This window comes from Microbulbifer yueqingensis (assembly GCF_900100355.1).
Lineage (GTDB): Bacteria > Pseudomonadota > Gammaproteobacteria > Pseudomonadales > Cellvibrionaceae > Microbulbifer > Microbulbifer yueqingensis.
The window spans coordinates 1-115343 of sequence record NZ_FNFH01000002.1; the positions used below are offsets into that span (position 1 = coordinate 1).

Genomic DNA, 115343 nt, shown 5'->3' on the forward strand with positions numbered 1-115343 from the left:
CTTGACTGCCTCTCTGCGAAACTCTTCCGTATACGCCTGTGCTCTCTTCTTACCCATGGTACACCTCCGTGTTAGGCCGAAACCTAACTATACAGGGTGTCTACTAAACGCGGGTAAGTCTTGTTTTTAACGCCGATAGCTCAGGCCGAGGTAACTGGCGTGTGCTTTGCGAAAGCAAAGCGTATGACAGTTTCCGGAGGTCATGTGCCTAGCCTTGTTATATGTGGTTTTTGCCATAATTTCTAGACTAACTCGTATAGTACGCCGACTATAAGGAACGCGAAGAATGCAGCCAACATTGAAGCAAAGCCAATAAATGCCGCACGATGTATTTGAAGTAGAGTAATCAAGCAATCATCCTCAATCTCTTCCCACATGCTTGAGCGTAATGAGAACTTCTGAAACTTAAGAGACATTGCTAAATTGTGCTCTGCTAGCGACTTTGCAAATATTCGCTCTGCTATCTCAGGATAGTCACGTTGAAGTCTACCTTTGATAAGAAAGAAGGTGATTCCGCATATTGACCAAATTAGCAGGTAGACTCCGATTAATATGTTCCAAACCATCATCATTCCTTATCTATTTCGAGCACATAACGCCTCAAACAGACGCGCGCCCAAGCGCGTCGGCCTGCTTTGACTTGTTAGTGTTCACTGGAAAATAATGCTGATACTTTATCGCTTACGAGTATTCCATAGACCAACGTTAAAAGAACAGCAGAAATCGCAGAATAAAAATATGCCGAAGGGCTTACTGGCTCAGAATGGAAATAAAGCAAGGCAATTCCTACTCCATTAACGAAAAGCATAACTAACGACGCGACTATAGAAGCTAAACGCCACCCCCTACTCAGCTGGGTAAGGCCGTAAGCACAAGGTAACAGTAGCACACCTAGTTCAAGCACCAACCTGCCATTAAATATAGCGAGAATCATTTCGTACGCTGACACAACGCCGATCAGCATAAAAATCGCAACTACGACATACAGAATCATCGGAAGGTTTAATCTTTTATCTAGGTCTTGGTTCATAATTTTCACCACTAACGCCCGCAGCAGGGGCGACCAATGCTGTGCACATGTTGTGCTAAAAAGGGAGCGCAGCGACCAGTACAATATGTGCACAGCGTTGGGCGTCCCACGGAGGCCCGAAGGGCCGGAGTATTCTGCCTGCGATTGTTATACGTTGGCCGCTGCCTCGATCTCCGATCGGAGCTTAAGAAGCTCTTGCATGCCTAATGTACACTCAAATACGTATCGGTCAGAATCATTTGTGAAAACAGTTACTTCGTACGAATTGTCAAAAGCTGAACGTGGATTCAAATTTTTAGGTAATGCAATGCGCGAGATACGACTTTTTTCAACATGCCAGGCTACTGCATTTCCTTTGAAGTAACTAAGAACTTTCTCGCCAACAATGAGACGATGCAAAATCTTCTCTTTGTATCCTTTCGGTTTGAAAAATCTCCAATAAACTTGGTAGAAAATTAGAAGTTGGCCGTAACTCAACTCACTTGGTTCAACGTACCATTCGAATTTCAACATACGCATGACTTAAGACGTATAACGCCGCCAGCAGGGGCAGCTTACCTTGCGCGCGTTTTGCGCAAAAATGGGAGCGAAGCGACCTGCGCAAAACGTGCATAAGGTAAGCTGTCCCGTGGAGGGCCGAAGGACCGGAGCTTCACTGCCTGGCATTGTTATAAGCGATCTCCATGATGCACTCATTGGTTTCACTGACTTGGAAACCGCACGAAGCGCTCTTCACACTACATTTGTACTTTACAATGAAAACTTCATAGCCATTTTTATCACACTTTTCCGTAGCAATTTCGACTACGTACTCTGCTTCTTTGCGTGAGATTCTCCAAATTTTATCTCCCAACCCTTTGGGCAGAGAGCGAAGCGGAGCCCCCGAAACCGAGACAGTAGCGCCTTTATTAAAGTACGCAATGAGCTCATCAGACTGTTCTTGGGTTACCTCTCCACTGCGCATTGGAGATGCCTGCCCGAAAACTGGGAGAAAGGTAATTGCTACAAAGAGGGCTAGTGATTTCATGGCTTATAACGCTTAGCTTAGCGGCGCCCTTGTAATGGAGGCGAAGCCGCAATGGAAAGGGCGTCCGGCGGCCAACGGCCGCGAACTACAGCGACTTGTTAACCATTTGGGCTGACTCCAAGCTCGTATAAAACCGGAAAAACCTCTCCCAAAACCACAAGTGCAACGACGATGACACCGCCAATCAAAATAGCCTTTGCAGGATGTAGCCCCTCACCATCTGGGTTATCAGCCTCCCCAGGCATGTTTTCTGGAAGATGGATGATCTCGCCAAAGATTCCGAGAATAGCGACGATAATCAGCGCAAGAAAGTAACTTGCTGAGAATACGTGAACGAGCACCAAAACTAGTGCCGTGATTAAGACTGCCTTCAAAAGTAATGACTTTGCCATCCATGCCTTCAATATGGTTAACGTTCTAATAACTGGCTGCTGGAGCGCAGCGTAAGCAGTCCGGCGCGCGTCTTTCGCGCGCGAAGTTCATTAGCTTGTTATGTGTAGTGGCTTGCTGGTAAGTCATTTTTCATCTTCGCTGGTGCGACCTGGATTATAAAATCCGCCAGGTAGCTCGTCTTCCCATGTCGCGAGCCATCCATTTATCAATACTGCCACAACAATAACGCCTAGCACTGGCCAAAACCCAAAATCTGTGAAGTACCATATGCCCATCGCGATCAAGCTACATATGGCGATCATCCCCAGAAAGAGCTTGAAGTCGATGATCTTCTTCATTTACACATAACGCCCAGCGCAGGCGCAGACAGCGCGGAGCACCTTTTGTGTTAATGTTTGAGCGCCAGCGAGTAACACAAAAGCTGCGTAGCGTTGGCTGTCGCTCTGCCGCTGTTTGTTAGGCACTGATTTTACTCGCACCCTTTCTTGCTTGAGCAATTCTATATACTGCCAGGGAGACGGAGATATAAGCCAAGCCTCCTAAGATAGGAGCAAGATCAGATTTTAGCCAGCCAAAATAAATAATTAATATCGCAATTACGCCCATCAATGATGCAAAGACCTGCAATCCCCAAGGAGGAAGTAGACCACCATCTTGGTGCCGCCCAATACCTGTAAAGGCACGAAACGCAAGCAAGAGCAAAAAATACAGCAAAGGCAAGCAAACTCCCAAGGCTACAAGTGCCTCGACGGTTATTTCTCTGGGTGAAACTACTAATGCGTATATTACATGCGCAGCAATCCAGCCCGGTGCAAATGCAAAGAAACAGAGCAAGCAGCCACAAAATATCCTGTAAATTTTTTCAAAAATTCTTTGCATATCTCATGGTGCCTAACGCCGTGCGCAGCTGCGGCTTACTTTGTGTGTTTTTTGCGCGAAAATAGGAGCGTAGCGACTGCGCAAAAAGCGCACAGAGTAAGACGTCGGTCTGCTGCACCTTGTTAAGCGCGCTGCATGCCTCTCAGTTTCCACAGCACGTTTCCTAGACCAGAGGCTCCAAAGCAGAGAAAACCACCGATCACTATTTCTACCACCGTAGTAATCTGAACAATAACTGTTTCGGCGTAATTACTATCACTTGCGTATGCTCTTTCTGAGAAATGAATGAGCCACATTCCATTATTAACTAAGTCAGGGATTGCCCATGAAAGGATGTAAACCCCCATTAGACAAAAGGCAATCGAGAGCAACTCTTTACCATTCTTTGAGAACTCAACTTTATCATCTGACTCACGGGGTAATAGCTTCTTTGCGACCAAATTTGGGAACTTGAGGAGTGCTAGCGCAAGTAAAAAAATCAAAGCAATCTCTATTACAGTCACCACTGCATACACCTGGATGCGCTCATCACCATTATATGAAAGCATCCCCAACGACATATATTGGTTAGAAATTGTTCGCAAGCCTAAAAATATCAGCAGCACGCCGCAAACTCTAAGACCAACTGATAATAATTCACGGGATTTCATGCGATTCCTCTTCTTCGCTTAACGCCCCAATCACCGGGCCGGCGAAGTGGAGCAATATTTGTGGTAAAAGAGCGAAGCGACACCACAAATATTGCGTAGCGTAGATGGCTCCGCGTGCATTGGCTTGTTAAGCGCTACTGCCCCCTCAGGACAATCCATGTGGTCTCTCCGCTCCCGCTTTTTGCGGGCCGCTTTTCTGTTTCCCACGCTCTATTTTGGGGGCCAAATGCAGAATTCATTACCCTTGGAACAAGGCTATACGCTAGGTTATCTCTATTTCTCAGTTCTCGAGGGAGAGCATCTTTAAGGCATTCTTGCATGCCTCTCCAGGGCACGCCGCTTATCTCGAGCCGTTTCATTAAGCTCTGATCTTCTAGCAAAGCGCTCACTGCGCTTGCTTCAATTGAATCAAATTTCTCCAGAACTTGCTTTTTCTTAGCTGGGTTGAAGTATGCGCTTACCGGGCCAAGCTTTACTTTCCCAAACGTATTACCGCCACTCTCAGAAAGAGGAATGGAAACGCCTGTGCCTCCCTTCCACACACTAAACCTGACTCCACTTTTGCCAAAGGTAAATGGACCTATGCGGAATCTTAGTTTCATCAGGCTTCCTTACGCTTAACGCTGAGTTCAGTTGCAAAATACATGGCGCTACATTTTGGGAACCAAAATTCGTGACATGTATTTTGTCAATTGCAACGATTTGTTATATGTTTTACCCCACCTTACCCCACCAACCTTTAAACTCTCGTTCTGGTGCGATAAACAAAAGTATACTTCCACATTTTTTACATCGAGCATATTGCTCTGACCCCATTACACCTGAATACGGAAAACTAATATTAACAAAATCTGGTTTGTTAATTAGTTCAAAATTCGGTTTATCGCGTAATGAATAAAGCTGCTCTATCGTAAATTCCTCGTTACAAAAATCACAAGGTGCAAGCTCATCTAAAATTTCACGAGCTACTACGCGATTAAAATATTTAAGCTGTAAAAACTTGCCTCGTGTGAATCTACTTTCACATTCACTACGATGGTCAATAAGATACTGATAATATTCTGAATCACTTAATTTATTAGAAAGCCATTCCGTCAATATTTGTTCTAATTGTGGCATTCACTCTCCGACATATAACGCCGCGCTCAGCCGCGGCTAACCTTGTGTGCTTTATGCGCGATAATGGGAGCGACAGCGACCAGCGCAGAAAGTGCACAAGGTTAGCCGTCGGCCTGCAGAGCCTTGTTAGCCGCGACCAGCTCGACATCTGGCAAATTATCGGCAACCTCTTGGTAAGTTTTACTCTGCCGAAGCACTTGAACCACCACAGGCAATGGTTCAGACCATATTTCCGGTAAATCAGCTTCTCCTTCTGCGACTATTCGAAAAGCCAACTTTTCTTTAGGTGGGAAAAATTCTGCAGCCACCCCTTGCTTATTGCCCCTCGCATCAATTCTATACCAGCCGAAATTCTCTAAATAGACCGCATTTAGGCCATGAAGGCAAAAGGGAGGAGAATCTGTAATTGTTAAGCGCTGATAGCACAATCCGGCTGGAATTCCATTCGCGCGTAAAAGTGCCGCTAACAAATGGCTTTTTGCGAAGCAATATCCTGTTGCATGCTTCAAGACATCAGAGGCTCTTAATGTTACAGGATTCAGCTTGTAATCCCAGCTGTGCTTAATTTCATCACGAACGAATTCAAAGCAGTTCCGTGAGATTTCCAAAAGGCTACCATTGCCATTAGCGAGGACCTTCGCTTGAGATAAAATCTCAGGATTTTTCCAGTCTATGTATTCTGTGGATTCTAAATATTTATTCATATACTCGATCACTAAGGACGGCTCACGCCCACAGCAGGGGCGGCTTACCTTATGCGCTTTTTGCGCGAAAATGGGAGCGTAGCGACCGCGCAAAACGTGCATAAGGTAAGACGTCCCGCGGAGGGCCGAAGGCCCGGAGCCTTGCTGCCTGTGATTGTTAAGTGTTGCTTGCATCAGGGTTCCAATTTGACACATATGGCTTCACTCCGGAATCAAGCAGCCGGCGTTGGAGGTTCATTAAAACCCTTTCTACGCAAGATTGATCTTTGACAATTTCCATTGCTTCAACATACGAAATCACATCTTCACGCCAAACAACTTGATGTGCGCCAGCGTCATAGCGAATAAAATATGCACTGTCTCGCACAATCACTTGAACAGAACCCTTGCTGATCTCACCGCAGAGGATTTTTTCCATATTCACTTAACAGTTTATTCAAAGGACGCGTCTATATATCCAGGCGTGGCATATCTACGGAGCAGGCAGACCAAGCATTTTTAAAATCTTCTGCAACTTCAACGGCTTAGAGGCTCTAGCGCTGTAAACGGCTGTGAAAAAACAAGACGCATCTTCTGTGGCCCCATGTACACCGGTCAATTGATCTTACGGCCTACCCCTTCCAAGTCAAATACTTAGGAGACTTTCGCCGTGGATAGAGGATGCGGCTCGTGATCCTGGTGTAATTAGGCACAGACGGCACTATTGGCACTTAAGGCAGGTTCTTACTCAGTGGTTTTGGAGCGGCAAAAGGAGGTTCATTCGGAATGAATGGGTGCAGCGGTCCCAGGTGCGATTATCGTTGCTGGAATACCATGGCTGCTCATCAAGCAAGCCGGAACTTGCGAGCTGGCGTTATGGCATAGGCAGATATGGGGACCGGCTCCCTAGGCACAATTTTCCATCGGGGCGGTTTCGCAAAGGAGTATGTCAATTGTGGGGGGAGGCAGGGTTCGGAACGATACGCACAAAAAAGCCCCGCAAATGCGGGGCTTTTCGTAGGGTTGGCTGGAAAGGCCGGCTTACATCATGCCGCCCATGCCGCCCATGCCACCCATGCCGCCCATGTCCGGGGCAGCCGGCTTCTCTTCCGGCAGCTCGGCAACCATGGCTTCGGTGGTGATCATCAGGCCGGCGATGGAGGCAGCCGCCTGCAGTGCAGAGCGGGTGACTTTGGCCGGGTCCAGGATACCCATGTCCAGCATGTCGCCGTACTCGCCGGTAGCGGCGTTGTAACCGTAGTTACCTTCGCCCTGCTTGATCTTGTCGACCACAACGGAGGACTCGTCTCCGGCGTTTTCGACGATCTGGCGCAGCGGCATTTCCATGGCGCGCAGTGCGGCGGCGATGCCGTGGTTCTGGTCTTCGTTGTCACCGGTTACGGAGATGGCCTGTACGGCGCGCACCAGGGCGGTACCACCGCCGGGTACCACGCCCTCTTCCACCGCGGCACGGGTAGCGTGCAGGGCGTCTTCTACGCGGGCCTTCTTCTCTTTCATTTCCACTTCGGTGGCAGCACCTACGCGGATTACCGCAACACCGCCGGCCAGCTTGGCCACGCGCTCCTGCAGCTTCTCCTTGTCGTAGTCAGAGGAAGACTCTTCGATCTGGGCGCGGATCTGCTTGACGCGCGCTTCGATGTCTTCATTGGAACCGGCGCCGTCAACGATCACGGTGTTTTCCTTGGACAGGGTAACGCGCTTGGCGCTGCCCAGGTGCTCCAGGGTGGTAGCTTCCAGCTCCAGGCCGACCTCTTCGGAGATCACGGTACCACCGGTCAGGATGGCGATGTCCTGCAGCATGGCCTTGCGACGATCGCCGAAGCCCGGTGCCTTGACCGCGGCAACCTTGACGATACCGCGCATGCTGTTCACTACCAGGGTGGCCAGAGCCTCGCCTTCCACGTCTTCGGCGATGATCAGCAGCGGCTTGGAGGACTTGGCTACCTGCTCCAGCAGCGGCAGCAGGTCGCGGATGTTGGAGATCTTCTTGTCCACCAGCAGGATGAAGGGATCGTCCAGCTCGGCGGTCATGTTCTCCTGGTTGGTGATGAAGTACGGGGACAGGTAGCCACGGTCGAACTGCATACCTTCAACCACGTCCAGCTCGTTCTCCAGGCCGGAACCTTCCTCAACGGTGATCACACCTTCCTTGCCCACTTTCTCCATGGCTTCGGCGATGATGGTGCCGACGCTGGAGTCGCTGTTGGCGGAGATGGTGCCAACCTGGGCAATGGACTTGCTGTCTTCACAAGGGGTGGACAGGGTAGCCAGGTGGTCTACGGCAGCGGAAACCGCCTTGTCGATACCGCGCTTCAGGTCCATCGGGTTGAAACCCGCGGCCACAGACTTGAGGCCCTCGGTTACGATGGCCTGGGCCAGTACGGTTGCGGTGGTGGTGCCGTCACCGGCGGTGTCGGAGGCCTTGGAGGCAACTTCCTTCACCATCTGTGCACCCATGTTCTCGAACTTGTCTTTCAGTTCGATTTCCTTGGCCACGGATACGCCGTCCTTGGTCACGGTTGGTGCACCGAAGGACTTGTCCAGTACCACGTTGCGGCCTTTCGGGCCCAGGGTGGTCTTTACGGCGTCAGCCAGGATGTTTACACCGGCCAGCATTCTCTGGCGGGCGTCGTCACCGAATTTAACGTCTTTTGCTGCCATGATTGTTCTTCCTCAGATTCTGTGTGTGCGTATCGAGTGCGCTGGGCTCAGCCTTCCAGCACGCCGTAGATGTCACCTTCGCTCATGATGATCAGCTCTTCGCCGTCCACCTTGAGGGTATTGCTGTCGGCGTAGCGGCCGAACACCACGACGTCGCCTACTTTCACAGACAGCGCGCGCACGTCGCCGTTGTCGAGCAGCTTGCCCTCGCCCACGGCGACTACTTCGCCCTGGTTCGGCTTCTCTTTGGCGGCGCCCGGCAGGACGATACCGCCAGCGGTCTTCTCTTCTTCTTCCTTACGGCGTACTACGACGCGGTCGTGTAAAGGACGAATTTTCATGGATAGGCTCTCCAATGAGTCGTTTTTCAGGTTTCCAGACCGGGGACCCTCGGTCCGCTCGACCTCCGGCCCCGGGGTGTCCGCTCCTGCTGGCAGGAGCGGGACAAATTCTCAGGGTGCTCCCTATCTATGGGCGGCACCGGGGATTTCAACAGTCTCCGTTAAAAAAATTGCAGGGAGACAGGAATCCGCCCCTGACGGGCAAGAATTGGATACTTTTCACTCATCCCGATCCTGCCGGTCCCCCCGCCCCAGCTCGCGTCGGTCCCCCCCACGGGAGCCGTTATCGCGGGAGTAGTCCCCCTCGATGATGTCGTCCTCGCCGGGGCGGCGGTAGGGCCCGGCCGACGGTCCGGGACCCATGGAGCCGAATGAGCGCACCACAATCACCCGGCGCAGCAGGCGGCCCAGCACCAGCTGGCGCAGGCCGGGAATAAGGCAGGCAAATCCCAGCGCATCGGTGAAGAAGCCGGGGGTCAGCAACAGCGCGCCGCCCACGGCCAGGAAGATGCCCTCTACCATCTCCCGCGCCGGCAGCTCGCCGGTCTGCATCTTCTGCTGGGCCCGCATCACGGTGGAGAGGCCCTGGCGGCGCAGCAGCGCCAGGCCCACCACGGCGGTGAGCAGCACCAGGCCGATGGTCGGCAGCGCGCCGATCTCGCGCCCCACGGTGATCAGCAGCCACATCTCGATGATTGGCACGACAATAAACAGCAAAAGCAGTGGGCGCATGGTTTCCTCCGGGCAGTCGGCTTGAGGGATTCGGCGAAACTGCTATTTTCGATAGGGTCAGGGTATCGCAATCCCAGACACAGTGAATGAGGCCTGTCGCGTGATTTCTCAAGGCCTGCCGGCTGGAGCCGGGACAATAAAGAAGAAAAAGCACACCACTGCAATGGAGGCAGACATGGGAAGTGAGCAACAGGAGGTAATGGGATCACCGGTGTTGGCACGCAGACGTCACTTACTGGACGAGGCCCTCGCGCAGGCCGATATCCGTATCAACGGCGACCGCCCCTGGGACCTGCAATTGCACCGGGAGGCGGCGCTGGACGAGATCCTCGCCCGCGGCAGCCTGGGACTGGGCGAGACCTACATGCTGGGGGACTGGGATGCGCGCGCCCTTGACCAGTTCTTCGCCCGTATCCTGCGGGCCGACCTTACCCGGCTGGTACGCCCGTGGCGCAACGCGCTGCGCCTGTTGCGCAGCTACCTGGTGAACCTGCAGAGCCGCCGCCGCGCCTTCGAGGTGGGCGAGCGCCACTACGACCTGGGCAATGACTTCTACAAGGCGATGCTGGACCGGCGCATGGTGTACAGCTGCGGCTACTGGCGCGCCGGCGCAGAGGACCTGGACCAGGCCCAGGAGGCCAAGCTGGACCTGATCTGCCGCAAGCTGGGCTTACAGCCCGGCATGCGCCTGCTGGACATCGGCTGCGGCTGGGGCAGCCTGGTCAGCTATGCGGCCGAGCACTACGGCGTGGAGTGCGTGGGGGTTACCGTCTCCCGGGAGCAGCAGGCCTATATCCGCGAGCGGTACGCCGACCTGCCGGTGACCGTGCACCTGCAGGACTACCGTAACCTGGACCAGAAATTCGACCGCATTGCCAGCGTGGGCATGTTCGAGCATGTGGGGCATCGCAACCACCGCACCTTCATGAAGGTTGCGAAGCGATGCCTGGCGCCGGACGGGCTGATGCTGCTGCACACCATCGGCAAGAACCAGCGCCACTCCGCCACCGACCCCTGGATCGAGCGCTATATCTTCCCCAACGGCGAGCTGCCCTCCACCGGCCAGATCGGTGATGCCGCCGATCGGCTGCTGGTGTGCGAGGACCTGCACAACTTCGGCAGCGACTACGACCATACGCTGATGGCGTGGCATGCGAATTTCGAGCGCAACTGGTCGCAGTTCGCCGACCGCTATGGCGAGCGTTTCTACCGGATGTGGCGTTACTACCTGCTGTCCTGTGCCGGCGCCTTCCGCGCGCGCCATATCCAGCTGTGGCAGTGGCTGTTCTCCGACCGGCTGGAGGGCGGGGTTGCCAGGGTATCCTGAGTGGCCGGGACGCTGTCCGGTAAGGGATAGGGTATCGCGGCCAGCGGCCGCTCCTACGGAGAAGTCAGGACAGGGCGATCGCAGCGATCGCCCTGTCGGAAATCGGCAAGCGAAAAGGCTTGCCCCTTACAGCCGCGCGCCGCCGTCAATTTCCAGCACACGGCCGTTTAGGTAGTCGTTCTCCAGGATAAACGCCACGGTGGAGGCAATTTCCTCCTGCTCGCCCAGCCGGCGCAGCGGTACCTGCTTGACCAGGCTGTCGAGGATCTCCGGGCGCATCTGTGCAACCATATCGGTATTGATGAAGCCCGGCGCGATACCGGCCACCCGGATGCCGTAGCGGGCCAGCTCCCGTCCCCAGGAAACCGTCATGGTGGCCACGCCGGCCTTGCTGGCCGAGTAGTTGGTCTGGCCCATATTGCCGGCACGGGACAGGCTGGAGATATTGACGATCACCCCGCCCTGGCCGCTCTCGGCCATGATACCGGCCGCGGCGCGCCCACACAGGAACACCCCGGTGAGGTTCACGTCGATCACCGACTGCCACTGGGACAGGGACATACGGTCGGTAACCTTGCCATCCTTTACCTTCAGCAGCATGCCGTCGCGCATGATGCCGGCGTTGTTGACCAGTACGTGGAAGCCACCAAAGTCGGCATTGATGCGGGCAAAGCCCTCGTCCACCTGGACTTCATCCGCTACGTTGAGGACGTAGGTACGCACGTCGGCGCCGTGCTCGCGGCAGGCCTCGGCGCTGGCCTGCAGCGCCTCTTCGTTCACGTCGACCAGTGCCAGCCGCGCACCCTGCTTTGCCAGGTGCTCTGCCATGGCACGGCCCAGGCCCTGGCCGCCGCCGGTAATTGCCACAACACTGTTTGCGATCTGCATGGGAATTCCTCGTCTACTTTCTCGTTATTTTCTAATGGGCGGTGCTCCGGGGGAGACACGGGCCCCAATTTCGGGGGCCTATCCTACCACTGGTAGCCGACCCCGACGGTGAGCTTGGTATCTTCCTTTTCACTCCCCAGCGAGGGCGTGTTGTCGTAGAGCCAGTGCTGGGCGATTTCCATCATCAGCCCCTCGGCCAGTGGCGTGCGCACGCCGAGCTTCACATTGGTCTGGTAGTCCTCGCTGCTGTTGACCGACTGCAGGATTTCCTGGTCGTAATAGACTTCCGGCCCCAGGGCGAACTTGTAGCGATAATTGATCGCTGCGCGCCCCGCCGCGTAAAGGTCATCCTGCGACTCACTGAGTTCGGTATCGATAAACTCTTCCTGCAGCCGGCTCACACCACCCTGGATGGACAGGGCCGTCTTTTCAGTCTCGAAAAACATGTAACCCAGGCCGAGACCGACCGTGGTGCCGAGATCCAGGTTGCGGGCTTCTTCCTTGTCGGCGGCGGTGTTGGCGGCGGCGAACCATTTTTCCGAGAATATCCAGCGCAGGTCGTAACCCAGGTGGTATTTTTCCAGTGAATCCACTTCCTGGTTGGACTGGCTCTGGTAGAGGGCATTCAGCAGGTGGTGGAAGTCACCGTGACGCAGGTCGATGCTGATATTTACATCCAGGTCCTCGCGCTCGCGATTGCCGTGCTCGAACACCCCGCCCGCACTGACGTTACCGTGCAGGGTGTAGGGCTGGCCGATGTAGTTGATGTACGGTTCGGCGCGGTTGATTGCCGGAAAATCCATCACCCAGCCGCTGCCACTGTCACAGTAGAGTTCCCACTGCTCGCGGCGGTGACCCGCAAGTGCACAGGGTTCATCCCGACCGGCGATCTTCAGGTCCTGGTCGGTATCCAGCGAGAGGACCTTCCCCTTCTCGATGCGGATCTCGCCGAAGGTTTCCGACTGCCAGACCACATGGTCCTGCTCCACCACCACCAGCTGGCCGTGGATGCGATCGCCGTTATCCAGCGTAAGGACGCCGGCAAACGCCGGCAGGGCGACAAGCGATAGCAAAATAGGAAAGAATACAGTCAGGCGACGAACAGCTAACAACACAGAAAACCCTGTTTTTTTATGGGGATTTAAGTCGAGATTATCCAGTGGGGAAAAAACCGCAGAATCGTGACAATGATGCCATATCCAGAATCTGCCGTGTACTGGCGGAAGTCCCCCCTGGTCGCGTGATCACCTATGGGGACCTGGCGGAGATGGCGGGCTTTCCGCGCGCGGCGCGCCTCGCAGGCCAGCTGCTGCGTCGCCTGCCGGAGGAGAGCAGCCTTCCCTGGCATCGGGTTGTGAACGCCAGCGGGCGGATTTCACTGCCGGAACCCGGCGCAGGGCAACAGCGCGAGCGGCTGGAGCGGGAGGGGGTGGTGTTTATCGGCGGCCGCCTGGACCTGGGGCAGTACCGCTGGCAGCCGTGAAGCCGGGGCCGCCAGCGCATGACCGTCCCGCCGTTACTGGCCAGTGGTGGGCTCGGCCGCCTGCTGCCGGGCGTCACGCCACCAGACGTAGGTTGCCAGCAGAATAGCCGGGATACCCAGGATTGCGGCGTATACAAAGAACTCCGCGTACCCCTGGGTATCCACAACGATGCCCGAGAAAGCGCTGATGAACTTGCCCGGCAGTGTCATCAGTGAACTGAACAGGGCGTACTGGGTGGCTGTGTACTCCTGGTTCACCAGGCTCGAGAGATAGGCGATAAACACGGTGTTCGAGATACCCGCACTGATGTTGTCGGCACTGATCACCAGCGCCAGCCACATCTTCTCCGGGCCGATCAGGGCCAGGTTGGCGAATAGCAGGTTGGTGGCCGCCACCAGCACCGCACCGAGGATCAGCGGCCGCGGGATGCCGTAATGCGCCACCAGCAGGCCTCCCAGGTAGGCTCCGGCGATTGAGAAAAAGAACCCGTAGACCTTCACGATCTGGGCGATGTCAGTCTTGCTGAAACCCAGGTCCAGGTAGAACGGGTTTGCCATCACCCCCATGGCCAGGTCGCTCACGCGATAGATGCCGATAAAGAGGAGCAGCACCAGCGCGAAGCGGCCGTTGCGCTGGAAAAACTCCAGGAATGGGCAGACCACGGCCCGCACAAACCACTCTTTGATCGGGCTGTGCCGGCCGCTGCCCATGATCCGGTCGACCCAGGTATGTTCGAACGGCTCGGCCAGGTCCTGGGCCCGGGTGTGGTCCGGCTCGGCAACCAGCAGCGTCGTGATGACACCGACGCCCATCAACGCCGCCATGGTCATATAGGAGGAGGACCAGGTGCCGATATCGGCGAGGAAAAGCGCTCCTCCCCCGGCGACCAGCAGGGCAACCCGGTAACCGAACACATAATTGGCCGCCATGGCCCCCTGCAACTCCTCCCGCACGGACTCGATCCGGTACGCATCGATCACCACATCCTGGGATGCGGCGCAGAAGGCTATAACGACGGATACCACCGCAACCTGTGTCAGCGCGAGCTGGGGATTGACCTGTGACAGGGTCAGCAATCCCAGGGCAACACCCAGCTGGGATACCACCAGCCAGCTTCGGCGCTTGCCCATCCAGCGGGTGAGGAACGGCAGTTTCAGGTGATCGATCACCGGCGCCCAGGCGAACTTGATGGAATAGGTTAGCCCCACCAGGGCAAAGAAACCGATGGTGGTCTTGCTGACACCGTAATCCGTCAGCCAGGCAGAAAGGGTGGAAAATACCAGCAGGAAAGGCAGGCCGGCAGAAAAGCCGAGGAAAAACATCGCCAGAACGCGGGGCTTGAGGTAGACCCGCAGGGCCTGTCCCCAGGAAAGTTTCTCTTCTGCCATGCCGCTGAGCTGTCCTTGTTATTCCGTGTGAGCGCAAAATCGCCGGTACAACGCCCGGCCCGGGGTAATGGCCGTCAGCGGCTCCAGGTGACCTCGAGTTCCGCCTCTGCCAGCTTGTTGGCATTGATCTGGAAACCGACCTGGGCGGGCGTTGCGTTCTCGTCGAGGGGCAACTGCTCCACACCCAGCGCATAGAGGCGGAACTGGTAGCGGTGCTTGCCATGCCCCTTGGGCGGGCAGGCACCGCCGTAGCCGGGCGCACCGTAGTCGTTACGCACCTGGATCGCTTCCGGCACCAGGCCGTTCTTCAGCTCGCCGGCACCTGCCTCCAGGCTGGTGACGTCAGCCGGGATATTGAATATCACCCAGTGCCACCAGCCACTGCCGGTGGGGGCGTCCGGGTCGTGGACCATCAGCGCGTAGCTCCTGGTGCCCTCGGGCGCGCCGCTCCAGCTCAGGGGCGGGGAAATATTATCGCCGCCACAGCCGTGGTAAACATGCGCCATGGGCATGCGCTCGCCCTGCTGCAGACTCTCCGACGAAAGGGTCAGGTCCCCCGCGGATGCCTGTCCGGCAAATACCGCCAGCAAACTGGCAGCCATCAGTTTAGCAGTAGCCAACCACCGCACCCCGGCCATCCGCAGGCTGAATCCTGGAAATCTCATGATGACTTATCTTCCTCTGCAAACAGGGACACCGCCCTTACCAGGTCCATGTTCCCGCCACTCAATACGACCACTACCTTCTTGCCGCGAAAGCGCGCGCTGTTCTCCATAATCGCGGCCAGCGGCACGGCGGCGGAGGGTTCCACCAGTTGCTTCGTCCGCGTCCACAGCAGCTGCATGGCCGCGACGATAGCGGATTCACTGGCAGTGACGATATCGCTCACGGTCCGGCGTATTACCGCAAAGTTACGCTGGCCCAGCGTGGTTCGCAAACCGTCGGCAATGGTATCTGGCGTCTGCGCGGTGATATGCACACCCGTGCGCAGGGATCGTTGCGCGTCATCCGCACCGGCGGGCTCGGCGCCCATTACCAGTATGTCCGGCGCCAGGGCAGACAGCGCAAGACCGACACCCGCCAGCAGGCCGCCCCCGCCCACCGGGGCCAGCACGATATCCGGCATGAACCCCTCTTCGCGACACTGCTGGGCAATTTCCAGCGCCACTGTGCCCTGCCCCGCTATGACGCGGCTGTCATCGAAAGGCGGCACCACATGGGCACCCGAGTCCTCGACAACTCTCTGTAATGCCGCCTCCCGGTCCGCCAGGGACGGGCCGCACAGGACTATTTCCGCCCCATAGCCGGCCACCGCCGCCCGCTTGGCGAGCGGTGCGGTGTCCGGCATGACCACGGTACAGGCCAGCCCCCGCGCCCCGGCCGCCCACGCCAGCGCGGCGCCGTGATTCCCGGAGGAATGGGTTGCCACCATGCTTGTCCCGGCCGGCAGCCGGCACAGGGCATTACTGGCGCCCCGGGCCTTGAAGGCACCGGTCTTCTGCAGGTGTTCGCATTTAAAGAAGATATTCGCATCGCAGTGACGGTCTATCTGACTACTGCCAATCAGGGGCGTGCGGTGAATCTGTTCCGCAATATCCTGGGCGGCACTGAAGACTTCCGCGCTACCGGGTAGGTCAAGATTGTGGTCGGGCATGGGAAAGACAGCTCATCCAGCGCTATGTGAACAGTGTACTGCAACCGGCACAGGCCGGAAGGTCAGCGCAGCCAACGCAACAGCCTGAGCTTTGCCGCACTGAAAGGCGCATAGCGCAGGGCCAGGTCCAGGGCATAGGCACGCTTCATCACCGCCTTGAAGTGGCTGAAGGTCCGGAAACCATGTTCCCCGTGATAGTTGCCCATGCCGCTCTGCCCTACCCCGCCAAACGGCAGTTCATGCGCAGCCATAAACATCATGCAGTCGTTCACGCAGGCATTGCCCGAACTGCAGCGGGAGAGAAACCTGTCTGCCATGGCACTGTTCGAGGTAAAGACATAGAGTGCCAGCGGCTTCTCGCGCCGGTTGACGAAGTCCTCGGCTTCACGCAAGTCATCCAGCTCGATGACGGGCAGGATGGGGCCGAAAATTTCTTCCTGCATGACCCGGGCATCAACACCGGTATCGCGCAGCAGCGTCGGCGCCACATAGCAGTTATCCAGGTCCACCTGTCCACCCCAGGCCACCTGGCCCTCGCCCAGGTAGGCAGCGAGGCGCTCTGCATGGCGCCGGTTGATAATGCGGCCGTAGTCCGGTGATTCTTGCGGTTCCGGACCGAACATCCTGGTGACCTCTGCCTCGATCGCCGGCACCAGCCGCTCGGCCGTGCCCCGCGTGCAGAGGAGATAATCAGGCGCGATACAGGTCTGTCCCGCATTGGTGAACTTGCCCCAGGCGATACGCCTCGCGGTCACCGCGATATCGGCGTCGTCGGCAACGATACAGGGGCTCTTGCCACCCAGCTCGAGGGTAACAGGGGTAAGGTGCTTGGCGGCAGCCTGCATGACAATCTTGCCCACATGGCCACCACCGGTATATAGAATGTGGTCCCAGCGCTGCTCGAGCAGTGCCGTGGTCTCGGGTACCGCTCCCTCCACGCAGGCAAAGGCATCGCTGTCCAGGTAACGCGGCAGCAATTGTGCCACCAGGGCGGACGTTGCGGGCGCGAGCTCCGACGGTTTCACCACCGCGCAGTTGCCCGCTGCGATGGCCGGCACCAGCGGCGACAGCAGCAACTGCAGGGGGTAATTCCAGGCCCCGATGATCAGTACTACCCCGAGCGGCTCGGGCTGCACGTAGCTCCGCGCCGGCTGCGCTACCAGCGGGGTCGATACACGCCGGGGCTTCACCCAGCTTTTCAGCCGCCTGAGAGCGTGGTCAATGTCCCCGCAGACAGCCGAGACTTCAGTCATGTAACTTTCCTGCGGGGCCTTGTGCAGGTCTTCACCCAGGGCCTGCAGGAAACGCGCCTCATTCTCCGTAATCATCTTGCGCAACTGGCGCAGCTGCTGGCGGCGCCAGGAAAGCTCGGCCGTGGTACCGCTGCGGAAATAGGCGCGCAATCCACCCACCAGGGCGGCGGTGCTGCGCCCGTGGTCATGACCGGCAGCACTTTCAGATGACAGTTGAGGCTCCAAGGTATTCTCTTCCATCGAAATCGATTCGCCCCTCGCTGGTATTTTTCGTTGTTGTTATCTTCCTCGCCCCGGACCGGCTGGTATCCCGGAGCTCCCGGGCAGCAATATCGAAGCCGGAGCCACCAGAGTCAAGGTCAAAACAGGAACAGAATTCCAATACGGGGACTGGTTCACCGAATCATGTTCCAGCCACATCGATCGTAAAGGTGCCGGCGCGGCCTCCTCTCAATACCCGAACAGCACCACGAGCGCCATCACGGTGACCCACAGCAGCAGCGCGCGCGACAACAGCGACTGCAGCCCTTCCAGCTGTGCACCGCAGAATCGCTGCGCCTCGCCTACCTCACCGCCGACACTGCACTGGCTGGCATCGATGCCACCAAGCGCACCCTCGAGGTAGGCTTCCAGCACTTCATCGGTATCCCGCTCGCGGCAGGTCAGGCACTGGCGCCAGGCCTGGTAGCAGCCGGCGAAATTCCCCACAATCGCAAAACTGAATCCCATAATCCGCACCGGCAGCCACTCCAGTAGCCACAGCCAGCGCGAGGCGGTGGCCTCATCGGTAGTTCCACGGGACAATTCTGCATACAGGGCGCTGAGGCGAAACAGCAACGCACCGGGAATACCCAGCACCAGGAACCAGAAAAGCACCGCAAAAAGGCGCTCGAAGGCGCAGTATGCGGCGCCGCGGAAGACCTGTTCATGCAGCTGGCGGGGGCCGCCGGGTTCCTCGTGCAGCTCGCTCAGCAACGGCGCCGCCGCAGCCTGGGCCTGCTCCAGGTCGCCCTGGTACCAGCTGCGCAGGTAATCGGAAACTATGGCGTTGAAATTGCCGCGCCCCAGGCAATAGAGCAACAGCGGCACGCCGGCCAGCAGGATCCCCAGCCACCCGAGTGCTGCCTCGGCCAGCACCATGACCAGTGCTGCCAACAGGACCGCGGGGTACACCGTGGCGGCGAGTTTCAGGCCGGCATTGCCTTGCAGGGCTGCGTGCCCCGCCATGGTCTCGCGCCAGCGCTCGAACCAGCCATCGTGGTGGACCGGCCTTCCCGAACCCCAGACCTGGACCAGTGCCAGCGTGATTAACACTATGATCAGTGCCATACGATATTCTCAGCAGAAGCTCTCCAGGCTCACAGAATAACGCCTGGCGCCGCCGGAAAAAACCTCCCGGGCGTCGTTCTTCTGGGGACGGTCAGGACGAGGAACGCTGGGCCGCGACCTCACGTAGGTAGCGCTGCCAGTCAAACCCGGGGCCGGGGTCGAGCTTGCGCACGGGGGCAATATCGGAGTGCCCGGTGATCCGGTCAGTGGTGATCAGGGGGTAAGCAGCCATGATTGCCGCAGTGACCCCGGCGAGCGCGTGATACTGGGCATCGGTGTAGGTGTCGGTATCCAGGCCCTCGAGCTCGATACCGATGGAGAAATCGTTGCAGCCCTCACGGCCACAGAACTCAGACTGGCCCGCGTGCCACGCGCGGCGATCGAATGGGACATACTGGGTCACCACCCCCGCACGATCGACCAGCAGGTGGGCGGACACCCGCAACTCGCCGATTTCCTCGAAATAAGGGTGGGCAGAGGTATCCAGCTTTCCCTGGAAGAAGTCATCGATCCAGGGGCCGCCATACTGGCCTGGTGGCAAGCTGATACAGTGGATTACCAGCAGGTCCACCTCCGTACCGGCCGGGCGGTCGTTGCAGTGGGGGCTCGGCACCTTGCGCGCACCGGTGAGCCAACCGGATTCAACCTGGTATTCCACAGTCAGACCTCCTTTCTCCCGCGGCAATCGTCTGCCAGCATTCTATGGAGCCGCTGGTGATATTGCCACGCCGGTCTGCACCTTTCGCCGAAAACAGGTCAGCTGTGTGCCTCGGCCATGGAATCGCTCACCTCGACTTCCAGCTTGGTCTCGCCGATGTTGCCCACCACGTAGCGCAGCGCGCGCTCGAACAGGGGGCCCTGCTCCAGGGGCTTGAGAAGCCCCGCGCGCAGCGCGTGAGCCAGTTCCAGGCGGGAGTAGACCGCCACCCGCGCCCCACTGCGATTGACGAACATGAACTGGTCGAGATCGCGGATAATTGCCGCCAGCCGGCAGCGAGAGGCCGCAGAGTCCTTTTTCTCCAGCATGAACCAGCTGTCCTTGAGGTGATAGGTCTGGCGCCAGTATTCATCGGTGTCAGCCAGCGCCGGTAAAGAGGGACGCGCCGTCGAGACGGCTTCCCGGGACAACCGCTCCAGCTCCTCCGGGGCCGGCAGGTCGGTCTCGCTGTCCACCAGCTCGACATCTGCAGAGCCCTCAGCGAGTGCAGAGCCCTCAGCGAGTGCAGAGTCCCCAGCGAGAGGCTCGGCTTCCCCACCATCAGCAGCCTGGTCAATCACCGTGCTATCGCTATCTCCGGCATCTCCGGACAGGTGGGACTCGGGGATCTTCATCACGCTGTCGGCCTCGCGCAGCAATTCCTGCACCAGGCGCTCGCGCGTGCGGCGCTCGCGTTCGGATTCCACCCGGTCAGCCAGCTTCTGGCGCTCGGCGTGGAAGGCGTCCAGGGCCTGCAGCAGGCGGGCCAGCTCGGATTTGTTGATACTGAGGGACAGTGCGCCCTCTTCCAGTCGCCTGCGCAGGCCCGGCAGCAGCTGCTGCATCTTGAAAGCGCTCTCCGGCATCGGAGCCACCGCGCTCCACACCAGGTCCCGGGCAGTCAGTACACTCCTGCGCCAGCCTTCGCTCTCGGTGCCGTCTTTCAGGCAGGCGCGGAACAGGACATTGTTCCAGACGCGGTTCAGCCAGAGGTGGACAATGCGTGGCAACTGGCGCTCGGCCGTCAGGGCTTCGAATACCGCCGCCACCCTGGCCTTGGCCGCTTCGATGCGCGCCTTGCCCTGCACCTCATCCAGGGTGCGTTTCTCCATTATCTTGGCGCGCAGGCGCTCGCGGCTGACAAAGGTTTCAAAGTCCTGCAGCAGCTCATCGAACAGCCCCTCGTCGCTGTCGAAGTCACGCAACACCCGCTCGACCACACGGCAGATCTCCAGGTAGAAGCGGTCGTGCTTGTAGTTTTTGCCAGCCTGCCAGCCGATCGCCGCGTCGGCCAGCGCGTTGAACAGGCGACGGGCGGGATGCCCGCCCTTGCTGAAAAAGGCCTTGTCTGCCACAGCCAGTTTCAGTAACGGCAACTGCAACCGGACCAGCTGTACCTTGATTGGCTCCGCCAGGTTGCGGTCCTCCAGCATGAAGGAGAACAGCATATCCACCATGCGGATGACTTCGATATCGAGCTCTTCCAGAGATGCCGCGCGCTTCTCCTGTACCAGCCGCTGCTGCAACAGGGTGTTGACGTCCACTATCTGGCCGATACTGGAATCCTGCAGGGGCACACTCACCTGAAGTTCACCCAGGTGCTGCAACAGGTCCGGGGTGGCCATGGCGGCGACACCCGGTGCGGCCGGCACCAGGCCATAGCCGCCGCTATCGCCGCTATTCGCGGACCCTGCTGCGTGCCCTGGGGCTACACCAGCTCCGGCGGCCGGGGGGTAACCGGATCCCGCAGCACCTGGCCCGGCGGCCGGGGCATAACCGGTCCCGGCAGCGCCGGGGCCGGCAGCCGGGGGGTAACCGGGTGCCGAAGCGCCGGGGCCGGCGCCTGCTGCCGCGATCCCGGCACCCGTGCCGGGAGAAGGTATCCCCCCCGAGGTCGAGCGGGATTCCGCGGGCGCCCCGGGAGGGGGCGGGGGCACGGCACTCCCAGCGGGACGAGGGGGCCGGGACCTTGCGGCACGCGCCAGTAGCGGATCCTTCAGGTCAGGCAGCACGCCGTTCTCGACCAGCAGCTGGTTACAATTGCGGTACAGGGCGTCCAGCCTGCTGGCGAGCAGTTTTTCAAACTTCTTCAGGATGATGAGCCGCGCACGCAGGTGGATGTTCAGGGGCTTCAGTGCCCTGTGCAGCGCTCGGCAGATGGCCGCGGGCGACAGCGGCATATTGTCATCGTAAATCTTTACCGGCATCAGCGTGTCGAGGCGCAGGGCGAGTTCGGCGATCGGACTGGCGAAATCCCGCTTTCCCGCCGCGATGATGCTTTTCAGTGCGACCTGCTGCTCGAGTTCCTCGTCCTGGACCAGCGACAGCCCGGGCTCCGCTCGCTCGCCCTCGTCGGCGAACCCCCCGTCCCTCTCCGCGTGTGCAGGCACTTCCGCAAACCCTTTACCAACGAGGCTGACAAACTGGTCGGTCAGGCGGTGGCGCTCGAGACGCAGGCTACGCAGAGCCTGGAAGATGCCGTCCTGCTCATCCTGCCGGTGTACCTTCTCGGCGGTTTCAAACAGGCTGTCATCCACCTCGGCGAAAACTTCCTTCATCCGCGCAAATAGCCAGCTACTCGCGGTGTCGCGAACAGCGGTAACCTGTCGGGGAAGCTTGGGGGGCGGGGCGAAGTCGGTATCGCGATGCTGGCTCTTGTCAGTAAAACTTACTACGCGGGGAAATTCGTCTGTGCTCATTGGGGCCTCAAAATCGTCATCCTGACGCGGGCAGAGTCCGTTTATCCTAACGGCCCGGCCGTGCCGGGCCTGAACTGCCCACTTCTCTGCGCAGCAGAACAGGGGTGTTCAACCGCATCGAGAACGCAAACCCGGTCACCACAACAATGTGACGGAGGTAGCATTTTTAATGGTATTCGAAGAAGTTTGAAATATCCGCGACTCGCATGCCTTTGGCAAGAGCGCCAATGCAGTTTTACGCGGATTTAATCGATTTTTTTCCACAAGAAAGAGTTAAGACACGAAAGTCAGGACTACTTGGTACGCTCACGACTAGCTCGGTGAATTTATAGACAGCGTTCTGTTTACCAGTGAGGCGCGTCTTGAAGAAAGAACTGGAAAAATCGGGGGAGGATATCGGAACGACAATTTGAGCAGCAAGCAACCCTTTCGCCAGCCTGTGACGAGCGGGTACAGGCGCGACTACAGCTTCTCTTCCCGCCAGTACCGGCTTCTGCCGATCACTGATTGCAGGGCCCGCTCGAACAGCATGCCGTCATCCAGCGGCAGTAGCTGGCCGCTGCGCAGCGCATGCGCGAGTTCCAGGCGGGAGAATTGCGCCACCTTCGCGCCGTTGCGATTGACGAAGATAAACTGCTCGATGTCCCTGATTACTGCCGCAAGCCGACAGCGGAAGCCTTCGTGGTCACTCCGTCGCAGCTCGAACCAGCTGCCCTGCCCCAGCCGGAAAGTTTGCTGCCAGTGAGGATCGTCCTCGGCCAGGGGTGCCAGCCCGCCTTCCCCGGCGGGCTCCCCGGCTGGCCCCGCCTGTTCGGCAGCCTGCTCCAGCTCCTCGACCGCCGGGAACTCCTGTTCCGGATCGCCGCCATTGCCTGATGGTGTTTCGCGCTGTGCCGGCACCTGCCCGGTAGCGGCGCGGGCGCTGTCGAAGCGCTGCCGGTACACTTCCTTCAGCCCGCCGAACAAGTGCCGCGCATCAATATGCGCAAGCGACACGGCGCGCGCACTTTCCCGCAGGCGGGCCTGCAGGGAGGGCAGCAGGGCCTGCAGCTGGCGCGCGTACGCGGGCATGGGGGCCTCGACGCTCCACACCAGGTCGCGAACTGCCCGCACCTCACTGCTCCAGGCTTCACTGTCAGGGCCGGATTTTACGCAGGTAAGAAACAGCGACTGTCGCCAGACCTTTTCCAGCCACTCATTCACCACGGGCGGTAGGTCGCGGCCGGACGTCAGGGCCTCGAGTACCGCAGAGACCCGTACTCGGGCAGCCTCGGCCCGCGCCCGGCTGTCCGCCTCATCGACAATCCGTTTCTCAAGTAACTCTGCCCGCGTGCGCTGCCTGCTGACCTGTTCGCGAAAGTGCGAGAGGAGTTCCTCGAACAGGCCCACGTCCTGGTTAAACTCAGCCTGTACGCGCTCCACCACTGCCTGCATTTCCCGGTAGAGGGGATCCCGGTCGTACGCTTCCGGCGGTTGCCAGCCGGTCGCGGCATCGGCCAGTTCGTTCAGCAGTTTGCGTGCCGGGTGTCCCCCCTTGCTGAAGAAGGACTTGTCGGCAATGGCAACCCTCAATAGCGGCAGCTGCAGACGCCCCAGCAGGGCCTTTGCCGGTTGGGCCAGGTTGCGATCCTCAACAATAAAGGAGAACAGCATTTCCACCAGCTTGATGACTTCGCCATCGGCCCGGTCGAGGGAGGCTGCCTGGTTCCTCTGCACAAGGTAATGCTGAAGCAGGTTCCCCACGTCCAGTGGCTTCAGCCCGCTGGCGCTTTCGGCCGGCACCTGGTCCTGCAGCGCCCCCAGGTGCGCGAGCAAGTCCCCGGTGGCCAGTGGCACAGCTCCTGCCCCGAAAGGCACTAGGCCCACAACACCCTGCGCCCCTGCACCACCGGCGGGGGCAGGGCCCTCCACCACGGATTGCGGCTCCCGGGGGGGCGTGGCGTCGCCCCGCCGTGGCCCCTGCTTCACCTTTCCCTGCGGCCGCAAATCCGGCAGGATCCCGTGCTCGACCAGCAGCCGGTTGGCCACCTCGTAGACCTTGCCGAGTTGCTGTATCACCTCTTGCTCAAACTTCTTCAACAGCGTCAGCCGGGCACGGATATGGATGTCGAGCGGCCACGCAGCAGCGACGAACGCATCGCATAACACGCCCGGCCCCAGGGGCAGGTTCTTTTCGTACACCTTATTCCGGTAAAGGCTGCCCAGGCGCAGGCAGAGCTCGGAGAGGGGTTGGGAGTAATCACGCCGGGCATTGGCGACCATGGTATCCACGGCGACCATCTGCTCCAGCTCATCATTCTGCACCAGGGACAGGCTACCGCCGGATTCCCGGTCGGTTTTGGGCGGGGCTATCTCCTTCAGCTCAAATGCGTTCTGGAGGTAACCGGAAAAGCGCGCAGAGATATTGCGCCGCTCCACCCGTAACAGGCGCAACGCCTGGAAGAGGCCATCCTGTTCCGCCTGTCCATGTGCGCGCTCAGCCATGGCAAACAGGGAATCATCCGTTCGCGCGTACATCCGCTTCAGTTGCTCGTGCAACTGCCCACTCACCTGCTGCTGGAGAGCATCGAGGATCATCACCGAGGGACTGCCCGCCGGTGCCCGGCGGTCTTCACTCGAGTCCGATAACCTCTTCCCGATAGCAACAACCTTATCCGGGTTTTCCATTAACACTACCCTGCCGGCCTCGCAAAGTCCCCACTGCCCCCTGGACAGCCGGACCAGCACCATCCGGTGCAACCACTCCCTAGCAATACTATTGGCTGGTGCCCAACCCGCCGGAACGGACAGAAAACCTCTAAACCAATACGACCAGTGGCTAGTTTACCGGCCCCGTGATCGATGAAAACGACCTCAGGCCTGCAATTGCGAATTCAGTCACAGTTGCCACAAATTATTTTGCACCGCAACGCCGCCCGGGTAGGGCCGCCAAATCCCCGCCCATTTGTTAAACTTGCGCCATCGCAACAGAGGTCCCGCTTTATGCACCCGAAAGACTCGGACATACCCAACCTGATGGATGACTTGCGGCAACTGGTGGTTTTCGCGCTGCGGGAGGACATCGGTGAGGGTGATATCACTGCCCAGCTGATCCCGCCCGGCCGCTTGGCCCGTGCCCGGGTCATCACCCGCGAGGACTGCACACTGGCGGGACGCGCCTGGGTCGAGGAGGTATTCAGGCAGATCGATCCCACGCTCAAGCTCAAATGGCAATACCAGGACAGCGAGCGCGTGGCCGCTGACTCCGTCATTTTCGAGCTGGAGGGCAACGCCCGCAGTATCTTGACCGGAGAGCGCACGGCCCTGAACTTTTTGCAGACACTGTCCGGCACCGCCACCACGGCCGCGCACTTTGCCAGGCTGGCCGCGGGAACCACGGTAAAAATACTCGACACGCGCAAGACCATTCCCGGCCTGCGCAGCGCGCAGAAATACGCGGTCCTTTGCGGGGGCTGCCACAACCACCGCATCGGCCTGTACGATGCCTTCCTGATCAAGGAGAACCACATCGCCGCCGCCGGGGGAATCGACCGCGCTGTTGCACAGGCCCACCAGATCAAGCCCGGTGCGCTGGTGGAGGTGGAAGTGGAGAACCTGGAGGAACTGCAGCAGGCGCTGGAAAGCGGCGCCGATGTGATCATGCTGGACGAATTTTCGGAAGAGGACACCCGCGTCGCCATCGCCATGGCGAGGGGCAAGGCGAAGATCGAAATCTCCGGCAGCGTCGACAGCGAGAGGCTCGAGCAGCTGGCCGGCCTGGATGTCGACTATATCTCGTCTGGCAGCCTGACCAAGCACCTGCGCGCAGTGGACCTCTCCCTGCGAATTGATATCGACAGTTCCCCGACGGGCGGCTGAAGCCGCTCTCCCCGGCGGAAGTGTGCCGCCGGGAGAGCAAGGGTTGCCCGCGCCCTCCCGGCAATGCTTACTTCAGCCGGTCGCGGGCGTGCTTCACTGATCTCTCAAGCTCATCCCAGGCCCGCTCGACCCCACCCTTGACCTCGTCCCAGGCCGAGCCGCTCTTGCTTTTCATGTCCTCGAGCCGGTCGCGAAGGTCGTCGCGCCTGGAGCGGGCATCGTCCAGCTGCTCGCGATACTCCTTCTTGGCGTCGGCCTCCGCCCCTTCTGCCTTGGCCTCGAGCTCCTCGATCTTCGCATTCCATTCCTTCAATTTCGCTTCAACCTTCTGCTCGTAAGCTGATTTTTCGTCATCCTTGCTCATGGTGTTCCCCATTGGTTTCACTGGTATCCCTGAGTGTAAGCCGTGGTCGAGCGACCGTGGGCAAGATATGACACCCCGCAGCAGAGAATGCCGCCGCAAATTGGCGCGATCTAAACCGCGGGCAGAAGCACAGCCCGGCCTCAATTTGCCTAGTATTGGGGATGGCCGCAGCGCGATGCTGCTGGCTTCCTGATAACAGACCCTCGAGGAGAAAGACGCGTGAACCAGTGTGAAACCTGCGGCAATGAATACGACAAGACCATGAAAATCACTATTGGCAGCGAAGACCACACCTTCGACAGTTTCGAGTGCGCCATTCAGGCCCTGGCGCCCCGCTGCGCACAGTGCAGTTGCCGGATCCTGGGCCACGGTATGGAAGCGGGTGGGGATTTCTTCTGCTGCGCGCACTGCGCCACCAAGGCGGGGCATTCGGAGATCGTCGACCGGGCCTGACCAGCCAGGTCGCGCTCAGTGATGGTGGTGGTGACTGTCGGCCGCCTCTGCCGCCGGCTCCTGTCCCGGCGTGGAAGCATGGGAACCGTGGCCACTGTGGGACAGCCCGCCCCAGAGGGTCCAGAGGCCAAACAGCAATATCACGGCCGCGAACACAACCCGCACTGACGAGCGCTGTACCAGCCCGCGTACCTGCGCCGCGGCAGCGCCGCTGGCAATCACTGCAGGTACAGTACCCAGCCCGAAGGCCAGCATGGCGAGCGCCGCGCGCAGGGCGCTGCCCTGGGCGAGGGCGAAAGTGAGCGCACTGTAGACCAGCCCGCAGGGCAGCCAGCCCCACAGCGAACCCAGCGCGACCGCCTGCGGGGTGGAACGCACCGGCAGCAGGCGCGCCGACAGCGGCTGGACATGGCGCCACAGCCGCGCGCCGCCCCGTTCCAGCCACACCAGGCCCCGCCACCAGCCGGCGACATAGAGTGCCATGGCAATCAGCATCAGGCCGGCGAAGACACGCAGGGGTCCCAGTGCCGGCAAGGCAACCGCGCCCACCGCGCCCACCAGCGCCCCCATAAGGGAGTAGCTGGCCAGGCGGCCGGCAGAATATCCCACCAGCCGGCCCCAGGCTGGCTGGCCATCGGGCACAGCCACACCCAGCGCACCGGCAATGCCACCGCACATGCCTATGCAGTGACTGCTGCCGAGGAACCCGATCGCCAGCGCCGCGGCCAGGAAACCCCACTCACCGGTCAACGTGGTGCTCCTCCCCGTCGGGCTGATCGCGGGGCGGGGCCCGCAGCGGATCGAGCGGGTCATCCTCATCAAACAGAATGCGCCGCCCCTCGGTTTCCAGGTCGTCATACTGCCCGCTGTTGACGGCCCAGAAATACAGTTTCACCGCCGTCGCGACGAAGATGATGGCTATCGGAATCAGGAAATACAGGCTCTCCATGGTGTTACCTCGCGCTTTGTGCCACGGCCAGGGACTGCCCCTTGTCCAGCGTCGGCGCCGGACGCCAGCCGGAAAGGCGCAGGGCATTGAGCACCACGACCAGCGAGCTCGCCGACATGCCCAGCGCCGCCAGCCACGGCGGCACCAGCCCGCAGACGGCCAGCGGAAGTGCCAGCGCATTGTATCCCAGGGCCCAGCCCAGGTTCTGGCGCACTATGCGACGACACCGCAGGGCCAGCGCCAGTGCCTGCGGCAGCACCTGCAGGTCACCGTGCAAAAGGATGGCATCCGCCCGTGACCGCGCCAGGTCGGCGGCCGACATCAGGGCCACCGACGCATCGGCGCCGGAAAGCACCGGCACGTCGTTCAGCCCGTCCCCCACCATCAGCACCCGCTCGCCGCGATGCTGCAGTTCGTGAATGCGGTCCAGCTTCTCCTCCGGCGCGGTCCCGGCACGGAACTCGCCGATGCCCGCGGCGGCTGCCACACGTGCCACTTCCGCCGACTGGTCTCCGCTCAGCAATTCCACTTCCAGCCCGAGCTTAGAGAGTGACTCTATGGCCGGGACCGCCGAGGCCCGCAGCCGGTCGCCCACAGCGATCCAGGCAAGCGCCCCGCTGTCATCGCCGAGCAGGAGCCACTGGCCCTCGCCTTCCGGCAACGCCAGCCCCGGCCAGACAAAATCTGCCCGACCGAGTCGCAGGTGCTGTCCGTCGACCCTTCCCTCCAGGCCGCGCCCGGTGTGGATCCTGACGTCCGAGGCTACAGCGGTGCCCCGCCAGGCCCGGAACGCGCGGGCCAGCGGGTGATTGCTGTGGGACTCCAGGGCCGCGGCCGCCGCCCGGACCCGCTGCCCGTCCCACCCATCGCGCAGGCAGTCAATCTCCAGCACGCGGGGCTCCCCACGCGTCAGGGTACCGGTCTTGTCGAACACCACCCGGCTGATACGCGGCAGTGTTTCCAGCAGGTTACCGCCCGCCACCAGCAGCCCCAGCTGCTGCAGCCGCAGTGTCGCCGCTGCCAGTGCCGCCGGCGTGGCCAGGGAAAGAGCGCACGGACAGGTGACCACCAGTACTGATAGCGCGATCCAGAAGGCCCGCGCCGGGTCCACCTGCCACCAGAACAGGAAGGCGCCGCCCGCAGCCAGCAAAACCGTGGCCACAAACCAGCCGGCAACCCGGTCCGCCAATGCCACCTGGCGCGGCTTTTCCAGTTGTGCCCGCTCCACCAGTCGCTCGATGGCAGAGAGGCGGGTGGACTCACCGGCGGCGGTGACCTGCACTCTCAATGAAGAGTCGCCGTTGACACTACCGGCGAAGACCCGGCTGCCCGCAGTTTTCTGCTGCAGAGCCGACTCACCGCTGAGCAGGGATTCGTCCACGCCGCTGCTACCCTCGAGGACTTCCCCGTCTGCGGGAATGGTGTCCCCCGGGCGAAGCAGGATCACGTCGGCCGGCTGCAGCGCAGCCACCGGCACCTGCTGTTCCGCGCCGCCAGTGAGCCTGGTGGCGGTAATGGGCAATAGCTGGGCCAGGCCGCCGCTGGCGAGGCCGGCACGGTGGCGGGCCCGCATCTCGATAGTGCGGCCGAGCAGCAGGAAGAAGGTGAACATGGAAATGGATTCGAAATACACCTCGCCGGTGTCGAATACCGTGGCATAGAAGCTGGCCAGATAGGCGAGGCCGATCGCCAGCGACACCGGCACATCCATGCTCAGGTGCCGGTTGCGCAGGCTGCGCCAGGCACCATGGAAAAACGGCTGGGCGGCAAACAGGACTACCGGGGTTGCGACCAGCAGTGACACCCAGCGGAAATAACGCTCCATATCCGCCTCGATGCCAGTGCTGGCACCGAAGTAGAGCGCGATCGCAAACATCATCACCTGCATGGTGCCGAGGCCCGCGATCCCCAACCGGCGCAGGGCCGTGCGCTGTTCGCGCTGGAGCAGCTGCTCGCTGCCGGCTGCGGTGGCCGGCGCCGGCCGGTAACCGATCTCCGCGAGGGCGGCGAAGATCACCGCCGGCGTCACCTGTTGCGGGTCAAACACCACCTGCGCGCGGTGGCTGCTGGCATTGACGGAGACCTTCTCCACCCCGGGCAGCCCCCCCAGGTGCTGCTCGATCAGCCACACACACGCGGCACAGGTAATCCCGCCGACCAGCATGCTGGCGATGCGCCGGTCTCCGTCCCAGTCGCGCACAAACTCGCGCTGGACCTCCGGCAGGTCATAGGCCACCCAGCGATCCGACGGCGGCGCCGGCTCCGGGCGCTCACTGCTGGCATCCCGATAGCGGTAGAAGTTTTCCAGGCCACCGGCAGCGATGGCCCCGGCCACTGCCTCGCAGCCGGGGCAGCACATGGGCTGCGCGGTGCCATTGACCACCACCGAGTAGCGGCTGCCGGCGGGCACCGGAAGGCCGCAGTGAAAACAGGATTTTTCCGTCATCAGCGGGAGGGGTTGAGGGGCACGGCATCCCCCAGCTCAAAGTTGATTTCGCCCTTGAGGCGCCACTCGGCATCCAGGTGGCGCTCGGGGTCTGTCTCCGGCATCAGCCGCAGGTACCAGCGGTATTCAAGTTCCTCCGGAAGGCTACCCTGGTAGCGCCCCGGCCCGACGGCCTCAAGCAGCACATGCCGGTCCAGGTCGGCCTCCACCGGGTGGCTCAGGGTGAGCAGCAGCTGCTGTGGGTAATCTGCCAGGTCGCCGTTCAACTCGAGTGTCACCAGCTGCTCGGCACTGCGGAATTTCAGCAGCCCCGCAAGGCCAAGCTCTTCAGCACGGCGATCCTGCTCCTCGCTGAAGTGATACATGCGGCTGTCTTTATAGTAAGTGTCACTGACGGTGTCGTCCGCAAAGCGCACCGCGATGGAAACAAAGATCGCCGAGGCAATCACAACCAGGATCAGGGGCGCCAGCACCATCCAGGCCCAGGCTTCGCGGTACCAGGGCCGGGACGGGGATTTGGGGGAATGTTCAGTCACGTTTTCACTCACTTTGAATCAGGAAATACTGCCGGTCTTCCCGACCTCGGCGCCACAGCGCGTGCAGCCTACTGCTTTGGCCCGATAAAGACCGTGCGGTGCCTGTCCATCAGCTCGGGCTTGTCCACCGCCTGCACAATGATCGAGATACTGTGCTTGGTCTGCTTGACCTGCTCCTTGGGCACGCTTACGCGGATGGGCACGGAGTAGATTTCCCCTTCCTGCAGGTAGATCTCCCGCGGCCTCCGCAGGGCGTAATCGTACCCTTCCTCGCCTTCTACGCGAATGGTGAATTCGTGACCGGCGCGGTCCATGTTATTGATCTTGACGGTGTAGACGTTCTGGATATCGCCCCGGTACTCCCGGTACATGCGGGCGCCCCGGTCGCGCAGGACCTCTGCCTCGATGGGGCTGCGGGTCACCACCTGCTGGGTAAAGAGGCCGGTCATCGCCAGCAGGATGAAGGCGTAACCGAACAGCCGCGGCCGCAGGTAATTGGTCTTGCCGGTCTCCAGCTCATCCTCGGAGGTAAAGCGGATCAGGCCGCGCGGGTAGCCCATCTTGTCCATCACACTGTTGCAGGCGTCCACGCACAGGCCACAGTTGATGCACTCGTATTGCATGCCGTCGCGGATATCGATGTCCACCGGGCAAACCTGCACGCACCAGTAGCAGTCGATACAGTCACCCATGCCCTCGGCCTTGTAGTCGATCCCCTTCTTGCGCGGGCCGCGTACCTCGCCCCGTTCGGCATCGTAGTGGACCGCCAGGGTGTCCTTGTCATACATCACCGACTGGAAGCGGGCGTAGGGGCACATGTACTTGCACACCTGCTCGCGCATGAAGCCCGCATTGAAATAGGTGGCCAGGGTGAAGAAGGCGGTCCAGAACACCCCCTGCGGGTGTGCGTCGAAGGTGGCCAGGTCCAGTACCAGGTCACGGATGCCGTAGAAGTAACCCACGAAGGCCAGCGCCGTGGCAAGGGAAATAAGCAGCCAGATCGCATGGGTGCCGCCCTTGCGCAGTACCTTCTCGGCACTCCAGGGCGCAGCGTCCAGTTTCATGCGCTTGCTGCGGTCACCCTGGCAGACCCGCTCGCCCCACATGAACATCATGGTCCACACCGTCTGCGGACAGGTGAAACCGCACCAGACCCGGCCCAGCCAGGTTGTCACCGCAAACAGCGCAAACGCGGCGATGATCAGCAGCCACGCCAGCAGGAAGCCATCCTGGGGCCCGAAGGTGCTCCAGAGGATATGGAACTTGCGCTCGGGCAGGTCGAAGTGGATGGCCTGGCGCCCCTCGATATTCAGCCACGGGATGAAGAAGAAGGCGGCCAGCAACGGCAGGCCGGTGTACTTGCGCACGCGGGTGAAGAAACCGCGGATATGGCGGGTGTAAACCTTGTCGTCGGACTCGTAGAGCATGCGGTAACGGACTTCGCCCTCACCTTCCTGCTCTTCCCTGGTCGGTATCAGATCGCTCACGGAACCTCACTTATACCCGGTCGCCGGGGCGAACAGGCACTCTGGTTTGGTGACAAACAATGAGGCTTTTCTTTTTCGTCCCTGTGGCGCCCGAGTCCTGAAGGCCCCGCCAGGGCGGGGCCGGATAGAAATGGATGAATGTTACTGGGCCGTTTCCTGCTGGCGCGACAGGCTGTAGACGTAGGCCGCTACCAGGCGGATCTTGTCCTCGCGCAGCTTGTCCTTCTGCGCCGGCATCACGTTACTGCGACCGCCGCGGACGGTGTGCTGGATCTGCTCACGGCTGCTGCCGTAGAGCCAGATATTGTCGGTCAGGTTGGGCGCGCCGATGGCCTGGTTGCCCTTGCCATCCATACCGTGGCAGGCCATGCACACGGTGCCGAACACCTGCTTGCCCTGGGTGGCCATGTCCGCATTGTGCTCAAGGCCGTTCATGGCAAGCACGTATTCGGTCACGTTCTTGACCCCGTCCTCGCCGATAATCGGCCCCTGGGCGGGCATCATGCCCTGGCGCCCCTTGTGCAGGGTCTCCAGGATGGCCTCCGGGGTGCCGCCATAGAGCCAGGCATCGTCGGTCAGGTTGGGGAAACCGTAGTTGCCGCCACCGTCAGCACCGTGGCAGACAGAGCAGTTGTTGGCAAAGATCCGTGCACCCATCTTCAGGGCATCGCGGTTGTCAGCGATCTGCTCGATGGGCATTTCGACGTACTTGCCGAAGGACTCGTCGAATTTCTCGCGCGCCTTTTCCTGGCTCGCTTCCAGCTCACCGACGGAACTCCAGCCGACCACACCCTTGAAGTTACCCATGCCCGGGTAGACCACCAGGTACAGGGCGGAGAACACCAGCGTGCCCACAAACAGCAGGAACCACCAGCGCGGCAGCGGGTTGTCGTACTCCTCGATGCCGTCGTACACGTGGCCGGTGGTCTGGTTGCCCGGCTCCTGCTGGTCGTCAACCGCCACCTTGCGGTTGGCAAACAGTACCCAGATCACCAGTGCCAGGTTGGCGAGAGTGAGCACAATTACCCAAATACTCCAGAAGGTACTCATTTTTCGTCCTGCCCCTTGTTCTTGTCCGCGGGAGGCGTGGCCGGATCGTGCCGGTCCCCTGCCGCCGAATTCTCTTCAGTGTCTTGTTCATCTGCCGCCTCGGCCGAGCGCCGGGACAGCTCTTCGTCAGCGAACGGTAACTTGGCGTCCTCCTCGAAGCGCTTGCGGCGCTTCGGGGAGAAGGCCCACCAGCAGACAGCCAGGAAGGCCACTGCGCCGAGGACCACGGCAATCTGACGCAAAATATCCATAGCCAATACCGCCTCTGTTAACGCTTCTGCTGTACCAGCACCCCGAGTTGCTGCAGGTAAGCCACCAGCGCGTCGATTTCCTTCACGCGGCCGCCAACAAAGGGCTCGCTCGCCTTGGCAATAGCCTCGTCGGTGTAGGGCACGCCGACAGCGCGCATGGCCCGCATCTTGTCCGCGGTGTGCTCTCCGGTCACGACGTTGTCGAACAGCCAGGGGAAGGCCGGCATGTTGGATTCCGGAACTACGTTGCGCGGGTTATACAGGTGCGCGCGGTGCCACTCGTCGGAGTAGCGGCCGCCCACGCGGGCCAGGTCCGGCCCGGTGCGCTTGGAGCCCCACAGGAAGGGGTGCTCGTATACGGACTCCTGCGCCATGGAGTAGTGGCCGTAGCGCTCCACCTCGGCGCGCAGCGGGCGCACCATCTGGGTGTGGCACACATGGCAGCCTTCACGGATATAAATATCGCGCCCTTCCAGTACTACCGGATCCCAGGGCTCGAGGCCCTCGATCGGCTCATTGTTGGCCTTGATAAAGAACTGCGGGACGATCTCCACCAGGGCGCCAAAGCTGATGGCGACAACAATGAAGACAACCATCAGACCGATGTTTTTTTCTACGATGTCATGGTTTTTCACGATCTGACCTCCTTAAGCTGTCTGCGCATGCGGCACGATGTTGTCTTCGCTGGCGGCGTTCTCTTTCTCTGTCACCGTGCGGAAGACGTTGTAGGCCATCAACAGCATGCCGAACAGGAAGAAGGCACCGCCGATAAAGCGGACGATGTAGCCCGGGTAGCTGGCGATCACGCTTTCGACGAAGCTGTAGGTCAGGGTGCCGTCGGCATTGAAGGCGCGCCACATCAGGCCCTGGGTAATGCCGTTCACCCACATGGCGGCGATGTACAGCACGGTGCCCACAGTAGCCAGCCAGAAGTGTGCATTGATGAGCTTCACGCTGTACATCTGCTTGCGGCCGAACAGCACCGGCACCAGGTGGTACAGGGCACCGATGGAAATCATGGCCACCCAGCCCAGCGCGCCGGAGTGCACGTGGCCCACGGTCCAGTCAGTGTTGTGGGACAGGGCATTCACCGTCTTGATGGACATCATCGGCCCCTCGAAGGTGGACATGCCATAGAAGGACAGGGAAACCACCAGGAAGCGCAGGGTCGGGTCAGTGCGGAGTTTGTGCCAGGCGCCGGACAGGGTCATGATGCCGTTGATCATGCCGCCCCAGGAGGGGGCCAGCAGGATCACGGACATGATCATCGCGAGGCTCTGGGTCCAGTCGGGCAGCGCCGAGTAGTGCAGGTGATGGCCACCGGCCCAGACGTAGATCGAGATCAGCGCCCAGAAGTGCACGATGGACAGCTGGTAGGAATACACCGGGCGGCCCGCCTGCTTCGGCACGAAGTAGTACATGATGCCGAGGAAGGCCGCGGTCAGGAAGAAGCCCACCGCGTTGTGGCCATACCACCACTGGATCATGGCGTCAGTGGTACCGGCAAACAGTGAGTAGGACTTGAACGGGTAGACCGGGATCGCCAGGTTGTTGACGATATGCAGGAAGGCAATGGTGATGATGTAGGCGCCGAAGAACCAGTTGGCCACGTAGATGTGGCTGGTGCGGCGCTTGGCAATGGTACCGAAGAACACCAGGGCGTAGGCCACCCAGATCAGCGCGATCAGGATATCGATCGGCCACTCGAGTTCTGCATATTCCTTGGAGGAAGTCAGGCCCATCGGCAGGGTGATGGCGGCGGCGACAATGACGACCTGCCAGCCCCAGAAGGTGAACGGCACCAGCCAGCCGCCCCACAGTGGGGTCTGGCAGGTGCGCTGCACCACGTAATAGGAGGTAGCGAACAGCACGCTGCCGCCGAAGGCAAAGATCACCGCGTTGGTGTGCAGCGGACGCAGGCGCCCGAAGTGGGTGAACGGCTGGAACAGGTCGTTCAGTGCCGGCCACGCCAGCTGGGCGGCGATGAGCACGCCCACACCCATCCCAACGATACCCCAGACCACCGACATGATGGTGAACTGGCGTACGATCTTGTAGTCATAGGCTGGCACGGGGCCAGTCTTTACCACGCTTGTCGTCATTGTGTTACTTCCATTGCTTTATTGAATACAGTTCCAACAAGCGAGCGCAGGCCCGCCCTCGGTCTCGTGGCCCAGTCCCTTCACGATAGACAGAGCCCGCCAGCAAACGATGATTTAAACGCATCATTCGCCCGGTAAAAATGATTTAAATCAAGTCGCGCCCTTTGCCGGCCGCAATTCGCAACCGCAGGGCGTTGAGCTTGATGAAGCCCTCGGCGTCTTTCTGGTCGTAGGCACCGGCGTCTTCCTCGAAGGTGGCGATGCGCTCATCGAACAGGCTGTCGGCCGAACGGCGGCCCACCGCGCTCACGCTGCCCTTATATAGCTTCAGGCGGACCTCGCCGTTGACCACCTGCTGCGACTCATCGATGGCCGCCTGCAGCATCCGGCGCTCCGGGGACCACCAGTAGCCGTTGTAGATCAGCTTGGCGTAGCGCGGCATCAGCTCGTCTTTCAGGTGCGCCACCTCACGGTCGAGGGTGATGGACTCGATGGCCCGGTGCGCCTTCAGCAGGATCGTGCCGCCGGGAGTCTCGTAACAGCCGCGGGACTTCATGCCCACATAGCGGTTCTCGACGATATCCAGCCGGCCAATGCCATTGTCACCACCCAGCTTGTTCAGGCGCTCGAGCATGGTCGCCGGGCTCAGGCGTTCGCCGTCGATGGCCACCGGGTCGCCGTTCTCGAATTCCAGGGTGATATAGGTGGGAGTATCCGGCGCCGCTTCCGGGCTGACGCTCCAGCGCCACATATCCTCTTCCGCCTCGGCCCACGGATCCTCGAGAATGCCGCCCTCGTAGGAGATGTGCAGCAGGTTGGCGTCCATGGAGTAAGGCGACTTCTTCTTGCCCGAGGAGAAATCCACCGGGATCTTGTGCTGCTCGCAGTACTTCATCAGCTTTTCGCGAGAGGTCAGGTCCCACTCGCGCCAGGGGGCGATCACCTGGATACCGGGTTTCAGCGCGTAGGCACCGAGCTCGAAGCGCACCTGGTCATTGCCCTTGCCGGTAGCGCCGTGGGAAATGGCGTCGGCACCGGTCTCATTGGCGATCTCGATCAGGCGCTTGGCGATCAGGGGCCGGGCGATGGAGGTACCCAGCAGGTACTCCCCTTCATAGATGGTGTTCGCACGGAACATGGGGAAGACGAAGTCCCGCACATACTCCTCGCGCAGGTCGTCGATGTAGATTTCCTTGACGCCCAGCGCTTCGGCCTTGGCCCGCGCCGGTTCGACTTCCTCGCCCTGGCCGATATCCGCGGTAAAGGTCACCACCTCGCAACCATAGGTATCCTGCAGCCATCGCACGATAACCGAAGTATCGAGTCCACCCGAATATGCCAGTACCACCTTGTCGATCTTGCTCATAGCGTTCCTCAGCCGGGAGTATTGTCAGCAGCAGGGCCGCGGGGCAGGAAACTGCGCCGCGGTATATACCTGTGGTGTCTGTCTGGGGGGAATTATTGTTCGAAGTGCGCCCAGGTTCAGCGGTCGAGCCGCCTTTTTCGGGGCGCGATTGTAGCGCCTCAGATGGCAATCGACTAGCACCTATGCTTATTACGCGGCTTTATTGGTGCAATATTGCCGGCACCATGATCACTTTTTAATCAGGCCGTGCCGTCGCAATTTGCGGGCGGTTCGGTTAGCATCGGCGCCCCGACAGCCCTGAGACCAAATCCCGCGGTAGATTCCCCATGGAAAAACTCACGCTTCGCGCCCCCGACGACTGGCACATCCACCTCCGTGACGGCGACGCCCTGGAGCGCACCGTCGGCGATGCCGCCCGGCAGTTCCGCCGCGCCATCGTAATGCCGAACCTGGTGCCGCCAGTGGTCGATGCCGAGGATGCCCTCTTCTACCAGCTGCGCATCCGCGAACAGATCCCTGCCGGCAATCCCTTCGAGCCGCTGATGGTGATCTACCTGACAGACAACACCGACGCCGAGGTAATCGAACTGGCGCACAAGGCTGGGGTAATCGCCGCCAAGCTCTACCCCGCGGGCGCCACCACCAATTCTGACTCGGGCGTCACCGACATCAACAATATTTACCCGGCCCTCGAGGCCATGCAGGAATGCGGCATGAAGCTGCTGCTGCACGGCGAGGTGACCACCAGCGATATCGATATCTTCGACCGCGAGCAGGTCTTTATCGAGAAGATCCTGTCCCGTGTGGTAGAGGACTTCCCGGCCCTGCGCATCGTGCTTGAACATATCACCACCGCCAACGCGGCGGAGTTCGTGGGCAAGGCACGCGACGGGGTGGCCGCTACCATCACCGCCCACCACCTGCTCTACAACCGCAACCATATGCTGGTGGGCGGCATCCGCCCGCACTACTACTGCCTGCCGATCCTCAAGCGCGGCTATCACCAGTCCGCACTGATCGAGGCCGCTACCAGTGGCAATCCCAAGTTCTTCCTCGGTACCGATTCGGCCCCGCACGCCCAGGACCGGAAGGAGAATGCCTGCGGTTGTGCGGGCTGCTATACCGCCTTCAGCGCCATCGAACTCTACGCCGAGGCTTTCGAGCGCGCCGGCAAGCTGGACAGGCTCGAGGCCTTCGCCAGCGAGTATGGCCCCGACTTCTACGGCCTGCCGCGCAATGATGGCACAATCACGCTGGTACGCGAGCCCTGGCAGATCCCGGCCAGCCTGCCCATGGGCGACGCACAGCTGGTCCCCCTGGCCGCGGGCGAGACCCTGAACTGGCGCCTGGTGGATTCCGAACAACCGACAGCAGACAAGAAGGACAGCGAGTGACCCCCGCCGAAGAACCGACCGGACCGAAGAGCCTGCTCGCCCAGCGATTCCGCGGCTTCCTGCCCGTGGTTGTGGACCTCGAAACCGGCGGGTTCAACTCCCGCACAGACGCGCTGCTGGAAGTTTCCGCGGTGATCCTGGACATGGACGAGAACGGGGCCCTATTTGCGGAGGACACCCACAGTTTCCACCTCGACCCCTTCGAGGGCGCGAATATTGAACAGTCGGCACTGGACTTTATTGGCATCGACCTGGAGTCTCCCGACCGCGAGGCCTGGCCCGAGGAGATAGCCCTGCCCGAGCTGTTCCGCAAGATCCGCACGGCGATCAAGAAACACAGCTGCACCCGTGCGGTCATGGTGGCCCACAATGCGCACTTCGACCTGGGGTTCCTGAACGCGGCAGTGGAGCGGTGCGGCATCAAGCGCAATCCTTTCCACCCATTTTCCTGCTTTGATACCGCAACCCTGGCGGGCCTGGCTTATGGACAGACAGTACTGGCCAAGGCCTGCCAGGTGGCAGGGATCGAATTCGACAACAGCAGCGCCCACTCCGCCGAATACGACGCGGAGAAGACCGCAGAGCTATTCTGCGGCATCGTCAATAAATGGCGTGAGCTGGGCGGCTGGCCCCTCCCGGAAGCACCCACCGGGGAAGACGACGCCTGAGCCCCCTTCCGCCTGGCTGGCGGTGGGGCCGTGCAGGTGCCGCCCGCTCCCGGCCATACAACCAAGGTCGCATTCCCGCGATGCCGCCGCCCTTCTAGGCTGCCCTTCAGCCAATCCGGTAACAATAACGGTAATAAAAATGAAGATCGCGCTTCCCGGCCTCGCACTTGCGGCTGCAATCCTGACATCATTCACAGCGACCGCGGGCTCCTGGCAGCAGGGCGTCGCAGCTGGCGGCTTCGATAATGTGCACATCTATACCCCCGACAACCGCTCCCCCATCGGGGACGGCCAGGCCCTGCTGGTTCTGTTACACGGCTGCGTGCAGCCGATCGACGCCTACCTCACGGCGAATCTTGAAGAGGCGGCAGAGGAGTTCGGCATGGTACTGGCGGTGCCGGAAGCCATGCACAAGGCTGGCTACGGCTGCTGGTCCTACTGGGAGGGGGAAAGAACACGTACGGCGGGCGATTACGGCAAACTGGTCCAGCTGGCCACTGGGCTCGCCGCCGACCGGGAACGGGATATCGACCCCGCCCAGGTATACATTGCCGGCCTATCCTCAGGTGCCAGTTTTGCCCACACCACCGCCTGCCTGGCCCCGGACGTGTTCGCCGGGGTTGGCGCCAGTGCCGGCCCGAGCATAGGCACCAGCGCCGCCGGTGCGCTGGGGCCCTGTGAAAACGCGGACGTGGCCGCACGCTGCCTCAGTTATGCCGGCAGCCACGCGCCCCATTTCGCCAGCCAGGTCGCCTCCTTTGCCCACGGTGCACAGGACAGCACCGTAAACTCCTGCTATGCAGGACAAAATGCCCGCGGCATGGCACGGGTTTACGGGGTGGAAAAGCTGCGTGGCACCAGCACCATCAGCGAGGGCAGCGGCACTGCAGAAGAAAGCCGGTGGGATGACGGCCGCATCACCACCCTGACCCTGGACGGGGTGGACCACGCCTGGTCAGGAGGGAGCCGGGCCAGCGGCAAGTACATCAGCGATGCCGGGATCAATTACGCCCGCTACCTGGGTCGCTTTTTCGCAGCCAGCAACCACCGCGTGGCAGGGCACAGCCAGACGCAGCCGGACACCAATTGACGCCGGCTGCGGCCGTGGATCCGGGGCTCCCGCACCCTAAACTTGGCGTAGTGGTGCCGACGGCGGGGAGATGAGCTCATGAACAATCCGAAGTGCGGGCTGAGACTGGCCAGTATCGTTCTCGCCCTGTTGTCTCTCTCCCATTTGTGGCGCCTGATCGCCCAGCCGGAAGTGCTGGTCGCGGGTGCGTTGGTGCCGTTATGGATCAGCGCCCTCGCCTTTATCGTTCTCGGTGGCCTTGCATTCTGGTTATGGACACTTTCCGAAGTAGCGCAGCAGGCCGACGAGGTGGGCGAGACCGAGATAGAACCAGATTAATGAGCCTGCATAAAAGCAGGCATTTTTATGCCGCAACAGGTCATTCGCGAGACATTAAATTCTACGAATTGTCGTATCCGGAGGTATTCTTGGCGGAGAGGTGATTTTTTGTGCAGACTGCTGTAGAATAGTCCGCTCACGAAGAAACCGGACAAATTATTGTGGCCAAGAAATCGACTTCTGCTGCCAAGCGCAAGCAGCCCACCGCCTTGGAAACCAGCGAAAGTATTGAAGCTCAGGTACAGGCCTTCCTCGCTGGCGGCGGTGAAATCCAGCAGGTGCCCAAGGGTGTCAGTGGCCAGACCAACACCTCGGGCCCCAAGCACATCACCCTGGGCAAGAAGCCCCGCGCCTGATTCCAGCCCTCTCCTGAATTTCCGCGGGCGCGGCCCAGGGCGGCCCCGCGCGAGGCCGCCCACGGTAGGCCGCCCCACGGTAGGCCGCCCCACGGCCCCATCAGGTCAGGGCATCTCTTCCAGTTCGGCCCCTTCCTTGACCGGCGGCATCATGTCTTCCTTGGTGATGCCCAGTGCCATCAGGATATTCGCCGACACGTAGATGGACGAGTAGGTACCCACCAGCACCCCCACCACCAGCGCCAGTGAGAAGTTGTGAATCAGCTCGCCGCCGAAGAACTGCAGGGCAAAGAGCACCAGCAGGGTCGTCAAAGAGGTCATTAATGTACGGCCGAGGGTCTGGCTGAGGGAGATATTGATAATCTCCTCGGAATCCGCCTTGCGCACCTTGCGGAAATTCTCCCGGATCCGGTCCGCCACCACGATGGTGTCGTTCAGCGAGTAGCCGATCACCGCCAGCACCGCCGCCAGCACGGTCAGGTCGAAATCCAGTTTCAGCAGTGCAAAGAAGCCCAGCACGATGATCACGTCGTGGATCAACGCCGCGACAGCGCCGACGGAAAACTTGTACTGGAACCGCAAGGCCACATATCCCATCACCACAACCAGGGCAAACAACATGCCCAGGCCGCCGTCGTCACGCAATTCCTCACCGATCTGCGGGCCCACCATCTCGACGCGGCGCAGGTCCACATCGCCGTCAGTGCCCTGGCGTAATAAACCGACCACTTTGTCGCCGATTGACTGGGTGGCCTCTTCGGAGCGGGCGCTGGCCTGGGTCTGCTTTTCTGTCACTTCCGGTGGCAGCTTGATCAGCAGCTCATTGTCGGAGCCAAAGCGCACCACCGTGGCGCCCTCGTAGCCGGCGTCCACCAGCTGGCCGCGCACATCCTCGATCTGTGGGGCAACCTCGTAGCCCACTTCCACCTGGGTACCCCCGGTGAAGTCCAGGCCGAACTTGAGCCCATTGATCGCCAGCGCGGCAATCGAGGCAACGACGGCCACGATGGACAGCGCGGCGGCCAGCTTGCGCCAGCGCATGAATTCAAACACGCGCTTGCCCATGTACTCGGTGATCTTGCCTTCTTTTACTGTTGTCTCACTCATGGTCGCCTCTTCTCCTAGATCCACAGCTTCTGCACACGGCGACCGCCGTAAAACAGGTTAATCAGTGCGCGGGTACCCATGATAGCGCTGAACATGGAGGTCAGGATGCCGATGGACAGGGTTACCGCAAAGCCCTGCACCGGGCCGGAACCGATCGCGTACAGGATCACCGCCACAATCAGGGTGGTGATATTCGCGTCCACGATGGTGCTGTAGGCGTTGTCGAAACCGGCGCTGATCGCCGTCTGCGGTGGCATGCCGTTGCGCAATTCCTCGCGTATTCGCGAGAAGATCAGCACATTGGCGTCCACCGCCATACCCACGGTCAGCACGATACCCGCGATGCCGGGCAGGGTCAGGGTCGCGCCCAGGATGGACATCACCGCCACCAGCAGCACCAGGTTCACGGCCAGTGCGATATTCGCGGCCAGGCCGAAGACCCGGTAGAAGATGAGCATGAAGATGAGTACACCGATCAGGCCAATCTGCACCGACTTCACGCCCACCTGGATGTTATCGGCACCCAGGGACGGACCGATCACCCGCTCTTCCACGAAGTACATGGGCGCAGCCAGGGCACCGGCGCGCAGCAGCAGGGCCAGCTCCTGGGCCTCGGCGGCGCTGTCCAGCCCGGTGATGCGGAACTGCCGGCCCAGCGCGCTCTGCACGGTAGCCAGGCTGATGATTTTCTTCACGTCGGTGCGCTTCTGCACCACTGTCTCGTTGCCCTGGTCGTCCACCACCGTTTCGGGCTCGAAGCGGCTCTCGATGAACAGGGTACCCATACGACGGCCGACATTCTTCCAGGTGGCGCGATGCATCAGCTCGCCGCCACGGGCGTCCAGGGTGATGTTCACCTGCGGCAGGCCACTCTCGTCGTAGCCCACGCGGGCATTGGTGACCCGGTCACCCTTGATGATCACCTTGCGCTCGAGCCAGGCACCGCCATACGCCTGGCGCTGCTGCTCGTTGCGGTACTCGAAATATTCCTTGTTGGTCACCAGGGTGTCGGGACGCGCCTCCATCCGGTATTCCAGGTTGGCGGTCTTGCCGATGATGCGCTTGGCCTCGGCGGTGTCCTGCACGCCCGGCAGCTCCACCACGATGCGGTTGCGCCCCTGGCGCTGAACGATGGGCTCGGCCACGCCGAGCTCATTGACCCGGTTGCGCAGGGTGGTGAGGTTCTGGGTGACGGCATAATCCTCCAGCTGCTTGATCTCCTGCTCGGACAGGGTCGCGCGCACTTCGAGATTGTCACCGCTGCCGGCCTCGGTGAGCTGCAGTTCCGGGAATTCCTTGCGCATGGTGGACATGGCCTTGTCGCGCAGTTCCTCGCTGCGGAAGCGGGCGACAATCTCGCGATCATCCTCCAGCGACACACTGCGGTAGCGGGCGTCGGCGGCGCGCAGCTTGGCCTTCACGTCCTGCACATAGCCTTCCATGTTGGTGCGCACGATGGTGGCGGTATCCACCTCCATCAGGAAGTGCACCCCGCCGGCCAGGTCCAGGCCGAGCTTCATGGGGCTCGCCCCCAGGTCAGCCAGCCATTCCGGGGTGGTGGAAGCCAGGTTCAGGGCCACCACATAGTCACTGTGGCCCAGGCTCTCCTGGATAACGCGCTTGGCGGGGAGCTGGTCCTCTACCGAGCCCAGCCGCAGCAACACAGCCTTTTCTCCCACTTCGCCGCCGAAGTGTTCGATTCCCGCCTCATCCAGGGCCTTCTCGGCCCGTGCCAGCAGCTGCTGGTCGATTTCCATGGTGGTGGACTGGCCGGAAATCTGCACCGCCGGATCCGGCTTGTACAGGTTGGGCGCGGCGTAAAGGAAGCCGAGGGCCACGACGGTGAGAATCAGGAGGTACTTCCAGATGGGGTAGCGATTCATGCTGCTCTCGTTGTTGTAATTCAGCCCCGCGGGCCGGTAAAGCTTGGCAATGTCGGAGGATATGCGGGCACACCCGTGGAAATGCAAGGCGCGCACCGCCACCGAATTGGGGGCCGATTATACGGGGATCGCCTGAGGGTACAAATCACCCCCCCGGAAAGAAGATCTTCCCGTAGGAGCGGCCGCTGGCCGCGATAGATCCAGACCGGGCCACCGATCGCGGCCAGCGGCCGCTCCTACGGCTGAAGGCAGGGACTATGCCTCCAGCGGCGGCACCTCCCGCCCCAGGCCTGCATAAAATTTCGCCACATACCCCTCCAGGTCCCCCCCCGCGATCGCATCGCGCAGCTGCTGCATCAGCCGCTGGTAGTGGCGCAGGTTGTGGATGGTATTGAGCTGCGAGCCCAGGATCTCACCGCAGCGGTCCAGGTGGTGCAGGTAGCTGCGGGAGAAGTGCTGGCAGGTATAGCAGTCGCAGTCCGCCTCCAGCGGGCCGGTCTCATGGCGGTGTTTCGCGTTGCGGATCTTCACCACCCCCTCGAAGGTAAACAGGTGGCCGTTGCGGGCGTTGCGGGTGGGCATGACACAGTCAAACATGTCCACGCCCCGGCGCACCGCCTCGACGATATCCTCCGGCTTGCCCACCCCCATCAGGTAGCGCGGCCGGTCGGCCGGCATCTTGTGGGCCAGGTGGTCGAGGACCTTGATCATCTCATCCTTGGGCTCGCCCACCGACAGGCCGCCGATGGCGTAACCGTCGAAGCCGATCTCGGTGAGCCCGCGCAGGGAGATATCACGCAGTTCCGGATACATGCCCCCCTGCACGATGCCGAACAGGGCAGACGGGCTGTCACCGTGGGCCTTTTTCGAACGCTCTGCCCAGCGCAGGGACAGCTCCATGGACTTGCGCGCCTCTTCCGGCGTGGCCGGGTATGGCGTGCACTCGTCGAAGATCATCACGATATCCGAGCCCAGCGAACGCTGTACGCGTATGGACTCCTCCGGGTCCATGAACACCGGGCTGCCGTCCACCGGCGACTTGAAGGACACGCCCTCCTCGGTGATCTTGCGCATCTTGCCCAGGCTGAACACCTGGAACCCGCCGGAATCGGTGAGGATGGGGCCCTGCCACTGCATAAAGTCGTGCAGGTCGCCGTGTTCCTCTATCACCTGGGTGCCTGGGCGCAGCATCAGGTGGAAGGTATTGCCGAGGATGATGTGGGCGCCGATGGCCTCCACGTCCCGCGGCAGCATGCCCTTGACCGTGCCGTAGGTCCCCACCGGCATAAAGGCCGGGGTCTCCACCACACCGCGCGGGAAGCGCAGCCGGCCGCGGCGGGCCTTGCCATCGCTGGTATCCAGCTCGAATTCCATAAAACACTGGCGACTCAAGGGATTCTCCTGACGAAATCGTGAATTCCTGTACCTCCCGGGACGGGAGGTATTCTGGCAGCAGGTGGGGCGGCAGCGGCCGCCTACCAGCCCTGTACGTCGGGGTTGCGCTCGATGAGCATGGCATCCCCGTAACTGAAGAAACGATAGCGCTCTTTCACCGCCTCCCGGTAGGCGTTCATGGTCTGCTCGTAGCCGGCGAAGGCACTCACCAGCATCATCAGCGTGGACTCGGGCAGGTGGAAGTTGGTGATCAGCCGGTCCACGACGCGGAAGCGGTAGCCCGGGAAGATAAAGATGTCCGTCTCCCCCACGGTGGGCCTCAGCTCACCCGAGGCCGCGGCGCTCTCCAGCGCCCGCACACTGGTGGTACCCACCGCGATCACCCGGCCACCGCGGGCCTGGCAGTCAGCCACCGCACGGCAGACCGATTCGGGCACGTTCAGCACCTCGCTGTGCATCTGGTGCTCGTGGATATCGTCCACTCGCACCGGCTGAAAAGTGCCCGCACCCACATGCAGGGTCACAAAGGCGGTCTCAACCCCCATGTCCCGCAGGGTGTCCAGCATCTCGTCATCGAAGTGCAGCCCCGCCGTAGGGGCGGCCACCGCACCGGGCTCGCGGCTGTAAACCGTCTGGTAACGCTCGCGGTCGGACGCCTCGTCGGGACGGTCGATATAGGGCGGCAGCGGCATATGCCCCAGCCGCTCCAGTAGCGGCAATACGCCCTCGGCGGGAAACTCCAGCTCGAACAGCGCGTCGTGGCGAGCCACCATCTCCACAGGCGTGTCGTCCTCCAGCAGCAGCCGGCTGCCGGGCTTGGGCGACTTGCTGGAACGGACATGTGCCAGCACCCGCCGCTCATCCAGTACCCGTTCCACCAGGATCTCCAGCCGGCCGCCGGTTTCCTTGCGCGCATACAGGCGCGCCGGGATCACCCGGGTGTCGTTGAACACCAGCAGGTCGCCGGGCTTCACCAGGTCGGGCAATTCGGCAAACAGGCGATGCCCCACCCGCCCACTGGGCCCGTCCAGGCACAACAGGCGACTGCCGCGTCGCTCCTTTGCGGGGGTGCGGGCGATCAGTTCATCGGGTAGGTCGAAATGAAAATCCTGGCGGCGCATGGGTTCAGTTTAGGTGGTTGCGAAGTGGCGCGAAGAGTACCCGAAACCCCCTCCCCCGCCAAATCCGGTTGACCCCCTACCGCCCATCGCTATAATCGACCCCCACATCCGAGGCACCCCGCCCCGCGGGCCCAACCAGCCTCAAACCGCTGCCAGAGTGGTGAAATTGGTAGACACGACGGATTCAAAATCCGTTGGGGTAAAACCCGTGCCGGTTCGAGTCCGGCCTCTGGTACCAAACAAAAAAGGCCCGCAACCGCGGGCCTTTTTTGTTTGGAATCGGAGCGTCGGCGAGAACCGGCACCCCCGGTTCGACCGATTGCGCCTGCGGCGCAATCAACAACGAGCAACCGCCAGGTTGCGAAGCCCGCAGGGCCAAAAAAGCCACAGCTTTTTTGGTTAGTCCGGCCGGGTCAGGGCCACCGCGCACCAATAGCGGGCCTTTTTCGTTTGGTACCAGAGGCCGGCGAGATTGGCTCCCCGGTTCGACCGATTGCGCCTGCGGCGCAATCAACAACGAGCAACCTCAGGTCGCGAAGCCCGCAGGGCCAAAAAAGCCATAGCTTTTTTGGTTAGTCCGGCCGGCAGAGAATCTGCACAGACCTTTTCCAGCACAAGCCTAAATGCTTTAGTAGCAGGCCCGACCGGTGAGGGCCGGCACCCCGGTTCGACCGATTGCGCCCAAGGCGCATGCGCATGCCCCCTAGTAAGGATTCGTCCATTACCTATCTCTCCCTGCCCCCCCTGCATCAGTACGAGAGCCGGACGCCCTTCACTTTTCCGGGCAACTTTGGCATAACCTCACTACAGCCATGCAGTACAGAGAATAACAATGAATGACATACTGATCGTCGGCGGTGGCCACAACGGCCTGGTGTGCGCCTGTTACCTGGCCAGGGCGGGAAAACAGGTGACGGTTCTGGAACGCCGCGACATCGTCGGCGGCGCGGCGGTTACCGAAGAGTTCCACCCCGGATTCCGTAACTCCGTGGCCAGCTACACGGTCAGCCTGCTGAACCCCAAAATCATCCGCGACCTGAGCCTGCACGAACACGGCCTGCAGGTGAAGCTGCGCCCCCAATCCAACTTCTTCCCACTCTCCGGCAGCGAGAGCCTGTCGTTTTACAAGAGCCCGGAGGATACCCGCGCAGAGATAGCACGCTTCTCCGCAAAGGATGCGGCCGCCCTGCCGGCGTTCTATGAAATGCTGGAAACCGTCGCCGATGTATTGCGGGAAGAGCTGTTGCGCACCCCGCCCAACGTCGGCGGCGGCCTGGTTGACCTGGTGCGCGCCGGCAGCTTCGGGATGCGTGCCAAAAAATTGAGCATGGCGCAGCGGCGCGATGCCCTGGACCTCTTTACCAAGAGCGCCACCGACGTGCTCGACGCCTGGTTTGAGAATGACCACGTCAAGGCGGCATTCGCATTCGACTCCATAGTCGGTAACTACGGCGCGCCCAGTACCCCCGGCTCTGCCTATGTGTTGCTGCACCACGTCTTCGGTGAGGTCAACGGAGAGAAAGGCGCCTGGGGCCATGCCGTGGGTGGAATGGGAGCCATCACCCAGGCGATGCTGAAAGAGGCCGAGCGCCTTGGCGTCGAGGTGGTTACCGGAGCCGGGGTGGAGGAAGTTATTATCGATGGGGGCCAGGCAAAGGGCGTGAGGCTGGCCGACGGCGAGGTGCTGCATGCGCACAAAGTGGTTTCCAACGTGGGCCCGAAGCTGCTGTTCGGCAAGCTTGTCGACGAGCAGCACCTGGAGCCGGAATTCCAGCGCCGGGTTCGGGGCTTCAAGGTGGGCTCCGGCACATTCCGCATGAACGTGGCCCTGTCAGAACTCCCCGACTTCACCTGTCGCCCCGGCACGCAGCTACAGCAACACCACCAGGCCGGCATCGTGATCGGCCCCACCATGCAATACCTGGAACAGGCCTACCTGGACGCGAAACAGTTCGGCTGGTCGAAAAAGCCCATCGTGGAAATGCTGATCCCGTCCACGGTCGACGAAACCCTGGCACCTGCCGGGCAGCACGTGGCCAGCCTCTTCTGCCAGCAATTTGCACCGGAGCTGCCGGACGGCAAGGGCTGGGACGATTATCGAGAGCAGGCCGCGGACACCATTATCGACACCGTCACAGAATATGCCCCCAATTTCCGCGATTCGATCATTGCCCGCCAGATCCACTCACCGCTGGACCTGGAGCGCAAATTCGGCCTGGTGGGCGGGGACATATTCCACGGGGCCCTGGGCCTCGACCAGCTCTGGTGCAACCGGCCCTTTATGGGTTTCAGTGATTACCGCACGCCGATCAAGGGGCTCTACCTCTGCGGCTCGGGCACGCACCCGGGCGGCGGCGTGACGGGCGTTCCGGGACACAATGCCGCGCGGGAAATCCTGAAGGATTGACGGCCCTGCCCCATGGACGGGAATGCACGGCCGGTAGCTGCACCTGAGCCCTAACAACCGGCACTCGGTTCAACCCCTCACCCGCGCCGGCGGCCAGCCGGCGCGCAAAATCTCACATCTATACTCCACCTTCGACTGCAGCGACAGGCCGGGGCCACAATATCCTTGCCTGGACCAGATGGCCTGTCCCGGGGATGCGACAGAACGACTCGGACGCCGGTCCTGGCCATGAAAATGAGGCCCGGCAGGGAACATGCCTGCCCCACGGGGGTGGCAGTCCGGAGGAACTAACAGTGCGTCTCACTCTTTATACGTGGCAATATTGCCCCTTCGCCCAACGCTCGCGCATCGCCCTGGCGGTCAAGGGCGTCGAGCATGACACCTACGAACTCGATATCACCAGGAAACCCTACCCCGACTGGTTCATGGAACTGTCACCCAACGGCAAGGTGCCCACCCTGGTCCACGACGGGCGCCCGCTGTATGAGAGCCAGGTGATTTCCGAGTATATCGACGAGGTGTTCGAGGGTCCGCGGCTTTTGCCGGAGGACCCTTACCACCGGGCAATATCCCGGCTGCTGATTACCTACGGCGAGGACAACTTTATCCCCGTGCTCTACCGCCTGCTGCGCAGCCAGGAGGAGTCCAGGGATGAGGAACTGAAAGAGGAAGCGCTGGAATACTGGCGCTGGTTCAACGAGCGCCTGCGGGAGTTCGGCTCTGACAGCGGCCTGCTGTTCGACGAGCCGACGCTCGCCGACTACAGTTTCGGGCCCTTCTTCCAGCGCTGGAAACTGGTGGAGTATTACCGGTACTTCGAAGTACCGCAAACCGAGGAGTACGCGCGGGTCCGGTCGTGGCGTGAGGCTGCAGAAGCGCTGAAGGTAGTCCGCGATACCGCGCCGCCAAGCGAGGAATTGATCAAGGTCTACGCCGATTATGCGCGCGACTACGATAACGCCAGGATCCCCCCGGGCCGTGATATCAGCTCCTTTGATACCGAGGCCTGGCCGGTGGAGGACCGTCCCCTGCCCCCGAGGGGGCTGCGCCTGGATAGGGACGACTGACGACGCAGCCAGGCCCCTGCGCCCGCGGGCAATAAAGGGAGGCTCAGGCCCTTACCGCCTGTACTTCCGGCCGCCGCAGGGTGGTCAACGACAGCAGCAGGGCAAGTACCCCGCAGATGGCGATGCTCGCAGCCAGTGCCAGCGGCCTGCCGTCGAACACCAGGCTGACCAGCACGATCGCCACCGCCCCCAGCAGCATCTGCATGGCGCCGCCCAACGCGGCAGCGGTGCCTGCGATGGGGCCGTGATCATCGAGCGACAGTACCATGGAGGTGGGCACCACCAGGCCCAGGCAGGTATTACCGGCAAGCAGCATACCCACCAGCAATGGGAAACTGTCGAAGCCCGCACCTACCAGGCTCACCATTACCAGGGAGGCCGCGGCAAAACCCGCTACCGCGACCCTTACCACCGCCTGGGCGCCGTATCGCTCTCCCAGGGTGGCCGCAAACTGGCTCGAGGTGAAGAAGCCCAGTGCATTGAGGGCAAAGGCCAGGCTGAACTGGGTCGGGGACAGGCCGTAATACCCGGTGTAAAGGAACGAAGACGTGGAGATAAAAATAAAGAAACTCGACATGCCCAGCCCGCCGATCAGCGTCAGGCCCATATAAGTGCGATCGCGCAACAGGACGCGGAAGGCCTCCAGCATCGCCCCCAGCCGGAATGGCACGCGGTATTCCTCGTGCATCGTTTCCTCCAGGCCCCAGCGTGTCAGGGCCAGGCTGGCCAGTGCCGCCCCGGCGACGGCGACAAATACCGACTGCCAGCCCAGTGACGCGATTACCGCACTACCGGCCAGCGGTGCCAGCATCGGCGAAATGGAGATGACCAGCATGACTGTGGTCATCAGGCGGGTGCCCTCATTACCGGTGTAGCGGTCCCGGATAATCGCCCGCGGAATCGACATCACCGCCGCCGCCCCCACGCCCTGCAGGAAACGCAACCCGATCAGCCACTCGATACTCGTGGCCAGGGCACAGCCGAGTGATGCCAGCATGAACAGCAGCAACCCGAAATACAGCGGTGGCTTGCGCCCGAACATGTCCGAGGCCGGCCCGTAGAACAGCTGGCTGACCCCGAACGCCACGAAAAATGACATCAGCGTGTACTGCACAGCCTCCACCGGCGCCCCGAGGCTGGCAGCGATTTCGGGCAGTGCGGGCAGGTACATGTCAATCGAGAAGGGACCGACACAGCTGAGCAGCCCGAGGATCAGGGCCATCTTGATAAAACCGGGTTTCATAAACTCCCTGGTACTCGAATGACCCGCAGGCCCTTGGTAAATATGCGCACTGGTGCCGTTCGGGGCCGCGAGCTGGCGTCCTGTCCCGTCAGGGCTTTTGCTCCAGATCAAATACCCAGTACTTCTCCATTTTCAGGAACATGAACGAAGCCGTCCAGGTAATCATCATCAGTCCGGTCAGCGCCTCGAGACCGGCGGTAAAGCGCAGGTGGCCCAGCGGCTCGATGTCACCGAAGCCCAGCGATGTGTAGGTGGTAAACGAGAAATAGGCACAATCGATCAGGCTACCGTCGAAGTTGCCCTGCAGCATACCGAAATAGTCCGAACGGACCATATAGAAATAGCCCAGGGCAAACAGCCAGATCTCCACCACATGTGCGAGCAGGGCGCCAAACACACCGATCAGGATCGCCGGGTTGCGATGCAGCTTGACTCGCTTGCCAAGCCTGAACAGCCCGTTGAGGGCCTCGTGGTGAATGACCACCGCCGCGGCCACCAGAAACGAGTTGATCAGGAAGGCCAACAGCATGTCAGCGCCTGCCGCGGAAGAATTCTTGTACCAGCCCGCTGGCCTCTTCGGCCATCACCCCCCCCTCCACAGCGATACGATGGTTGAAGAAGTCTGCCTCTGACAGCTGTAACTGGCTCTCGATAACCCCGGCGCGGGGCTCGCGGGCGCCGTAAACGAGCCGCGCGACCCGGGCGTGCATCATGGTCCCGAAACACATGGTGCAGGGCTCGATGGTGACATAGAGGGTGGTTCCGGGTAGCCGGTAGTTCTGTTCTTTCTCCGCCGCCCGCCGCAGTGCTACGACCTCGGCATGGGCGCTGGGGTCACAATTGCCGATGGGCCGGTTACTGCCCTCGCCGATCACCTGCCCCTCCCGCACCAGCACTGCCCCTACCGGCACCTCGCCGCGCTCTGCGGCGATGCGGGCCAGCTCCAGGGCCTGGCGCATGAATGTGTAATCCCTTGGCGTTGCCATAGTCTCCCTTACAACTTCAGGTTCAGGCCCGGCAGACCAGCCGGCGCAGTACAAAATCCGCCTCGAGCTCCAGCCGCTCGCGCCGTTCCAGCTCCTCGCGGGCGCCGCTGTCCCCCTTCCAGGCAAAGGGAGTCATGGCCAGGAAGTCCGACACCGCCCCCTGCCCCTCGAGCGCGAAACGGAAGCTGCAGCGCATGTCCACCTCCGGCGCAAATCCCTCGACCGGCCTGGGCGGCGCATGCTCGCGGGGCTCCGCATAGAGCGCGCGCTTGAGCGACCACAGGTGGGCGGGACCGGGCGCCACGTCAAGCAATGTGCCGCCGGGGTTCAGGACCCGCTGCAGCTCACTGTCGGCGGCGGGTGCAAATACCCTCAGCAGGTGATCGACGCTGTCTGTCGCCACCGGGATGGCATAACTGCTGGCCACCACATACTGGGTGCCGGGGGCGTTTTTTGCAGCCAGCCGTATACCGGCCTTGGAGATATCGATACCGCCCAGCGCGTCGGCAGGCCAGCCCGAACGTTGCAACTGGCGCGTATAAAACCCCTCGCCACAACCGATATCCAGCAGCTGGCGGCCGCTGACATAGGGCAACAGGGCTGTTATGGCGTCGGCCAGCGGGCGGTAGTACCCCGCCTCCAGCAAGCGGTGGCGCGCGCGCAGCATCTCGGCCGAATCGCCAGGTTCGCGGCTGCGCTTGCGATTTGCCGGCAGCAGGTTGACGTACCCCTCGCGGGCGCAATCGAAACTGTGGCCATTGTCGCAGCGCCAGGCTCCGCGCTCACTTTCAACCGCCAACTGGCATACGGGACACAACCAGATCATTCTCTCTCTGCCACCTCGGCCGGGCGCGCCTTCGCAGGCTCTTTCTCCAGGATCATGTCCGCCGCTTTTTCCGCGATCGCAATAACCGGGGCGTTGGTATTGCCACTTACCAGCGTCGGCATGATCGATGCGTCAACCACGCGCAATCCCCCCACACCGCGGACCCGCAGTTCGCTGTCCACGACGGCCAGCTCGTCGGCGCCCATTTTACAGGTGCCGACGGGGTGATAAATACTCTCGGCCCTTTCGCGGATGAATGACTCGATCCGGGGGCGATCGGTCAGGCACTCCTGTGGGCTCCACCAGCGCTTGTGGTAACGCTTGAGATCCGCCTGCCCGAGAATATCCCGCGCCATCTCGAAGCCCTCCACCAGCACCTGCATGTCCTCAGGTTCACTGAGGTAATTCGGCTCGATGCGGGGCAGCGCGCCGGGATCCGCGCTGGCGAGGGAGATTCGCCCGCGGCTCCGGGGCCGCAGCGCGCAGGCGTGCAGTGAATAGCCATAGCCACCGGGCTTCCGCAGGCCGTGGTCGAACAGGGGCGCGGCGCAGAAATGGAACTGTACGTCCGGCTCGCCAGCCGCGAGGCTGGAACTCGCAAACCCGCCGGCCTCGGCCACATTACTGGTCAGCGGCCCGCGGTTGAGCAGCCACATCTCCGGCAGGCGCAGCGATGTTTTCAGCAGCGGCCAGAGGGAATTGGAGAAAGTCACCGGGGCGTTGGCCTCCACCACCTGGGTTACGTCAAGGTGATCCTGAAGGTTGTGGCCTACGCCGGGGAGGTGGGCCTGGGGCACAATGCCCAGCCTGCCCAATTCCACCTCATCGCCTATTCCCGAGAGCAACAGCAACTGCGGCGACTGGATGGCTCCGGCGCTGAGTATCACCTCGCGGTTGGCGATGATGCGCTTGCCATTCAGTAACTCGACGCCGATGACCCTGTCGCCATGGAACAGCAGGCGTGCCACTTGGCTGCCGGTGAACACGTCCAGGTTCGGCCGGTTTATTACCGGGTGCAGGTAAGCCGCCGCCGACGAGCAACGCCGGCCGCGACGCTGGGTTACCTGGTAGAAACCCACGCCGCTCTGCTGGCTGCCGTTGAAATCGTTGTTGAGCCGGTGGCCGGCCTTCTGCGCCGCCCGCAGGAAGGCGCGGCCCGCCTCGCTTTTCCATTTCAGGTCCGAGACCGCCAGTGGCCCATAGCCACTGTGATGGGCATCGCTGCCACGTTCGTTGCCCTCGGCCATCAGGAAATAAGGCAGCATGTCGCGCCAGCCCCATCCCGGGTTGCCAGCCGCTTCCCAGGCATCGTAATCCGCGCCGTTACCGCGAATGTAGATCATTGCGTTGATGGCGCTGCTCCCCCCCAGGGTTCTGCCACGCGGCCACAATAGCCGGCGCTCGTTCAGGTGCGGCTGTGGCTCGGTGTGGTGATGCAGGTTGTAGCGCCGGCCCGGCACCAGGTAGCTGATGCCGGCCGGCATGCTGATCAGCATGCTGCGGTCGCGGCGGCCGGCCTCGAGGAGACAGACCCGGTTCTGCTCGTCGGCGCTTAGGCGGTTGGCCAGCACGCAGCCGGCAGAGCCGGCACCGACAATCACGTAATCGAAGACCATCTGGCGGGGCATCTTGGTTTTACTCTCTTATTCCCTTATTCCGTCCACGGTACACTTGGCGTGCGTCTTCTCCAAGGTGAATAAAAGCCCGGCCATGACTGATTCCGAATTCAGCGAAAGAAAAATCTGGCAAGTTGGGAAGGCAACACCGGCGCCAGGACCCGGCCCATAGGCGAGGGCACCATCGCCAGCCGCAGGCTGGGCACCGATGGGGCAATTGTAGCCCCGCTGCTGGAAGGGCGGCCGCATCGGCTATTCGGTGCAGGTGGGGGATGGCTACTCAGCGGCAACTCCGACGACTGAGAAATTTTCAATCCCGGCCAACCTTGCCCATTTCCCCGTGGGGGGCTCCCCCCTTCCCTCCCTCAGCCTGAGGCTGCTTCCCTGCTTGCTATCCCCGGGATCAAAAACAAGGCGAAAGACAGCGTTGTCAGCACCCCGCTATCTGATTGGAACTTGAGGTCGGACCACGGGGCGATGACTTTAGCGTCTGGCAGCAGTGTTAACTAGATCATGTTTTTATAAAAACGAGGGGTCCGCCATATTGCGGCCATAAAAAAACTTTGACGCACCGCTCCGCACCGCCGGGCAAGGCTGGTCAACAATCAGCGATGTAAGTACTGGTGCGGCCTGCAGCGAAGAGTGACTGCAGCACCCGCTGAGTCCACATTTACTGGTTGCAACGACGGGCGAGCCTGTGAGATACAACGTGTTGAATTGGGTGAGCCATAATAAAAACAGCGGTTCTAAGTCACCGCAAAGGAAAACAGACACCCTCGGGGTAGATCCAATGGAACTCTGCAGTACTCGTTTCCGTACCTCCAGGCACCGCTCGGTGGTGCTCTGCCTGTTTCTGCTTCCTGCTGCCAGCCTCGCCGACGACCTCTTCATCCCGGATTCCAGTAACGCACTGAACCTGCAGGCTGACAACGCGTTTTTCGTCGACAGTGCCTTCGCCCTGGACAATACGTCCCTCTACCAGGCTGCCGACAATCTCCGCAACAACTCCATGAGCAACGTGCAGCGCCAGCTGAATTACCAGTGGCTGCAGACCCATACGCATCCGGACAAGTTCAAGCCCACCATGGGCGGCCGCGCGCTCAACCAGATCCTGAAAATGGGCTGGGACACCTATCGCGAGCAGAACAAGCGCAACTCGAGCAACCCCCTGCTGCGCTACTCGACCGGGCACGGTAGGATCGGCAAGGCGATGGACTATGACGTCCGCCTGTCCGACGACAAGTTCAAGGTGAGTTTCGAGTACGAGTTCTGAGACAAACCCGGACCCCACCGGAAGCGACAGTTTGTTAGAATCTCCGCCAGTTCAACCTGGCGGAGCCTGCCGTGACAACCCCAAGACAACCCGCAACGTTCAGTGACCTACCCCTGGCTGGCGTGGGCCGGCGCCTCGCAGCCCTGCTCTACGATTTCCTGATCGTACTCGGCCTGCTGATGGTGTATGGCTTTCTGGCGCTCCTGGTGGCATCCGCAGTGGTCGGCCTGAACTGCGAACCGCAGGCGCTGGATTACACGCCATGCGTGGGTGGCCCACTTTACCAGCTGGGCGCAGTGACGGTGATTGCGGCCTATTTCATCTGGTCCTGGCGCGCGGCGGGCCAGACCATCGGCATGCGCGCATGGCGCCTGTTACTGGCCACGCCGGATGGCGTCCAGCTCAGCTGGCGCCAGTGTGCACTGCGCGCCCTGGTAGCGCCCCTGTCCCTGGGCTGCCTGGGGGCGGGCTTCTTCTGGGCCTGGACCCGGGCGGACGGCGCCAGCTGGCACGACCTGGCGTCAGGCAGCCAGGTCCGTGTGCTTCCCAAAAAGAAAAAATAAGAACGGTTCCCCCCGATGCAGGACGCGGCGGGAACACCTGGCGGTCAATCCGCTAGCGCGCCCGCCGCAACAACATCCAGCCGAGACCGAAACATAGCAGGATCGGCACCAGCACCGCCACGAAGGGAGGAAAGCCGAACACCAGCGAGGACGGGCCGAGCATATCCTGCAGGGTCTGGAACACGACCCCTACCATGACGCCGGTAAACACCCGCAGCCCGGTAGTGACCTCTCGCAGCGGCCCGAAAATAAACGAGATCGCCACCAGCACCAGGCTGGCGATGGTGAGCGGCTGCAACAGCTTTTTCCAGAACTCCAGCCAGTAGCGGCTGGCATCCTCGCCCTTGCTGTCGAGGAAGCGACCATAGGACCAGAGGTTGCGGGGTGACAGGTCGGACGGCAACGGTACCACCAGTGAAAACAGCTCTGGCGAGATATCGGTCTCCCAGGAGCTACGCTCGCTGCGCTCGGCAATCGCCTGCTCCTCGGTAAAGCGTGTCGAACGATTATTGACCAGCGCCCATTCATCGTCGGTGAAGAGGCCGCGCTCGGAGAACACCACGCGTTCCAGGTCACGCTCACTGCCGAAGCGATAGCGGGTAATCCCGAACAGGTCGCCACTGGGCATGGCGGCGTTGAAATGGACAAATTCCCCGCCCTCACGCAGCCACAGGCCCTGCTCCAGGCCGCCGCGCTGCAGCTCACCCAGGGCGATTGCCTTGCGCGTTTCGGCTGCCTGGCTGGTGTGCGGGATCACGAATTCCGCCAGCACCAGGCCCAGCAGGATCAGCAATAACACCGGTTTCATCACCGCCCAGGCCAGCCTGCCGATAGAGACACCGGCGGCGCGCATCACCGTCAGCTCACTGGTGCCGGCGAGGGTGCCGAGCCCGATCATGCAGCCGACCAGTGCGGCAAAGCCCAGGTACTCGTATACCCGGTCCGGGATTGTCCACAGCAGGTACTGCACCACATCGGCCGGCTGGTAGTTGCCGTCGACATCCTGCAGCTCGTCCATATAGGCAAAGATCATGTCGAGGCCGAGAATCACCAGCAGTACCGCCAGTACTGCCGCCGCCACCGTGCGCCCGATATAGAAATCCAGCTTAACCATTACTGCGCTTCCCCTTACCGGCGTCGGCCCGCCTGGGGCTGCGCCGGAACCCGCCGCCGCCGAGGAGCAGCAGCCCGAGGATGAGGAATGGCGGGTGGACCAGCCACATGGAGGCAGGCGTTTCGATCTCGCCGTCCTCGACCGCGCCACGGACCCAGATCAGGGCATACAGGTAGACGATGTACAGGAGCACCGCGGGAATCATTTTCAGGTAGCGCCCCTGGCGCGGATTGGTGCGGCTCAGGGGCACCGCGAGCACCGCGAGCACCAGCACCAGCGCGGGCAGGCTGAAGCGCCAGTGCAGGTTGGCCCGCTCCCGGGGGTCGTCACTGCGCCACAGGTCCATCGTCGACGCGCTCTCTATGCGATCGCTCTCCCGCTCCCGCAAGCGCGGCATCTCCAGCAGCGTTTCATAGCTGGAGAACCTCATCAGCCGGTAGTCGCGCTGGCCGGGCACGCCCTCGTAGCGATACCCGTCGCGTAGCACCAGGTACCGCAGGCCTGTGTCCGGGTCTATCTGCTGCACGCCCTCGCGCGCGAAGATCACCACCTGGTAGTCGGTCTCCGTCTGCGCCCGGGCGGAACCCAGTTCGGCGAGGAACACCTCGTGCATTGTGGACTTGTCATCGCTGAGCGAATCCGCGTAATAGACCGCCTTGCCCCCTTCAGTCGCCACAAACTTCCGCGGCACCAGGTGATCGAACTCATTGCGGGACTTATCGGCTGTCAGCAGGCCGGACGAACGCTCCAGCCCTGTCGGGGTCAGGTAGAGGCTCATGGAAGCCACTACCAGCGCTACCAGCAAAGCTGGCGCCAGGGTATAGGTGAGCAGGCGCCGCTCACTGAAACCGCAGGCGTGCAGCACCGTCATTTCACTCTCGATATAGAGGCGTCCGTATGCCAGCAGGATGCCGAGGAAAAAACCCATCGGCAGCAGTACTTCCAGGAATCCCGGCAGGCGGTATCCCATTACCGGGAACAGGATCGAGGCGGACAGGTCCCCGGCCGCAGCCTCGGCCAGGTACTTTACAAAGCGCCCACTCATCACCATCAACAGCAGGACTGCGCTGACCGCCAGCGTGGCGAACAGCAGCTCGCGGCAGAGGTAACGGAAAATAATCACGGGGCGAAAGGCTTCCTTGATGACAGCAGAGCGTGCGAAAGCGAACAATATTTAAACAGAACGAATACCCGATTAAGCATTAGCTGGCCCACCGGGTTAAACTTGAGCCGCGCATTATCGCGAAAATCGCAAGCAATGTCTCGGCCCCCCGGACATTGGACCAGTTTTCAGAAGAAAGGAAAGGAATGATGCAGTTCACCGCCAAGGTCTCCGATATCAGTAAACAGCGCACTGCCTGTGCGATCCTCCCGGTAGACAGCAAGAACCGCCTTAGCGCCAGTGGCGACGCATTGGACAGCGAGTGCAGCGGTTTTATCGGCAAGGTGCTCAAGCGCGGTGACCTGGCCAGCAAGACCGCCAGTACCCTGTTGCTGACCCCGGCCGAGGGCAAGGCAGATCGCGTATTGCTGGTGCGGTCCGGTGACGGCGTACTGAGCCAGGCAGAATTCCGCAAGCTGGCCCGCGCCAGCGCCGCCGCCGTCAAGGGCTATAAGGACGCCTGCAGCTACCTGACCGAGGTCGAGGTGGCCGATGCAGACACAGCCTGGCAGGCGCAGCAACTGGCACTGGCCGCAGGCCTGGCCACCTACAAGTTCACCCGCTGCCTAAGCGACGCCAAGCCCAACCCGCTGGCCAAGTTCGCGGTGCACGTGCCCGAGCGCAAGCAGCTCAAGGCAGTGCAGGAACAGGTGGACCTGGGGGCGGCCCAGGCTTCCGGCAGCAATGTGGCACGCGAACTCGGCAACCTCCCGGGCAATATCTGCACCCCCACTTATCTCGCCAGCCAGGCCAAGGAGTTGGCCAAAAAACACGCAAAAATTACTACCAGTGTCGTGGATGCCAAGAAAATGCAATCACTGGGCATGGGTGCTTTTATGAGCGTGGCCAAGGGCAGCGACGAACCACCGGCACTGATCGCCATGCAATACAAGGGCGGCAAGGCCGGCGACAAGCCGGTGGTGCTGGTGGGCAAAGGCATCACCTTCGACACCGGCGGCATCAGCCTCAAGCCCGGCATGGCCATGGACGAAATGAAATTCGACATGTGCGGCGCAGCCAGTGTATTCGGGGTCATGAATGCCATCGCCGAACTGGGACCGGCCATTAACGTGGTGGGTCTGGTGGCCGCGGCCGAGAATATGCCCAGCGGGCGCGCCAGCAAACCGGGGGATGTCGTTACCTCCATGTCCGGCAAGACCATCGAGATCCTCAATACCGACGCCGAGGGCCGCCTGGTCCTGTGCGACGCCCTCACCTATGCCGCCAAGTTCAAGCCGGACGTGGTCATCGACATCGCCACGCTCACCGGCGCCTGCGTGATTGCCCTGGGCAACCACGCCACCGGCCTCTACGCCAACCGCGACGAACTCGCCCAGGCGCTGATCGCGGCCGGTGAGCGTGCCGGTGACCGCGCCTGGCATATGCCGCTGTGGGACGAGTACCAGTCGGCACTGGATTCCAACTTCGCCGACATGCAGAATATCGGCGGCCGCGAGGCCGGTTCTGTCACCGCGGCCTGCTTCCTGTCCCGCTTCGCCGAGGACTACACTTGGGCACACCTGGATATCGCCGGCAGCGCCTGGAATTCCGGTGCTAACAAGGGTGCCACCGGCCGTCCGGTGCCCCTGTTGCTCGAGTACCTTCTCAACCGCTAGGTGGGCGGGGGCCGGGAGGCCAGCCAGGGCATCCCGGCCCCGATCAACCGCCAGAGTGGTCAGAATTTATGCAGCAAGGCCCACCCCATGAAAACCGCGCAGCCAAACAATGACACGTATTGATTTTTACGTCCTCTCCTCCGACCGCTACGAAGCCGCCGATACCTTCGCCTGCCGCCTGGCAGAAAAGGCTTTCCGCGCGGGCATGCGTGTGCTGCTGGCAGTGGAAAGCCGCGAGCGTGCCGAGCAACTGGATCAACTGCTCTGGAGCTTCCGCGAGGACAGTTTCCTGCCCCACGCCGCACAGGGCGAGGACCAGCAGGCCGCAGTGGAGATCAACTGCGGGGAGGAACCCGGGCTTCATCACGGCCTGCTGATCAACCTGTGCAGCGATGTTCCCGCATGGTTCAGCCGCTTCGAGAGACTCGCGGAGATCGTGGTGCAGCAACCGGAAAGCCTGGCCCGCTCGCGATCCCGATTCGGTCACTTTCGCGACCGGGGATATCCGTTACAATCCCATCGTATCGGTAGCAACTAGGCAAAGTGGCAGTGCATCACCATGGCCGGTCGGAAAAACAAAAACAGGCAGCGCGGGCAGCGACAGCAACAACCCGGGAGCGGTGAACCCACTGAGCTTCTCGACGAACTGCATTCGATCCGCAGCCTGCTGGGCAGCGAGGACCTTGCGGACATCCCGTTGCTGGACCAGGTGGCGGATCCGGCGCCCCGCCCCCCGCGGCGGGAAGCCCGGCCACAGGTAACCCCACTGCAGGATACCGACCTTCCAACCCTGTTTTCCCCGGAAGACGAGGAGCTTCCCGAAGAGGAGCCACACTCGCCCCCGGCCCCCGAGCCCCGAACAAAGGCCATCGCCACCGAGCTGAGCGAGACGGAACTCGAACTGCTGCGGCCCCTGGAAGCGATTCCTCCCCAGTCCAGGGCAAATCCTGGCGGAACTCCCCCCGCAGGCGACGAGCAGCAGCAGGAGCTGTTTGGCGAGCCGGAAACAGGGTCGTCCGCAATAGAGAACCCCTTCCTCCCGGCGCATATCCGCGCCCGCCTGACCGGCGGCCGGGTGCCCAGGTCCGAAGAGCGTGCCGGGTCACCTGCAGGCGGGGACGCCGGCACGCAGGAAGCGCGGGCATCGGGTGCTGCCGCGACGGCTGGCGCCTCGCCGCATCATGAAGACCACCAGCCCGAAACCGCCCATGAGAGCCCTGCCGCCGGTGACAGCGAACCTGCAGGCACCCCGACCGCGGCGCAGCGGGCCCGCGAGCGACAGCGGCAGCAGCTGGTGGACCGCCTGGTGGCAAAGCAGCTCCCGGAACTCGAGCGCCAGCTGCGCGCGCGCATCGAACTGATGGTCGATGAACTGATGCGCAATCGCTGAGGCCTGCCGCGCCCCGGCCCGGCTCACATTTGCCCCTCACCCTGCCGGCGGTATAATTCCCGCCTTTTCGGCGCCGAGTGCCTGTCTGCCACTATTATCCCTGTGGCCACCAGGTCTTCCGGCAACCACCGGCGCCCGCCGTCAGTCAACAGAAGGTTTCCCCTCGCGCATGGACAAGACATACCAGCCCAACGCCATCGAACAGCAGTGGTACAAGACCTGGGAGGAGAACGGCTACTTCAAGCCCTCCGGCGACACCGAAGCCGATCCCTACTGCATCATGATTCCCCCGCCGAATGTCACCGGCAGCCTGCACATGGGCCACGGTTTCCAGGAGTCCATCATGGATGCGCTGATCCGCTACCACCGCATGCAGGGGGACAACACCCTGTGGCAGGTGGGCACCGACCACGCAGGTATCGCCACCCAGATGGTGGTCGAACGCCTGCTGGCGGCCGAGGGCAAGGACCGGCATCAACTCGGGCGCGACAAGTTCATCGAGAAGGTATGGGAGTGGAAGGAGCAGTCCGGTGGCACCATTACCCGCCAGCTGCGCCGCCTGGGCGCCAGCCCGGACTGGTCCCGCGAGCGCTTCACCATGGACGACGGCTTCTACAAGGCGGTACAGGAGGTATTCATCCGCCTGTATGAGGACGGGCTGATCTATCGCGGCAAGCGGCTGGTTAACTGGGACCCGAAACTGCACACTGCTATTTCGGACCTCGAGGTGCTGAACGAGGAGGAGCAGGGCCACCTGTGGCACTTCCGTTACCCGCTCGCAGACGGCTCCGGCCACCTGGTTGTGGCCACCACCCGCCCGGAGACCATGCTCGGCGACACCGCCGTCGCGGTGCACCCCGAGGATGAGCGCTACCGCGACCTGATCGGCAAGACCATCAGGTTGCCGCTGGCTGAGCGCGACATCCCCATCATCGGCGACGACTATGTCGACCGCGAGTTTGGTACCGGCTGCGTGAAAATCACCCCGGCACACGACTTCAACGATTACGAGATGGGCCAGCGCCACGAGTTGGGGATGATCAATATCCTCGACGCGGACGCCAACCTGAACGATAACGTCCCGGAGAAATACCGCGGCATGGAGCGCTTCGCGGCGCGTCAGCAGGTAGTAGATGACCTGGACGACCTCGGCCTGCTGGAAAAGGTCGAGCCCCACACCCTCAAGGTACCGCGCGGTGACCGCTCCGGCGTCGTCATCGAGCCCTGGCTCACCGACCAGTGGTATGTCAGGACCCAGCCACTGGCAGAAGAGGCGATCAGCGCGGTCGAGGATGGCCGCGTCAACTTCGTACCGAAAAACTACGAAAACATGTACTTCTCCTGGATGCGGGACATCCAGGACTGGTGCATTTCCCGGCAACTGTGGTGGGGCCACCGTATCCCGGCCTGGTATGACGCAGACGGAAATGTCTACGTAGGCCGCAGCGAGGCAGAGGTACGCGAAAAGCACCAGCTGGCAGACGATATCGCCCTGCAGCAGGACGACGATGTGCTCGACACCTGGTTCTCATCCGGCCTGTGGACCTTCGGCACCCTCGGCTGGCCCGAGGAAACGCCGGAGCTACAGGCCTTCCATCCCACCTCCGTGCTGGTGACGGGCTTCGACATCATCTTCTTCTGGGTTGCGCGGATGATGATGCTGACCCTGTATTTCAGGAAGGAAGTGCCCTTCCACACCGTATATGTGCACGGCCTGGTACGGGACAGCCACGGCCAGAAGATGTCCAAGTCCAAGGGCAATGTACTCGACCCCATCGACCTGATCGACGGCATCGACCTGGAAAGCCTGGTGCAGAAGCGCACCACCGGCATGATGCAGCCGCACCTGCGCGACAAGATCGAGAAGCAGACGCGCAAGGAGTTCCCGGACGGCATCGCCGCCTACGGCACTGACGCGCTGCGCTACACCTACTATTCGCTTGCCTCCACTGGTCGCGATATCAAGTTTGACGTGGGCCGTATCGAGGGCTTTCGAAACTTCTGCAACAAAATCTGGAACGCCTCCCGCTATGTGCTGCAGAACTGCGAGGGCTACGACTGCGGCCAGGACAACAGCAGCGACTTCGAGCTGTCGCTGGCAGACCGCTGGATCATCTCCGAGCTCCAGCGCACCGAGCAGACGGTGCGCGAAGCGATGGACAGCTACCGCTTCGACCTGGCCTCGCAGGCTCTCTACGACTTTGTCTGGAGTGAGTACTGCAGCTGGTACCTGGAGCTCTCCAAACCGGTACTGTGGGACGACTCCGCGTCAGAGGCGGTGAAGAAAGGGACACGCCGGACACTCATCCGGGTACTGGAGACGATCCTGCGCCTGGCACACCCGCTGATGCCCTTTATCACCGAGGAAATCTGGCAGCGGGTTAAGAACCTGGCCGGCCAGAGCGGCGACACAATCATGCTGCAACCCTATCCCGAGCCGGAAGCCCACCGTATCGACAGCGACGCCGAGGCTGCCATCGCCGCACTCAAGCAGGTGATCGAGGGCGTGCGCAATATCCGTGGCGAGATGAACATCTCCCCGGCCAAGAAGATCCCGCTTATCCTCCGCGGCGGCTCCGATGCCGATCGCCAGCGACTCGACAGCGCCCGCGCCCTGCTGGCCAAGCTCGCCAGCCTGGAATCCATCAGCTGGATCAACCCGGGCGAGCCGGCCCCCGCGTCAGCGACGGCGCTGGCCGGTGATATCGAACTGCTGGTACCGATGGCCGGGCTGATTGACGTGGCCGCGGAGAGCGCGCGCCTGCAGAAGGAGATCGACAAGCTGGACAAGGAGCTGCAGCGGGTCGAGGGCAAACTGAACAACCCGAAGTTCGTCGACAAGGCGCCGGCTGAGGTCGTCGCCAAGGAACGCGGCAAGCTAGACGAAATGCAAAGTGCCCGCGCCCGACTGCAGCAGCAACTGGAGGAGATTCGCCAGCTCTGATAGCGGCTCACGCCATTGCCGGAAAAAGGGGCCTCGCGCCCCTTTTTCATTTCCCTCCGCCGGCTGCCCGCCCGGCTTTTTCCTCCCGCCCCCAGGTCTGTCGCCTAAAATCACAGAATCCCCATGAATAAGAAAGCAACATGTAAGAAGTAATCGTTCCAGCCGTTTACTGGCGCTAATCCTCTCCAGCATTTATATAACTGGCAGCGCATTAAAAAATTGCGGCACCAGACCATGCCGTTTCTTTGCGGGAAACCCAGACATAAATGATAAGGGGTCCCGGCATCCAGCGGGCAACCGCTCTGACAGCGCAAATTTCCACTTGTCTCCGAGGTTTGGCAGTGACAACCAGGTGGTTTCAGTGATGAACCGCGGGCGAGGTTGTGCCCGCCGGGATAACGGGGAGAACCAGCTTGAATCCCGCAGACCAGGCCGACCCGCAAATCTGGATGCTGCTTGTCTACGGCATCGCCGTTGTCGCACTAATCGGCATCATGCTGGGCCTGTCCTACGTGCTCGGCCAGCGACGCCGCGACAGCGCCACCGACGAACCCTATGAATGCGGCATCATATCTCAGGGCAGCGCCCGGCTCCGTATTTCGGTCTCTTACTACCTGGTTGCAATTCTTTTTATCGTCTTCGACCTCGAGGCGATCTACCTCTTCAGCTGGGCGATCGCCTTCCGGGAAACCGGGATCACCGGCTTCGTGGAAGCGACCGTCTTTATCGTGATCCTCGCCGTGGGGCTGCTCTACCTCTGGCGACTGGGGGCGCTCGAGTGGGGCAGCAAACAGCTCAGCCTGTTGCAGAAGGAGGAGACACAGCGTGCAAAGAATATCTCCGGATAGGTGGAACCCATGCGTTGGCAGCTGAGCCGGGCAGAACAGAGTGACAACCTGATCGCAGCCGACCAGGCACGATCAGATGGCGAGGTTTTTTCCGAAGAAGTCCGGAAAAACATCCTCCTCACCAAACTCGAGGACCTGGTGGCCTGGGGCCAGGCCAACTCGCTGTGGCCGTTCAATTTTGGCCTCTCGTGCTGTTACGTGGAAATGGCCACGGCCTTCACCAGTCGACACGATATTTCCCGCTTCGGCTCCGAGGTGATCCGCGCAACGCCGCGCCAGGCAGACCTGATTGTCATCTCCGGCACCGTCTTCCTGAAGATGGCACCGGTAATACAGCGACTCTATGAGCAGATGATGGAGCCGCGCTGGGTGATTTCGATGGGCTCATGCGCAAATTCCGGCGGCATGTATGACATTTACAGTGTGGTCCAGGGCGTAGACCGGTTCCTGCCGGTGGATGTGTACGTGCCCGGCTGCCCACCCCGGCCGGAGGCGTTGATGCAGGGGCTGATGCTGCTGCAGGAATCCATCAAATCCCAGCGCCGCCCGCTGAGCTGGATAATCGATGAACAGGGCCCACGCCCGGTGCCGAAACCGAGCCAGCGCGATATTCACCGGGAGGAACGCATGCGCGCAGACAAACTGCGGGCACCGGACACAGTCTGAGCGCCAGTCACTTGGTGCGAGCGCACAGGCCGGGCATAACAACAGGAAAACCCTATGAACGGTGTGATCGCAAAGAGCGTTTACCAGGCCAGCCCTTACCGGGAGGCAGCTGAGGCCTTCGTCGCCGACCTCGAGCGCGAGCACAGCCTGCACAGCTACTGGTTGCAGCCGGACTGCCCCGACCAGCCGACCCTGTGGGTGGGACAGGATAACCTGCTGCCATTCCTGCGTTTTCTCAAGTACGAGATCTCTCGTCCGTTCAGCATGCTCTACGACCTCAGCGCCATTGACGAGCGACTGAGGATAAATCGCGGTGACGGTGCCTCTGAACAGCCGCAGAGCGACTTCACCCTGGTATATCACCTGCTGTCACTGTCCCGCGACCTGTTTATCCGCGTAAAGCTGGCGTTGCCGGAGTCCCGACTCTCCGCCCCTTCCGTCACCTCCATCTGGGCCAACGCCAACTGGTACGAGCGCGAAGTATGGGACCTGTTCGGTATCGGGTTCGACGGACACCCCAACCTGCGGCGTATCATGATGCCGCAGACCTGGCAGGGCCACCCACTGCGCAAGGACCACCACGCCCGCGCGACCGAAGTGGAACCCTTCTCCCTCCCGCCCGAAAAACAGCGCCGTGAACAGGAAGCACTGTTATTCAGGCCAGAGGAGTGGGGCATGGCCCGCGCCAGCGACAGTGCCGAGTTCATGTTCCTGAACCTGGGGCCCAACCACCCGAGCGTCCATGGCGTCTTCCGGGTCGCCCTGCAGCTCGACGGCGAGAAGATCGTCGATGCAGTGCCGGATATCGGTTACCACCACCGTGGTGCGGAAAAAATGGCGGAGCGCCAGGCCTGGCACACATATATTCCCTATACCGACCGGGTCGATTACCTCGGCGGGGTCATGAATAACCTGCCCTATGTGCTGGCCCTGGAGCAACTCGCCGGCATTGATGTACCCCCGCGCGCCCAGACCATTCGTGTGATGATGTGCGAATTGTTCCGCATCGCCAGCCACCTCGTCTTCTACGGTACTTTCGCCCAGGACGTGGGACAGATGTCACCGGTTTTTTACATGTTTGCGGACCGCGAAAGGTTGTTCGGCATTGTCGAGGCCATCACCGGCGGCCGCATGCACCCCGCCTGGTTCCGGATCGGCGGAGTGGCCCAGGACCTGCCCGAGGGCTGGGAGCGGATGATCCGGGAATTCCTCGACTACATGCCCGCACGCCTGCGTGAGTATGACGGCATGGTGATCAGCAACCGTGTGTTGCAAAAGCGCACCCGCGGAATTGGAGTCTACGACCGCAATGAGGCGCTGGAGTGGGGCATTACCGGCCCCGGCCTCCGGGCCACCGGCTTCGAGTGGGACCTGCGGAAGCAGCGCCCCTATTCCGGCTACGAGCAATTCGAATTTGATATCCCCACTTTTGACGGGGGCGACTGCTTCGACCGCTGCCGGGTGCGAGTGGAAGAGATCCGCCAGAGCCTGCGTATCATCCGCCAGTGCCTGGACAATATGCCCGGCGGCGCCTACAAGTCCGACCACCGGCTGACCACGCCTCCCGTGAAGGGGCGCACCATGCGCGACATCGAGACACTCATCCAGCATTTCGTCAACAACAGCTGGGGACCGGTAATGCCCGCCGGGGAAACCTGTTTCCCGGTCGAGGCCACCAAGGGCCTGAACAGTTACCAGATCGTCAGCGACGGCGGCACCAATTCTTACCGCACCAGAATAAGAACACCATCCTTCCCGCATTTGCAGATGATACCGCTGATGTCGCGCGGCCTGATGGTGGCAGACCTTATCGCCATTATTGCCAGCATCGATTTCGTGATGGCGGATGTCGACCGATAGCGAGGGTAGGGGAAAACCGATGTCGAGTACTACTGCAGCGGACACGATTGAAGTAATGGAGCATGACGATACCTGCCCGCGCATCGGCGGGAGCAAACTTACCGCAGAAGAAAAGCGCGAAATCGATCGCGAGTTCGCCTACTACGAGGACAAGGGCTCGGTGGGACTGGAAGCCCTGCGGCTGGTGCAGAGACACCGGGGCTGGATCTCCGACGAAACCCTGTATGCCATCTCTGATTACCTGGGGATATCGCCGACCCAGCTGGAGAGCATAGCCACCTGTTACCAGATGATATTCCGCCAGCCGGTTGGCCAGGAGGTGCTGTTCCTGTGCAAAAGCTCCAGCTGCTGGATTATGGGTTGCGAGAGACTACAGCACCACCTGCAACAGAAACTACAGATCGCACCCGGCGAAACCACCAGTGACGGGATGTTCACATTGCTGGAAACGCCCTGCCTCGGCGATTGCGACAAGGCACCGGTCATGATGGTGGGCGAGGAAATGCACCGTCACCTCACAGAAGAAAAGCTCGACGAACTCATTCTGGAAAAGAAAAGCCACAATGTTGACCAATCCGCTGACTAAAAATATCGGCGCAGACAATACCGCCGCAGATATCGGCCGCTATCGGGAAAATGGCGGTTATCGCGGCTGGCGCAAAGCGCTACAGATGTCACCGGCAGACATCATTGAAATGGTACAGGAAGCAGGCCTCCGTGGCCGCGGGGGTGCCGGGTTCAACACCGGCCTGAAGTGGAGCTTTGTTCCCCAGGGCGAGGATGCGCCTGCGGTGAGGTACCTGGTCTGCAACGCAGATGAAATGGAACCGGGGACCTTCAAGGACCGGCTACTGATGGAGCGCGACCCGCACCTCCTGCTGGAGGGCATGGCCATTGCCGCGTTCGCGATCGGCGCCAGGCGTGCGTACATATTTATCCGGGGGGAATACCACCTGGCCGCCGCCCGCCTCGAAAACGCGATAGAAGAGGCACGTCGGGAACAACTGATAGGCGACAGTATCCCGGACACCGACTTCCAGCTGCACATCCACGTACACCGCAGCGCGGGCAACTATATCTGCGGCGAGGAAACTGCACTGCTGAACGCGCTCGAGGGACAACGGGCGATTCCGCGCACAAAGCCGCCCTTCCCGCAAGTCAGCGGCCTGTGGGGCAAGCCCACCGTGGTCAACAACGTGGAGACCCTCTGCAATATTCCCCACCTGCTGGACCTGGGCGTCGACTGGTACAAAAACCTGGGCCGGGCGGACGACAGCGGCACCAAGGTTTTCGGGGTCAGTGGCCGGGTCAGGAACCCCGGGGCCTGGGAACTGCCGATGGGCACTCCAATCCGGGAGATTATCGAGCAGCACGCCGGCGGCATGCGCGACGGGGTGAAGCTGCGTGGACTTCTGCCCGGCGGCGGCTCCACTGATTTCCTGGGGCCGGACCAACTGGACCTGCCCATGGACTACGACACCATTGGCAAGGCCGGGAGCCGGATGGGAACAGGCACGATTACGATACTGGACGACCATACCTGCCCGGTCGGCCTGGTGCTGAACCTGTCCCGCTTTTTCGCCCGGGAGTCCTGTGGCTGGTGCACGCCGTGTCGCGACGGCCTGCCCTGGATAGTGACGATCCTGGAGCGCATTGAGCGAGGTGACGGACAACCCGGGGACCTGGACCTGCTACGCGAACAGGCACAGCGCATGGGGCCGGGCAACACCTTCTGCGCGCTGGCGCCTGGCGCGGCCGCACCCATCCAGAGTGCGCTCAAGCTTTTTGAACAGGATTTCGTCCAGCACCTGACCCGCGGCTGCTGCCCCTATGCCCAGGAGCAGCAGCGCGTGGCACAGGCAGTTTAGGACAAGGCCAGGGGAGCCTCGACAGATGCCGAAGATCACCATAGACGGCAAGCACTACGAAGTTGACGGCGAGCAGAACCTGCTGGGCACTTGCCTCTCACTGGGGTTAAACCTGCCCTACTTCTGCTGGCACCCTGCCATGGGCTCGGTGGGTGCCTGCCGCCAGTGTGCCATCGTCGAGTACAAGGATGCCGATGACGATGACGATGACGGCAAACTGGTAATGGGCTGTATGACCCCGGTAAAGGACGGTGGAATCTATAGCATCGGTGCGGAAACGGCACGGGAGTTTCGCGGTGGCATCATTGAGGACCTGATGACCAACCATCCCCACGACTGCCCGGTGTGCGAGGAGGGGGGAGAATGCCACCTGCAGGATATGACCGAGATGTCCGGTCATACCTATCGCCGCTTCCGGGGACTCAAGCGCACGCATCGCAACCAGTACCTGGGTCCCTTTATCAATCATGAGATGAACCGCTGCATCGCCTGCTACCGCTGTGTGCGTTTTTATCGCGATTACGCCGGTGGCGACGATCTCGACGCACTGGGGCGCAACAACCAGGTCTACTTCGGACGCCAGTGCGACGGCAGGCTGGAAAGCGGCTTCAGTGGCAACCTCGTGGAAGTCTGCCCCACCGGCGTATTCACCGACCAGACCTTCAGCAGGCACTTCGTGCGCAAGTGGGACCTGCAGACGGCGCCATCGATCTGCGAGCACTGCGCGGTCGGTTGCAACACGGCCCCCGGTGCCCGCCATGACTTCAGCGGCCACGGGGAGAACCTGCGCCGGGTAGTCAACTTCTACAACCGGGATATCAACGGCTACTTCATCTGCGACCGGGGACGGTTCGGTTACGAATATGCCAACAGCGACAGGCGCATCAAGCGTGTGCTGGTCGCGCGGCGCGAGGAGATAATCGGCTCAACTGCAGGGAGAGGGGACAGGCTTCACCGCGAGGTAGAGCCACCTGCCGCGCTCGAACTGCTGGCTGGCAGTATCCTGGAGGCCCACCGGGGACAGAGGCAGCTGATAGGCATCGGCTCTCCGCGAACCTCACTCGAAAACAATTTCGCCTTGCGCCAGCTCGTGGGCGCAAGCAACTTCTACTCAGGCCTCGATGCCCGCGAGCTGGGGTTATTGCAACGGCTGGACCGCATACAGCGCGACCCACGGATTCACTCTCCCACAATCCCGGAAATTGAGAACGCTGATGCAGTCCTGGTCCTGGATGAGGATATCTCGCGTACCGCGCCGCGAATTGCGCTGGCGCTGCGCCAGGCTGCCCGGAACCGCCAGAAGGCACACGCACAGAGCCTCAAAATCCCCCTGTGGCAGGATGCTTCAGTGCGCCAGCTTCGCGGTGAGGCTTCACCAATATTTATCGTCGGCAGCCGCGCATCGTATTTCCTTGGCGATATCGCACAGGAGAACTGCCTCGCCACCCCCGCTGACACCGCCCTTTTCGCCGACCGGGTCGCCTCGCTGGTGGCGGGCAGGGACGCCGCAGAATACCCGCTACCAGATGAATTGCTCCAGTTGTCAGAGCGAGTGGCAGATACCCTGAAAAACGCCACGCGCCCGCTGGTGATTTCGGGCTGCGGCAGTCTGGATCAGGATATCCTCGCCGCCGCCGGCAAGGTGGCTGCCTGCCTGGGCGAAGCCACAGGAACGCCCTGCGCCACCTACCTGGCCTGCCCGGAGGCCAATAGCCTGGGATTGGCGCAGCTCTTTCCGGAGGAAGAGGGCAGTCTCGACCACCTGTTGCAATACCTGGCGCAGCGGCAGCCGGAGTCTCCCCCGGTATCACTACTACTGCTCGAGAACGACCTCTACCGACGGATGCCGGCGGAATCGGTTGAAACACTCTTCGACTCTGCCGCTGAGCTGATCCTGCTCGACACCTTGTTCCAGCCTTGTAGCCGGCGCGCCGACCTGGTCTTCCCTGCTGCCGCCACCCCCGAGTCGCAAGGCAGCTTCGTCAACAGTGCAGGAGCCATGCAAAGGTATTACGCCGTTTACGAGGGAGCGGGCTATATCCAGGAGAGCTGGCGCTGGCTGGTGGACGCGGTCAATGCGCCCGCCTGCCGCGAGCTGAGCAATGAGAGCCCCGCCGCCGCGCTGCGCGAGTGGGAGCACTCGCACGACGTTACTGAGGCCATTGCCCGCACTGTGCCCGGGTTAACCCGCCTGAGTGAAGTCGGTCCGGGCGAGGACTTCCGCATCGAGGGCATGAAAGTCGCACGGCAGAGCCACCGGGCCAGTGGCCGGACCGCCAACCGCGCCGACCAGCGCGTCGCGGAGCGCCCGCCCCACCAGGATCCCGACTCCCCCTTCACCTTCACCATGGAGGGGATCCAGTATGCCGGGGCATCGCCCCTGCAGGCCAATATCTGGTCTCCTGGCTGGAACTCCAATCAGGCAATACACAAATTCCAGCAAGGCATCGGCGGACGCCGCGAGGGCGGCGACGGAAATCTGGTGATGGATCGAATTGCGGGCGAAATGCCTGCGTGGGATGCACCAGCCACCGCCGCGAGCGCTTCCCCCCATCAGCCCGGTGAGTTTCGACTGGTACCGGTTTACCGGCTGTTCGGTTCAGGCGAGCTCAGTAACTACAGTCCTTCGATCGCTGAGCTTGCCGGGAAACCTCTGATCCAGGTCAGCCAGCCGGATGCATCGGCATTCAATATTGAAAGTGGTGCAATCCTGCACTTGCAACTTGAATCGGGCGAGCTCGCACTGGAGGCAGCCGTTTCGGATGAAATGGCTGTCGGGGTCCTGGGTATCCCACGGGGTCTCAAAGACGCACCGGAACTGAATTCGCTCCTGCCCGCGACCGCGTCCGTATCACGAGTCGAACAGCCGGCCCAGGAAGAGGAAATATGAGCACATCAGTCCTGCTGCAACTTGCCAATATCCTCGGTGTCCTCACTACTGCCGTACTCCTGGCGGCCCTGCTGACCTGGGGCGAGCGACGGCTACTGGGCTTCTGGCAGGACCGGCCGGGCCCCAACCGGGTCGGGCCTTTCGGCCTGTTCCAGGTTGTTGCCGACATGCTCAAGCTGTTCTTCAAGGAGGATTTTATACCCCGCTTTGCGGACAAGCCGGTTTTCGTGCTCGCACCGACAATCGTCATGGCTGCGATGCTGCTTGGCTTTGCCATAATCCCGGTGGCACCGATGGTCGGGGTAATCGACCTCAATATCGGCCTGCTGTTTTTCCTCGCGCTCTCCTCCATGGCCGTCTATAGCGTGATTCTCGGGGCCTACGCCTCTAACAACAAGTATGCGCTGCTCGGCGGCCTGCGCGCCGCCGCACAGACTGTTTCCTACGAGGTCTTCATGGGGCTCAGCCTGATGGGCGTGGTCATGATGGCGGGCAGCTTCAACCTGCGAGAGATCGTACTGGCACAGGAAGGCAGTTGGTTTATCGTGCCGCAGTTCGCCGGTTTCATGATCTTTTTCATTGCCGGTATCGCCGAGAGTCACCGTCTGCCGTTCGATCTACCCGAGGCCGAACACGAGCTCACGGCCGGTTTCCACACCGAGTATTCCGGCATGAAGTTCGGCATGTTCTTCGTCGGCGAATATCTGTCAGTCATCCTGATCTCAGCGCTGGTCACCACCCTCTTCCTCGGTGGCTGGCTGGGCCCCTGGCTGCCGCCGACAGTATGGTTTTTCCTGAAGACCGGGCTGATGGTAATGGTGTTTGTCCTGCTGCGCGCAGCGATTCCGCGCCCACGCTACGACCAGTTGATGCAGTTCGGCTGGAAAATCATGTTGCCGCTGGCGCTTGCCAACCTGCTCGGTACGGGAGCCGTTCTCCTATGGATAGGCTGACCCCAAGCGATACCCGGGCAGCGGAGTTATTCCGCCGGGAAACCAGGGCCGCAAAACCGGAGGGGGTGTAGATTAATGATCGCGAGTCAATTGCGCAGTATGTGGCTTGTTTTCCGCCATCTTTTCAGCCGCAACGTCACGGTGGAATACCCGGACGAGAAACCCTACCTGGCTCCCCGCTACCGCGGGCGCATCATCCTGACACGTGACCCTGACGGAGAGGAGCGCTGCGTTGCCTGCAACCTCTGCTCCGTGGCATGTCCACCCGACTGTATCTCGGTCCAGAAAACCGAAGACAGCGATGGACGCTGGCGGCCACAGTATTTCCGCATCAATTTCTCGCGCTGCATCATGTGCGGCCTTTGTGAGGACGCATGCCCCACTTACGCAATACAGCTTACGCCCGACTTTGAAATGTGTGAATACGACCGGCAGAACATGGTGTACGAGAAGGAGGATCTCCTTATCAGTGGACCGGGCAAGTACCACGACTACAGTTTCTACCGTGTCGCAGGCCTGGCCATTTCCGGCAAGGACAAGGGCGAGGCGATCGATGAGGCGGAGCCGGTAGACGTCAGGAGCCTGAACCTCTAGGGCAATTCCCCGACCCTGTCGCTACGGGCTCCCTGACAGGCTGTGATAACAATATTGAGGAACGGCCATGTATTCAGTTTATTTCTACCTGACCGCAGCAGTCACCATCCTCGCTACTGCACTGGTGATTGTCAGTCGCAATGCGGTTCATGCACTGCTGCACCTTATTGTTTCACTGTTGGCAGTGGCAGTGATTTTTTTCCAGCTCGGTGCCCCCCTGGCCGCGGCCCTGGAGGTGATCGTATATGCGGGTGCAATCATGGTCCTGATGGTGTTCGTGATCATGATGCTCAACCAGGGCGACGCGGCCGTGGAGCAGGAAAGCGCATGGCTACAGCCGCGAAACTGGCTGTTACCCGGCATACTGTCGGCAATACTGTTACTGCTGCTCGTGCTGATGCTTACGGGCCAGGGAAATGACATGCCAGCACCTGCCGGCGCCCCGGATACCAGCTACGTGGGCGCCAGGGAGGTGGGCATCGCACTTTTCAGCCGCTACCTCCTGGCTGTGGAACTGGCCTCGATGCTATTGCTGGCGGGCCTCGTAGGTGCATTTCACCTGGCGCGACAGGGCGTTGCCAGGGACACGGAGGTGGACCATGCCGAATGAAATGATTCTGCCCGGAGGCATGTCCCCCGGCCTGGCGCTGGCCGCCGTCCTCTTCTGCCTTGGCCTGACCGGTATGCTGGTGCGGCGCAATATCCTGTTTATGCTGATGTGTATCGAGATCTGCACCAATGCGGCGGCACTGGCGTTCGTGGTCGCGGGAGCGCAGTGGGGCAACGCAGACGGCCAGGTGATGTTTATTTTTGTCATTACCCTCGCGGCAGCAGAGGTGGCCATCGCTCTGGCCCTGGTGCTGCAGCTATACCGCCGCCGGCATACCGTAGATATCGATCAACTCAACTGGATGCGGGGCTGACATGAATGACATTATCGGTTTGATCCCGCTATTGCCCCTGCTCGGATTCCTGGTACTGGCCCTGGCCCCGCTATTCGGCAACAGGGAGTTGCCCGAGAAGGTCGTTGCCGCGATAGGCGTCAGCACGGTAGGCATCGCCGCCCTGCTCTCCTTCGCGCTCATGTTTTCGGTATTCTCCGGTGACTGGCAGGCGAGCCTGCAGGTACCGGCCTGGTCGTGGATAAGGGTCGGCGACCTGTCCCTGGATTTCGGCTTCCACGTGGATGGACTGACACAGGTGATGTTGCTGGTGGTGACCGGCGTCGGCTTCCTGATCCACCTCTACTCGGCCGGATACATGCGGGGCGACGCAGGATACCGGCGCTACTTCGCCTACCTGAACCTCTTTGTCTGCGCCATGCTGTTACTGGTGATGGCCGACAACCTTGTGCTGCTTTACCTCGGATGGGAGGGCGTGGGGCTGTGCAGTTACCTGCTGATTGGCTTCTGGTACCGCAACCCCGGCAATGGCGCAGCGGCCCGCAAGGCGTTTATCGTCACGCGCGTGGGCGACACGGCAATGGCCCTGGGACTCTTCCTGCTGTTCCGCGAGTTCGCCACGCTCGATATCGGCGCCCTCAACCGGGCCGCCGGCGCAAGCACCGATATCGGCATAGTGACCCTGGCCGCCCTGCTACTACTGGGCGGCGCGGTCGGCAAATCGGCACAACTGCCGCTCCAGACGTGGCTGCCCGATGCCATGGCCGGCCCGACACCGGTCAGCGCACTGATCCACGCCGCCACCATGGTCACGGCAGGCGTATACCTGATCGCGCGTTTGCACCCCCTGTTCTCGGTCTCGGATACGGCAATGCTCGCGGTGGGCTGGGTGGGCGCGCTGACACTGCTCTCCGCCGGATTGAGCGCCCTGGTCCAGACGGACATCAAGCGGATTCTCGCTTACTCAACGATCAGCCAGATAGGCTACATGTTCCTCGCGCTGGGGGTTGGGGCCTGGAGCGGTGCGATCTTCCACCTGATGACGCACGCCTTCTTCAAAGCGCTCCTGTTCCTTGCTGCCGGGTCGGTCATCCTCAGCCTCCACCATGAGCAGGACGTTACCGCCATGGGGGGCCTGCGCAAGAAAATCCCGCTGACCTTTGCCTGCTTCGCTATCGGTAGCGCCTGCCTCGCAGCACTGCCACTCACCTCCGGTTTTTACAGTAAGGACCAGATCCTGCTGCAGGCCTGGGAGACCTTCCAGGGCTTCAATCTCCTCTGGCTGGCCGGCATAGTCGGGGCACTGGTGACCGGCGTATACAGCTTCCGCCTGCTGTTCCTGGTATTTTTTGGCAGGGAGGGTAAGGCTTCGCAGCATTGCCGGGATGCCAACAGCCCCGTTATGAGCATCCCCCTGGTCACATTGTCGCTACTTGCGCTAAGCGGTGGCTTGCTGGCACCGCCCTTACAGGGCGTATTTCCTGCACGCGACGGTAGTCATGCACCGCTGGTGGTGGAAGGCATCGCCATTGCGATGCCCCTGCTGGGGCTGCTGACTGCCTGGCTTATGTTCTCAAAGGGCAGGAATTTACTCCGGCCGTTCAATCCCCTCGAGCGCTTCCTCTTCTCTGGCTGGGGCTTTGACTGGCTCTACGATCGTATCCTGGTACGGCCGCTGGTGTGGCTTGCCAACATTAACAGTGGCGATATTGTCGACTCGGTATACCGCGGTTCGGCCGAAGCCAGTCGCCGGCTGCATCTGCTGGCCAGCCAGACGCAAAATGGCCAGGTGCGTTGGTACCTGGGCTCGCTCGCTGCCGGCTCGATCCTGCTCCTCGCAATCCTGGTGGTCCTATGACAATTGCAGCAATGATCGCGGTCCTGTTCCTCGGCGGGTTGGCGGCATGGGCGCTGGACAAGATGCGACCCGGTGCCGGCCGCTGGGTTTCACTGGCCAGCCTGCTGTTCGCCGGTGCTCTGCTCGCACATCTTTGGGGCCTTTCCCGAGATGGCAGCGCGAATACTGCCCAGGCCTGGTGGCAAAGTATCGAGCTGAGCTGGATTCCCCGTTTTGGAATCAGCTTCTTCCTGGCCGTCGATGGCCTCGGTTTCCTGATGCTGGCGCTGACCCTGCTTACGGGACTGTTCGGCCTGGTAGTGACCTGGCGGGAAATCAGTTTCCGGCAGGGCTTCTTCTATTTCAATTACCTGTGGACTCTGGCCGGGGTGGTAGGCGTCTTCACCGCACTGGACCTGTTCCTGTTTTTTTTCTTCTGGGAAGTGATGCTGATCCCGATGCTGCTGTTGATTGCGGTCTGGGGCTATGAGGCACGGACATTTGCCGCAATAAAATTCTTTATTTTCACCCAGGCCAGCAGCCTGTTGATGTTGATCGCAGTCGTCGGCCTGGTTTACACACATTACAGCAACAGCGGTCAGGTGACTTTCAATTACCTCGATCTCCTGCAGGTCCAGCTATCACCCACTACAGGCTGGTGGCTGATGCTCGGGTTCTTTATTGCCTTCGCGGTCAAGTTACCCGCGGTGCCGCTGCATACCTGGCTGCCAGACGCGCACACCCAGGCGCCGACTGCAGGCAGTGTCCTGCTCGCAGCCATCCTCCTCAAAACCGGCGCCTATGGCTTGTTACGGTTTACGCTCCCACTGTTCCCGGAGGCTTCGGCCCAGTTTGCGCCCGTGGCGATGGCCATCGGCGCACTGAGTGTGGTTTATGGAGCGGTGCTGGCATTCGCTCAGCGGGATATGAAGCGTCTCGTCGCCTATTCCAGTGTAAGCCATATGGGTTTCGTGCTGCTGGGGATCTATGCACTCAACACCATTGCCATCCAGGGTGCCGTTATGCAAATGGTTGCTCACGGGTTGAGCACCGCCGCCCTGTTCGCCATCGTGGGATGTCTTCAGCAGAGGCTACACACCAGGGACATGGAACAGATGGGCGGACTCTGGACGGAGGTTCCCCGGCTATCGGCGATCGCTCTTTTCTTCGCGGTTGCCTCACTGGGGCTTCCGGGACTGGGCAATTTCGTCGCCGAGTTCATGGTGCTGGTGGGAAGTTTCGGGGTTGACCACTGGACGACGGCAGTGGCCGCCCTGGGCCTGGTCGGCGCCGCACTCTATGCTCTGGTGATGATGCAGCGGGCCTTCTTTGGCGAATCGCGCCGGAGTGTTTCTGCCGATGAGCAAGAACGGGTCATCGACCTGCACGTGCGGGAGACCCTCGCCTTACTGGTCCTCGCCGTATCCCTGGTATTCCTCGGCCTTAGGCCACAACCGCTGTTCGACATCGCAGCGCCCTCCGTCCAGCGCTCACTGCCGCTGAATAATGCTGCGGCCCGGGCCCCCGCAGCAATGGAAAGTGGCCGTGCCGCCACTGTAGCCCGGCGGCCGGAAACAATCCGTAAAGGTGATACACCATGACCCGAGAGGAACTATTTGCAATTCTGCCGCTACTGGTACTGACAGGTGGCATTGTCCTCCTGATGCTGCAGGTCTCCCTGCGCCGGGGGCATCGCCCCGCCCTGGCAACCACCCTGGCAGTACTGCTGGTCGCATTGTGGGCCTGTTTCACGGTAGCCGCCGACCTGCCTGCGGATGGGGCGATCAGCGCGACCATGCTTTTTCGCATTGACCATACCGCCCTCTTTTTCTGCGTCTTGCTATTGCTGGCAGCCCTCGCCACCGCTGTTCTCGGATTTCATCACCTGCTATCACGTGCCAGCAACCAGGACGGCGATGCCTATCCGGAGGAGTTCTATATCCTCCTGTTGCTGGTCATGCTCGGGGCATGCAGCCTGGTTTGTGCCAGTCACTTTGCGAGTCTTTTCCTGGGCCTCGAGCTGATGGGTCTTTCACTCTACCCACTGCTCGGCTTCTCGGTGATCGGTAGCCACTCGCCTCAGCGTGAGCAACTGCTTTCGCTTGAGTCCGGCATGAAATACCTGCTGCTCTCGGCACTTGCCACCGCTCTCACCCTGTTCGGTATCGCACTTGTCTTTGCCGCCAGTGGCGCACTTGACTTCACTGCTGCGGCTGCGACGCTGCGCGAATCTGGCCCCGGAAATAGTGTCTTCTCCGCAGGGCTGACCCTGCTGCTGGTGGGCATGGCATTCAAGCTATCCCTGGTGCCCTTCCATATCTGGACGCCCGACGTATATCAGGGCGCGCCGACACCGGTAACCGCGCTGATCGCAACCGTGAGCAAAGGCGCCGTGGTTGCCCTGGTACTGCGCCTGTTTGGCCAGGTGGATCTATTTTCCGTGCCGGTACTGTCAACCATGCTGGCTGTGATGGCCATAGCCAGTATGTTGGTAGGCAACCTGCTAGCCTTGCTGCAATCCAACGTCAAGCGCCTGCTGGCTTACTCGTCCATCGCTCATATCGGCTATCTCATGGTTGCTTTCCTGATTGGCGCGAGTGCGTTTGGCCAGGAGGCGGTCACCTACTACCTGGTGGCTTATGTCGTCACAACCATGGGCGCCTTTGCGGTGATCAGCCTCGTGGCCGATACCGCACTGAGCTCTTTGCCCGGTGGAACTGGCCCGATTAGCGACCCGAGTAACGATCCCTACCAGATCGAATTCTACCGGGGCATGTTCTGGCGGTCACCGGCCCTCGCCTGCTGTTTCGGACTCATGCTCTTGTCACTGGCCGGAATTCCCTTGACAATCGGATTTATTGGGAAATTTTACGTATTTGCGGCGGGGGTACAGGGAAATTTGTGGTATCTGCTCGCAGCAGTCGTTATCGGTAGCGCACTGGGCCTCTATTATTACCTGCGCCTGCTACTGGTAATGGTGCAATGTGAAAGCGGTTCAGAGGCGTTGGCGGCCGGTGAAGTGAATATCGCGGCCAGCGGCAAGTTACTGGTTATCGGCCTTACCGGAGCCCTGCTACTGTTTGGTATTTTCCCGCAGCTCTTGATCAACTGGGTAAATGCACTATAAAGGTACATGAGGAGAGATTTTTAAGGACGACTCCGGCGCGATGATCCGCCGCAAAATGATAACAATAGCAAGATCAACGAAGGCGAGCCTATGAAGACATTCAAACAGGCGTATGAAGTACTGAAGGACGCCGAAAAGTTCCATCTGGACATGGCCAATGTCTACCGGACCATGCTGGAGAAAGCCGAGGACAGCCGGACACAGCTGTTGCTCAAGCACATGCTCGAGCACGAACGGCGCATGGCAAAGAACCTTTCCAATTACGGGGAGGTGGCCAAGCAGAAAGTCATGAAGACCTGGCTGCAGTATACCCACGAAGAATCGGCACAGGATTTCGTGAGGAATCTCAACCTGAGCGACCCCCCGGATATCCGCGAGATCAACAACCTCGGCCGCGAAGTCGACCGCTACTTCTCCGACCTCTACCAGGCTGTATACGGCGCAATTGAGTCCGCTGAGGTAAAGGAAGTATTTGAGGACCTCAAACAGATCCAGGACAAGGAGCGAATCACACTGTCGATGGCCACCAATTCACTCTGGGATATGTAAACCGGTGTATCTAAAAAAACCCGCTGCAAGCAGCGGGTTTTTTTATGCCACTCTGTCAAAACTCGTAACGGGTCAGAATTCGTAACGAGTCCTCAGGTAGTAAAAGCCACCCTCGAAACCGAATGGTGAGAACTGGCTGTAGCGATTACCTACCCCGTCACGCGCGCCCGGATTCTCCTCCGGATACTGGTCCAGAAGGTTCTGTGCACCCAGGATGACTGATGCCTGGTCGGTGAAAGAGAAAGATACTTCAGCGTCCACCAGTACCTCGCCACCATAGAGTTGGCCATCTTCAGAATCGAACCAGTCGTCATAGGAACTGACCCTGCCCAGAAAGCCCCAGCTGCCGAGAGCCGTATTACTGGAAAGCGTCCAGCGCGTTTCCGGCAATCCCTCCTCCAGCTCACGGATCCTGGTTGCATCGATAGTCTCGGGAGAGAACTTGTCGACTTCTGTGTGTGTCTGGTTGTAGGCCAGGCTGAAGTCGGTATTGTCGCCAATGCTGTCGGTCGAGTATGTGGCCACGATATCGACACCGGTGGTGGTGGTATCGAAGTCATTGGTAAAGAAGCGGAAATTCTGCAGGTTCGCGGCGCTGGTTACGCCGGATGCTACCAGGCTGTCCACTTCGGCCTGTGTCAGCGAGTACAGCTGGGACGGCGCAATCCGGTCTTTAACCTCTATATTGAAGTAATCCACGGTGATGTCGACCGCGCCCAGCGTAAATACCGCACCCAGCGTCCAGTTGGTTGATTCCTCCGGGTCCAGCGCCTCGCCACCCCGTAACTGTGCGACAGGATTGGTGGGGGGGATAGTGCCGTTATTGACCAGGTCGTTGAGCGCCAGGTCAAATTCTGTGGAAACATTGAATGCGTTCGACTGCCCGGGCGTAGGCGCCCGGAATCCCGTACTCCACGACCCACGCAGGGCGAGACTGTCAGTAATATCGATGTTGGTGGCAAGTTTGCCATTGGTGGTGGTCCCGAAATCCTCGAAATCCTCCACCCGTAGCGCCAGCCCCAGCAGCCAGCCCTCGGTGACGTCCGCTTCCAGGTCTACGTAGGTGGCGTAGTTGGAGCGGCTCCACTGCCCGCCAGCCAGGGGACCGAAGCCGGGGAAACCGTTGGCCGCCGCACTGAAGCCCTGGGAGGCCAGCGGACCGATTTCATAAGAGGCCTGGTCGCCGGTGGTAATTTCGAAGGTTTCGTCACGCCACTCAAAACCTGTGGCCACGCTAAGCTCGGAGGCAAGTCCTACCTCGAAACCCTTGACGAAATCCACATTGAAATTCTTCTCAAGCTGGGTGTAGGCACCGGGGTTGAAGCTGGTGGGTGTCTGCGGCCCCAGGGAGGCGTTCACCGTATTGTAGATAAAGAAATCCACATCGTTGTAACCCAGGCTCGCGCTGACATCATATGCCCAGCCATTGGCCGCCTCGCCACGGACTCCGGCAACCCCCGCGAGATCAGTCACGTCACCGCCAAAGCGCGGAGTGAAACCCCCGGGGAATATTTCCTGGAAAGAAAAACACTCATTGCTGGCCAGGGCGTCCGCATGGCTGAAGCCAGCACAGCTATCCAGTCCGTTGCCCGGGTCCAGGTCACCGATCAGCGGTTCGCCGGTGGATGCGTCAGCGAATACGGCGCTGCGGGTTTCGGGGTTACGGAAATAGAAACCGCCATCGACATGCTTGCTACCGTAGTTACCGAATGCGTAAAACTCCCTGCTGCCGCCAAGCTCGACGCCCATGTTCACCACACTCTTGAAATCGTCGCTGATTTCCGGGCGCCCCCATACCTGGGCCGGGTCCTCGACGGCGGTGTTACCGGCGGCGATTAAAGCCGCGGCGTCGTTGCGCTGGACGCTGCGGTTGGTGTCGTCCTGGGCACCGAACTCGAAGCTCACATTCGCAAAGCCCTGGGATGTAAAGGGCATTCCGTAATTTCCGGATACCCGATACTGGCGACCATCACCCTCGTAAAACTCTCCGGCTTTTACCTCGACGGCGCCGCCGTCAGGGCTGTCTTTCAGTTCAAAATTGATCACACCGGCTATCGCGTCGGAACCGTACTGTGCGGCCGCCCCGTCTCGCAGGACTTCCACCTGCTGCAACGCAATCGCGGGAATCTGGGAAATGTCCGGTCCCTGGGCACCATCGGAGACACCATTGCCCAGCCAGGCGATAACCGCAGCCCTATGCCGTCGCTTGCCATTTACCAGTACCAGGGTATGATCCGGCGCCAGCCCGCGGAGATTGGCCGGCCTTACCAGGCTGGCTGCATCGCTGATTGGCTGGGTATTGACGTTGTAGGAGGGAACCACGTTACGAAGCAGCGAGTTCAGGTCCGAGTCGCCCTGCTTCGTGAAGTCCTCACCGCTGATGATATCAATGGGTACTGCCGAATCGGTTGCGGTGCGCCCCTCTACCCGCGTGCCGATGGTGATGACTTCCTCCATTACCCGGTTATCAGAGTCCTGGGCATTGGCCGGGCTGACTACTGCTGCAAGCGCCGCCGCCAGGAGGCTCGGGGTACTAAGAATCGTGGTCTTGTTCATTTGGGCTTCCTTGAAATTATTGTTTTCCGGGGTGCGCGCCGGCACACCAGTTGAAGACTGCCGGTTATTCACTGCAAGAAACATGACAACATCGGGAGAGCAGCAGCCGGACCGTACGCACTGCCTGTTCGGCCTGGAGGCTGGCTTCCCGATCGACATGATGCCAACTCCCGATCCATGCCGGGACTGGCCTTGATTTTGCCTCTGGTTTTGCTTTCCTTTCACCTCCACGTAGCCATTTACCGATGGTCTACTTTATGTTGCCAACCATTGCACCAGCCTGCGCCCCGCTATCAGGCGGTGCTATCCGTTCCATTCTATTGACCTTTTAACAACGACATTGCACACCTCAATGTGATGCAGATCTCATAAGCGGCATCATGGCGTAAAAATCAGCCGCAACCAGTCATTTGCAGCTTTGCCAGGCGAACTTACCGCCCGCCACTCCCTGGACAGTGGTAACCGGGACCTCAGGTTGTTCGCCAGTAACGGGTATTGGAGAAGAGAAAAAGGGAACAAGAATCAGTAAGGAGCGCCGCGCCAGGTATCCGCCCTCTTCGCGGCAACACTGGCGGGGGGAGTTGGGAAAAATAAGGGCATGGCAGCGCCCCAGCAGGCTTTTTTTCGGCCCTGAATCAGGCTGGGGGGAACAGGCTGAGGTCCACCCGCAAACAGGATTCAATCAGGTTGCGCTTGCTGAAATTGTAACGACTTGCGACACCGACCAGTTCTTCCCGGCCCAGCAACCTGTGCGCAATGGCTTCCAGGCCCAGGCCGGTTGCATACAGTTCCTGCGCGCTGCTGGCCAGGTCGACCAGGTAATCATATTTTTCCCGCAGCCTCGCCCGGCCGTTTTCCACCACTCCACGGTGGGGGCAGATAATGACAGCAAAATCTCGGGCAAGGACAGCCTGGATGCTTTGCAGCAGGGTCGATACGTCCTCATCGATGCGTAGCATTTTCAGGTAATTGGCGATATAGAGGTCGGCGCTGAAAAGCCAGCCGCGGTCTGGCAGCAGGTAGCAGGCCATGTCTTTCGCATGACCGGGTGTGAAAAGAGGCTCCACGCGTTCGGTGCCGATACGTATCTCCTCCGGCAAAGGGCGCGCCTCCACCCGCGGGGCCGTCCCCCAGATCAGCCTCTGGATTGGGGGAATACGGAATCCGCGTCGCAGGATCTCCCCCGTCAACGCCGGCGCCGTGGGCTGCACACCGGTGAGGCGGTAAATTGCCCCGGCGTTACCACTGTGATCTTCGTGATGGTGAGTCAATAGCAACTGGGTGAGCTCACGCTGCCGTATAAATGGCCTCACCTGGCGCCACTGGTTACTGGGGCCCGTGTCGATCACTGTTCCGCCCAGCCTGTAGACGACAAAGGTGGTGTTTACGCCGAGGTTGAAGCGGCCCACCCTGACGGCTTCCAGGTCTTTAAAGCGAAAGGATTCAATGACTGACAAGTTAACCTCGCAGGGTCTGGCGCTGCCGCCGGGTGGCCACGCAGGGTAAAATTTGCTGTTGGCCCCAATTCTGGCGAGGGAGGGTGCGCAGGGGAAGCACCGATTCCGCTAGTCTGCGTTACCTATTCGCGCAGGGCACGCCCAGTGGATCAGTCGGTAAACGCCAGCCGCCACTGAAGTCCCCATTTGGTCGTGCTTCCGGAGGTCACCCAGGCAATGTCGCCGTTGCTGTCGACGATGACGATGGTGGGCGTGACACGCACGCCCCAGCGGGCACTGAGTGCCCCGGAGGGATCATTGATGGTGGGAAACCGGAGACGATTCTCCTGCAGGTAGGCCCGCACCTCCTCCGGCGCCCCGGACTGCAAGGCTACAGTGATTACCTGGTGCTCCCTGGCCAGCTCGGCAACTGCCGGAGAGACCACGCGGCAGTAACCGCACCAGGTGGCCCAGAAATAGACCACAACCGGCGCGCTGCCGGCCATCTGCTGCAGGTCCAGTAATTCTCCGCCAAGCGATTTTCCCACCAGCGGCCGCGGCTCTTCACGGGGCAGGTCGCGCTGCTGGTAATAACCCACCACGGTAAGCGCGACTACCGCAACCAGGGTAAACCCACCCAGGCGGCGCAGGGCAGTCCCCATGGTCCCGAGCCATGCTGGATATCGATGGCTGACAGGAGTCCGATCTCCCCGGTCAGGTTGCCTGAGCATCGTCACCCCCTGGCTCCGGATCCAGCGCCACCACCGAGATCGCATTTTCGTGGTATTGCCAGCGCAGGTCGAAACCGCACAGCTTCATCCCGTATATCCGCTCCGGGTCCGGCTTCTGGTAGGCGGGTTTGGGATCCTGGGCCAGCACCTGCTTGATCAGTGCAGGCAGGTCAGTGCCCCAGTCATCCCGGTAAGCCTCGGCTTGCTGCAGGATACCCTGGGGGATATTGACCACCACGGGTTCGGGGGCTTCGGCGGCGAAGGCGCTTTCGGCATCTAGCAGCGCGTCCGCATAAGGAATGTAGGGCTTTATGTCCAGTACCGGGGTTCCGTTTACCAGGTCTGCGCCACCGATAACCAGCTCCACGCGCGGGGAGGTACGCACTTGCAGCAGGCGCACCACCGACAGCCCGATATTGTTGGGCCGGAAGGGTGAGCGGGTAGCGAGGACACCGAGCTTCCTGTTGCCACCCAGGCGCGGCGGGCGCACCTTCGCGGACCACTGCCCCGCAGCCTGGTGGAACTGGAACAACACCCAGATATGGGTATTGTCTGCCAGCCCCGCCACGGCCTCGGGGGTATCCAGGGGAGGGAGCAGTTCGATGGCCGCGCGACTGGCGTCGGCCAGAAGAGGCTGTCGCGGCACGCCAAACTTCTCGCCAAAACAGGAATGGACTATGCCAATGGGTGATAGCTGGATCTTTGTATCGATGGTCGTCTTCTCTTGCCGGCCACCCCCTGCCCGCCTCCTTGAGGGGGCAGGAAGCACTGTGCCTACTGGTCGATCCCACCCATGCACAGGTACTTGATCTCGATGTAATCATCGATGCCGTACTTGGAACCTTCCCGGCCGACACCGGACTGCTTGATACCACCGAAAGGGGCCATCTCATTGGAGATTATGCCCTCGTTGATACCGACCATGCCGTATTCCAGGCCCTCGCTCACGCGCCAGATACGGCCGATATCGCGGGAGTAGAAGTAGGAGGCCAGGCCAAACTCCGTGTCGTTGGCCATGCGGATGGCCTCTTCCTCGGTTGAGAACTTGTACAGCGGCGCTACCGGACCAAATATCTCTTCCTTGAAGAGCTTCATCTCGTCAGTCGCCCCGGTCAGGACCGTGGGTGCGTAGAAACAGGCCCCCATCTCGCTGGGCCCGCCCTCGACCACCGCCTCGGCGCCCTTGGAGGTCGCGTCCTCGACCAGGGACTGCACGTCTTTCACTGCGCTGGTATTGATCATCGGGCCGACGTCCACGCCCTCTTCCCTGCCATCGCCCATCTTCAGGTCGCGTACCGCCGCGCTGAATTTCTCGGCGAAGGCGTCGTAGACCCCCTCCTGGACGAGGATGCGGTTAGCACAGACACACGTCTGGCCGGCATTGCGGTACTTGCAGACAATCGCCCCCTTGACCGCAGCATCCAGATCGGCGTCGTCAAACACGATAAATGGTGCGTTGCCACCCAGCTCCATCGAGGTCTTCTTGATGGTCTCGGCGCACTGGGCCTGCAGCTGTTTACCCACCGCGGTAGAACCGGTGAAGGTAAACTTGCGCACCAGTGGGTTGGAGGTCATCTCGGCACCGATGTCGCGCGAGCTCTTACCCGCCACCACATTGAATACGCCCGCGGGAATACCGGCCTCTTCCGCCAGGGCGGCCAGGGCGAGAGCTGACAGGGGCGTCTCCGAGGCCGGCTTGGCGACGAACGGGCAACCCGCGGCCAGGGCCGGGGCCATCTTGCGGGCGATCATGGCACTGGGGAAGTTCCACGGGGTGATGGAGGCGGTAACGCCGACCGACTGCTTGATCACCACGATGCGCTTGTCATTGGAGGGCGGCGCGATGACGTCGCCATAAATGCGCTTGGCCTCTTCCGAAAACCACTCGATATAGTTGGCGCCGTATTTTACTTCGGTCGCGGCCTCAGAGAGCGGCTTGCCCTGCTCGGTGGTGAGGATTTTTGCCAGGTCATCGACGTTCTCGATGATCAGGTCATACCAGCGCCGCAGGACCCCCGCCCGCTCCTTCACCGTGGCGTCACGCCAGGCGGGCCAGGCGGCGCTTGCCGCTTCGATGGCCCGGCGTGTCTCAGCCGCACCACAGTCGGCAATACTGGCGATCACCTCGCCGTTGGCCGGGTTGGTAACGTCCAGGGTCGCCCCCGAATCGGCATCGATCCACTCGCCGCCGACATATGATTGCTTGCGCAACAGTGCGGGGTTCTTCAGGTCCAGCATAACGATTCCTCCGTTCAGCGAATCCCAATCCACAGGCTTCGGGTGGAAGCCAGGTCACCCGGCCCACGCGCAGCCTGGCGCTATGCGTCCCGGGCCCGGTGCGCCGGGTTATTTCTTCTTTTTCACAAACTTCATCAACCGGCGCTTCTTGGCTTTCTGGCGATCGGTCAGCTTGTTCTTCTTTCCGGCATAGGGGTTGGCCCCGGTGCGGAACTCGATTTTCACGGGAGTACCGTGCAGGTCGAGCGCCTTGCGAAAAGTCTTCTCAAGGTAGCGCACATAGTGCGCCGGCACCTGCTCGGTCTGGTTACCGTGGATGACGATCACCGGCGGGTTCTGCCCCCCCGCATGTGCGTAGCGTAACTTGATACGGTGGCCGTGTACCAGCGGAGGTTGGTGTTCACTTACCGCCCACTGCAGGATCCGTGTCAGGTGATTGGTTGAAAGCTTGTCGGTGGCCGACTGGTAAGCGGCCTCGATGGATTCATACAGGTGGCCGACCCCGGTCCCGTGCAGGGCCGAGATAAAGTGGATATCCGCAAACTCAACAAAACGCAGGCGCCGCTCCAGCTCGGTCTTGACGTAGTCGCGGTGTTCCGGCTCCAGCCCATCCCACTTGTTCAGGGCCACCACCAGGGCGCGGCCGGCCTGGATCACGCTGCCCATCAGGTGCAGGTCCTGGTCCACCAGGCCCTCGCGCGCGTCGATGACCAGCACCACCACGTTGGCATCTTCCACCGCCTGCAATGTCTTGACGATGGAGAACTTCTCCACCGACTCCTTGATGTTCTTGCGCCGCCGGATGCCGGCTGTATCGATCAGCGTGTAGGGTTTGTCATCGCGCTCATAGTTGATGTACACACTGTCGCGGGTCGTACCCGGCTGGTCGTACACCACCACCCGGTCCTCCCCCAGCAGCCGGTTCACCAGGGTCGACTTGCCCACGTTCGGGCGTCCGACGATGGCGATCTTGATGCCTTTGGCCTGTTCCTCCTCGGCCGCGACCGGCTGCTCCGGCAGTCCCTCGACCACCCGCTCCATCAGGTTACGCACGCCGCGACCATGGGTGGCGGTAGTCGGGAACAGCTCGCCGATGCCAAGCTCGTAGAATGGTGCCAGGGCGATATCTGGGTTCACGCCGTCAACCTTGTTGGCCACCAGCAGGGTCGGCTTCGAGCGCGAGCGCAGCTGCTCGGCGATCATCTCATCCGCGGGCGTCAGGCCGGCGCGACAATCGACCATAAACAGGACGAAGTCCGCCTCCTCGATGGCCTGCATGGATTGCTGGGCCATGGCGGCATCGATTCCTTCCTCGTCACCGGTGATCCCCCCGGTGTCCACGAGTATCATCTTGCGGCCCTCGAATTCCGCTTCACCGTACTTGCGGTCGCGGGTCAGGCCGGCGTAATTGGCCACCAGCGCATCTCGGCTCTTGGTGAGCCGGTTGAATAGTGTGGATTTGCCCACATTGGGGCGCCCGACCAGGGCGATAACAGGCAGCATAATTCAATCTACTCGGGACAATTTCCCGTTTGCCAGAAATGCGAACGCCCGCGCGTGGCGCGGGCGATAATTCAGTTGCCCGCCGGCCTTTGCCGACGGGCTCCCACTCTTGGGTCTCTCTCCACAACCAGTGAAGGGAGTGGTTCAGCCGTATCCCGGATCAGCGGCGCTCGAGGCGCAGCGCCACCAGCTCTCCTCCGTCGGAGAGGGCAAACAACAGGTCACCATCCACCAGCAGCGGGATGCGCACCGCATCACCATCGATCTGCTCGCGGCCAATCAGCTCGCCAGTGGCAGGGTCCAGGACGTGCAGGTAGCCCTCCAGGTCACCCACCACCACGGTATCACCGAAGTAGGCCGGGCCACTGAGTTCACGCCGCAACAGCTTGTCGTTGCCCCAGGCGATCTGGCCATTGCCCACATTGTAGGCGTAGACACTGCCAGAGGCATCGCTCAAGTATACATTGCCGGCCCCAACGTCGACGCCGTGATTGGTAGAGGCATCGCGTGCCCACAAGCCGCGGCCGTCGTTACGCGACAGGGCGACCACGCGCCCCTGGTAGCTGGCGGCAAAGACCAGGTCACCCCGCACTACGGGGGCGCCATCGATATCGACAACACGCTCCAGTTCAGCCGACCCCTGCGGGATGGCCACACGCTGTTCCCAGCGCGGAATGCCGTCGCGGGCATCCAGGGCGATAAGCTTGCCATTGTCCAGCCCCGCAAAGACCATCCCGCCCGATATCACCGGCGCTGCGGTGCCGCGCAGGGTAAGGACCGGCAGGGTGCTGCTGTGACGCCAGAGCTCTGTGCCCTCACCGGCGTCGAGGCCAAACAGCTTGCCATCCACAGTCTGGAGCACCACCGCGCCCGAACCCACAGCGGGCGCTGCAACCACCTCGGCTGAGAGCTGGTGCTCCCATACCACAGAGCCGTCGTCCAGGTTCAGGGCCACCACACGACCGCGGTAATCGGAAACCACCGCCAGGCCCAGGCCGACCCCGACGCCGCCGCTCAGGGGCACATCGAGCTCGGTTTCCCACAGGCGATTGCCCGAGCTGCGCTCGAAGGCACTGACCTCGCCATCACTGCTGGCCGCCACGATACGGCCGGCGCCGATAGCGGGTTTGAGCATGGCGTAACGCTTGACGTCGATATCGCCAATTCCCCGGGACCACACCTCCCGCAGCTCCACCTTTTCATTGATCTCGGTGAGTTCAAGCGGGTCGGTATCCTCTTGCTCCTCGTTGGAGGCGCAGGCAACCAGTGTGGCTGCCAGCGCCACAAGAGTTGCCCGGCTCAATGCGCGGGAAAAAAATCTCATTGCTCGTCACTCTCCTGTGCCGGCTTGCTTTCACTCTCTTCCTGTTCCGCTGCTGCTTCGGTTCCGGTATCTGCGCCTGTTGCGGTTGCGCCGATGCTCTCCGCCTTCAGCCGCAGCAGTTGGGCGCTCCCGGCCTGTTCCGGCAGCAGCAGGGCCAGCGCTTCCTCATAGGCCGACCTGGCGGCGGGCTCGTCACCCCGCTGGAGGAGGATATCGCCGCGGGTCTCGGCGTAGAGGGCGGCGAATGCTTCGGGCACATCCCCTTCCAGCAACTTCAGCGCTTCTTCGGACTTGCCCCGCGCACTCTTCACGGCTGCCAGGCGACGCTTGGCGACCAGCTCCAGCGAGGTCTCGGAAGCGTTGTCCAGCACCCACTGGAGCTGTTTCTCGGCCTCTTCCAGGTCGTTATCATCCGCGGCCAGTGCCGCCAGGTGCAGGGCTGCCTGGGAGGCGTAGATACGGTCGCCGAATTCGTCTTTCAGCTGGCGCGCCAGGCTATTTGCCGTCGTCAGCTGCTTGTTGTCCGGCTCGCCCTGGTTCGCACTCACCGCCTGCAGGAAGCCCTGGTAGAGATCGGAGGCCTCTTCCGCGGAAGCGCGCTCGTTGCCCTGCCAGAACTGATAGCCGAAGTAACCCGCCAGGGCCAGCACCACGCCAGTGACAATCCCCTTGCCATTCTCCGCCCACCAGCGCTTCAGCGTTTCTATTTGTTCTTCTTCGGTAATATGGTCAGCCATGGGTAACTCGTCTTTCCTGTGATTGTTTGAGACTTCCCGCAGTGACGGTCGCCGGCTGCGACCAGACTGATCGCCGGCACATACCGTCGCTGCACAATTCTGTGGTTCAGCCCTGGAGCACCGCGGCCAGGTCGGCAACAGCCACGGTCTGCTGCGGTTCGTCAGCGCGCAGGAACTTGACAGTTACCTGGCCCGCTGCGGCCTCGTCCTCACCGATGATCAGTGCGAAGTCGGCGCTGCTCTTGTCGGCCTTCTTCATCTGGCTCTTGAAACTGCCGCCGCCGCAGTGGGTCTGCAGGCGCAACCACGGCAGGCTGTCGCGGATCTGTTCCGCAGCCGTCAGGGCCGCCGATTGTACATCACCTACCGCGACCAGGTAGGCATCGACCTGCTGCTCCAGTGCCTCGGGAAGCACCTCCAGGGTCTGCAGCAACAGCACCAGGCGCTCGACGCCCAGGCCGAAACCAACCGCGGGCGTAGGCTTGCCGCCCATCTGCTCCACCAGGCCATCGTACCGGCCACCGGCGCAGACGGTGCCCTGGGCCCCCAGGCTGTCAGTGACCCACTCAAACACGGTCTTGCCGTAATAGTCCAGCCCGCGCACCAGCCGCGGGTTGATTTCGTATTCGATCCCGGCAGCGTCCAGCATCTGGCGCAGGCTGGCAAAGTGCGCCGCGGATTCCTGGTCGAGGAAGTCCAGTAGACAGGGAGCATCGGCCAGCAGTTCCTGCGTCTGGGTATTCTTGCTGTCGAGGATGCGCAGCGGATTGCGCTCCAGGCGGCGCTGGCTGTCTTCATCGAGCTGGTCTCGGCGCTCTTCCAGGTATGCCACCAGGGCCTCGCGGTAGGCGGCGCGGCTTTCGCTGTTGCCGAGCGAATTCAGCTGCAGCCGCACATGGTCGGCCACACCCAGCTGGCGCCACAGGCGCGCGGTCATGATGAGGATTTCTGCATCGATATCCGGGCCCTCGATGCCAAACACCTCCACCCCAAACTGGTGAAACTGGCGCAGCCGACCCTTCTGCGGGCGCTCATAGCGGAACATGGGGCCGAAATACCACAGCCGCTGGGGCGTGGTCAGCAGGTTGTTCTGTATGCCAGCCCGCACGGTACCCGCCGTGCCTTCCGGGCGCAGGGTGACACTGTCGCCGCTCTTGTCGTCGAAGGTATACATCTCCTTCTCGACGATATCGGTGGCCTCACCCACCGCCCGGCTGAACAGCTGGGTGACTTCCAGCAGCGGGGTGCGGATTTCGCTGTAGCCATAGCGGGCAAAGAGCTCGCTCAGCGTGGATTCCACATACTGCCAGGTGGGGGAGTCTGCCGGCAGCAGGTCGTTCATGCCGCGAATTGCGCGAAGCTGTTTCAACGGTATTCCTTAATCGTGTAACTCAAACTTGTTTTGACTTGCGGGGAGTGTCGCTCAGGACCTGGCGATGATGTCCGCTTCACTGGCTTCCTTGGCCGCCGCCTTTTCGCGGATCAGGCGCTCGAGGTCATCGACCAGGTTCTCGTTCCTGAACTTGCGGTCCGGTTGCCCATCCACGTAGATCGCGTGGCTCGGGGTGCCCCCGGCAAGGCCTATATCCGCCTCCCTGGCCTCGCCGGGCCCGTTGACGATACAGCCGATCACGGCGACATCGAGGGGCGTGGTAATGTCCTCGAGGCGCGTCTCCAGCTCGTTCATGGTCTTGACCACATCGAAGTTCTGGCGCGAACAGCTGGGGCAGGCAATAAAATTGATGCCCTTGGTGCGCAGCCGCAGGCTCTTCAGCAGGTCCCAGCCCACCTTGACCTCTTCGACCGGGTCCGCCGCCAGCGACACCCGCAGCGTATCGCCGATGCCGTCCAGCAGCAGCGCCCCGAGACCGATGGCGGACTTGACCGTACCCGAGCGAAGACCGCCCGCCTCGGTTATCCCGAGATGCAGTGGCTGCTCGATCTGCTGGGCCAGCTTGCGGTAGGCAGCGGTGGCCATGAAGATATCGGAAGCCTTGACGCTCACCTTGAAATCCTGGAAGTCGAGGCTGTCGAGTATCTCCACGTGGCGCAGCGCAGACTCCACCAGGGCATCAGGGGTCGGCTCGCCATACTTTTTCTGCAGGTCCTTCTCGAGGGACCCGGCATTGACACCGATACGGATCGGGATGCCGAGGTCGCGGGCCTTGTCGACCACCGCCCGGATACGCTTCTCGCGACCGATGTTGCCCGGGTTGATTCGCAGGCAGTCCACACCCAGGTCTGCCACCCGCAGGGCGATGCGGTAATCGAAATGGATATCGGCCACCAGCGGCACGGAGACCTGTTTCTTGATCTCGCCGAAGGCCTCGGCAGCATCCATGCTGGGCACAGATACCCGCACGATATCCGCCCCGGCCTGCTCCAGTCGCTGGACCTGGCCGACGGTGGCCGCCACATCGCAGGTATCCGTATTGGTCATGCTCTGTACCGATATCGGCGCTCCGCCCCCGACGGGCACATTGCCGACCATGATCTGGCGCGACACGCGGCGGACGATAGGTGACTCGAATTGCATAGGGCTGACCTGCCAGTTTCGCAGATTGAAAAAATCGAGGGGGAATTATAGAGAGATTGGGCGCAAACCTACAGGGTTTGCGCCCGGGGGAAGAGGGACGGGTCAGTGCCCGACAGTGATACGGCGGGTGCGACGGTTACCGAGCGGCGAACTGTCCACCAGCTCGCCCTCGAAGCGCACCTCGGTGGCCGCTGCATTGCCGAGCATCAGCTTGAAGGGCGGCTCGCCGCGGAGGTCCACGCCCGAGCCCGCCGGCTGGAGCTTGGCAACCAGCACACTGCCACTGGCGTCTTTCACTTCGATCCAGGCGTCCTCGGCAAAACTCAGTTGCAGGCGCGCCTGGGCCGCTGCGGTCTCCGCGGCTGCGGCAACAGCGGCATCGACCGGGGACGCCTGCGTTTCATTGCCGGTGACTGGACTGCCCACGGGCTCAGAGAGGCTAGCAGGTTCCGGCTCAGTCACCGCCGGCGATTCAACCGCCGCCGCAGCCACGTCGGACCGGATAGTCGCGGTGCCAGTCGGCTCCGCAGGTGCGGTGTCGGCCGCGCCCTCTGCCGGGAGTTCCGCAGATACAGCCGGTTCGGTAACCGCCTCGGCCACCGCATCGCCGCCCGGGGCAGAAAGCGAATCGCCGGCCTCGTCCGCATTAACGGAAACCGCTCCAGGGGCCACCTGCTCTTCGGCTGCCAGGTCAACGTCATCGCCGACAAATTCGGGATGCGCCGGCTCCGCGACTGGCGCAGACGCGGTTTCGGCGACCTCGCTCACGGCAGCCACCGATGGGGCAGTCCCATCATTGCCGTTCATCCACCAGAAAGCCCCGCCGACGGCTATCAGCGACACCAACGCCAGTCCGGACAAGCCGCGCCGGCCACCGGCGACCGGGCCGGAGTCCCGCTGGACATGATCCAGTATCGCAGGGGTGTCCTCTTCCTGGCCGCAATAGCCCGAATAGGCCTGCAGGATCGGGGCCTCGTCGATATCCAGCTCCTTGCAGATGTTGCGGATATACCCCTTGATGTACAGGGACGCCGGGAGCCGTGCGTAGTCGTCGTTCTCCAGCAGGGTCAGCTTGTCCCCGATAAAGCACATGCGCTCGGAGAGTTCTTTGCGGCTCAGGCCGGCCGCTTCGCGCGCACGGCGGATCAGGGTACCCGGAGTATCTCCGGACACCGGCTGGTTGCGGGGGGAGGCCTCCGCCTCATTTACAGTTTCGGACTGGTTAACCGTCATTGGCCATCATCTTCTGGTATTTGAGCGTTTCCGCCGAATAGGGATAAAGGTTCTTCAGGGCGAGTCCGTAACTGCGTTCCTTGTCGCGGTTGCCAAAAATCTTCTCTATGCGGATCCCGAGCCACAGCGACTGGGGGACCTGCCGGTTTTTTGCACTGTAGCGATCCAGGTAGTGCTTAGCCTCTGTATAGGCACCAGTGTCAAACTTGAGTTCCGCCAGGTCCAGCAACGCCTGGGGCAGGTCGCTGTCCAGCGCCAGTGCGCGTGTATAGGCCTTTTCAGCCTCGACCTCCTTGCCCAGCTCGCGCGCGCACCGCCCGAGGTTGGTCAGCGCATAGGAGCGGCGGTTGTAGGTGAGGTCCTCGGAGGCGATGCGGAACTGCTCCAGCGCATCCTCGTAGCGGCCCTGCTGGTAAAGGAAGACCCCGTAGTTGGTGTGCGCCATGGAAAAATCGTCACCGTAGCGCAGCGCCTTGCGGAAGTGGTCCTCCGCCACCTCGAACTCCTGGTCAGCCTGGTACAGCAGCGCCAGGCCGTGATGGGCCCGCGGATCCCGCTTGCCCAGCTCCAGGGCTTTATTGAAGTGGTAACGTGCCAGGTCCCGGTTGCCCCCGGCCTTCAGGTAGCGCAGGCCCAGCTGGACATGGGTATCCAGGGCCTTGTCCAGGTTCACCTCGCCCCGATCGGGCAGGCCGGTGGTCACGCAGCCAGTGAGCCAGGCACTGAGGATCACTCCCGCCAATGGCAGGGCAAAGGATTTGGAGAACACAACATCACCTGTAGTTTTTATAATGCGTTTCGCCGGGAAACGGCCGGCCGCCGGCTCTATGGGGTATCCCTTCAGCCAACGATCCTTACCGGCTGTGCCGCGTTGCGGTAGCGCTCCGACCGGCGCGTGCGGTCGTTGACCGTGCCGGCCAACTGGCCACAGGCCGCGGCAATATCGTCCCCACGGGTAGTCCGCACGGTTACGGTAAAGCCTTTGTCCAGCAAAATCTGCTGAAAGCGTCGCAAAGCGTTATTACTTACCCGCTGGTAATCAGAGAGCTCAAACGGGTTAAAGGGTATCAGATTTATCTTGACAGGCACATCGCGCAGCAGGGCGGCAAGCTGCTCTGCATGTTCGGGACGGTCGTTGACCTCCCGCATCAGCGTGTACTCGATGGTCATTTTGCGGTGGGTGTCGGGCATCCGCTCGATATAGCGCTTGGCGCTGTCCAACAGCATGGCGATCGGGTACTTCCGATTGATCGGCACGAGCTCGTTGCGCAGCTCATCATTGGGTGCATGGAGCGAGATTGCCAGGCTCACGTCTGTCACGTCCGCCAGCCTGTCCAGTGCGGGTACCACCCCGGAAGTGCTCAGGGTCACCCGGCGCTTGGAGATGCCGTAGGCATTGTCCTCCATCATCAGGTTCATCGCGTCGACCACATTGTCGAAGTTGAGCAGGGGCTCGCCCATGCCCATCATGACCACGTTGGTCACCTTGCGCGGTCCCTTGGGCTGGAGCTGTCCGAACGATTTGCACGCAATCCATACCTGGCCGATGATCTCGGCCGCGGTCAGGTCGCGGTTAAACCCCTGCTTGCCGGTGGCACAGAAACTGCAGTCCAGGGAACAGCCCACCTGGGAGGAGACACAGAGGGTGCCACGGTCTCCGTCGGGGATGTAGACGGTCTCGATGGCACTACCGCCCTCTACTTTAATCAGCCATTTGCGCGTGCCGTCGGCCGAGTCCCACTGGCCCAGCACCTCGGGGGCACAGATCTCGGCCACCTCGGCGAGCTTCTCCCGCAGCGCCTTGCTGACATTGGTCATCTGGGAAAAGTCGTCGACACCGTTCTGGTGGATCCACTTGAGCACCTGCACCGCACGGAAGCGCTTCTCGCCCAGCGACTCGAAGAACGCGGTCAGCTTTTCGACCGAAAGGCCTAGCAGATTCACTTTTTCGGTTTGTGGCTGGGTCATGGATTCACCTCGGGGAGTGGGCTGCGCCGGCCCGGACGGGCCGGCGCGAACGCGGGCTTAGGCGCGCGGGCAGATTTCGTCGTCGGCAAAGAAGTAGCTGACTTCGCGCGCGGCAGACTCGGTGGAATCGGAACCGTGTACAGCGTTAGCGTCGATGCTGTTGGCGAAGTCTGCACGGATAGTACCGGCCTCGGCTTCCTTCGGGTTGGTGGCACCCATCAGGTCGCGGTTCGCCATGACAGCGTTCTCGCCTTCGAGTACCTGCACCACCACCGGACCGGAAGTCATGAAATCCACCAGATCCTTGAAGAAGGGACGCTCCTTGTGCTCGGCGTAGAATCCCTCGGCTTTCTCTCGGCTCAGGTGCACCATTTTCATGGCGACGATGCGCAGGCCGGCCTTCTCGAAACGGCTTTCGATTTCGCCGATCACATTCTTGGCTACCGCGTCCGGCTTGATGATGGAAAGAGTGCGCTCCAGGGCCATTTTGTTCTCCAATTGACAATTTTTACATGCAAAAAGAGCAACCGCAGTTGCTCTTCCTTGAATTCCTTCCTACGGCGGCCGGGCTTCCGCCCAGCCCCCGGCACCGCGAAGGAGCCTGGCCAGCGCGGCCAGGCCGTTTCACGGCCGGCGGATTATACGCACAACTGCACGAAGTTTGTACTACTTCCGCCGCCCCGCGACCGGGGAACGTCGCTTCAGTCAGCTTCCTCGATCCAGGCGGCCTGGATGGCCTCCAGGATCTTCTCACCACAGCGCGCCGGGTCATCATCGAAGCCGGGCAACTCGATAACCCAGTTGCGCAGGTCGACGAAATTGACCCGCAGGGGGTCTACATCCGGGTGTGTGTCCACCAGCTCTATGGCGATGTCGTTGATGTCCGTCCACTTCATGTGTGCGTCTTCTCCCCGTTGCTCATGCCCGACCGGCACGTCAGTGCTTTTCGGACACCTGGTTGATGGTGTATTTGGGTATCTCAACCACCAGGTCCTCGTCGTCTACGATAGCCTGGCACGACAGGCGAGACTCTGGCTCCAGCCCCCAGGCCTTGTCCAGCAGGTCCTCTTCCAGCTCGTCCGGCTCGCCGAGGGAGTCAAAACCCTCGCGAACGATCACATGGCAGGTGGTACAGGCGCAGGATTTCTCACAGGCGTGTTCGATTTCCACTCCGTTCGCCAGCGCCGCGTCGCAGACGCTGACGCCACTTTCCACTTCTACCACCTTGCCTTCCGGGCATATCTCTTCGTGGGGTAAAAATACGATTTTCGGCATAGTGTGCTTACTCGCTATGGTCTCAAGGGCCGGGCAGCCCCAGGGCTGCCCGCGCCTTCACCCACCTTCCTTCCCCGGGCCGGGGTCGGTGCGGGCGTGTTATCGGTCGAATTCATCCAGCGTATGGCCCTGCATGGCACGCTTGATGGAGGCATCCATGCGCCTTGCGGCGAACGGCTCGGAGATCTCATTGAGCGCCTCGATACGCCGGCGGATCTCCTCCGCATCACCACCGTTGTGGGCGAGGCGCAGGGCCTCCATCGCCCGCTCCAGCTCATTGAGCTCATTTTCCCCCAGCAGTTCAGCGCCGTTCTCTTCCAGCGCCACCAGCAGGGCCTCCAGGGTCCGCTCGGCCTCTACCCTCGCCTCCCGCAATGCCCGCGCAGCCACGTCCTCTTCGGCGTGCTCATAGGAATCCTGCAGCATGCGGGTGATATCCGTCTCTTCCAGCCCATAGGACGGCTTTACGGTGATATCGGCGCTGACGCCACTGCTCTTCTCCATCGCGGTAACCGACAGCAGGCCATCCGCATCCACCTGGAAGGTGACGCGGATGTGGGCCGCGCCCGCCACCATGGGGGGAATGCCGCGCAGCTCAAACCGCGCCAGCGAACGGCAGTCCTGGACCAGCTCGCGCTCGCCCTGCACCACGTGTATCGCCATCGCCGTCTGGCCGTCCCTGAACGTGGTGAATTCCTGTGCCTTGGCCACCGGGATGGTGGTATTGCGGGGGATCAGCTTTTCCGTGAGCCCTCCCATGGTCTCGATACCCAGTGACAGCGGGATCACATCCAGCAGCAGCAGGTCGTCACGGGACTTGTTGCCCACCAGTACGTCGGCCTGCAGGGCCGCGCCGATGGCAACCACCTGGTCGGGATCGATGTCTGCGTGCGGCGCGCGGCCGAAGAAGCCCTCCACCCGCTCGCGTACACGCAACGTGCGGGTGGAACCGCCCACCAGCACCACTTCCCGGACTTCGCTGGTACCGACACCCGCGTCACGCAGGGCGCGCTTGCAGGCACGCAGGGTCTTGTCGATCATCGGGTCCAGCAGCGCTGCCATGGCCTCACGGTTCAAGTTGCCGCGCCAGTCACCATAGGAGATCTCCACCTCCGTACGGTCTGCCAGCGCCTCCTTGGCCGCACAGGCGCGATCCAGCAGGGCGCGCTGGGTGGCCACATCGTGGTCAGTGCCCAGCCCCGCCTGTTCCGCAATCCAGCCGGCAATGGCGCGGTCGAAATCATCGCCGCCCAGCGCCGAGTCCCCGCCGGTGGACAACACCTCGAACACCCCGCGGGACAGCCGCAGGATGGAAATGTCGAAGGTGCCACCACCCAGGTCATAAACCGCGATCACCCCTTCCTCACCCTGGTCCAGCCCGTACGCCACCGCAGCCGCGGTGGGTTCGTTCAGCAGCCGCAGCACGTGCAGGCCCGCGAGCTTTGCCGCGTCCTTGGTCGCCTGGCGCTGGGCATCATCAAAGTAAGCTGGCACGGTGATCACGGCGCCATCCAGCTCGCCACCCAGGGCCTGGCCGCCACGCACCGCCAGGACTTTCAGGATCTCCGCGGATACCTGTACCGGGTTGACGGTCCCGGCTGCAGTTTCGATTGCCACCATGCCACCCTTGCCGGCATCCTCCCCGGACTGCACAAAGTGGTACGGCAGCTGGTCGCCGAAACTCTTTACATCGCCGATCCCGCGCCCCATGAAGCGCTTGATGGACAACATGGTGTTGTAGGGGTCTTCACCTGCACGCTCTCGCGCGGGCCTGCCCACGGTGACAGAAGCATCCGCACCGTAATGTACGGCAGAAGGGAGGATAAGACTGCCATCCTCCGCCGCGATGACCTCGGCACTGCCGCTGCGCACGGTGGCGACCAGCGAGTTGGTGGTGCCCAGGTCGATACCCACGGCGCGCTTGCGCTGGTGGGGCTCGGGAGTCTGTCCGGGTTCGGAAATCTGCAGTAATGCCATCAGCTCACTCGTCTTCGCAATCGGTCACTTCAATATCTCGGCGCCTTTCCCCGCGCCCTCGGCTACCCCAAGGCTCAGAAATCGCCCAGCAGGTCTTCTTCCAGTTCTTCCACCTGCCTTTGCAACTTGGCCAGGAACTGCATCTTGAGCAGGGAATCGCTGGCACCTTCCAGTTCGCCGTCGACGAAGAGGCGGCCAAACCTGTCCTGTTCGGCGGTGAAAAGATCGCCGACTTCCCTGCTCAGCGCGTCCAGTGCCGCCTCGGGATCGGCCTCCCCGCGCACTTCCTCCAGTCTCTCGCGCAGCAGCATCTGCTGCATCAGGAACTCGGCGTCAGCGGTCGTCTGCTCGGGACTGATCTCGACCCCCGCCAATTCCAGCAGGTAGCCCGCGCGAGCCACTGGCTCGCGCAGGACGTTGTGGGCTTCGTTGATCCGGGTCGCATACTGCATGGCCAGCATCTGCTCGCGGTCGGACTTTGCCGCGTACCTGTCCGGATGGAATTCACGCTGCAGCTCCCGGTAACGTGTCGCCAGGGCCTCCCGGTCCACACTGAAGCCGGGCTTCAGACCAAAGATTTCAAAGTAATTCAGCTGCTGAGTCATCGCGCTCCAAGTCCTCGACCTGCCCTCCGCCACGGGAGGCGCTGCCCTACAAAAAAGGCCGGCGTGCAGTGACGCACCCGGCCCACGAACCTGCCTGGGATTTTCTGGCCATGGACCTGATCAGAGTCTCCCGGGGTTCACACGTGAAAACTTTCGCCGCAACCGCACTCGTTCTTCACATTCGGGTTGGAGAAAACAAACCCCTCATTCAACCCCTCCTTGACGAAGTCCAGCTCGGTCCCGTCCAGGTATACGAGGCTTTTCGGGTCTACTACCAGCTTCACGCCGTCCTGCTCGAACACTTCGTCCCCGGCACCGGCCTCGTCCACAAACTCGAGTACATACTGCATGCCGGAGCAGCCGGCCGTACGGACACCCACCCGAATACCGATACCCTTGCCGCGGCTGTCGAGCTGGCGCTTGACGTGCGCCCGCGCCGCTTCGGTCATGGTAATTGCCATAAAGTCGCCTTACTGCTTAGCTGGCCGCGCTCTCTTCTGCCTTGACGCCACGCTTCTCGCGGATATTGCGCACCGCGGCCTTGATGGCGTCCTCGGCCAGCACGGAACAGTGAATTTTTACCGGCGGCAGGGCCAGTTCCTCGGCGATCGCAGTGTTCTTGATCTGCTCCGCCTCATCGATGGACTTGCCCTTCACCCACTCTGTCAGCAGGGAGCTGGACGCAATGGCGGACCCGCAGCCGTAGGTCTTGAACTTGGCATCCTCGATGATGCCCTGGTCGTTGACCTGGATCTGCAGGCGCATCACGTCGCCACAGGCGGGCGCGCCCACCATACCGGTACCCACATTGTCTGCATTGTCGTCCATGCGGCCGACATTGCGTGGATGTTCATAGTGATCGATAACTTTGTCGCTATAGGCCATGACTATTCTCCTGGATCTTTCACGTGCGGTTAATGGGCGGCCCATTCAATGGAATTGAGGTCGACACCATCTTTGTACATATCCCACAGCGGCGACAGCTCGCGCAGTTTCTCCACTGCCCGGCGCACTTCCGCCGCAGCGGTATCGACGTCCTGCTCGCTGGTAAAGCGCCCGAAGCTGAAACGCAGCGAGCTGTGGGCCAGCTCGTCGTTTACCCCCAGGGCCCGCAGCACATAACTCGGCTCAAGGCTCGCGGAGGTACAGGCGGAACCTGAGGAAATCGCCAGGTCCTTCAGGGACATGATCAGGCTTTCACCCTCCACAAAGGCGAAACTCACGTTCAGGTTGCCGGGCACCCGCTGCTCCACGGAGCCATTGATGTGCACCTCTTCCATGTCCTTGATGTGGTCCCAGAAACGGTCGCGCAGGCGCAGCAGGCGCTCGCGCTCTGCCACCATTTCTTCCTTCGCGATACGGAAAGCCTCGCCCATACCCACGATCTGGTGAGTGGGCAGGGTGCCGGAGCGCATGCCGCGCTCGTGGCCGCCCCCATGGATCTGCGCCTCCAGGCGCACCCGGGGCTTCCGCCGGACGTACAGGGCACCGATGCCCTTGGGGCCGTAGATCTTGTGCCCGGAGAAGGACATCAGGTCCACTTTCATCTCCGCCAGGTCGATCGGCAGCTTGCCGGCGCTCTGGGCCGCGTCCACGTGGAAAATCACCTTGCGGGCGCGGCAGATCTCGCCGATCGCCGCAATGTCATTGATCACGCCAATCTCATTGTTGACGTGCATCAGGCTCACCAGGATGGTGTCGTCCCGCAGAGCCTCCTCAACCTGCTCCGGGTAGACGATACCGTCGGTGCGCGGGTTCAGGTAGGTAACTTCAAACCCCTCCCGCTCCAGCTGGCGGCAGGTGTCCAGCACCGCCTTGTGCTCGATCTTGGAGGTGATGATGTGTTTGCCGCGCCCCTGGTAGAAGTGGGCGGCGCCCTTGATGGCCAGGTTGTCGGACTCGGTGGCACCACTGGTCCACACGATCTCGCGCGGGTCGGCGTTGATCAGGTCGGCCACGTGGCGACGCGCTTCCTCAACGGCTTCCTCCGCTTTCCAGCCGAACAGGTGGGAACGGGAGGCGGGGTTACCGAAGTTGCCTTCCATTGTCAGCTGTTCCGCCATCTTGGCAGCGACCCGCGGGTCAACCGGGCAGGTAGCGGCATAATCCAGGTAAATGGGAAGCTTCATATTCAATTTTCTCCGCGCACTAAATCTGTCGGTTTGCGTGTGCTCTCGGTTTTACATCCGGGTTACACCGGTGCCTGTCACTGCAGGCCGCCGATGACCGCCACTTTCTGCTCCGGCGCCGCCTCGCGCATATCCTGGCGGCGCGCCACTTCCTGGACCTCTGACCGCTCCACCAGGTCGGTGAGGCTGATTCCGCTCAGGAAGTTATGAATCTGTTCGCTCAGGTCACACCACAGGTAGTGGGTGAGGCACTGCTCGCCGCCCGCGCAGTCACTGTTGCCGCCACAACTGGTGGCGTCCACGGACTCATTGACCGCATCGACGATCTGGGCGACAAATATGTCGGCCCCGCCCCTGGCCAGCCGATAGCCCCCACCGGGTCCACGCACGCTGGATACCAGGCCGGACTGGCGCAGGCGGGAAAAGAGCTGCTCAAGGTAAGACAGGGAGATGCCCTGGCGCTTGGAAATATCCGCCAGACTGATCGGGCCGCGATCGGCGTGAAGCGCCAGATCCAGCATTGCTGTTACCGCATAGCGGCCTTTGGTTGTCAAACGCATGTCAGCTCCCGACTGATCCATAGCCCTTTCAACGGGGCGCGAGTATGGAATAACCCACCAACTCAGTCAAGTATATAACCACTTATAGCGGTCGGGTATTAGGTGGTAGCCAGGAACCTCCGCATCACCCCTCCTCCCCGTCCGCGGCAGATGCGTTGTCCGGACGACCCTTTCCCCCGGTGCGGTGGATATAGTTCTGGATCGCGGTGAGCATCCCACGCAGAATCCCCAGCTCCATATCATCCGGGCGCACGCGACTGAACAGCCTGCGAAGGCGGGTCATGGTCTGGCGCGGGTTGTCCGGGTCGATGAAGCCCAGCTCCGCCAGGGCCTGTTGCAGGTGCTCGAAATAGAGCTCCATGTCGCTCGCCTTCGCCGGCGGGCGGTCCCAGTCCGCGTAACTCAGTCGCTCGCCCCTCTGGGCCTCCAGTGCCGCCATCCGCACCTCGTAAGCCAGCACCTGTACGGCAGTGGCCAGGTTGAGCGAGCTGTACTCCGGGTTGGCGGGGATATGCACATGGAAGTTACAGGCCTGCAGCTCCTCGTTGGTGAGGCCGCGGTCCTCGCGGCCGAAAACCAGTGCCACCGGATGGGTCCCGGCCTCGGCGACCGCCCGCTCACCGCACTCGCGCGGCGTCAGCAGCGGCCAGGGGATGCGGCGCTCCCGGGCGCTGGTGGCGACGACCAGGCCACAGTCGGCCACCGCCTCCTCCAGGGTATCTACCACCACAGCCGTTTCCAGCAGGTCGGCGGCGCCCGCTGCTCGCCAGATCGCATTGGCCGCGGGAAACTCGCGCGGGGCGACCAGGTAGAGCTGGCGCAACCCCATGTTCTTCAGGGCGCGTGCCGCGCCACCGATGTTCCCGGGGTGCGCACTGTTAACGAGCACTACCCGCACATTGTCGAGCGCGTCCAGTGGAGCATTGTCGAGGGGGGACTTGGCCATACTGTCAGAATCAATCCGGGCTGTTTGGGGCGCGCGAGTGTAGCAAATCTGGTCGGGAATCCCTACAATCGCGGCGTCCGGCCCGCCCGGGCCCCGGAGATCCAGGGACTCCCTGGTCACTCATCTCCCGCTTTTTAAACTTCACCACTTAGTGCGGACAAGTTATGGAACCCATGCTGAACATTGCCCTGCGCGCTGCGCGCAAGGCCGGAGAACTGATCGAGCGCGCCTGGGAGCGCGATGTGACCAAGTTTGAGGAAAAGGGCCGCAACGATTTCGTCACCGAAGTGGATCGCGCGAGCGAGCAGGAGATCATCTATCACCTGCGCAAGGCCTACCCCAGGCACAGCATTCGCGCCGAGGAGAGTGGCTTCCAGGAGGGTGCAGAGCCCGATTACGAGTGGATCATCGATCCCCTGGATGGCACCACCAATTTCATTCACGGCATTCCCCAGTTCGCCGTTTCCATCGCCTGCCGCTATCGGGGGCGTATCGAGCACGCGGTGGTGCTGGACCCGATCAAGCGCGAGGAGTTCACTGCCAGCCGCGGACGCGGCGCGGCCCTCAACGGCCGCCGTATCCGGGTCTCCAACCGCCAGAACCTTCGCGGTGCCCTGATCGGCACCGGCATCCCCTTCAATGGCCCGGCGCTTGACAATATCGATCCCTATTTAGCGGCCCTCAAGGAAATTGCCGGCCAGACTTCGGGCATCCGCCGGCCCGGCGCCGCGGCGCTGGATCTCGCCTATGTCGCCGCAGGCCGCTTCGACGGCTTCTGGGAGATGTACCTGAACACCTGGGATATCGCCGCCGGCTCCCTGCTGGTTAAAGAGGCGGGCGGCCTGATCAGTGACTTCCGCGGCGGCGACGACTACCTCGACAGCGGCCACCTGGTCTGTGCCAGCCCCAAGGTCTTCAAGCCCCTGCTACAGATCGTGGGTCGTCACCTGGGTCGCGTACGCTGAAGCAAGGCCGTATCGCCCCTCCCGGAGGGGGGGCGCTACCACCGGGCAGTCAGGCGGTGCCCTCGCTCAACGCTTCCGCTTCCACCTGCCCGCCGGCGAGCGATTCAGCCTCGGAAAGGGCCTTTTGCAGTGGCCGTGGATGGCCGATGTAATAGCCCTGCACCAGGTTCACCCCCAGCGCCGCCATCCGCTGCAGGGTGGCCTCATCCTCGACAAACTCTGCCACCGTGCGTGCGCCGAGCCGCTGGGCCACCTGATGAATGGACTCCACAATGATCAGGTCGACGAAGTTCTCCTCCACCTGCCGAACAAAGCTGCCGTCAATCTTGATGTAATCTATGGTGAATGACTTCAGGTAGCTGAATGAACTCAACCCGTTACCAAAGTCATCCAGGGCTATCCTGCACCCGAGTTTGCGCAGGCCGGCCACGAAACGGCTGGCGCTCTCCATGTGGGTGACCATTGCCGTCTCGGTAATCTCGAAGCTGATCCGCTCCCTGGGAATGGGCGTACGGTCCAGCACTTCCAGCAGGTGAACCTGGAATCCCGCATCCCCCAACGCATCAGCGGAGATATTCAGGGCGAAACTGAATCCGGCTTCCGCGATGGCGCCGGCGTGTTTTACCAGGGTCTCATCAACCACCCAGCGGTCAATGGGCAGCATAAGGCCATAGCGCTCCGCCGCCGGTACAAACGCATCCGGCATCAGCAGTTTCCCTTTCTCGTCATACATGCGCAGCAACAACTCGTAGTGGCTGACACGACTGGTATTCGAGGCGTCAGCAATCGGCTGCATATCGAGGGAAAAACGGCTGTTGTCGATCGCGTCGCGGATCACCGAAGCCATGAGGATCTCCCGGTGCTGGTCAACCGCTGCACTCTTTTCCATGTCATAACTGACTGCCGTGCCCCGACGCAGTCGCTTGGCGGAAAAGCAGGCCACGTCGGCCTGGCTCAGGAGGTCCCCGAGGTGATTGTTGTCCGGGCTGATTTCTGTAATGCCCGCACTCGCACCAACATCGTAAACCCGGTTGTTCCAGGGAAACCGCATCAAACCGATGTTGCGTAAAATCGCCTCACAGCGCTCTTTCGCGCGCGCGCGGTCGCAATGACGGAAAAGCAGCCCGAACTCATCGCCGCCGAGGCGCGCAATGCTGTCCGACTTCAGCAACTGGCCACTCAAGCTCTGGCTGATCTCACGCAATAGCCCGTCCCCGGCCACGTGCCCCGCGCTGTCATTGATCACCTTGAAGCGGTCCAGGTCCAGGAAGACCAGGGCATGGCGCGTGCCCCGCTCATTCACGTCATCAATCGCACTCTCCAGCTCACCCTTGAACGCGTCACGGTTGGGCAGGCCGGTCAGACCGTCGTGGGATGCCTTGTAGCTCAACTGCCTGATGAGCTCCCGCTGCTCGCTGACGTCCTGGATAACCAGCACCGCCCCCAGCAGCTCACCGCGCTGCTTCCTCAGAGGGGAGACCGACCAGGTGATGTCATATCGGCGTCCCCCGCGACTGTGCAGGGTGGCCCCTTCGCCTCCATGAATCAGCTGTGACTGGGCCAGGCACTCCGCCACAGCCCCTCCCAATGTATCTGAGCTGCCGCTGGAAATGTTGCAGACCTCATCGACGGGCCGGCCGAGCGCCTCCCGCTGCGGCCAGCCGGTCAGGCTCTCTGCCATCGGGTTGATATAGTTGACGCGCTGCTTCTCATCAGTGGAAATGACCGCGTCGGTAATAGAGGCGAGGGTGACCTGCAGGCGCTCTTTTGCCTCGAGGAGGCTGGCCTCACTGCGCTTGCGCCAGTCGATGTCCTCTACCTGGGACAACATATAGAGCGGTTCGCCGCGCAAACTGCGCGCAACGGAAACCCGGAGTTCCCCCCACACCGCATGTCCGTCACGGTGCTGGTAGCGCTTCTCCACCGAGAACGGCTGGCCACCATTTGCCGCGAACCTCTCCAGCAGGTCGCGACTTGAATCCCAGTCGTCCCGGTAGGTCAGCTCCAGCACGCTTCGACCTACGATCTCGTCCGCTGCATAGCCTAGAAACTCGCAAAAACTGCGATTGACCTGGAGTATCCTGCCTTCCAGGGAAACCCGCAGGATACCCAGCCTGGATTCCTCCACCGCTGCACGAAAGCTGCTTTCCATTTCCACGGAGCGCTCATTGCGGCGGCGCTCGATATTGGTAAACACGGCCACGAGATAGGCGGGAATCACAGCTGCGAAAGTGGCGATCACCAGCTGTACCTGGGACAACTCCAGCCCCGCCGGTGCGGGTTGTGGCAACCCCGTACTGGAACTCAGGTGCATCGCCATGGTTATCGAGGCGATGCAGATGACCAACAGGCTGGCGAACAGGCTGAGGCGGGTAGCCGCCCCCAACAGGACAAGGGAAATAAAAACGAAAGGATAGGCCTTGTATTCAAGCAGCATCCAGGCCAGGGCGGTAACCGCGACAGTTACCAGCGCGAATTCCGCCCAATCCTGCCAGCCGCCCCTCGTCTCCATTGCATCCTCCACCAGCAGCATGATCGGCAGCAGGATGAGCATGCCCATGGCGTCGGCGGTGTACCACAGGGTAAACAGCTCTCGGAAAACGACCTCATTATTGTTCTGCATCACGAAGTAGCAGCCCACACTGGCACTGGCCAGGGGGGGAATCAACGTGGACACGGCGAGGAATCGCATCCACTGCTTCACTCCCATGAAGTAGTCGTGGCGAGGGCAGAACCGTCGCAGGAGGGCGGCCGCAAGAAGAATTTCCGCCAGGCTGCCGATCGTATATTTGGCCGCCATTTCCCATTTCACGCCAAGCCACAGGCCAGCGAAGAAAGATGCGGCAAAAAAGCTTGTGAACAATACTGGCCAGTGACGGACGGGATGGCGATAGAGGTAGGCGACGGCCACGGCGTCACCGAGCCACAGGAATGCCGCGCCACCATCCTCGCTCAGCGCTGTTTTGCTGAACACTATCAGCGCGGCACTGAGCAATGTCAGGGCCAGTGCACTCTCCCAGAGCACCGGCACCGACACCTTCTCGTTGTGCTTATATCCCGGGTATTGAAACGCTGGTAACACTGATTAATCCGTCCTTATTCATTGTTCTGCCTGCCTGTCCTTCGTCAACCGGCCCTCGCCTGCGGCAGGTGCGAGTTCACGATCGAGCTTTCGCGCCAGCTGCACCAGGTCAAACGCCGGCGGCAGCGAGTCAGGGCTCGGGCCCTCGCCCGGCTGTGCCACCTGGATAAACGCGATACTGGCAGTCAGGGGATCCTCCCACAGAATTCGCTTCATGTCCTCAGCCGACATTCCCGGCATACCTTCATCAAAAAGTACTGCATCGATACCCCGGGTACGGGCGAGGAATATTGCCTCCACGGCATCGCTCGCGGCCGTAAACTGCACCTGGGGGGATTTCGAGAGCATCGCCTGTACCCTTTCCAGTTCGGAAAACCGGTTATTCACCAGCATGACCCGGCAGGCTGGCAGTTTTGCCGGTGCCTCGGCGCGGGAGGGCATTTGCATCACCTCGGGAGGTGCATCAATAAGGGGAAAATCGATCCAGAATATGGAGCCCTGGTCCTCGTGGCTGTCAAAATCGATCCTTCCGCCCATGGCCTCGGTCAACCGCTTGGCAATTGCGAGCCCCACGCCCGTTCCCTCTATCTGGCCCCTCTCGGCGCCGAGGCGGTTGAACGGCTCGAAGACTTCCACCCGACGATTCTCGGCGATCCCCTTGCCGGTATCGAGGATGCTAAGGCGGAGCCACCCCTCAGCCTGGGGCGAGAAATTGATCACTACGCGGCCGTTTTCGCGATTGTACTTGACCGCGTTGCCGGCGAGGTTCAACACCACCTGCTTGAACCGGACCGGGTCCGCACAGATGTAGGCGGCCTCCCAGCCGAGAGGCTCGAAAATGATCGTGACCTTACGGGTCTCGGCCAGCGGCTCCAGCAGACGCTTGCAATCCTCCACCAACGCCGCGGGCTTGATGGGCTCCATGGACGGCGCCAGGCGCTGGCTGTCGATCCGTGCCAGTTCCAGCACATCACCGACCAGGTGCAAAAGGTGCTGGCCAGCCCGCCGGATCTCCCCCAGGCGCTGTCGCTGGTCCGGATTCAGGCTCATCTCCAGTTCCACCATCTGGCTGTAACCGAGTATTGCGTTGAGGGGGGTGCGGAGTTCATGACTCAGGCTGAGCAGCAGTTCCGCTCGGACCTTGCTCTCCTTGCGCTGCGATTCCAGCTCCCGCTCGAGACGCGCCTTCGCCTCCCGGTGCCCGGTCACATCCTGGGCCAGGCCCAGGACCCTCACCGGGCTGCCCTCGCTGTCTTTTTGTAACTGCCCACGACAGCGCACCCAGATCACGCCTCCATCGCGGTGCCAGAGGCGATATTCCACGTCGAGGGGCAACTGTTCCGTAACATGGTCATGGAATGCACGCTCCGCCCGGGCGAGGTCCTCGGGAAGGATACGGGACTTCCACAACTTGAGCGCACTGCGCGCATCCGAGCCTGATTCGGCGCCCTCGTAACCGAGCATTTTCCAGCAGGCACGATCCATCACCACCTCGTCCGCCAGCAGGTCCCACTCCCACAGGCCGTCCCCTATGGCGGCAAGCGTCCACAGTGCACGCTCCCCCTGCACCTCAGACTGGTCGCGCATTGTGAGTGGATCAGTGAAGTCGGCGCAGCCGCCGATGACGCCCCTTGCACCTTCACCGCTGCCCTCGGGTCCGCCCGTGCCGATGCTGCGACCCCACCAGCGCAACCACAACTGGCGCCCGTCGCTGGCGAACGCACGGACCGTGATATCGAACGCTTCGCCGGTGGCGGCAACGCGATTGCGGGCGGCGCGCAGCTTTTCCCGGTCCGCACCATGCACCGGGACCAACTGGTCACACTCCCACAGGCTGAGAAATGCTGTCTTCCCGTTTTCGCCAAAAAGCTCCCATATATCGCCCGCGATCCTCACCTCGCCGCTAGACGGTTGCCACTCCCACAGGCCGCAGGCCACCTCACCCAGCAGCTGCCTGATATGGGCAACCTGGTGCTCCATCAAGTCAGCATGGGTGGAGGCGCCTTTTTCCTCGGGAAGTGCGGGCAAGGGATAATCGGTGACTTCGGGAGACATGGCAGCGTGCTACATCGCGTATTTTTATTTGGGTTTCCTGAAGTGAATCACTTATCCGCTGCCAAGAAAAGCCCAACTTCGGGGTGCCCTGCCCGGCCCGCGGCGAGCACGGCCCGGCGGTACTTCCCCGGCGCCCGCCGGCAGGACAAAAAAAGGCCCCGCAAAGCGGGGCCTGAATCAGCGATGATGAGAGAAAACGGGAAGTCACGCATTAAAAGCTTTGCCATAAACCCGTGATTGCTTCCCGTGACGAGCGCCTTGCAGCGACTCGCACTAGCTACCCTGCAACCGCTGTGCCAACTTTGCGATTTCGCCGGTTTCTGCCCATATGCCGGCTCCCGTTGTAGCAGGCAGGCGGAAAGACTTTCCTTCAGGGGCTCCGCTCCCCCTTCCCTTTCTCCGCCTGCGGGGGTGGCCCGGGGGCAACCCTGGTCCAATCCGGCCCAATCATCTGCCTAAATGCACCAATAGCAGGCAGGAATGACTGGCCAGGGGTGATAATTCCCAAACTTTCGCGCCGGGACATGTCATACCACCCGGGATGAGGTAAGATCTTGAGACCAGTGGCGACTGCATGACTTCCCCATACCCGCTACACATCGAGTACACCGCAGGGATCAATACACCGCAGGGATAGTTCGCGCGGGTTCACCGGGCAGGCCACTGGTTTTAGCGTGTAACAAAGGTTGTTCTATGAATGCAGTATCCGAGGCCCCCCGCATCTGGGTCACCACAATCCTGTTTGCCAGCACCGCCCTGGCGGCGCTGATCCTGGTGCCGCTGTATGGCTTCCTGGTGGGCTACCACTGGTACCAGTGGCTGGCCTTCGCCGTCTATGGCGCCCTCTGTGGCCTGTCCATCACCGCTGGCTACCACCGGCTATGGTCCCACCGCACCTACGAGGCCCACTGGAGCCTGCGCCTGCTGTTCGCCCTTTTCGGCGCCGCTGCGCTGCAGAACAGTGTACTGGTATGGAGTTCCGGTCACCGTCGCCATCACCGCCATGTGGACGACAATGATCACGACCCCTACTCCGCGCGGCGCGGTTTCTGGTTCTCACATATCGGCTGGATGCTGCGTGAGTACCCCAGCGGGCAGGAAAACTTTGACAATGCCAAAGACCTGCAACGCGACAAGATCGTGATGTGGCAGCACAACCACTATATCCCCATCACCCTGGCAATGAACCTCGGGCTGACGTTCCTGCTGGGCTGGGCCACGGGCGATATCATCGGCATGCTGCTACTGGCCGGCGTCCTGCGCATCGTGGTGAACCATCACACCACATTCTTCATTAACTCCCTGGCCCACATCTGGGGCCGGCGCCCCTATACCGATGAAAATACCGCCCGGGACAACGACCTGCTCGCGTTTTTCACTTTCGGGGAGGGCTACCACAATTATCACCATATCTTCCAGACCGATTACCGCAACGGCATCCGCTGGTACCACTGGGACCCGACCAAGTGGCTGATCCGCACCGCGAGCTGGCTTGGGCTCGCACGCAACCTGAAGACCGTCCCGGACATGCGTATCCAGCGCGCGATGCTCACCATGCAGTTCAAACGCGCCGAGCAAAAACTGCAGCAGTCTTCCCACAAGGACAGCTGGCGCCAGTTGTTGGAAAAAGAAGCCCAGCAGTTCTCCGAGGCGCTCGGCGAATGGAAGGAGTTGCAGTCGCGCCGTTACGAGAACGCTCGTGAGCGACTCCTGGCCCGCTGGGAAAGCGCGGCCATTCGCACGCGCGTGAAAGAACTGGAATACAGCCTGAAAATGCAGCGCAAGCGCCTGCAGATCATGATGGAGCAGTTCCACCTCTGCCCGGCCACTGCCTGAGGGCGGTAGCCGGCCGGCACAAAAAAAGGGCGGTCCCCGCGGGGACCGCCCTTTTTTTGTTGTCTGTGGCGAAGCTGTAGTCGCTCGCTCGCGCCGGGCTAGCTCTCCGCGGCGGAAAACTGCTGTACAGAATAGGCCACCCGCTCCTCGACGTTGCGCTCCAGGTCCTCGATATCCATTTTCTCTATCAGGCGCAGGCGACTGCGCAACCCCACCCCATTGGCGATCTGGATCGCCAGGCCGGGGCGGGCGTTGGCCTCCAGCAGCAGTGGGCCGCGCCGGCGGTCCAGGACAATATCGCACCCCAGGTAGCCCAATCCCGTCATCTCATAGCAACTCGCCGCCAGCCTCAGGAGGTCGCGCCAGCCGGGCACCTGCAGCTTGTCGAAGGGCATTTCGGTATCCGGGTGGCGGTTGATGCGCAGCCCGTTCTGCACCGCGTGACAGCTCTTGCCGGAAGCCAGGTCGATGCCCACGCCCACCGCACCCTGGTGCAGGTTCGCCTTGCCGTCGGACGAGTGCGTGGAGCAACGCAACATGGCCATTACAGGGAAACCGCGGAAAACGATCACGCGGATATCCGGCACGCCCTCGAACGAATAGTTGTCAAACACCGGGTCAAAATCGACCAGGGCCTCGATCATCACCCGGTCGGGCTTTCCGCCCAGGCTGTACAGGCCGCTGTGGATGTTGCTGACATGGCGCAGGATATCCATCGCGGTGACCTCGGCGCCGGATGGTTTGACGTAGTTGGGCCCGTTGCGTCCCACCACCACCAGGATGCCCTTACCGCCGGATCCCCGGGCAGGCTTGATCACGAACTTCCACAGCGGCTCGATAACCTCCATCACCCGGCTGCGGCTGGGCTGGGTCTCGAAGGCAGCGATCAGTTCCGGCACCGCAATACCCGCACGGCGGGCCGCACGCTTGGTATTGAGCTTGTCATCCACAACCGGGTAGAGGCGCCGCTCGTTATATCGCGCAATGTAATTCACATTGCGCGCATTCATGCCCAGCACCCCCATGCGGCGCAGTGCCAGCGGGGAAACCAGTCCGCCGCGAAGCTTGGCGCCAATTCGGGACAGCGAGAAAGCGTTCATCTAGCGCACCAACTGCCGGAAGCGCATCAGCTCACCGAGCCGGTAGCCGGTGTAGTTGCCGACAATAAGGATGAAGCCCAGCAACGCCAGCAGCAGCTCGGGGAAGTTGAACGTCCAGTGCTCGATATAACTGTTGGTCATTACCCAGTACGCAAGCACGGCAACCAGCAGGCTCCCCCCGGACTGCACCACCACTTCGTAGGGGCCATCCTCCTCCCATACGATGGACATGCGCTCAATGGTCCAGGCGAGGATGATCATCGGGAAGAAGGTAACCGTGAGGGCCTGCTCAATCCCGAGCTTGTAACTCACCACACTGATCGCGGCCATCAATATCACTACCGTGACCACGACCGCAGCGATCCTGGCCACAAGGAGCAGGTTGAGCCTGCTCAGGTAGAAACGCACCCACAGGCCCAGTACCAGGATCAGTACGAAAATGGCCAGGCCCGTGAGCAGCCGGGTCTCGATGAAGGCAATGGCCAGCAGTACCGGCATAAAGGTGCCGGAGGTACGGATGCCGACAAAAACCCGCAGCAGCACCACTACCAGTGCGCCCACCGGTACCAGCAGGATCAGCTTGAAGATGCTCTGTTGCTCGATCGGCAGGCTGTAGATGGAGAAGTCGACCAGGGCCTCCTTTTCATTGCTGGTGCTGAGCATGGCCACGTCGCGGGCCGGCACATCATTCGCAATTACCGAGAAGGTCACCCGCGAGTCGCTGCCGCCTTCCACGTCGAGCAGGCTCTTGCCACCGCGCTGCCAGATGAAAAAGTTCCTCGGTACCCCGGGAGAACCGGTGCGCGGCTCGAACACCACCCAGCGCTTGCCGTCATACACCTCCAAAAGGTCCTCGGGGTCCAGGCGGCGGCGGTCGTCTTCCAGGTAGAGGCCGCGGATCCGGTGGGCGGGAATCTCGGCTGCCGACAGCATCAGCAGCGCGACGTCCACCAGGGAGCGGTCCTTGTAATAGCCGAAGATCAGGTTGCGGTCCTGGTTGCGGGTATCGCCGAGGGCCGTGAGCAGCTGGGTCGTGAAGGTCTTGGTGTCGGAAGACCGCTCATGTGCGGATTCCACCATGGAGTAGATAGCCTGGCGCACCGCTTCCTGCTCACGGGCTCCCAGGAATGGCTTATCCACTTCGGTGCTGAGATCGAGGGGCTGCTCCAGCGGGGCGCCGGGGGTCTGGTGGACGTCGAGCTGGTAAAAAAGCGACTGGCTGCCGCTGGCTTCACGGCGCGACCACACCGCGCGGTACTCATCGTCAGCCCGAATGATATTGAAACCGAAGCCGGAAGAACTGAAGGTCTCGCCCAGCACCTCCATGTTGCGTTGTTCACGCGGCAGCGTGAGAGAAGCCTTCGCGGGCCCGCCATCGGCGTTAAAGCGCACTTTTGCCTCAATGGTCCAGACGGTCCGGTATTCTCCCGGCAGCAACGGGAACCCCAGCTCCCGGTTCTTGTAGATGGTCAGGCCCGCGCCCATCAGCGCGAAAAGTACAGCGAGAATATAAACCTGAGCGCGAGGCGACATCCGCCATTCCCCATTTCAATACTAACGGCGGCTACAGTCGCGACCGCCGTCGTTCCAGTTGTCAGTGTTATTGAGCGACGGGAAGCCTGGGCTCACCCTGGACCTCGCGCCGACTGACATCCACGACAGCGGCATCCTTGAGGAAATTGCGTCCTACCAGCAGCAGGTAATCCATCCCGCTGCGCTCGGTGAGGTTGACCTCCACCATGTGGGTGATATCCCCAACGGTAAGGCTCATGTTGACGATGGGCCGGCGCTGGCTGTCAAA

106 protein-coding genes and 1 tRNA gene (1 of these 107 running past the window's edge) are annotated in these 115343 nt (G+C 61.4%); 34 read left to right on the forward strand and 73 right to left on the reverse strand.

Annotated elements, in window-relative coordinates; genetic code table 11:
* Nucleotides 1-643 precede the first annotated feature (643 nt).
* The 13 genes from BLT26_RS16180 to BLT26_RS03925 all read right to left on the reverse strand — a co-directional run bounded on the left by BLT26_RS16180 (nucleotide 644) and on the right by BLT26_RS03925 (nucleotide 9536).
* Entirely contained in the window at nucleotides 644-1030 is a 387-nt protein-coding gene (locus BLT26_RS16180) for a hypothetical protein (protein WP_139169387.1), read from the reverse strand.
* A 652-nt stretch (nucleotides 1031-1682) separates the two neighbouring features.
* Nucleotides 1683-2057 (reverse strand): hypothetical protein, encoded by a 375-nt coding sequence (locus tag BLT26_RS03890; protein WP_139169389.1) that lies wholly within the window; start codon nucleotides 2055-2057, stop codon nucleotides 1683-1685.
* A gap of 98 nt (nucleotides 2058-2155) precedes the next feature.
* Nucleotides 2156-2449, reverse strand: coding sequence for a hypothetical protein (locus BLT26_RS03895; protein WP_091508877.1), 294 nt, complete (start codon nucleotides 2447-2449; stop codon nucleotides 2156-2158).
* A gap of 123 nt (nucleotides 2450-2572) precedes the next feature.
* Nucleotides 2573-2788, reverse strand: coding sequence for a hypothetical protein (locus BLT26_RS03900; RefSeq protein ID WP_091508880.1), 216 nt, complete (start codon nucleotides 2786-2788; stop codon nucleotides 2573-2575).
* A gap of 118 nt (nucleotides 2789-2906) precedes the next feature.
* Nucleotides 2907-3329 (reverse strand): hypothetical protein, encoded by a 423-nt coding sequence (locus tag BLT26_RS16185; protein ID WP_139169391.1) that lies wholly within the window; start codon nucleotides 3327-3329, stop codon nucleotides 2907-2909.
* A gap of 122 nt (nucleotides 3330-3451) precedes the next feature.
* Nucleotides 3452-3979: a hypothetical protein gene (locus BLT26_RS03905; RefSeq protein WP_139169393.1), complete on the reverse strand. Its 528-nt coding sequence runs from the start codon at nucleotides 3977-3979 to the stop codon at nucleotides 3452-3454.
* Nucleotides 3980-4113: 134 nt separating this feature from the next.
* On the reverse strand, nucleotides 4114-4581 hold the full coding sequence (locus BLT26_RS16190) for a hypothetical protein (protein ID WP_139169395.1): 468 nt from the start codon (nucleotides 4579-4581) through the stop codon (nucleotides 4114-4116).
* Between the two features lie 112 nt (nucleotides 4582-4693).
* Complete coding sequence (locus tag BLT26_RS16195; protein ID WP_139169397.1) at nucleotides 4694-5098, reverse strand: hypothetical protein; 405 nt, start codon at nucleotides 5096-5098, stop codon at nucleotides 4694-4696.
* 101 nt (nucleotides 5099-5199) lie between these two features.
* Nucleotides 5200-5802, reverse strand: a complete 603-nt coding sequence (locus BLT26_RS03910) for a transglutaminase-like domain-containing protein (protein ID WP_091510864.1) — start codon at nucleotides 5800-5802, stop codon at nucleotides 5200-5202.
* A 157-nt stretch (nucleotides 5803-5959) separates the two neighbouring features.
* Nucleotides 5960-6220, reverse strand: a complete 261-nt coding sequence (locus BLT26_RS16200) for a hypothetical protein (protein WP_139169399.1) — start codon at nucleotides 6218-6220, stop codon at nucleotides 5960-5962.
* 602 nt (nucleotides 6221-6822) lie between these two features.
* The gene (groL, locus tag BLT26_RS03915) at nucleotides 6823-8463 is read right to left on the reverse strand and encodes a chaperonin GroEL (protein WP_091508888.1); all 1641 of its coding nucleotides are present in this window, start codon (nucleotides 8461-8463) and stop codon (nucleotides 6823-6825) included.
* 47 nt (nucleotides 8464-8510) lie between these two features.
* A complete protein-coding gene (locus tag BLT26_RS03920) occupies nucleotides 8511-8804 on the reverse strand; it encodes a co-chaperone GroES (protein ID WP_091508891.1) in 294 nt (97 codons plus the stop codon).
* Between the two features lie 219 nt (nucleotides 8805-9023).
* Nucleotides 9024-9536, reverse strand: coding sequence for an FxsA family protein (locus tag BLT26_RS03925; RefSeq protein WP_091508895.1), 513 nt, complete (start codon nucleotides 9534-9536; stop codon nucleotides 9024-9026).
* A gap of 175 nt (nucleotides 9537-9711) precedes the next feature.
* Here BLT26_RS03925 and cfa point away from each other — a divergent pair, with 175 nt between their 5' ends.
* Nucleotides 9712-10863, forward strand: coding sequence for a cyclopropane fatty acyl phospholipid synthase (gene cfa / locus BLT26_RS03930; RefSeq protein ID WP_091510868.1), 1152 nt, complete (start codon nucleotides 9712-9714; stop codon nucleotides 10861-10863).
* Nucleotides 10864-10989: 126 nt separating this feature from the next.
* Here cfa and BLT26_RS03935 read toward each other — a convergent pair whose 3' ends face one another.
* Nucleotides 10990-11751 carry an SDR family oxidoreductase gene (locus BLT26_RS03935; protein ID WP_091508897.1) on the reverse strand — a complete coding sequence of 254 codons (762 nt, stop codon included), beginning with the start codon at nucleotides 11749-11751 and terminating at the stop codon, nucleotides 10990-10992.
* An 83-nt stretch (nucleotides 11752-11834) separates the two neighbouring features.
* On the reverse strand, nucleotides 11835-12866 hold the full coding sequence (locus BLT26_RS03940) for a DUF481 domain-containing protein (protein ID WP_091508900.1): 1032 nt from the start codon (nucleotides 12864-12866) through the stop codon (nucleotides 11835-11837).
* Nucleotides 12867-12910: 44 nt separating this feature from the next.
* Here BLT26_RS03940 and BLT26_RS03945 point away from each other — a divergent pair, with 44 nt between their 5' ends.
* Nucleotides 12911-13234 (forward strand): MGMT family protein, encoded by a 324-nt coding sequence (locus BLT26_RS03945; protein WP_091508902.1) that lies wholly within the window; start codon nucleotides 12911-12913, stop codon nucleotides 13232-13234.
* A gap of 33 nt (nucleotides 13235-13267) precedes the next feature.
* Here the strand turns inward: BLT26_RS03945 and BLT26_RS03950 are convergent, their stop codons facing one another.
* The 8 genes from BLT26_RS03950 to BLT26_RS03985 all read right to left on the reverse strand — a co-directional run bounded on the left by BLT26_RS03950 (nucleotide 13268) and on the right by BLT26_RS03985 (nucleotide 24922).
* Nucleotides 13268-14623 (reverse strand): AmpG family muropeptide MFS transporter, encoded by a 1356-nt coding sequence (locus BLT26_RS03950; RefSeq protein WP_091508906.1) that lies wholly within the window; start codon nucleotides 14621-14623, stop codon nucleotides 13268-13270.
* A gap of 74 nt (nucleotides 14624-14697) precedes the next feature.
* Nucleotides 14698-15288 (reverse strand): YbhB/YbcL family Raf kinase inhibitor-like protein, encoded by a 591-nt coding sequence (locus BLT26_RS03955; RefSeq protein WP_245720581.1) that lies wholly within the window; start codon nucleotides 15286-15288, stop codon nucleotides 14698-14700.
* Nucleotides 15285-16277 carry a threonine ammonia-lyase gene (locus BLT26_RS03960; protein ID WP_091508913.1) on the reverse strand — a complete coding sequence of 331 codons (993 nt, stop codon included), beginning with the start codon at nucleotides 16275-16277 and terminating at the stop codon, nucleotides 15285-15287. The genes BLT26_RS03955 and BLT26_RS03960 overlap by 4 nt, the downstream gene beginning before the upstream one ends.
* A gap of 62 nt (nucleotides 16278-16339) precedes the next feature.
* Nucleotides 16340-17755, reverse strand: a complete 1416-nt coding sequence (locus BLT26_RS03965; protein WP_245720582.1) for an aldehyde dehydrogenase family protein — start codon at nucleotides 17753-17755, stop codon at nucleotides 16340-16342.
* A 225-nt stretch (nucleotides 17756-17980) separates the two neighbouring features.
* Nucleotides 17981-18859 (reverse strand): regulatory signaling modulator protein AmpE, encoded by an 879-nt coding sequence (ampE, locus tag BLT26_RS03970; protein ID WP_091508920.1) that lies wholly within the window; start codon nucleotides 18857-18859, stop codon nucleotides 17981-17983.
* Between the two features lie 91 nt (nucleotides 18860-18950).
* Nucleotides 18951-19517: a 1,6-anhydro-N-acetylmuramyl-L-alanine amidase AmpD gene (gene ampD, locus BLT26_RS03975; RefSeq protein ID WP_091508923.1), complete on the reverse strand. Its 567-nt coding sequence runs from the start codon at nucleotides 19515-19517 to the stop codon at nucleotides 18951-18953.
* 98 nt (nucleotides 19518-19615) lie between these two features.
* Nucleotides 19616-22255 carry a DUF1631 domain-containing protein gene (locus BLT26_RS03980; RefSeq protein WP_091508926.1) on the reverse strand — a complete coding sequence of 880 codons (2640 nt, stop codon included), beginning with the start codon at nucleotides 22253-22255 and terminating at the stop codon, nucleotides 19616-19618.
* 462 nt (nucleotides 22256-22717) lie between these two features.
* Nucleotides 22718-24922 carry a DUF1631 domain-containing protein gene (locus tag BLT26_RS03985; protein WP_091508930.1) on the reverse strand — a complete coding sequence of 735 codons (2205 nt, stop codon included), beginning with the start codon at nucleotides 24920-24922 and terminating at the stop codon, nucleotides 22718-22720.
* Nucleotides 24923-25237: 315 nt separating this feature from the next.
* On the opposite strand from BLT26_RS03985, the gene nadC reads away from it, so the two are divergent.
* On the forward strand, nucleotides 25238-26113 hold the full coding sequence (gene nadC, locus BLT26_RS03990; RefSeq protein WP_245720583.1) for a carboxylating nicotinate-nucleotide diphosphorylase: 876 nt from the start codon (nucleotides 25238-25240) through the stop codon (nucleotides 26111-26113).
* A 67-nt stretch (nucleotides 26114-26180) separates the two neighbouring features.
* On the opposite strand, the gene BLT26_RS03995 is transcribed toward nadC, so the two are convergent.
* The gene (locus tag BLT26_RS03995; RefSeq protein WP_139169401.1) at nucleotides 26181-26477 is read right to left on the reverse strand and encodes a sll1863 family stress response protein; all 297 of its coding nucleotides are present in this window, start codon (nucleotides 26475-26477) and stop codon (nucleotides 26181-26183) included.
* A gap of 219 nt (nucleotides 26478-26696) precedes the next feature.
* Here BLT26_RS03995 and BLT26_RS04000 point away from each other — a divergent pair, with 219 nt between their 5' ends.
* A complete protein-coding gene (locus BLT26_RS04000; RefSeq protein WP_217631369.1) occupies nucleotides 26697-26930 on the forward strand; it encodes a hypothetical protein in 234 nt (77 codons plus the stop codon).
* Nucleotides 26931-26945: 15 nt separating this feature from the next.
* Here the strand turns inward: BLT26_RS04000 and BLT26_RS04005 are convergent, their stop codons facing one another.
* The 10 genes from BLT26_RS04005 to BLT26_RS04050 all read right to left on the reverse strand — a co-directional run bounded on the left by BLT26_RS04005 (nucleotide 26946) and on the right by BLT26_RS04050 (nucleotide 37117).
* Nucleotides 26946-27680 (reverse strand): sulfite exporter TauE/SafE family protein, encoded by a 735-nt coding sequence (locus BLT26_RS04005; RefSeq protein ID WP_245720584.1) that lies wholly within the window; start codon nucleotides 27678-27680, stop codon nucleotides 26946-26948.
* Nucleotides 27670-27879, reverse strand: a complete 210-nt coding sequence (gene ccoS, locus BLT26_RS04010) for a cbb3-type cytochrome oxidase assembly protein CcoS (RefSeq protein WP_091508941.1) — start codon at nucleotides 27877-27879, stop codon at nucleotides 27670-27672. Before ccoS ends, BLT26_RS04005 begins: the two co-directional genes overlap by 11 nt.
* 4 nt (nucleotides 27880-27883) lie before the next feature.
* Complete coding sequence (locus BLT26_RS04015; protein WP_091508944.1) at nucleotides 27884-30325, reverse strand: heavy metal translocating P-type ATPase; 2442 nt, start codon at nucleotides 30323-30325, stop codon at nucleotides 27884-27886.
* A complete protein-coding gene (locus BLT26_RS04020; protein WP_245720585.1) occupies nucleotides 30325-30861 on the reverse strand; it encodes a FixH family protein in 537 nt (178 codons plus the stop codon). The genes BLT26_RS04015 and BLT26_RS04020 overlap by 1 nt, the downstream gene beginning before the upstream one ends.
* A 68-nt stretch (nucleotides 30862-30929) precedes the next feature.
* Nucleotides 30930-32348: a cytochrome c oxidase accessory protein CcoG gene (ccoG, locus tag BLT26_RS04025; RefSeq protein WP_091508953.1), complete on the reverse strand. Its 1419-nt coding sequence runs from the start codon at nucleotides 32346-32348 to the stop codon at nucleotides 30930-30932.
* Nucleotides 32349-32489: 141 nt separating this feature from the next.
* A complete protein-coding gene (gene ccoP, locus BLT26_RS04030) occupies nucleotides 32490-33398 on the reverse strand; it encodes a cytochrome-c oxidase, cbb3-type subunit III (protein ID WP_175453015.1) in 909 nt (302 codons plus the stop codon).
* Nucleotides 33395-33649 (reverse strand): cbb3-type cytochrome oxidase subunit 3, encoded by a 255-nt coding sequence (locus tag BLT26_RS04035; RefSeq protein WP_091508956.1) that lies wholly within the window; start codon nucleotides 33647-33649, stop codon nucleotides 33395-33397. Before BLT26_RS04035 ends, ccoP begins: the two co-directional genes overlap by 4 nt.
* Nucleotides 33650-33666: 17 nt before the next feature.
* Complete coding sequence (gene ccoO / locus BLT26_RS04040) at nucleotides 33667-34284, reverse strand: cytochrome-c oxidase, cbb3-type subunit II (protein ID WP_091508959.1); 618 nt, start codon at nucleotides 34282-34284, stop codon at nucleotides 33667-33669.
* 12 nt (nucleotides 34285-34296) lie between these two features.
* Nucleotides 34297-35751, reverse strand: a complete 1455-nt coding sequence (gene ccoN, locus BLT26_RS04045) for a cytochrome-c oxidase, cbb3-type subunit I (RefSeq protein ID WP_091508961.1) — start codon at nucleotides 35749-35751, stop codon at nucleotides 34297-34299.
* Between the two features lie 145 nt (nucleotides 35752-35896).
* Nucleotides 35897-37117 carry an argininosuccinate synthase gene (locus tag BLT26_RS04050; RefSeq protein ID WP_091508964.1) on the reverse strand — a complete coding sequence of 407 codons (1221 nt, stop codon included), beginning with the start codon at nucleotides 37115-37117 and terminating at the stop codon, nucleotides 35897-35899.
* Nucleotides 37118-37443: 326 nt separating this feature from the next.
* Between BLT26_RS04050 and pyrC the strand changes: the two genes are divergently transcribed.
* From pyrC to BLT26_RS04075, 5 genes are all read left to right on the forward strand, one after another.
* A complete protein-coding gene (gene pyrC, locus BLT26_RS04055; protein WP_091508966.1) occupies nucleotides 37444-38511 on the forward strand; it encodes a dihydroorotase in 1068 nt (355 codons plus the stop codon).
* Nucleotides 38508-39179 carry a ribonuclease T gene (gene rnt, locus BLT26_RS04060; protein WP_091508968.1) on the forward strand — a complete coding sequence of 224 codons (672 nt, stop codon included), beginning with the start codon at nucleotides 38508-38510 and terminating at the stop codon, nucleotides 39177-39179. Before pyrC ends, rnt begins: the two co-directional genes overlap by 4 nt.
* 139 nt (nucleotides 39180-39318) lie before the next feature.
* Nucleotides 39319-40269 (forward strand): extracellular catalytic domain type 1 short-chain-length polyhydroxyalkanoate depolymerase, encoded by a 951-nt coding sequence (locus BLT26_RS04065; RefSeq protein ID WP_091508971.1) that lies wholly within the window; start codon nucleotides 39319-39321, stop codon nucleotides 40267-40269.
* A gap of 78 nt (nucleotides 40270-40347) precedes the next feature.
* On the forward strand, nucleotides 40348-40587 hold the full coding sequence (locus BLT26_RS04070; RefSeq protein WP_091508973.1) for a hypothetical protein: 240 nt from the start codon (nucleotides 40348-40350) through the stop codon (nucleotides 40585-40587).
* A gap of 161 nt (nucleotides 40588-40748) precedes the next feature.
* Nucleotides 40749-40943, forward strand: coding sequence for a hypothetical protein (locus tag BLT26_RS04075; RefSeq protein ID WP_091508976.1), 195 nt, complete (start codon nucleotides 40749-40751; stop codon nucleotides 40941-40943).
* Nucleotides 40944-41048: 105 nt separating this feature from the next.
* Here BLT26_RS04075 and secF read toward each other — a convergent pair whose 3' ends face one another.
* The 4 genes from secF to queA form a co-directional block, all read right to left on the reverse strand.
* Complete coding sequence (secF, locus tag BLT26_RS04080; protein WP_091508978.1) at nucleotides 41049-42050, reverse strand: protein translocase subunit SecF; 1002 nt, start codon at nucleotides 42048-42050, stop codon at nucleotides 41049-41051.
* Between the two features lie 14 nt (nucleotides 42051-42064).
* The gene (gene secD / locus BLT26_RS04085; protein ID WP_091510883.1) at nucleotides 42065-43933 is read right to left on the reverse strand and encodes a protein translocase subunit SecD; all 1869 of its coding nucleotides are present in this window, start codon (nucleotides 43931-43933) and stop codon (nucleotides 42065-42067) included.
* Between the two features lie 255 nt (nucleotides 43934-44188).
* On the reverse strand, nucleotides 44189-45307 hold the full coding sequence (gene tgt, locus BLT26_RS04090; protein ID WP_425435274.1) for a tRNA guanosine(34) transglycosylase Tgt: 1119 nt from the start codon (nucleotides 45305-45307) through the stop codon (nucleotides 44189-44191).
* A gap of 101 nt (nucleotides 45308-45408) precedes the next feature.
* Nucleotides 45409-46449 carry a tRNA preQ1(34) S-adenosylmethionine ribosyltransferase-isomerase QueA gene (gene queA, locus BLT26_RS04095; protein ID WP_091508984.1) on the reverse strand — a complete coding sequence of 347 codons (1041 nt, stop codon included), beginning with the start codon at nucleotides 46447-46449 and terminating at the stop codon, nucleotides 45409-45411.
* 151 nt (nucleotides 46450-46600) lie between these two features.
* Between queA and BLT26_RS04100 the strand changes: the two genes are divergently transcribed.
* The 3 genes from BLT26_RS04100 to BLT26_RS04110 all read left to right on the forward strand — a co-directional run bounded on the left by BLT26_RS04100 (nucleotide 46601) and on the right by BLT26_RS04110 (nucleotide 49923).
* Nucleotides 46601-46687, forward strand: a tRNA-Leu gene (locus BLT26_RS04100).
* Between the two features lie 594 nt (nucleotides 46688-47281).
* Nucleotides 47282-48856: a phytoene desaturase family protein gene (locus BLT26_RS04105; RefSeq protein WP_091508988.1), complete on the forward strand. Its 1575-nt coding sequence runs from the start codon at nucleotides 47282-47284 to the stop codon at nucleotides 48854-48856.
* Nucleotides 48857-49149: 293 nt separating this feature from the next.
* The gene (locus BLT26_RS04110; RefSeq protein ID WP_175453016.1) at nucleotides 49150-49923 is read left to right on the forward strand and encodes a glutathione S-transferase family protein; all 774 of its coding nucleotides are present in this window, start codon (nucleotides 49150-49152) and stop codon (nucleotides 49921-49923) included.
* 43 nt (nucleotides 49924-49966) lie between these two features.
* Here BLT26_RS04110 and BLT26_RS04115 read toward each other — a convergent pair whose 3' ends face one another.
* The 5 genes from BLT26_RS04115 to BLT26_RS04135 all read right to left on the reverse strand — a co-directional run bounded on the left by BLT26_RS04115 (nucleotide 49967) and on the right by BLT26_RS04135 (nucleotide 54606).
* Nucleotides 49967-51166: a multidrug effflux MFS transporter gene (locus BLT26_RS04115; RefSeq protein ID WP_091508996.1), complete on the reverse strand. Its 1200-nt coding sequence runs from the start codon at nucleotides 51164-51166 to the stop codon at nucleotides 49967-49969.
* Nucleotides 51167-51254: 88 nt separating this feature from the next.
* The gene (locus tag BLT26_RS04120) at nucleotides 51255-51695 is read right to left on the reverse strand and encodes a potassium channel family protein (protein ID WP_091509001.1); all 441 of its coding nucleotides are present in this window, start codon (nucleotides 51693-51695) and stop codon (nucleotides 51255-51257) included.
* 1 nt (nucleotide 51696) lies between these two features.
* Nucleotides 51697-52152 carry a tRNA adenosine(34) deaminase TadA gene (gene tadA / locus BLT26_RS04125; protein WP_091509003.1) on the reverse strand — a complete coding sequence of 152 codons (456 nt, stop codon included), beginning with the start codon at nucleotides 52150-52152 and terminating at the stop codon, nucleotides 51697-51699.
* Between the two features lie 22 nt (nucleotides 52153-52174).
* The gene (locus BLT26_RS04130) at nucleotides 52175-52978 is read right to left on the reverse strand and encodes a putative RNA methyltransferase (RefSeq protein WP_091509006.1); all 804 of its coding nucleotides are present in this window, start codon (nucleotides 52976-52978) and stop codon (nucleotides 52175-52177) included.
* Nucleotides 52975-54606, reverse strand: coding sequence for a GMC family oxidoreductase (locus BLT26_RS04135; protein ID WP_091509010.1), 1632 nt, complete (start codon nucleotides 54604-54606; stop codon nucleotides 52975-52977). Before BLT26_RS04135 ends, BLT26_RS04130 begins: the two co-directional genes overlap by 4 nt.
* 778 nt (nucleotides 54607-55384) lie before the next feature.
* On the opposite strand from BLT26_RS04135, the gene BLT26_RS04145 reads away from it, so the two are divergent.
* Entirely contained in the window at nucleotides 55385-55867 is a 483-nt protein-coding gene (locus tag BLT26_RS04145) for a hypothetical protein (RefSeq protein ID WP_245720586.1), read from the forward strand.
* Nucleotides 55868-55938: 71 nt separating this feature from the next.
* Entirely contained in the window at nucleotides 55939-56430 is a 492-nt protein-coding gene (locus BLT26_RS04150; RefSeq protein ID WP_091509016.1) for an RDD family protein, read from the forward strand.
* Nucleotides 56431-56482: 52 nt separating this feature from the next.
* Here BLT26_RS04150 and lptG read toward each other — a convergent pair whose 3' ends face one another.
* Nucleotides 56483-57544: an LPS export ABC transporter permease LptG gene (gene lptG / locus BLT26_RS04155; protein WP_091509019.1), complete on the reverse strand. Its 1062-nt coding sequence runs from the start codon at nucleotides 57542-57544 to the stop codon at nucleotides 56483-56485.
* Nucleotides 57537-58667 (reverse strand): LPS export ABC transporter permease LptF, encoded by a 1131-nt coding sequence (gene lptF / locus BLT26_RS04160; protein WP_091510891.1) that lies wholly within the window; start codon nucleotides 58665-58667, stop codon nucleotides 57537-57539. Before lptF ends, lptG begins: the two co-directional genes overlap by 8 nt.
* 188 nt (nucleotides 58668-58855) lie before the next feature.
* On the opposite strand from lptF, the gene BLT26_RS04165 reads away from it, so the two are divergent.
* The 18 genes from BLT26_RS04165 (at nucleotide 58856) to BLT26_RS04250 (ending at nucleotide 80750) form a co-directional block, all read left to right on the forward strand.
* Nucleotides 58856-60322: a leucyl aminopeptidase gene (locus BLT26_RS04165; protein ID WP_091510895.1), complete on the forward strand. Its 1467-nt coding sequence runs from the start codon at nucleotides 58856-58858 to the stop codon at nucleotides 60320-60322.
* A 109-nt stretch (nucleotides 60323-60431) separates the two neighbouring features.
* Nucleotides 60432-60860 (forward strand): DNA polymerase III subunit chi, encoded by a 429-nt coding sequence (locus tag BLT26_RS04170; protein WP_091509022.1) that lies wholly within the window; start codon nucleotides 60432-60434, stop codon nucleotides 60858-60860.
* Nucleotides 60861-60881: 21 nt separating this feature from the next.
* Complete coding sequence (locus BLT26_RS04175; RefSeq protein WP_091509026.1) at nucleotides 60882-61712, forward strand: hypothetical protein; 831 nt, start codon at nucleotides 60882-60884, stop codon at nucleotides 61710-61712.
* A gap of 169 nt (nucleotides 61713-61881) precedes the next feature.
* A complete protein-coding gene (locus BLT26_RS04180; protein WP_091509029.1) occupies nucleotides 61882-64656 on the forward strand; it encodes a valine--tRNA ligase in 2775 nt (924 codons plus the stop codon).
* Nucleotides 64657-65069: 413 nt separating this feature from the next.
* Nucleotides 65070-65504 carry an NADH-quinone oxidoreductase subunit A gene (locus BLT26_RS04185; RefSeq protein WP_245720587.1) on the forward strand — a complete coding sequence of 145 codons (435 nt, stop codon included), beginning with the start codon at nucleotides 65070-65072 and terminating at the stop codon, nucleotides 65502-65504.
* Nucleotides 65505-65513: 9 nt separating this feature from the next.
* Nucleotides 65514-66170: an NADH-quinone oxidoreductase subunit B gene (locus BLT26_RS04190; protein WP_091510902.1), complete on the forward strand. Its 657-nt coding sequence runs from the start codon at nucleotides 65514-65516 to the stop codon at nucleotides 66168-66170.
* A 54-nt stretch (nucleotides 66171-66224) separates the two neighbouring features.
* A complete protein-coding gene (gene nuoC / locus BLT26_RS04195) occupies nucleotides 66225-68030 on the forward strand; it encodes an NADH-quinone oxidoreductase subunit C/D (protein ID WP_091509033.1) in 1806 nt (601 codons plus the stop codon).
* A gap of 19 nt (nucleotides 68031-68049) precedes the next feature.
* The gene (gene nuoE, locus BLT26_RS04200) at nucleotides 68050-68616 is read left to right on the forward strand and encodes an NADH-quinone oxidoreductase subunit NuoE (protein ID WP_091509036.1); all 567 of its coding nucleotides are present in this window, start codon (nucleotides 68050-68052) and stop codon (nucleotides 68614-68616) included.
* Nucleotides 68594-69898, forward strand: a complete 1305-nt coding sequence (gene nuoF / locus BLT26_RS04205) for an NADH-quinone oxidoreductase subunit NuoF (protein ID WP_175453017.1) — start codon at nucleotides 68594-68596, stop codon at nucleotides 69896-69898. The genes nuoE and nuoF overlap by 23 nt, the downstream gene beginning before the upstream one ends.
* 25 nt (nucleotides 69899-69923) lie before the next feature.
* A complete protein-coding gene (gene nuoG / locus BLT26_RS04210; RefSeq protein ID WP_175453018.1) occupies nucleotides 69924-72788 on the forward strand; it encodes an NADH-quinone oxidoreductase subunit NuoG in 2865 nt (954 codons plus the stop codon).
* Complete coding sequence (gene nuoH, locus BLT26_RS04215) at nucleotides 72785-73741, forward strand: NADH-quinone oxidoreductase subunit NuoH (RefSeq protein WP_091509046.1); 957 nt, start codon at nucleotides 72785-72787, stop codon at nucleotides 73739-73741. The genes nuoG and nuoH overlap by 4 nt, the downstream gene beginning before the upstream one ends.
* A gap of 75 nt (nucleotides 73742-73816) precedes the next feature.
* Nucleotides 73817-74335: an NADH-quinone oxidoreductase subunit NuoI gene (gene nuoI / locus BLT26_RS04220; protein WP_175453019.1), complete on the forward strand. Its 519-nt coding sequence runs from the start codon at nucleotides 73817-73819 to the stop codon at nucleotides 74333-74335.
* Nucleotides 74336-74402: 67 nt separating this feature from the next.
* Nucleotides 74403-74945, forward strand: coding sequence for an NADH-quinone oxidoreductase subunit J (gene nuoJ, locus BLT26_RS04225; RefSeq protein ID WP_091509050.1), 543 nt, complete (start codon nucleotides 74403-74405; stop codon nucleotides 74943-74945).
* Nucleotides 74935-75258: an NADH-quinone oxidoreductase subunit NuoK gene (gene nuoK, locus BLT26_RS04230; protein WP_425435266.1), complete on the forward strand. Its 324-nt coding sequence runs from the start codon at nucleotides 74935-74937 to the stop codon at nucleotides 75256-75258. The genes nuoJ and nuoK overlap by 11 nt, the downstream gene beginning before the upstream one ends.
* A gap of 1 nt (nucleotide 75259) precedes the next feature.
* Nucleotides 75260-77095, forward strand: coding sequence for an NADH-quinone oxidoreductase subunit L (nuoL, locus tag BLT26_RS04235; RefSeq protein WP_091509052.1), 1836 nt, complete (start codon nucleotides 75260-75262; stop codon nucleotides 77093-77095).
* Nucleotides 77092-78675 carry an NADH-quinone oxidoreductase subunit M gene (gene nuoM / locus BLT26_RS04240; protein WP_091509057.1) on the forward strand — a complete coding sequence of 528 codons (1584 nt, stop codon included), beginning with the start codon at nucleotides 77092-77094 and terminating at the stop codon, nucleotides 78673-78675. Before nuoL ends, nuoM begins: the two co-directional genes overlap by 4 nt.
* Entirely contained in the window at nucleotides 78672-80201 is a 1530-nt protein-coding gene (locus BLT26_RS04245; protein WP_091509060.1) for an NADH-quinone oxidoreductase subunit N, read from the forward strand. The genes nuoM and BLT26_RS04245 overlap by 4 nt, the downstream gene beginning before the upstream one ends.
* A gap of 90 nt (nucleotides 80202-80291) precedes the next feature.
* On the forward strand, nucleotides 80292-80750 hold the full coding sequence (locus BLT26_RS04250) for a hypothetical protein (protein ID WP_091509068.1): 459 nt from the start codon (nucleotides 80292-80294) through the stop codon (nucleotides 80748-80750).
* Nucleotides 80751-80822: 72 nt separating this feature from the next.
* Here the strand turns inward: BLT26_RS04250 and BLT26_RS04255 are convergent, their stop codons facing one another.
* From BLT26_RS04255 to trmJ, 23 genes are all read right to left on the reverse strand, one after another.
* A complete protein-coding gene (locus BLT26_RS04255; protein ID WP_217631370.1) occupies nucleotides 80823-83306 on the reverse strand; it encodes a TonB-dependent receptor plug domain-containing protein in 2484 nt (827 codons plus the stop codon).
* Nucleotides 83307-83941: 635 nt separating this feature from the next.
* Nucleotides 83942-84763, reverse strand: coding sequence for an MBL fold metallo-hydrolase (locus tag BLT26_RS04260; RefSeq protein WP_091509075.1), 822 nt, complete (start codon nucleotides 84761-84763; stop codon nucleotides 83942-83944).
* A 149-nt stretch (nucleotides 84764-84912) separates the two neighbouring features.
* Entirely contained in the window at nucleotides 84913-85404 is a 492-nt protein-coding gene (locus BLT26_RS04265) for a protein disulfide oxidoreductase (RefSeq protein ID WP_091509079.1), read from the reverse strand.
* Between the two features lie 52 nt (nucleotides 85405-85456).
* Nucleotides 85457-86185 (reverse strand): tRNA (N6-threonylcarbamoyladenosine(37)-N6)-methyltransferase TrmO, encoded by a 729-nt coding sequence (gene tsaA / locus BLT26_RS04270; RefSeq protein WP_425435275.1) that lies wholly within the window; start codon nucleotides 86183-86185, stop codon nucleotides 85457-85459.
* 62 nt (nucleotides 86186-86247) lie between these two features.
* Nucleotides 86248-87711 (reverse strand): NAD-dependent succinate-semialdehyde dehydrogenase, encoded by a 1464-nt coding sequence (locus BLT26_RS04275; RefSeq protein WP_091509082.1) that lies wholly within the window; start codon nucleotides 87709-87711, stop codon nucleotides 86248-86250.
* 108 nt (nucleotides 87712-87819) lie between these two features.
* A complete protein-coding gene (gene der / locus BLT26_RS04280; RefSeq protein ID WP_091509086.1) occupies nucleotides 87820-89214 on the reverse strand; it encodes a ribosome biogenesis GTPase Der in 1395 nt (464 codons plus the stop codon).
* Between the two features lie 160 nt (nucleotides 89215-89374).
* Complete coding sequence (gene bamB, locus BLT26_RS04285) at nucleotides 89375-90538, reverse strand: outer membrane protein assembly factor BamB (RefSeq protein ID WP_091509094.1); 1164 nt, start codon at nucleotides 90536-90538, stop codon at nucleotides 89375-89377.
* A complete protein-coding gene (locus tag BLT26_RS04290; RefSeq protein WP_091509100.1) occupies nucleotides 90535-91275 on the reverse strand; it encodes a YfgM family protein in 741 nt (246 codons plus the stop codon). Before BLT26_RS04290 ends, bamB begins: the two co-directional genes overlap by 4 nt.
* 106 nt (nucleotides 91276-91381) lie before the next feature.
* The gene (hisS, locus tag BLT26_RS04295; RefSeq protein ID WP_091509103.1) at nucleotides 91382-92644 is read right to left on the reverse strand and encodes a histidine--tRNA ligase; all 1263 of its coding nucleotides are present in this window, start codon (nucleotides 92642-92644) and stop codon (nucleotides 91382-91384) included.
* A 54-nt stretch (nucleotides 92645-92698) separates the two neighbouring features.
* Nucleotides 92699-93811, reverse strand: a complete 1113-nt coding sequence (gene ispG, locus BLT26_RS04300; RefSeq protein ID WP_091509106.1) for a flavodoxin-dependent (E)-4-hydroxy-3-methylbut-2-enyl-diphosphate synthase — start codon at nucleotides 93809-93811, stop codon at nucleotides 92699-92701.
* A 102-nt stretch (nucleotides 93812-93913) separates the two neighbouring features.
* Entirely contained in the window at nucleotides 93914-95044 is a 1131-nt protein-coding gene (locus tag BLT26_RS04305) for a RodZ domain-containing protein (protein ID WP_091509110.1), read from the reverse strand.
* Nucleotides 95034-95813, reverse strand: coding sequence for a type IV pilus biogenesis/stability protein PilW (pilW, locus tag BLT26_RS04310; RefSeq protein WP_245720589.1), 780 nt, complete (start codon nucleotides 95811-95813; stop codon nucleotides 95034-95036). The genes BLT26_RS04305 and pilW overlap by 11 nt, the downstream gene beginning before the upstream one ends.
* A gap of 71 nt (nucleotides 95814-95884) precedes the next feature.
* Complete coding sequence (gene rlmN, locus BLT26_RS04315; RefSeq protein WP_091509115.1) at nucleotides 95885-97012, reverse strand: dual-specificity RNA methyltransferase RlmN; 1128 nt, start codon at nucleotides 97010-97012, stop codon at nucleotides 95885-95887.
* A gap of 57 nt (nucleotides 97013-97069) precedes the next feature.
* Complete coding sequence (gene ndk, locus BLT26_RS04320; RefSeq protein ID WP_091510915.1) at nucleotides 97070-97498, reverse strand: nucleoside-diphosphate kinase; 429 nt, start codon at nucleotides 97496-97498, stop codon at nucleotides 97070-97072.
* Nucleotides 97499-97713: 215 nt separating this feature from the next.
* Nucleotides 97714-97908 carry a Fe-S cluster assembly protein IscX gene (gene iscX, locus BLT26_RS04325; protein ID WP_091509118.1) on the reverse strand — a complete coding sequence of 65 codons (195 nt, stop codon included), beginning with the start codon at nucleotides 97906-97908 and terminating at the stop codon, nucleotides 97714-97716.
* 40 nt (nucleotides 97909-97948) lie between these two features.
* Nucleotides 97949-98287 (reverse strand): ISC system 2Fe-2S type ferredoxin, encoded by a 339-nt coding sequence (fdx, locus tag BLT26_RS04330; RefSeq protein ID WP_091509122.1) that lies wholly within the window; start codon nucleotides 98285-98287, stop codon nucleotides 97949-97951.
* Between the two features lie 99 nt (nucleotides 98288-98386).
* Complete coding sequence (gene hscA, locus BLT26_RS04335) at nucleotides 98387-100264, reverse strand: Fe-S protein assembly chaperone HscA (protein ID WP_091509126.1); 1878 nt, start codon at nucleotides 100262-100264, stop codon at nucleotides 98387-98389.
* Nucleotides 100265-100338: 74 nt separating this feature from the next.
* Nucleotides 100339-100869, reverse strand: a complete 531-nt coding sequence (gene hscB / locus BLT26_RS04340) for a Fe-S protein assembly co-chaperone HscB (protein WP_091509129.1) — start codon at nucleotides 100867-100869, stop codon at nucleotides 100339-100341.
* Nucleotides 100870-101006: 137 nt separating this feature from the next.
* Nucleotides 101007-101330 (reverse strand): iron-sulfur cluster assembly protein IscA, encoded by a 324-nt coding sequence (gene iscA, locus BLT26_RS04345; protein WP_091509133.1) that lies wholly within the window; start codon nucleotides 101328-101330, stop codon nucleotides 101007-101009.
* Nucleotides 101331-101346: 16 nt separating this feature from the next.
* Nucleotides 101347-101754: a Fe-S cluster assembly scaffold IscU gene (gene iscU / locus BLT26_RS04350; protein WP_091509136.1), complete on the reverse strand. Its 408-nt coding sequence runs from the start codon at nucleotides 101752-101754 to the stop codon at nucleotides 101347-101349.
* Between the two features lie 29 nt (nucleotides 101755-101783).
* Entirely contained in the window at nucleotides 101784-102998 is a 1215-nt protein-coding gene (locus BLT26_RS04355; RefSeq protein ID WP_091509140.1) for an IscS subfamily cysteine desulfurase, read from the reverse strand.
* 77 nt (nucleotides 102999-103075) lie between these two features.
* The gene (gene iscR, locus BLT26_RS04360; protein WP_091509143.1) at nucleotides 103076-103558 is read right to left on the reverse strand and encodes a Fe-S cluster assembly transcriptional regulator IscR; all 483 of its coding nucleotides are present in this window, start codon (nucleotides 103556-103558) and stop codon (nucleotides 103076-103078) included.
* 124 nt (nucleotides 103559-103682) lie between these two features.
* A complete protein-coding gene (gene trmJ / locus BLT26_RS04365) occupies nucleotides 103683-104504 on the reverse strand; it encodes a tRNA (cytosine(32)/uridine(32)-2'-O)-methyltransferase TrmJ (RefSeq protein ID WP_091509147.1) in 822 nt (273 codons plus the stop codon).
* Nucleotides 104505-104668: 164 nt separating this feature from the next.
* On the opposite strand from trmJ, the gene BLT26_RS04370 reads away from it, so the two are divergent.
* Entirely contained in the window at nucleotides 104669-105469 is an 801-nt protein-coding gene (locus tag BLT26_RS04370; RefSeq protein WP_091509150.1) for an inositol monophosphatase family protein, read from the forward strand.
* A 49-nt stretch (nucleotides 105470-105518) separates the two neighbouring features.
* On the opposite strand, the gene BLT26_RS04375 is transcribed toward BLT26_RS04370, so the two are convergent.
* Both BLT26_RS04375 and BLT26_RS04380 read right to left on the reverse strand, forming a co-directional pair.
* The gene (locus tag BLT26_RS04375) at nucleotides 105519-108551 is read right to left on the reverse strand and encodes an EAL domain-containing protein (RefSeq protein ID WP_091509154.1); all 3033 of its coding nucleotides are present in this window, start codon (nucleotides 108549-108551) and stop codon (nucleotides 105519-105521) included.
* An 18-nt stretch (nucleotides 108552-108569) separates the two neighbouring features.
* Entirely contained in the window at nucleotides 108570-110606 is a 2037-nt protein-coding gene (locus BLT26_RS04380) for an ATP-binding protein (protein ID WP_091509158.1), read from the reverse strand.
* A 693-nt stretch (nucleotides 110607-111299) separates the two neighbouring features.
* Here BLT26_RS04380 and BLT26_RS04390 point away from each other — a divergent pair.
* Nucleotides 111300-112442 carry an acyl-CoA desaturase gene (locus BLT26_RS04390; RefSeq protein ID WP_091509165.1) on the forward strand — a complete coding sequence of 381 codons (1143 nt, stop codon included), beginning with the start codon at nucleotides 111300-111302 and terminating at the stop codon, nucleotides 112440-112442.
* A gap of 98 nt (nucleotides 112443-112540) precedes the next feature.
* Here the strand turns inward: BLT26_RS04390 and BLT26_RS04395 are convergent, their stop codons facing one another.
* The 3 genes from BLT26_RS04395 to BLT26_RS04405 all read right to left on the reverse strand — a co-directional run.
* Nucleotides 112541-113542, reverse strand: a complete 1002-nt coding sequence (locus BLT26_RS04395) for an alpha-L-glutamate ligase-like protein (RefSeq protein WP_091509168.1) — start codon at nucleotides 113540-113542, stop codon at nucleotides 112541-112543.
* Complete coding sequence (locus BLT26_RS04400; protein ID WP_091509172.1) at nucleotides 113543-115075, reverse strand: inactive transglutaminase family protein; 1533 nt, start codon at nucleotides 115073-115075, stop codon at nucleotides 113543-113545.
* 67 nt (nucleotides 115076-115142) lie between these two features.
* Nucleotides 115143-115343, reverse strand: partial view of an ATP-dependent zinc protease family protein gene (locus BLT26_RS04405; protein WP_091509176.1) — the final stretch only. Its footprint extends 486 nt past the window's final position; only the last 201 of its 687 coding nucleotides appear in the window; the start codon falls outside the window, past its right edge; its stop codon occupies nucleotides 115143-115145.

Excerpts from the sequence above, each read along its gene's own strand:
- BLT26_RS16180 (WP_139169387.1), bottom strand. The coding sequence starts at position 1,030 with ATGAACCAAGACCTAGATAAAAGATTAAACCTTCCGATGATTCTGTAT.
- BLT26_RS03890 (WP_139169389.1), bottom strand. The coding sequence starts at position 2,057 with ATGAAATCACTAGCCCTCTTTGTAGCAATTACCTTTCTCCCAGTTTTC.
- BLT26_RS03895 (WP_091508877.1), bottom strand. The coding sequence starts at position 2,449 with ATGGCAAAGTCATTACTTTTGAAGGCAGTCTTAATCACGGCACTAGTT.
- BLT26_RS03900 (WP_091508880.1), bottom strand. The coding sequence starts at position 2,788 with ATGAAGAAGATCATCGACTTCAAGCTCTTTCTGGGGATGATCGCCATA.
- BLT26_RS16185 (WP_139169391.1), bottom strand. The coding sequence starts at position 3,329 with ATGCAAAGAATTTTTGAAAAAATTTACAGGATATTTTGTGGCTGCTTG.
- BLT26_RS03905 (WP_139169393.1), bottom strand. The coding sequence starts at position 3,979 with ATGAAATCCCGTGAATTATTATCAGTTGGTCTTAGAGTTTGCGGCGTG.
- BLT26_RS16190 (WP_139169395.1), bottom strand. The coding sequence starts at position 4,581 with ATGAAACTAAGATTCCGCATAGGTCCATTTACCTTTGGCAAAAGTGGA.
- BLT26_RS16195 (WP_139169397.1), bottom strand. The coding sequence starts at position 5,098 with ATGCCACAATTAGAACAAATATTGACGGAATGGCTTTCTAATAAATTA.
- BLT26_RS03910 (WP_091510864.1), bottom strand. The coding sequence starts at position 5,802 with ATGAATAAATATTTAGAATCCACAGAATACATAGACTGGAAAAATCCT.
- BLT26_RS16200 (WP_139169399.1), bottom strand. The coding sequence starts at position 6,220 with ATGGAAAAAATCCTCTGCGGTGAGATCAGCAAGGGTTCTGTTCAAGTG.
- groL (WP_091508888.1), bottom strand. The coding sequence starts at position 8,463 with ATGGCAGCAAAAGACGTTAAATTCGGTGACGACGCCCGCCAGAGAATG.
- BLT26_RS03920 (WP_091508891.1), bottom strand. The coding sequence starts at position 8,804 with ATGAAAATTCGTCCTTTACACGACCGCGTCGTAGTACGCCGTAAGGAA.
- BLT26_RS03925 (WP_091508895.1), bottom strand. The coding sequence starts at position 9,536 with ATGCGCCCACTGCTTTTGCTGTTTATTGTCGTGCCAATCATCGAGATG.
- cfa (WP_091510868.1), top strand. The coding sequence starts at position 9,712 with ATGGGAAGTGAGCAACAGGAGGTAATGGGATCACCGGTGTTGGCACGC.
- BLT26_RS03935 (WP_091508897.1), bottom strand. The coding sequence starts at position 11,751 with ATGCAGATCGCAAACAGTGTTGTGGCAATTACCGGCGGCGGCCAGGGC.
- BLT26_RS03950 (WP_091508906.1), bottom strand. The coding sequence starts at position 14,623 with ATGGCAGAAGAGAAACTTTCCTGGGGACAGGCCCTGCGGGTCTACCTC.
- BLT26_RS03955 (WP_245720581.1), bottom strand. The coding sequence starts at position 15,288 with ATGAGATTTCCAGGATTCAGCCTGCGGATGGCCGGGGTGCGGTGGTTG.
- BLT26_RS03960 (WP_091508913.1), bottom strand. The coding sequence starts at position 16,277 with ATGCCCGACCACAATCTTGACCTACCCGGTAGCGCGGAAGTCTTCAGT.
- ampE (WP_091508920.1), bottom strand. The coding sequence starts at position 18,859 with ATGGCACTGATCATAGTGTTAATCACGCTGGCACTGGTCCAGGTCTGG.
- BLT26_RS03980 (WP_091508926.1), bottom strand. The coding sequence starts at position 22,255 with ATGAGCACAGACGAATTTCCCCGCGTAGTAAGTTTTACTGACAAGAGC.
- BLT26_RS03985 (WP_091508930.1), bottom strand. The coding sequence starts at position 24,922 with ATGGAAAACCCGGATAAGGTTGTTGCTATCGGGAAGAGGTTATCGGAC.
- nadC (WP_245720583.1), top strand. The coding sequence starts at position 25,238 with ATGCACCCGAAAGACTCGGACATACCCAACCTGATGGATGACTTGCGG.
- BLT26_RS03995 (WP_139169401.1), bottom strand. The coding sequence starts at position 26,477 with ATGAGCAAGGATGACGAAAAATCAGCTTACGAGCAGAAGGTTGAAGCG.
- ccoS (WP_091508941.1), bottom strand. The coding sequence starts at position 27,879 with ATGGAGAGCCTGTATTTCCTGATTCCGATAGCCATCATCTTCGTCGCG.
- BLT26_RS04015 (WP_091508944.1), bottom strand. The coding sequence starts at position 30,325 with ATGACGGAAAAATCCTGTTTTCACTGCGGCCTTCCGGTGCCCGCCGGC.
- ccoP (WP_175453015.1), bottom strand. The coding sequence starts at position 33,398 with ATGAGTACCTTCTGGAGTATTTGGGTAATTGTGCTCACTCTCGCCAAC.
- BLT26_RS04035 (WP_091508956.1), bottom strand. The coding sequence starts at position 33,649 with ATGGATATTTTGCGTCAGATTGCCGTGGTCCTCGGCGCAGTGGCCTTC.
- ccoN (WP_091508961.1), bottom strand. The coding sequence starts at position 35,751 with ATGACGACAAGCGTGGTAAAGACTGGCCCCGTGCCAGCCTATGACTAC.
- BLT26_RS04050 (WP_091508964.1), bottom strand. The coding sequence starts at position 37,117 with ATGAGCAAGATCGACAAGGTGGTACTGGCATATTCGGGTGGACTCGAT.
- pyrC (WP_091508966.1), top strand. The coding sequence starts at position 37,444 with ATGGAAAAACTCACGCTTCGCGCCCCCGACGACTGGCACATCCACCTC.
- BLT26_RS04065 (WP_091508971.1), top strand. The coding sequence starts at position 39,319 with ATGAAGATCGCGCTTCCCGGCCTCGCACTTGCGGCTGCAATCCTGACA.
- BLT26_RS04070 (WP_091508973.1), top strand. The coding sequence starts at position 40,348 with ATGAACAATCCGAAGTGCGGGCTGAGACTGGCCAGTATCGTTCTCGCC.
- secF (WP_091508978.1), bottom strand. The coding sequence starts at position 42,050 with ATGAGTGAGACAACAGTAAAAGAAGGCAAGATCACCGAGTACATGGGC.
- secD (WP_091510883.1), bottom strand. The coding sequence starts at position 43,933 with ATGAATCGCTACCCCATCTGGAAGTACCTCCTGATTCTCACCGTCGTG.
- tgt (WP_425435274.1), bottom strand. The coding sequence starts at position 45,307 with ATGGAATTCGAGCTGGATACCAGCGATGGCAAGGCCCGCCGCGGCCGG.
- queA (WP_091508984.1), bottom strand. The coding sequence starts at position 46,449 with ATGCGCCGCCAGGATTTTCATTTCGACCTACCCGATGAACTGATCGCC.
- BLT26_RS04105 (WP_091508988.1), top strand. The coding sequence starts at position 47,282 with ATGAATGACATACTGATCGTCGGCGGTGGCCACAACGGCCTGGTGTGC.
- BLT26_RS04115 (WP_091508996.1), bottom strand. The coding sequence starts at position 51,166 with ATGAAACCCGGTTTTATCAAGATGGCCCTGATCCTCGGGCTGCTCAGC.
- BLT26_RS04120 (WP_091509001.1), bottom strand. The coding sequence starts at position 51,695 with ATGCTGTTGGCCTTCCTGATCAACTCGTTTCTGGTGGCCGCGGCGGTG.
- tadA (WP_091509003.1), bottom strand. The coding sequence starts at position 52,152 with ATGGCAACGCCAAGGGATTACACATTCATGCGCCAGGCCCTGGAGCTG.
- BLT26_RS04130 (WP_091509006.1), bottom strand. The coding sequence starts at position 52,978 with ATGATCTGGTTGTGTCCCGTATGCCAGTTGGCGGTTGAAAGTGAGCGC.
- BLT26_RS04135 (WP_091509010.1), bottom strand. The coding sequence starts at position 54,606 with ATGCCCCGCCAGATGGTCTTCGATTACGTGATTGTCGGTGCCGGCTCT.
- BLT26_RS04145 (WP_245720586.1), top strand. The coding sequence starts at position 55,385 with ATGGAACTCTGCAGTACTCGTTTCCGTACCTCCAGGCACCGCTCGGTG.
- lptG (WP_091509019.1), bottom strand. The coding sequence starts at position 57,544 with ATGGTTAAGCTGGATTTCTATATCGGGCGCACGGTGGCGGCGGCAGTA.
- BLT26_RS04165 (WP_091510895.1), top strand. The coding sequence starts at position 58,856 with ATGCAGTTCACCGCCAAGGTCTCCGATATCAGTAAACAGCGCACTGCC.
- BLT26_RS04170 (WP_091509022.1), top strand. The coding sequence starts at position 60,432 with ATGACACGTATTGATTTTTACGTCCTCTCCTCCGACCGCTACGAAGCC.
- BLT26_RS04175 (WP_091509026.1), top strand. The coding sequence starts at position 60,882 with ATGGCCGGTCGGAAAAACAAAAACAGGCAGCGCGGGCAGCGACAGCAA.
- BLT26_RS04180 (WP_091509029.1), top strand. The coding sequence starts at position 61,882 with ATGGACAAGACATACCAGCCCAACGCCATCGAACAGCAGTGGTACAAG.
- BLT26_RS04190 (WP_091510902.1), top strand. The coding sequence starts at position 65,514 with ATGCGTTGGCAGCTGAGCCGGGCAGAACAGAGTGACAACCTGATCGCA.
- nuoC (WP_091509033.1), top strand. The coding sequence starts at position 66,225 with ATGAACGGTGTGATCGCAAAGAGCGTTTACCAGGCCAGCCCTTACCGG.
- nuoE (WP_091509036.1), top strand. The coding sequence starts at position 68,050 with ATGTCGAGTACTACTGCAGCGGACACGATTGAAGTAATGGAGCATGAC.
- nuoF (WP_175453017.1), top strand. The coding sequence starts at position 68,594 with ATGTTGACCAATCCGCTGACTAAAAATATCGGCGCAGACAATACCGCC.
- nuoG (WP_175453018.1), top strand. The coding sequence starts at position 69,924 with ATGCCGAAGATCACCATAGACGGCAAGCACTACGAAGTTGACGGCGAG.
- nuoH (WP_091509046.1), top strand. The coding sequence starts at position 72,785 with ATGAGCACATCAGTCCTGCTGCAACTTGCCAATATCCTCGGTGTCCTC.
- nuoI (WP_175453019.1), top strand. The coding sequence starts at position 73,817 with ATGATCGCGAGTCAATTGCGCAGTATGTGGCTTGTTTTCCGCCATCTT.
- nuoJ (WP_091509050.1), top strand. The coding sequence starts at position 74,403 with ATGTATTCAGTTTATTTCTACCTGACCGCAGCAGTCACCATCCTCGCT.
- nuoK (WP_425435266.1), top strand. The coding sequence starts at position 74,935 with ATGCCGAATGAAATGATTCTGCCCGGAGGCATGTCCCCCGGCCTGGCG.
- nuoL (WP_091509052.1), top strand. The coding sequence starts at position 75,260 with ATGAATGACATTATCGGTTTGATCCCGCTATTGCCCCTGCTCGGATTC.
- nuoM (WP_091509057.1), top strand. The coding sequence starts at position 77,092 with ATGACAATTGCAGCAATGATCGCGGTCCTGTTCCTCGGCGGGTTGGCG.
- BLT26_RS04245 (WP_091509060.1), top strand. The coding sequence starts at position 78,672 with ATGACCCGAGAGGAACTATTTGCAATTCTGCCGCTACTGGTACTGACA.
- BLT26_RS04250 (WP_091509068.1), top strand. The coding sequence starts at position 80,292 with ATGAAGACATTCAAACAGGCGTATGAAGTACTGAAGGACGCCGAAAAG.
- BLT26_RS04255 (WP_217631370.1), bottom strand. The coding sequence starts at position 83,306 with ATGAACAAGACCACGATTCTTAGTACCCCGAGCCTCCTGGCGGCGGCG.
- BLT26_RS04265 (WP_091509079.1), bottom strand. The coding sequence starts at position 85,404 with ATGGGGACTGCCCTGCGCCGCCTGGGTGGGTTTACCCTGGTTGCGGTA.
- BLT26_RS04275 (WP_091509082.1), bottom strand. The coding sequence starts at position 87,711 with ATGCTGGACCTGAAGAACCCCGCACTGTTGCGCAAGCAATCATATGTC.
- der (WP_091509086.1), bottom strand. The coding sequence starts at position 89,214 with ATGCTGCCTGTTATCGCCCTGGTCGGGCGCCCCAATGTGGGCAAATCC.
- bamB (WP_091509094.1), bottom strand. The coding sequence starts at position 90,538 with ATGAGATTTTTTTCCCGCGCATTGAGCCGGGCAACTCTTGTGGCGCTG.
- BLT26_RS04290 (WP_091509100.1), bottom strand. The coding sequence starts at position 91,275 with ATGGCTGACCATATTACCGAAGAAGAACAAATAGAAACGCTGAAGCGC.
- ispG (WP_091509106.1), bottom strand. The coding sequence starts at position 93,811 with ATGCAATTCGAGTCACCTATCGTCCGCCGCGTGTCGCGCCAGATCATG.
- BLT26_RS04305 (WP_091509110.1), bottom strand. The coding sequence starts at position 95,044 with ATGACGGTTAACCAGTCCGAAACTGTAAATGAGGCGGAGGCCTCCCCC.
- rlmN (WP_091509115.1), bottom strand. The coding sequence starts at position 97,012 with ATGACCCAGCCACAAACCGAAAAAGTGAATCTGCTAGGCCTTTCGGTC.
- ndk (WP_091510915.1), bottom strand. The coding sequence starts at position 97,498 with ATGGCCCTGGAGCGCACTCTTTCCATCATCAAGCCGGACGCGGTAGCC.
- iscX (WP_091509118.1), bottom strand. The coding sequence starts at position 97,908 with ATGAAGTGGACGGACATCAACGACATCGCCATAGAGCTGGTGGACACA.
- fdx (WP_091509122.1), bottom strand. The coding sequence starts at position 98,287 with ATGCCGAAAATCGTATTTTTACCCCACGAAGAGATATGCCCGGAAGGC.
- hscA (WP_091509126.1), bottom strand. The coding sequence starts at position 100,264 with ATGGCATTACTGCAGATTTCCGAACCCGGACAGACTCCCGAGCCCCAC.
- hscB (WP_091509129.1), bottom strand. The coding sequence starts at position 100,869 with ATGACTCAGCAGCTGAATTACTTTGAAATCTTTGGTCTGAAGCCCGGC.
- iscA (WP_091509133.1), bottom strand. The coding sequence starts at position 101,330 with ATGGCAATTACCATGACCGAAGCGGCGCGGGCGCACGTCAAGCGCCAG.
- iscU (WP_091509136.1), bottom strand. The coding sequence starts at position 101,754 with ATGGCCTATAGCGACAAAGTTATCGATCACTATGAACATCCACGCAAT.
- BLT26_RS04355 (WP_091509140.1), bottom strand. The coding sequence starts at position 102,998 with ATGAAGCTTCCCATTTACCTGGATTATGCCGCTACCTGCCCGGTTGAC.
- iscR (WP_091509143.1), bottom strand. The coding sequence starts at position 103,558 with ATGCGTTTGACAACCAAAGGCCGCTATGCGGTAACAGCAATGCTGGAT.
- trmJ (WP_091509147.1), bottom strand. The coding sequence starts at position 104,504 with ATGGCCAAGTCCCCCCTCGACAATGCTCCACTGGACGCGCTCGACAAT.
- BLT26_RS04370 (WP_091509150.1), top strand. The coding sequence starts at position 104,669 with ATGGAACCCATGCTGAACATTGCCCTGCGCGCTGCGCGCAAGGCCGGA.
- BLT26_RS04380 (WP_091509158.1), bottom strand. The coding sequence starts at position 110,606 with ATGTCTCCCGAAGTCACCGATTATCCCTTGCCCGCACTTCCCGAGGAA.
- BLT26_RS04390 (WP_091509165.1), top strand. The coding sequence starts at position 111,300 with ATGAATGCAGTATCCGAGGCCCCCCGCATCTGGGTCACCACAATCCTG.
- BLT26_RS04395 (WP_091509168.1), bottom strand. The coding sequence starts at position 113,542 with ATGAACGCTTTCTCGCTGTCCCGAATTGGCGCCAAGCTTCGCGGCGGA.
- BLT26_RS04400 (WP_091509172.1), bottom strand. The coding sequence starts at position 115,075 with ATGTCGCCTCGCGCTCAGGTTTATATTCTCGCTGTACTTTTCGCGCTG.